At 66.9% G+C, this 109,852-nt stretch carries 117 protein-coding genes and 5 pseudogenes (1 of these 122 cut by a window edge); 52 read left to right on the top strand and 70 right to left on the bottom strand.

Annotation, left to right across the window (positions count from 1 at the left end; genetic code table 11):
- Nucleotides 1–1,055: the 3' portion of a DUF7159 family protein gene (locus B8W69_RS09820; RefSeq protein WP_085289634.1), read on the top strand. Its footprint begins 73 nt before the window's first position; 1,055 of the gene's 1,128 nt are visible here — the last part of the coding sequence; its start codon lies off the left edge, out of view; the stop codon is at nt 1,053–1,055.
- A gap of 29 nt (nt 1,056–1,084) precedes the next feature.
- Here B8W69_RS09820 and B8W69_RS09815 read toward each other — a convergent pair whose 3' ends face one another.
- From B8W69_RS09815 to B8W69_RS09805, 3 genes are read right to left on the bottom strand one after another with little or no spacing between them, the layout of a single operon-like run.
- Nucleotides 1,085–1,645, bottom strand: a complete 561-nt coding sequence (locus tag B8W69_RS09815; protein ID WP_085289633.1) for a YceI family protein — start codon at nt 1,643–1,645, stop codon at nt 1,085–1,087.
- A 12-nt stretch (nt 1,646–1,657) separates the two neighbouring features.
- Nucleotides 1,658–2,671: an alcohol dehydrogenase gene (locus B8W69_RS09810; protein WP_085289632.1), complete on the bottom strand. Its 1,014-nt coding sequence runs from the start codon at nt 2,669–2,671 to the stop codon at nt 1,658–1,660.
- A 12-nt stretch (nt 2,672–2,683) separates the two neighbouring features.
- Nucleotides 2,684–3,994, bottom strand: a complete 1,311-nt coding sequence (locus B8W69_RS09805; RefSeq protein ID WP_085289631.1) for a cytochrome P450 — start codon at nt 3,992–3,994, stop codon at nt 2,684–2,686.
- A 247-nt stretch (nt 3,995–4,241) separates the two neighbouring features.
- On the opposite strand from B8W69_RS09805, the gene B8W69_RS09800 reads away from it, so the two are divergent.
- Genes B8W69_RS09800 through B8W69_RS09790 form a run of 3 tightly spaced genes read left to right on the top strand, consistent with a single transcriptional unit; the run spans nt 4,242 to nt 5,244 of the window.
- Nucleotides 4,242–4,640 (top strand): hypothetical protein, encoded by a 399-nt coding sequence (locus B8W69_RS09800; RefSeq protein ID WP_065028655.1) that lies wholly within the window; start codon nt 4,242–4,244, stop codon nt 4,638–4,640.
- 12 nt (nt 4,641–4,652) lie between these two features.
- A complete protein-coding gene (locus B8W69_RS09795) occupies nt 4,653–4,973 on the top strand; it encodes a hypothetical protein (protein WP_085289630.1) in 321 nt (106 codons plus the stop codon).
- Nucleotides 4,974–5,022: 49 nt separating this feature from the next.
- Nucleotides 5,023–5,244 carry an Rv1893 family protein gene (locus B8W69_RS09790; RefSeq protein ID WP_085289629.1) on the top strand — a complete coding sequence of 74 codons (222 nt, stop codon included), beginning with the start codon at nt 5,023–5,025 and terminating at the stop codon, nt 5,242–5,244.
- A gap of 16 nt (nt 5,245–5,260) precedes the next feature.
- Here B8W69_RS09790 and B8W69_RS09785 read toward each other — a convergent pair whose 3' ends face one another.
- The gene (locus tag B8W69_RS09785; RefSeq protein WP_085289628.1) at nt 5,261–6,391 is read right to left on the bottom strand and encodes a nitronate monooxygenase; all 1,131 of its coding nucleotides are present in this window, start codon (nt 6,389–6,391) and stop codon (nt 5,261–5,263) included.
- Between the two features lie 112 nt (nt 6,392–6,503).
- On the bottom strand, nt 6,504–6,968 hold the full coding sequence (locus B8W69_RS09780) for a hypothetical protein (protein WP_085289627.1): 465 nt from the start codon (nt 6,966–6,968) through the stop codon (nt 6,504–6,506).
- A 324-nt stretch (nt 6,969–7,292) separates the two neighbouring features.
- Between B8W69_RS09780 and B8W69_RS09775 the strand changes: the two genes are divergently transcribed.
- Entirely contained in the window at nt 7,293–7,511 is a 219-nt protein-coding gene (locus B8W69_RS09775) for a hypothetical protein (RefSeq protein ID WP_220084549.1), read from the top strand.
- Nucleotides 7,512–7,580: 69 nt separating this feature from the next.
- Here the strand turns inward: B8W69_RS09775 and B8W69_RS09770 are convergent, their stop codons facing one another.
- Entirely contained in the window at nt 7,581–7,841 is a 261-nt protein-coding gene (locus B8W69_RS09770; protein WP_245843190.1) for a hypothetical protein, read from the bottom strand.
- Nucleotides 7,821–7,971 (bottom strand): annotated as a pseudogene (locus B8W69_RS31315) (SAM-dependent methyltransferase); the annotation flags it as partial. The pseudogene B8W69_RS31315 and the gene B8W69_RS09770, both read right to left, overlap by 21 nt.
- Before the next feature lie 164 nt (nt 7,972–8,135).
- Here B8W69_RS31315 and B8W69_RS09765 point away from each other — a divergent pair.
- Both B8W69_RS09765 and B8W69_RS09760 read left to right on the top strand, forming a co-directional pair.
- On the top strand, nt 8,136–10,067 hold the full coding sequence (locus tag B8W69_RS09765; protein WP_085289625.1) for a flavin-containing monooxygenase: 1,932 nt from the start codon (nt 8,136–8,138) through the stop codon (nt 10,065–10,067).
- A 28-nt stretch (nt 10,068–10,095) separates the two neighbouring features.
- A complete protein-coding gene (locus tag B8W69_RS09760) occupies nt 10,096–11,121 on the top strand; it encodes an alcohol dehydrogenase catalytic domain-containing protein (protein ID WP_085289624.1) in 1,026 nt (341 codons plus the stop codon).
- Here the strand turns inward: B8W69_RS09760 and B8W69_RS09755 are convergent.
- The 3 genes from B8W69_RS09755 to dtd form a co-directional block, all read right to left on the bottom strand.
- On the bottom strand, nt 11,118–11,915 hold the full coding sequence (locus B8W69_RS09755) for an HAD-IB family hydrolase (RefSeq protein ID WP_085289623.1): 798 nt from the start codon (nt 11,913–11,915) through the stop codon (nt 11,118–11,120). The two genes, B8W69_RS09760 and B8W69_RS09755, sit on opposite strands and share 4 nt — an antisense overlap.
- 13 nt (nt 11,916–11,928) lie before the next feature.
- Nucleotides 11,929–12,840, bottom strand: coding sequence for a class I SAM-dependent methyltransferase (locus B8W69_RS09750; protein WP_085289622.1), 912 nt, complete (start codon nt 12,838–12,840; stop codon nt 11,929–11,931).
- A 66-nt stretch (nt 12,841–12,906) separates the two neighbouring features.
- Nucleotides 12,907–13,338: a D-aminoacyl-tRNA deacylase gene (dtd, locus tag B8W69_RS09745; RefSeq protein ID WP_085289621.1), complete on the bottom strand. Its 432-nt coding sequence runs from the start codon at nt 13,336–13,338 to the stop codon at nt 12,907–12,909.
- A 51-nt stretch (nt 13,339–13,389) separates the two neighbouring features.
- Here dtd and B8W69_RS09740 point away from each other — a divergent pair, with 51 nt between their 5' ends.
- Entirely contained in the window at nt 13,390–13,713 is a 324-nt protein-coding gene (locus tag B8W69_RS09740) for an MTH1187 family thiamine-binding protein (RefSeq protein ID WP_085289620.1), read from the top strand.
- Here the strand turns inward: B8W69_RS09740 and B8W69_RS09735 are convergent.
- Entirely contained in the window at nt 13,692–14,186 is a 495-nt protein-coding gene (locus tag B8W69_RS09735) for a macro domain-containing protein (protein ID WP_085289619.1), read from the bottom strand. The genes B8W69_RS09740 and B8W69_RS09735 overlap by 22 nt on opposite strands.
- 54 nt (nt 14,187–14,240) lie before the next feature.
- Here B8W69_RS09735 and B8W69_RS09730 point away from each other — a divergent pair, with 54 nt between their 5' ends.
- The gene (locus tag B8W69_RS09730) at nt 14,241–15,527 is read left to right on the top strand and encodes a competence/damage-inducible protein A (protein WP_500684398.1); all 1,287 of its coding nucleotides are present in this window, start codon (nt 14,241–14,243) and stop codon (nt 15,525–15,527) included.
- A 2-nt stretch (nt 15,528–15,529) separates the two neighbouring features.
- On the opposite strand, the gene B8W69_RS09725 is transcribed toward B8W69_RS09730, so the two are convergent.
- Nucleotides 15,530–16,876 (bottom strand): MFS transporter, encoded by a 1,347-nt coding sequence (locus B8W69_RS09725; RefSeq protein ID WP_439330599.1) that lies wholly within the window; start codon nt 16,874–16,876, stop codon nt 15,530–15,532.
- Here B8W69_RS09725 and B8W69_RS09720 point away from each other — a divergent pair.
- Together B8W69_RS09720 and B8W69_RS09715 are read left to right on the top strand one after the other, a co-directional pair.
- A complete protein-coding gene (locus B8W69_RS09720; protein ID WP_085289618.1) occupies nt 16,875–17,942 on the top strand; it encodes an amidohydrolase family protein in 1,068 nt (355 codons plus the stop codon). The genes B8W69_RS09725 and B8W69_RS09720 overlap by 2 nt on opposite strands.
- A 47-nt stretch (nt 17,943–17,989) precedes the next feature.
- Nucleotides 17,990–18,385 carry a phage holin family protein gene (locus B8W69_RS09715; RefSeq protein WP_065028746.1) on the top strand — a complete coding sequence of 132 codons (396 nt, stop codon included), beginning with the start codon at nt 17,990–17,992 and terminating at the stop codon, nt 18,383–18,385.
- Here B8W69_RS09715 and B8W69_RS09710 read toward each other — a convergent pair.
- The 6 genes from B8W69_RS09710 to B8W69_RS09685 form a co-directional block, all read right to left on the bottom strand.
- Nucleotides 18,382–19,347: an FAD-dependent oxidoreductase gene (locus B8W69_RS09710; protein WP_085289617.1), complete on the bottom strand. Its 966-nt coding sequence runs from the start codon at nt 19,345–19,347 to the stop codon at nt 18,382–18,384. The genes B8W69_RS09715 and B8W69_RS09710 overlap by 4 nt on opposite strands.
- Nucleotides 19,348–19,418: 71 nt before the next feature.
- Nucleotides 19,419–20,060 (bottom strand): Rv1352/Rv1906c domain-containing protein, encoded by a 642-nt coding sequence (locus B8W69_RS09705; RefSeq protein ID WP_085289616.1) that lies wholly within the window; start codon nt 20,058–20,060, stop codon nt 19,419–19,421.
- 71 nt (nt 20,061–20,131) lie between these two features.
- Nucleotides 20,132–20,626 carry an SRPBCC family protein gene (locus B8W69_RS09700; RefSeq protein WP_085289615.1) on the bottom strand — a complete coding sequence of 165 codons (495 nt, stop codon included), beginning with the start codon at nt 20,624–20,626 and terminating at the stop codon, nt 20,132–20,134.
- On the bottom strand, nt 20,626–21,255 hold the full coding sequence (locus B8W69_RS09695) for a nitroreductase family protein (RefSeq protein WP_085289614.1): 630 nt from the start codon (nt 21,253–21,255) through the stop codon (nt 20,626–20,628). Before B8W69_RS09695 ends, B8W69_RS09700 begins: the two co-directional genes overlap by 1 nt.
- Before the next feature lie 17 nt (nt 21,256–21,272).
- Nucleotides 21,273–21,755 (bottom strand): carboxymuconolactone decarboxylase family protein, encoded by a 483-nt coding sequence (locus B8W69_RS09690; RefSeq protein WP_085289613.1) that lies wholly within the window; start codon nt 21,753–21,755, stop codon nt 21,273–21,275.
- A gap of 194 nt (nt 21,756–21,949) precedes the next feature.
- Nucleotides 21,950–22,549, bottom strand: a complete 600-nt coding sequence (locus tag B8W69_RS09685; protein ID WP_085289612.1) for a TetR/AcrR family transcriptional regulator — start codon at nt 22,547–22,549, stop codon at nt 21,950–21,952.
- A 112-nt stretch (nt 22,550–22,661) separates the two neighbouring features.
- Between B8W69_RS09685 and B8W69_RS09680 the strand changes: the two genes are divergently transcribed.
- On the top strand, nt 22,662–24,248 hold the full coding sequence (locus B8W69_RS09680) for a phytoene desaturase family protein (protein WP_085289611.1): 1,587 nt from the start codon (nt 22,662–22,664) through the stop codon (nt 24,246–24,248).
- On the opposite strand, the gene B8W69_RS09675 is transcribed toward B8W69_RS09680, so the two are convergent.
- The 5 genes from B8W69_RS09675 to B8W69_RS09655 form a co-directional block, all read right to left on the bottom strand.
- Nucleotides 24,249–25,103, bottom strand: a complete 855-nt coding sequence (locus B8W69_RS09675; RefSeq protein WP_085289610.1) for a lipase family protein — start codon at nt 25,101–25,103, stop codon at nt 24,249–24,251. It abuts the gene before it with no gap.
- A 17-nt stretch (nt 25,104–25,120) separates the two neighbouring features.
- Nucleotides 25,121–25,729 carry a YbhB/YbcL family Raf kinase inhibitor-like protein gene (locus B8W69_RS09670; RefSeq protein WP_085289609.1) on the bottom strand — a complete coding sequence of 203 codons (609 nt, stop codon included), beginning with the start codon at nt 25,727–25,729 and terminating at the stop codon, nt 25,121–25,123.
- 67 nt (nt 25,730–25,796) lie between these two features.
- Nucleotides 25,797–26,243, bottom strand: coding sequence for an SRPBCC family protein (locus B8W69_RS09665; RefSeq protein WP_085289608.1), 447 nt, complete (start codon nt 26,241–26,243; stop codon nt 25,797–25,799).
- A 50-nt stretch (nt 26,244–26,293) separates the two neighbouring features.
- Nucleotides 26,294–26,710, bottom strand: a complete 417-nt coding sequence (locus B8W69_RS09660) for an SRPBCC family protein (RefSeq protein ID WP_085289607.1) — start codon at nt 26,708–26,710, stop codon at nt 26,294–26,296.
- Nucleotides 26,707–27,030 carry an ArsR/SmtB family transcription factor gene (locus tag B8W69_RS09655; RefSeq protein WP_085289606.1) on the bottom strand — a complete coding sequence of 108 codons (324 nt, stop codon included), beginning with the start codon at nt 27,028–27,030 and terminating at the stop codon, nt 26,707–26,709. Before B8W69_RS09655 ends, B8W69_RS09660 begins: the two co-directional genes overlap by 4 nt.
- A 105-nt stretch (nt 27,031–27,135) precedes the next feature.
- On the opposite strand from B8W69_RS09655, the gene B8W69_RS09650 reads away from it, so the two are divergent.
- From B8W69_RS09650 to B8W69_RS09625, 6 genes are all read left to right on the top strand, one after another.
- Nucleotides 27,136–27,849, top strand: coding sequence for an MBL fold metallo-hydrolase (locus B8W69_RS09650; RefSeq protein WP_085289605.1), 714 nt, complete (start codon nt 27,136–27,138; stop codon nt 27,847–27,849).
- Nucleotides 27,850–28,094: 245 nt separating this feature from the next.
- On the top strand, nt 28,095–30,383 hold the full coding sequence (gene aceA / locus B8W69_RS09645; protein ID WP_085289604.1) for an isocitrate lyase ICL2: 2,289 nt from the start codon (nt 28,095–28,097) through the stop codon (nt 30,381–30,383).
- Nucleotides 30,384–30,645: 262 nt separating this feature from the next.
- Nucleotides 30,646–30,864: a hypothetical protein gene (locus tag B8W69_RS09640; RefSeq protein WP_085289603.1), complete on the top strand. Its 219-nt coding sequence runs from the start codon at nt 30,646–30,648 to the stop codon at nt 30,862–30,864.
- A 151-nt stretch (nt 30,865–31,015) separates the two neighbouring features.
- Nucleotides 31,016–31,396, top strand: coding sequence for a hypothetical protein (locus B8W69_RS30565; protein ID WP_165762583.1), 381 nt, complete (start codon nt 31,016–31,018; stop codon nt 31,394–31,396).
- Between the two features lie 172 nt (nt 31,397–31,568).
- Nucleotides 31,569–32,732, top strand: coding sequence for an LLM class flavin-dependent oxidoreductase (locus B8W69_RS09630; protein WP_085289601.1), 1,164 nt, complete (start codon nt 31,569–31,571; stop codon nt 32,730–32,732).
- 164 nt (nt 32,733–32,896) lie between these two features.
- Nucleotides 32,897–33,277, top strand: a complete 381-nt coding sequence (locus B8W69_RS09625; protein ID WP_085289600.1) for a hypothetical protein — start codon at nt 32,897–32,899, stop codon at nt 33,275–33,277.
- Nucleotides 33,278–33,333: 56 nt separating this feature from the next.
- On the opposite strand, the gene B8W69_RS09620 is transcribed toward B8W69_RS09625, so the two are convergent.
- Nucleotides 33,334–33,801, bottom strand: a complete 468-nt coding sequence (locus tag B8W69_RS09620; RefSeq protein WP_085289599.1) for an SRPBCC family protein — start codon at nt 33,799–33,801, stop codon at nt 33,334–33,336.
- Between the two features lie 209 nt (nt 33,802–34,010).
- Here B8W69_RS09620 and B8W69_RS09615 point away from each other — a divergent pair, with 209 nt between their 5' ends.
- The 3 genes from B8W69_RS09615 (at nt 34,011) to B8W69_RS09605 (ending at nt 37,871) form a co-directional block, all read left to right on the top strand.
- Nucleotides 34,011–35,858: a fatty acyl-AMP ligase gene (locus tag B8W69_RS09615; RefSeq protein ID WP_085289598.1), complete on the top strand. Its 1,848-nt coding sequence runs from the start codon at nt 34,011–34,013 to the stop codon at nt 35,856–35,858.
- A 66-nt stretch (nt 35,859–35,924) separates the two neighbouring features.
- Complete coding sequence (locus B8W69_RS09610) at nt 35,925–37,157, top strand: serine hydrolase domain-containing protein (protein ID WP_085289597.1); 1,233 nt, start codon at nt 35,925–35,927, stop codon at nt 37,155–37,157.
- A 36-nt stretch (nt 37,158–37,193) separates the two neighbouring features.
- The gene (locus B8W69_RS09605; protein ID WP_085289596.1) at nt 37,194–37,871 is read left to right on the top strand and encodes a hypothetical protein; all 678 of its coding nucleotides are present in this window, start codon (nt 37,194–37,196) and stop codon (nt 37,869–37,871) included.
- A 9-nt stretch (nt 37,872–37,880) separates the two neighbouring features.
- Here B8W69_RS09605 and B8W69_RS09600 read toward each other — a convergent pair whose 3' ends face one another.
- Nucleotides 37,881–38,651, bottom strand: coding sequence for an SDR family oxidoreductase (locus B8W69_RS09600; RefSeq protein ID WP_085289595.1), 771 nt, complete (start codon nt 38,649–38,651; stop codon nt 37,881–37,883).
- A gap of 58 nt (nt 38,652–38,709) precedes the next feature.
- On the opposite strand from B8W69_RS09600, the gene B8W69_RS09595 reads away from it, so the two are divergent.
- Nucleotides 38,710–39,186 (top strand): nuclear transport factor 2 family protein, encoded by a 477-nt coding sequence (locus tag B8W69_RS09595; protein WP_085289594.1) that lies wholly within the window; start codon nt 38,710–38,712, stop codon nt 39,184–39,186.
- Between the two features lie 65 nt (nt 39,187–39,251).
- On the opposite strand, the gene B8W69_RS09590 is transcribed toward B8W69_RS09595, so the two are convergent.
- Together B8W69_RS09590 and B8W69_RS09585 are read right to left on the bottom strand one after the other, a co-directional pair.
- Nucleotides 39,252–39,995, bottom strand: a complete 744-nt coding sequence (locus B8W69_RS09590) for a DJ-1/PfpI family protein (protein ID WP_085289593.1) — start codon at nt 39,993–39,995, stop codon at nt 39,252–39,254.
- A gap of 19 nt (nt 39,996–40,014) precedes the next feature.
- Nucleotides 40,015–40,964 (bottom strand): annotated as a pseudogene (locus B8W69_RS09585) (GlxA family transcriptional regulator).
- A 110-nt stretch (nt 40,965–41,074) separates the two neighbouring features.
- Between B8W69_RS09585 and tpx the strand changes: the two are divergent.
- The gene (tpx, locus tag B8W69_RS09580; protein WP_085289592.1) at nt 41,075–41,569 is read left to right on the top strand and encodes a thiol peroxidase; all 495 of its coding nucleotides are present in this window, start codon (nt 41,075–41,077) and stop codon (nt 41,567–41,569) included.
- Between the two features lie 32 nt (nt 41,570–41,601).
- Here the strand turns inward: tpx and B8W69_RS09575 are convergent.
- Together B8W69_RS09575 and B8W69_RS09570 are read right to left on the bottom strand one after the other, a co-directional pair.
- A pseudogene (locus B8W69_RS09575) lies at nt 41,602–41,883 on the bottom strand (nitronate monooxygenase); the annotation flags it as partial.
- Nucleotides 41,880–42,260, bottom strand: coding sequence for an NYN domain-containing protein (locus tag B8W69_RS09570; RefSeq protein ID WP_085289727.1), 381 nt, complete (start codon nt 42,258–42,260; stop codon nt 41,880–41,882). The gene B8W69_RS09570 and the pseudogene B8W69_RS09575, both read right to left, overlap by 4 nt.
- A 76-nt stretch (nt 42,261–42,336) precedes the next feature.
- Here B8W69_RS09570 and B8W69_RS09565 point away from each other — a divergent pair, with 76 nt between their 5' ends.
- Complete coding sequence (locus B8W69_RS09565) at nt 42,337–43,521, top strand: acyl-CoA dehydrogenase family protein (protein WP_085289591.1); 1,185 nt, start codon at nt 42,337–42,339, stop codon at nt 43,519–43,521.
- 102 nt (nt 43,522–43,623) lie between these two features.
- A complete protein-coding gene (locus B8W69_RS09560; protein WP_085289590.1) occupies nt 43,624–44,526 on the top strand; it encodes an NAD-dependent epimerase/dehydratase family protein in 903 nt (300 codons plus the stop codon).
- A gap of 13 nt (nt 44,527–44,539) precedes the next feature.
- On the opposite strand, the gene B8W69_RS09555 is transcribed toward B8W69_RS09560, so the two are convergent.
- Complete coding sequence (locus B8W69_RS09555; RefSeq protein WP_165762582.1) at nt 44,540–45,361, bottom strand: alpha/beta fold hydrolase; 822 nt, start codon at nt 45,359–45,361, stop codon at nt 44,540–44,542.
- An 89-nt stretch (nt 45,362–45,450) separates the two neighbouring features.
- On the opposite strand from B8W69_RS09555, the gene B8W69_RS09550 reads away from it, so the two are divergent.
- From B8W69_RS09550 to B8W69_RS09540, 3 genes are all read left to right on the top strand, one after another.
- Nucleotides 45,451–45,900, top strand: a complete 450-nt coding sequence (locus tag B8W69_RS09550) for a helix-turn-helix transcriptional regulator (protein WP_085289588.1) — start codon at nt 45,451–45,453, stop codon at nt 45,898–45,900.
- Between the two features lie 4 nt (nt 45,901–45,904).
- Nucleotides 45,905–46,315: a VOC family protein gene (locus B8W69_RS09545; RefSeq protein ID WP_085289587.1), complete on the top strand. Its 411-nt coding sequence runs from the start codon at nt 45,905–45,907 to the stop codon at nt 46,313–46,315.
- 103 nt (nt 46,316–46,418) lie between these two features.
- Nucleotides 46,419–47,873: an aldehyde dehydrogenase family protein gene (locus B8W69_RS09540; protein ID WP_085289586.1), complete on the top strand. Its 1,455-nt coding sequence runs from the start codon at nt 46,419–46,421 to the stop codon at nt 47,871–47,873.
- A 72-nt stretch (nt 47,874–47,945) separates the two neighbouring features.
- Here B8W69_RS09540 and B8W69_RS09535 read toward each other — a convergent pair whose 3' ends face one another.
- Nucleotides 47,946–48,200: a hypothetical protein gene (locus B8W69_RS09535; protein WP_085289585.1), complete on the bottom strand. Its 255-nt coding sequence runs from the start codon at nt 48,198–48,200 to the stop codon at nt 47,946–47,948.
- 184 nt (nt 48,201–48,384) lie between these two features.
- On the opposite strand from B8W69_RS09535, the gene B8W69_RS09530 reads away from it, so the two are divergent.
- Both B8W69_RS09530 and B8W69_RS09525 read left to right on the top strand, forming a co-directional pair.
- Nucleotides 48,385–49,047 carry a hypothetical protein gene (locus B8W69_RS09530; RefSeq protein ID WP_085289584.1) on the top strand — a complete coding sequence of 221 codons (663 nt, stop codon included), beginning with the start codon at nt 48,385–48,387 and terminating at the stop codon, nt 49,045–49,047.
- A gap of 30 nt (nt 49,048–49,077) precedes the next feature.
- On the top strand, nt 49,078–49,920 hold the full coding sequence (locus tag B8W69_RS09525; RefSeq protein WP_085289583.1) for a class I SAM-dependent methyltransferase: 843 nt from the start codon (nt 49,078–49,080) through the stop codon (nt 49,918–49,920).
- Nucleotides 49,921–49,930: 10 nt separating this feature from the next.
- Here the strand turns inward: B8W69_RS09525 and B8W69_RS09520 are convergent, their stop codons facing one another.
- Nucleotides 49,931–50,779 (bottom strand): glycoside hydrolase family 16 protein, encoded by an 849-nt coding sequence (locus B8W69_RS09520; protein ID WP_085289582.1) that lies wholly within the window; start codon nt 50,777–50,779, stop codon nt 49,931–49,933.
- Nucleotides 50,780–51,037: 258 nt separating this feature from the next.
- Here B8W69_RS09520 and B8W69_RS30280 point away from each other — a divergent pair, with 258 nt between their 5' ends.
- A complete protein-coding gene (locus B8W69_RS30280; RefSeq protein WP_133057986.1) occupies nt 51,038–51,241 on the top strand; it encodes a hypothetical protein in 204 nt (67 codons plus the stop codon).
- Between the two features lie 398 nt (nt 51,242–51,639).
- Here the strand turns inward: B8W69_RS30280 and B8W69_RS09515 are convergent, their stop codons facing one another.
- Both B8W69_RS09515 and B8W69_RS09510 read right to left on the bottom strand, forming a co-directional pair.
- A complete protein-coding gene (locus B8W69_RS09515) occupies nt 51,640–52,281 on the bottom strand; it encodes a carboxymuconolactone decarboxylase family protein (RefSeq protein WP_085289581.1) in 642 nt (213 codons plus the stop codon).
- A gap of 213 nt (nt 52,282–52,494) precedes the next feature.
- Complete coding sequence (locus B8W69_RS09510; protein WP_085289580.1) at nt 52,495–53,187, bottom strand: cutinase family protein; 693 nt, start codon at nt 53,185–53,187, stop codon at nt 52,495–52,497.
- 124 nt (nt 53,188–53,311) lie between these two features.
- Here B8W69_RS09510 and B8W69_RS09505 point away from each other — a divergent pair, with 124 nt between their 5' ends.
- Nucleotides 53,312–53,974, top strand: a complete 663-nt coding sequence (locus tag B8W69_RS09505) for a class I SAM-dependent methyltransferase (protein WP_085289579.1) — start codon at nt 53,312–53,314, stop codon at nt 53,972–53,974.
- A gap of 12 nt (nt 53,975–53,986) precedes the next feature.
- Here B8W69_RS09505 and mmpH read toward each other — a convergent pair whose 3' ends face one another.
- From mmpH to manT, 3 genes are read right to left on the bottom strand one after another with little or no spacing between them, the layout of a single operon-like run.
- Nucleotides 53,987–55,063 (bottom strand): MMP endo-(1,4)-3-O-methyl-alpha-D-mannosidase, encoded by a 1,077-nt coding sequence (gene mmpH, locus B8W69_RS09500; RefSeq protein WP_085289726.1) that lies wholly within the window; start codon nt 55,061–55,063, stop codon nt 53,987–53,989.
- On the bottom strand, nt 55,050–55,808 hold the full coding sequence (locus B8W69_RS09495; protein ID WP_085289578.1) for a class I SAM-dependent methyltransferase: 759 nt from the start codon (nt 55,806–55,808) through the stop codon (nt 55,050–55,052). The genes mmpH and B8W69_RS09495 overlap by 14 nt, the downstream gene beginning before the upstream one ends.
- Nucleotides 55,802–57,052: an MMP alpha-(1->4)-mannosyltransferase gene (gene manT / locus B8W69_RS09490; RefSeq protein ID WP_085289577.1), complete on the bottom strand. Its 1,251-nt coding sequence runs from the start codon at nt 57,050–57,052 to the stop codon at nt 55,802–55,804. The genes B8W69_RS09495 and manT overlap by 7 nt, the downstream gene beginning before the upstream one ends.
- Nucleotides 57,053–57,374: 322 nt before the next feature.
- Here manT and B8W69_RS09485 point away from each other — a divergent pair, with 322 nt between their 5' ends.
- On the top strand, nt 57,375–58,184 hold the full coding sequence (locus B8W69_RS09485) for a DUF1906 domain-containing protein (RefSeq protein WP_085289576.1): 810 nt from the start codon (nt 57,375–57,377) through the stop codon (nt 58,182–58,184).
- A gap of 68 nt (nt 58,185–58,252) precedes the next feature.
- Here the strand turns inward: B8W69_RS09485 and katG are convergent, their stop codons facing one another.
- From katG to B8W69_RS09470, 3 genes are all read right to left on the bottom strand, one after another.
- The gene (gene katG, locus B8W69_RS09480; RefSeq protein ID WP_085289575.1) at nt 58,253–60,493 is read right to left on the bottom strand and encodes a catalase/peroxidase HPI; all 2,241 of its coding nucleotides are present in this window, start codon (nt 60,491–60,493) and stop codon (nt 58,253–58,255) included.
- Between the two features lie 50 nt (nt 60,494–60,543).
- Nucleotides 60,544–60,984: a Fur family transcriptional regulator gene (locus B8W69_RS09475; RefSeq protein ID WP_085289574.1), complete on the bottom strand. Its 441-nt coding sequence runs from the start codon at nt 60,982–60,984 to the stop codon at nt 60,544–60,546.
- A gap of 90 nt (nt 60,985–61,074) precedes the next feature.
- Nucleotides 61,075–62,361, bottom strand: coding sequence for a L,D-transpeptidase (locus B8W69_RS09470; RefSeq protein ID WP_085289573.1), 1,287 nt, complete (start codon nt 62,359–62,361; stop codon nt 61,075–61,077).
- A gap of 163 nt (nt 62,362–62,524) precedes the next feature.
- Here B8W69_RS09470 and B8W69_RS09465 point away from each other — a divergent pair, with 163 nt between their 5' ends.
- Both B8W69_RS09465 and B8W69_RS09460 read left to right on the top strand, forming a co-directional pair.
- Nucleotides 62,525–63,334, top strand: a complete 810-nt coding sequence (locus tag B8W69_RS09465) for a hypothetical protein (RefSeq protein ID WP_085289572.1) — start codon at nt 62,525–62,527, stop codon at nt 63,332–63,334.
- Between the two features lie 62 nt (nt 63,335–63,396).
- Nucleotides 63,397–64,887: an FAD-dependent oxidoreductase gene (locus B8W69_RS09460; RefSeq protein ID WP_085289571.1), complete on the top strand. Its 1,491-nt coding sequence runs from the start codon at nt 63,397–63,399 to the stop codon at nt 64,885–64,887.
- 9 nt (nt 64,888–64,896) lie between these two features.
- Here B8W69_RS09460 and B8W69_RS09455 read toward each other — a convergent pair whose 3' ends face one another.
- A complete protein-coding gene (locus tag B8W69_RS09455) occupies nt 64,897–65,940 on the bottom strand; it encodes a class I SAM-dependent methyltransferase (protein ID WP_085289570.1) in 1,044 nt (347 codons plus the stop codon).
- Nucleotides 65,941–65,999: 59 nt separating this feature from the next.
- Nucleotides 66,000–67,163, bottom strand: a complete 1,164-nt coding sequence (locus B8W69_RS09450) for a glycosyltransferase (protein WP_085289569.1) — start codon at nt 67,161–67,163, stop codon at nt 66,000–66,002.
- A 461-nt stretch (nt 67,164–67,624) separates the two neighbouring features.
- On the opposite strand from B8W69_RS09450, the gene B8W69_RS09445 reads away from it, so the two are divergent.
- The 3 genes from B8W69_RS09445 to B8W69_RS09435 all read left to right on the top strand — a co-directional run bounded on the left by B8W69_RS09445 (nt 67,625) and on the right by B8W69_RS09435 (nt 70,831).
- Nucleotides 67,625–69,013 (top strand): PPE family protein, SVP subgroup, encoded by a 1,389-nt coding sequence (locus B8W69_RS09445; protein WP_085289568.1) that lies wholly within the window; start codon nt 67,625–67,627, stop codon nt 69,011–69,013.
- 136 nt (nt 69,014–69,149) lie between these two features.
- Nucleotides 69,150–69,926, top strand: a complete 777-nt coding sequence (locus B8W69_RS09440) for a C39 family peptidase (protein ID WP_085289567.1) — start codon at nt 69,150–69,152, stop codon at nt 69,924–69,926.
- A gap of 62 nt (nt 69,927–69,988) precedes the next feature.
- Nucleotides 69,989–70,831, top strand: coding sequence for an MOSC domain-containing protein (locus B8W69_RS09435; RefSeq protein ID WP_085289725.1), 843 nt, complete (start codon nt 69,989–69,991; stop codon nt 70,829–70,831).
- Between the two features lie 18 nt (nt 70,832–70,849).
- Here B8W69_RS09435 and B8W69_RS09430 read toward each other — a convergent pair whose 3' ends face one another.
- The 5 genes from B8W69_RS09430 to B8W69_RS09405 form a co-directional block, all read right to left on the bottom strand.
- On the bottom strand, nt 70,850–71,101 hold the full coding sequence (locus B8W69_RS09430; RefSeq protein WP_085289566.1) for a hypothetical protein: 252 nt from the start codon (nt 71,099–71,101) through the stop codon (nt 70,850–70,852).
- On the bottom strand, nt 71,098–71,316 hold the full coding sequence (locus tag B8W69_RS09425; protein ID WP_085289565.1) for a DUF3072 domain-containing protein: 219 nt from the start codon (nt 71,314–71,316) through the stop codon (nt 71,098–71,100). Before B8W69_RS09425 ends, B8W69_RS09430 begins: the two co-directional genes overlap by 4 nt.
- Before the next feature lie 308 nt (nt 71,317–71,624).
- Nucleotides 71,625–71,879, bottom strand: coding sequence for a hypothetical protein (locus tag B8W69_RS09415; protein WP_085289563.1), 255 nt, complete (start codon nt 71,877–71,879; stop codon nt 71,625–71,627).
- A 65-nt stretch (nt 71,880–71,944) separates the two neighbouring features.
- Nucleotides 71,945–72,961 (bottom strand): zinc-dependent alcohol dehydrogenase family protein, encoded by a 1,017-nt coding sequence (locus B8W69_RS09410; protein WP_085289562.1) that lies wholly within the window; start codon nt 72,959–72,961, stop codon nt 71,945–71,947.
- A 62-nt stretch (nt 72,962–73,023) separates the two neighbouring features.
- Nucleotides 73,024–73,572 (bottom strand): thioredoxin family protein, encoded by a 549-nt coding sequence (locus B8W69_RS09405; protein ID WP_085289561.1) that lies wholly within the window; start codon nt 73,570–73,572, stop codon nt 73,024–73,026.
- Nucleotides 73,573–73,663: 91 nt separating this feature from the next.
- Here B8W69_RS09405 and B8W69_RS09400 point away from each other — a divergent pair, with 91 nt between their 5' ends.
- Nucleotides 73,664–73,897 carry a hypothetical protein gene (locus B8W69_RS09400; protein ID WP_245843189.1) on the top strand — a complete coding sequence of 78 codons (234 nt, stop codon included), beginning with the start codon at nt 73,664–73,666 and terminating at the stop codon, nt 73,895–73,897.
- A gap of 6 nt (nt 73,898–73,903) precedes the next feature.
- Here B8W69_RS09400 and B8W69_RS09395 read toward each other — a convergent pair whose 3' ends face one another.
- From B8W69_RS09395 to B8W69_RS09380, 4 genes are all read right to left on the bottom strand, one after another.
- Nucleotides 73,904–74,566, bottom strand: coding sequence for a cutinase family protein (locus B8W69_RS09395; protein WP_165762581.1), 663 nt, complete (start codon nt 74,564–74,566; stop codon nt 73,904–73,906).
- 105 nt (nt 74,567–74,671) lie between these two features.
- Nucleotides 74,672–75,031, bottom strand: a complete 360-nt coding sequence (locus B8W69_RS09390; RefSeq protein ID WP_245843188.1) for a DUF3253 domain-containing protein — start codon at nt 75,029–75,031, stop codon at nt 74,672–74,674.
- 28 nt (nt 75,032–75,059) lie between these two features.
- The gene (locus B8W69_RS09385; RefSeq protein ID WP_085289559.1) at nt 75,060–75,833 is read right to left on the bottom strand and encodes an enoyl-CoA hydratase/isomerase family protein; all 774 of its coding nucleotides are present in this window, start codon (nt 75,831–75,833) and stop codon (nt 75,060–75,062) included.
- Between the two features lie 59 nt (nt 75,834–75,892).
- On the bottom strand, nt 75,893–76,915 hold the full coding sequence (locus tag B8W69_RS09380) for a YihY/virulence factor BrkB family protein (protein ID WP_085289558.1): 1,023 nt from the start codon (nt 76,913–76,915) through the stop codon (nt 75,893–75,895).
- A 135-nt stretch (nt 76,916–77,050) separates the two neighbouring features.
- Here B8W69_RS09380 and hrpA point away from each other — a divergent pair, with 135 nt between their 5' ends.
- The 4 genes and pseudogenes from hrpA to B8W69_RS09365 all read left to right on the top strand — a co-directional run bounded on the left by hrpA (nt 77,051) and on the right by B8W69_RS09365 (nt 82,753).
- On the top strand, nt 77,051–80,959 hold the full coding sequence (gene hrpA, locus B8W69_RS09375) for an ATP-dependent RNA helicase HrpA (protein ID WP_085289723.1): 3,909 nt from the start codon (nt 77,051–77,053) through the stop codon (nt 80,957–80,959).
- 190 nt (nt 80,960–81,149) lie between these two features.
- Nucleotides 81,150–81,296: pseudogene (locus tag B8W69_RS32210) on the top strand (FAD-dependent monooxygenase); the annotation flags it as partial.
- Between the two features lie 25 nt (nt 81,297–81,321).
- Complete coding sequence (locus B8W69_RS31300) at nt 81,322–81,693, top strand: aromatic-ring hydroxylase C-terminal domain-containing protein (protein ID WP_500684396.1); 372 nt, start codon at nt 81,322–81,324, stop codon at nt 81,691–81,693.
- An 82-nt stretch (nt 81,694–81,775) separates the two neighbouring features.
- Nucleotides 81,776–82,753: a DUF1444 domain-containing protein gene (locus tag B8W69_RS09365; RefSeq protein ID WP_085289557.1), complete on the top strand. Its 978-nt coding sequence runs from the start codon at nt 81,776–81,778 to the stop codon at nt 82,751–82,753.
- Between the two features lie 31 nt (nt 82,754–82,784).
- Here the strand turns inward: B8W69_RS09365 and B8W69_RS09360 are convergent, their stop codons facing one another.
- Entirely contained in the window at nt 82,785–82,967 is a 183-nt protein-coding gene (locus B8W69_RS09360; protein WP_085289556.1) for a hypothetical protein, read from the bottom strand.
- Nucleotides 82,968–83,102: 135 nt separating this feature from the next.
- On the opposite strand from B8W69_RS09360, the gene zwf reads away from it, so the two are divergent.
- Nucleotides 83,103–84,602, top strand: a complete 1,500-nt coding sequence (zwf, locus tag B8W69_RS09355; protein ID WP_085289555.1) for a glucose-6-phosphate dehydrogenase — start codon at nt 83,103–83,105, stop codon at nt 84,600–84,602.
- A gap of 40 nt (nt 84,603–84,642) precedes the next feature.
- Here zwf and B8W69_RS09350 read toward each other — a convergent pair whose 3' ends face one another.
- The gene (locus B8W69_RS09350) at nt 84,643–85,566 is read right to left on the bottom strand and encodes a class I SAM-dependent methyltransferase (RefSeq protein WP_085289554.1); all 924 of its coding nucleotides are present in this window, start codon (nt 85,564–85,566) and stop codon (nt 84,643–84,645) included.
- Between the two features lie 183 nt (nt 85,567–85,749).
- On the opposite strand from B8W69_RS09350, the gene B8W69_RS09345 reads away from it, so the two are divergent.
- Together B8W69_RS09345 and B8W69_RS09340 are read left to right on the top strand one after the other, a co-directional pair.
- Entirely contained in the window at nt 85,750–86,631 is an 882-nt protein-coding gene (locus tag B8W69_RS09345) for an HpcH/HpaI aldolase/citrate lyase family protein (protein ID WP_085289553.1), read from the top strand.
- 117 nt (nt 86,632–86,748) lie between these two features.
- Nucleotides 86,749–87,984 (top strand): osmoprotectant NAGGN system M42 family peptidase, encoded by a 1,236-nt coding sequence (locus tag B8W69_RS09340; RefSeq protein ID WP_085289552.1) that lies wholly within the window; start codon nt 86,749–86,751, stop codon nt 87,982–87,984.
- A gap of 94 nt (nt 87,985–88,078) precedes the next feature.
- Here B8W69_RS09340 and B8W69_RS31295 read toward each other — a convergent pair.
- The 3 genes and pseudogenes from B8W69_RS31295 to B8W69_RS09330 form a co-directional block, all read right to left on the bottom strand.
- Nucleotides 88,079–88,260 (bottom strand): annotated as a pseudogene (locus tag B8W69_RS31295) (betaine-aldehyde dehydrogenase); the annotation flags it as partial.
- A 98-nt stretch (nt 88,261–88,358) separates the two neighbouring features.
- A complete protein-coding gene (locus B8W69_RS09335; RefSeq protein WP_085289551.1) occupies nt 88,359–89,126 on the bottom strand; it encodes a class I SAM-dependent methyltransferase in 768 nt (255 codons plus the stop codon).
- A gap of 52 nt (nt 89,127–89,178) precedes the next feature.
- Nucleotides 89,179–89,862 (bottom strand): sulfite exporter TauE/SafE family protein, encoded by a 684-nt coding sequence (locus B8W69_RS09330; protein WP_085289550.1) that lies wholly within the window; start codon nt 89,860–89,862, stop codon nt 89,179–89,181.
- Between the two features lie 291 nt (nt 89,863–90,153).
- Here B8W69_RS09330 and B8W69_RS09325 point away from each other — a divergent pair, with 291 nt between their 5' ends.
- On the top strand, nt 90,154–90,618 hold the full coding sequence (locus B8W69_RS09325; RefSeq protein ID WP_085289549.1) for a lipocalin-like domain-containing protein: 465 nt from the start codon (nt 90,154–90,156) through the stop codon (nt 90,616–90,618).
- Between the two features lie 47 nt (nt 90,619–90,665).
- The gene (locus B8W69_RS09320) at nt 90,666–91,427 is read left to right on the top strand and encodes an SDR family NAD(P)-dependent oxidoreductase (RefSeq protein WP_085289548.1); all 762 of its coding nucleotides are present in this window, start codon (nt 90,666–90,668) and stop codon (nt 91,425–91,427) included.
- Here B8W69_RS09320 and B8W69_RS09315 read toward each other — a convergent pair.
- Nucleotides 91,414–92,061 carry a biliverdin-producing heme oxygenase gene (locus B8W69_RS09315; RefSeq protein ID WP_085289547.1) on the bottom strand — a complete coding sequence of 216 codons (648 nt, stop codon included), beginning with the start codon at nt 92,059–92,061 and terminating at the stop codon, nt 91,414–91,416. The genes B8W69_RS09320 and B8W69_RS09315 overlap by 14 nt on opposite strands.
- Before the next feature lie 178 nt (nt 92,062–92,239).
- On the opposite strand from B8W69_RS09315, the gene B8W69_RS09310 reads away from it, so the two are divergent.
- Nucleotides 92,240–94,525: a SpoIIE family protein phosphatase gene (locus B8W69_RS09310; protein ID WP_181447360.1), complete on the top strand. Its 2,286-nt coding sequence runs from the start codon at nt 92,240–92,242 to the stop codon at nt 94,523–94,525.
- A 232-nt stretch (nt 94,526–94,757) separates the two neighbouring features.
- Here the strand turns inward: B8W69_RS09310 and B8W69_RS09300 are convergent, their stop codons facing one another.
- The 6 genes from B8W69_RS09300 to B8W69_RS09275 form a co-directional block, all read right to left on the bottom strand.
- Nucleotides 94,758–95,300 (bottom strand): FKBP-type peptidyl-prolyl cis-trans isomerase, encoded by a 543-nt coding sequence (locus tag B8W69_RS09300; protein ID WP_439330600.1) that lies wholly within the window; start codon nt 95,298–95,300, stop codon nt 94,758–94,760.
- Between the two features lie 285 nt (nt 95,301–95,585).
- Entirely contained in the window at nt 95,586–95,897 is a 312-nt protein-coding gene (locus tag B8W69_RS09295) for a DUF732 domain-containing protein (RefSeq protein WP_085289721.1), read from the bottom strand.
- A 183-nt stretch (nt 95,898–96,080) separates the two neighbouring features.
- The gene (locus B8W69_RS09290) at nt 96,081–97,247 is read right to left on the bottom strand and encodes a serine hydrolase domain-containing protein (RefSeq protein WP_085289545.1); all 1,167 of its coding nucleotides are present in this window, start codon (nt 97,245–97,247) and stop codon (nt 96,081–96,083) included.
- A complete protein-coding gene (locus tag B8W69_RS09285) occupies nt 97,244–98,707 on the bottom strand; it encodes a biotin carboxylase (RefSeq protein ID WP_085289720.1) in 1,464 nt (487 codons plus the stop codon). The genes B8W69_RS09290 and B8W69_RS09285 overlap by 4 nt, the downstream gene beginning before the upstream one ends.
- Nucleotides 98,708–98,827: 120 nt before the next feature.
- The gene (locus B8W69_RS09280) at nt 98,828–99,301 is read right to left on the bottom strand and encodes an SRPBCC family protein (protein WP_085289544.1); all 474 of its coding nucleotides are present in this window, start codon (nt 99,299–99,301) and stop codon (nt 98,828–98,830) included.
- On the bottom strand, nt 99,298–99,906 hold the full coding sequence (locus B8W69_RS09275) for a DUF899 family protein (protein WP_085289543.1): 609 nt from the start codon (nt 99,904–99,906) through the stop codon (nt 99,298–99,300). The genes B8W69_RS09280 and B8W69_RS09275 overlap by 4 nt, the downstream gene beginning before the upstream one ends.
- A 165-nt stretch (nt 99,907–100,071) precedes the next feature.
- Here B8W69_RS09275 and B8W69_RS09270 point away from each other — a divergent pair, with 165 nt between their 5' ends.
- Nucleotides 100,072–100,392, top strand: a complete 321-nt coding sequence (locus B8W69_RS09270) for a hypothetical protein (RefSeq protein WP_040629824.1) — start codon at nt 100,072–100,074, stop codon at nt 100,390–100,392.
- Nucleotides 100,393–100,418: 26 nt separating this feature from the next.
- Here B8W69_RS09270 and B8W69_RS30275 read toward each other — a convergent pair whose 3' ends face one another.
- The 7 genes from B8W69_RS30275 to B8W69_RS09240 form a co-directional block, all read right to left on the bottom strand.
- Nucleotides 100,419–100,823 (bottom strand): hypothetical protein, encoded by a 405-nt coding sequence (locus B8W69_RS30275; protein ID WP_133057985.1) that lies wholly within the window; start codon nt 100,821–100,823, stop codon nt 100,419–100,421.
- A 124-nt stretch (nt 100,824–100,947) separates the two neighbouring features.
- Nucleotides 100,948–104,310 carry an ATP-binding protein gene (locus B8W69_RS09265; protein ID WP_085289542.1) on the bottom strand — a complete coding sequence of 1,121 codons (3,363 nt, stop codon included), beginning with the start codon at nt 104,308–104,310 and terminating at the stop codon, nt 100,948–100,950.
- A complete protein-coding gene (locus tag B8W69_RS09260) occupies nt 104,303–105,010 on the bottom strand; it encodes a DUF4194 domain-containing protein (protein ID WP_085289541.1) in 708 nt (235 codons plus the stop codon). The genes B8W69_RS09265 and B8W69_RS09260 overlap by 8 nt, the downstream gene beginning before the upstream one ends.
- Nucleotides 105,007–106,509 carry a DUF3375 domain-containing protein gene (locus tag B8W69_RS09255; RefSeq protein WP_085289540.1) on the bottom strand — a complete coding sequence of 501 codons (1,503 nt, stop codon included), beginning with the start codon at nt 106,507–106,509 and terminating at the stop codon, nt 105,007–105,009. The genes B8W69_RS09260 and B8W69_RS09255 overlap by 4 nt, the downstream gene beginning before the upstream one ends.
- A 201-nt stretch (nt 106,510–106,710) precedes the next feature.
- Nucleotides 106,711–106,956 (bottom strand): helix-turn-helix transcriptional regulator, encoded by a 246-nt coding sequence (locus B8W69_RS09250; RefSeq protein WP_245843187.1) that lies wholly within the window; start codon nt 106,954–106,956, stop codon nt 106,711–106,713.
- 204 nt (nt 106,957–107,160) lie between these two features.
- Complete coding sequence (locus B8W69_RS09245) at nt 107,161–107,625, bottom strand: hypothetical protein (protein WP_245843186.1); 465 nt, start codon at nt 107,623–107,625, stop codon at nt 107,161–107,163.
- Between the two features lie 60 nt (nt 107,626–107,685).
- Entirely contained in the window at nt 107,686–108,144 is a 459-nt protein-coding gene (locus tag B8W69_RS09240; RefSeq protein ID WP_085289538.1) for a hypothetical protein, read from the bottom strand.
- A gap of 215 nt (nt 108,145–108,359) precedes the next feature.
- Between B8W69_RS09240 and B8W69_RS09235 the strand changes: the two genes are divergently transcribed.
- Both B8W69_RS09235 and B8W69_RS09230 read left to right on the top strand, forming a co-directional pair.
- Nucleotides 108,360–108,788, top strand: coding sequence for a cellulose-binding domain-containing protein (locus tag B8W69_RS09235; RefSeq protein ID WP_085289537.1), 429 nt, complete (start codon nt 108,360–108,362; stop codon nt 108,786–108,788).
- Nucleotides 108,789–108,987: 199 nt separating this feature from the next.
- Nucleotides 108,988–109,602, top strand: a complete 615-nt coding sequence (locus B8W69_RS09230; protein ID WP_085289536.1) for an LGFP repeat-containing protein — start codon at nt 108,988–108,990, stop codon at nt 109,600–109,602.
- Nucleotides 109,603–109,852: the final 250 nt, after the last annotated feature.

Genomic DNA, 109,852 nt, shown 5'->3' with positions numbered 1-109,852 from the left:
ATGGCACCATCCTGGATCACCAGGAGCTGGCGCTACGCGCTGGCCACGGCGTTCACGCCGTCGGTACCGCAGAGCAAGTGGTAGACGAGGTATTGCGGGTCGACACGGCAGCGGCGGCAAGCGACCACCGCCTGCGTGTCATCGGAGTGACCTGGAACGACGAAGCATCCGCACAGGCCGCGCTGGTGCTGGAGGCGTTGACCGATGCCGGATTCGACAACGTCGTGCCGATCCGGTTCCTGGACGCGTTCGAGACGTTGGCTCAGGCCATCGCGCCCGTCATCGGCTACGAGCAGACGGCGGTCTGCATTCTCGACCACGACGCGACCACCGTCGTCATGGTCGACACCCATGATGGGGAGACCCAGACCGCGACCAAGCACGTGCGCGGCGGCTTCGACGGCCTGACCCGCTGGCTCACCGGCATGTTCGAGCGCAACGGATGGCAGCCGGGCGGCGTTGTGGTCGTCGGTGCCCACGACGACATCGACGGGCTCTCCTGGCAACTCGAAAAGACTTTGCCGGTGCCGGTTTTCGTACAGTCGATGGCCCAGGTGACCATCGCGCGCGGCGCCGCACTGTCCGCGGCCCGCAGCACCGAGTTCACCGACGAGCAGTTGGTGGAGGACGTCAGCGAACCCGTTCCGGCACCCACCCAGAAGCGGCAATTGTCCTACTCCGGGGCCGTCACCGCGCTGGCGGCCGGCGCCATCACCTTCGTCGGCTCGGTGTCACTCGCGGTGGGGATTCACGTCGGTCCCGCCAGCGCGGCGCCCGCGCCGAAGCACGCTAGCCACCCGCCGACAACGCAGATCGCCGAGGCGGTCACGGCCGTCGCACCGCTTCCGGCGGCCCCGCCGACCAAGCCAACGGCTCCGCAGGCCAAGCCGCCTGCCGGGGAACCGGTTTCGGAGCCGAGCGCTCCGGAAGAGCAGCCGGGCGCCGGCGGCGACCGACAGCCGTACCTGACGCGGGTACTGGAGCACATTCCCGGCGACACCGGCGAACCGGCGGCTGATTCATCCCCGCGCTCAGCGACCGACCCGCAGCCCTGACCTTTATTCCGACGCTGCGCCGCCGATGCTCAATTGTCCTGGGCGCGAACCGCGGAGAAAGTCAACGACACCTCGTCTGCGACTTGGACCGACCCCATCAGCAGCGAGTAGGGCTTGATGCCGTAGTCGGACTGGCGGATGGTGGATTCGACCGACATCCGCCATGACTCCCCGAGATCTTCTGTGTGCACCTCGATCACGTGGTCTCGCGACTTTCCCCGTATCTCGAGCGTGCCGGTCAGACGGTACCCGTCGTCGGCCTCCTCGATGACGTCCGTGGTGTATCGGATTTCGGGGAATCGACTGGCGGACAATGACTTCAGCGCGTTCGACCGCACCAATGCCTTCTCGGTCCCGGACAGCCCTTTGACTCCGCCGTCGCCGCGCAGCACCTCGAACGAATCGGTCTCGACCACAAGCTCCGCGCTGTCGGGTCGAAAGTCGGCCCAGCGTACGGTGGCGCGCCAGCGCGTCATCGCGATGGTGAGACGATGCCCCATCCGTGCCGCCCTACCGGCAACACCGGTGTGCAACAACAATTCACCGTCAGCCGGACCGATCGTCCAGACCGAGTTTTCGTCGGAAGTCACGAACCGACTGTGTCACATGGTCAAGACGGTCCGGTAGTGCGCCCGACCCTCTTCCAGGGCCGCATAGCCCTCCTTGGCCTGGGACAGCGGAAGTTCCTCGATCCACGCCCGCACGCCGGACAAGACCGCGAAATGCATCGTGTCTTCGACGTCCTTCGCCGTACCGGAGGGATGGCCGACGATGCTGACGCCCGGCGTTATCAGTTGCACCGGGCTGATCGGCAGCGGCTCGGGCGTGACCCCGATGGTGACCAGTTCACCTTGGGGGAGTATGCCGCCGACCGTGGCGGCCATGGCTTGTGAATTGCCGGCGGTGGCCAGGACAACGGTCGCGCCGCCAAGATCCTTCAGCGCCTCGGCGGGATCGTTGGCGGTGGAGTCGATGTAGTGATGGGCGCCCAGCTTCCGGGCATCGTCGGCCTTGCCGGTACCGCGGTTGATCGCGATGGTTTCGAAGCCCATCGCCCGGGCGAACTGCACGCCGAGGTGGCCCAGTCCGCCGACACCGAGAATCGCCACCCGATCGCCGGGGAGCGCCTTGGTGTGCCGCAAGGCGTTGTACGTTGTCACGCCCGCACAACCCATCGGGGCGGCCTCGGCGTCGGAGAGCTCGTCCGGGATACGGGCCAGCGCGCTCACCGGCACGGTCACCGACTCCGCGTATCCACCGGGATACTGCCAACTCGGCACCTTGCCGTTCTCGCAGTGAATGAACAGGCCCTTACGGCATTGGTTGCAGCGCTGGCAACAACCGCCGAACCAGCCGACCGCGACGCGATCACCGATCGCGAAATCCTGTACGCCATCGCCGATCTCGGCGATCTTGCCGGCGATTTCATGCCCGGGAGTCAGCGGCCAGGACATGCCGGGGAATCCGCCGTTGACGAAGTGCGCGTCGGTGCCGCAGATGCCGCACGCAGCGACCGTCAGCCGTACCTCGTCGCGACCCGGTGGTTTGGTTTCGGCGTCGACCAGCTCCAAAGCTGCACCTGCGGAAGGGACATGGACGGCTCGATGAGTGGGCATGTCCCTAGCTTGTCACCCCTGCGCGTGATGCGCGACAGGGCATTTCTCGGCACCGTTGGTGTGATAGTCGACCTGCCAGTGCTTGATTCCGTTGAGCCAGCCCGACCGGAGTCGCTCGGGCTTGCCCGCCGATTCCAGATCGGGCATGGCGTCGGCGATCGCATTGAACATCAGGTCGATGGTCATCCGCGCCAGGTTGGCCCCCAGACAGTAGTGCGCGCCGGTGCCACCGAAACCCACGTGCGGGTTGGGATCCCGCAGAATGTTGAAGGTGAATGGGTCATCGAACACGTCCTCGTCGAAATTGGCTGAGCGATAGACCATTACGACCCGCTGGCCCTTCTTGATCTGCACACCGGACAGCTCGTAGTCCTCCAGAGCGGTCCGCTGGAATGAGGTGACCGGCGTCGCCCAGCGCACGATCTCGTCGGCGGTGGTGACGGGGCGCTCGCGCTTGTACAGCTCCCACTGATCCGGGAAGTCGGTGAAGGCCATCATGCCCTGGGTGATCGAGTTGCGGGTGGTCTCGTTACCCGCGACGGCCAGTAGGATCACGAAGAAGCCGAACTCGTCGTCGGAGAGCTTGTGCCCGTCGACGTCGGCCTCGATCAGCTTGGTGACGATGTCGTCTCCGGGGTTCTGCTTACGGTCGGCGGCCATCTGCATGGCGTAGGTGATCAGTTCGATCGAGGCGCCCATCGCGTCGTTGCGGGCGAACTCAGGATCCTGATCGCCCACCATTTCGTTCGACCAGTGGAACAGCTTCATGCGGTCCTCTTGCGGCACCCCCATCAGCCCGGCGATCGCCTGCAGCGGGAGCTCGCACGACACCTGCTCGACGAAGTCGCCGGAACCCTCGGCCGCCGCGGCCGCGACGATGCGCCGGGCGCGCTCGTTCAGGTCATCGCGCAGGAGCTCGACGGCGCGGGGGGTGAATCCGCGGGAAATGATTTTGCGGAGGTGGGTGTGCTGCGGGGCGTCCATGTTGAGCAACACGAACTTGCCCGTCTCGCGCTGCTCGCGCACCGTGCCCTCTTTGTATCGGGGCAGAGCGGTGTTCTCGAGGCTGGAGAAGACGTCGCTGCGCCGCGAAATCTCTTTGACATCCTTGTGCTTGGACACCACCCAGAAGCCGCCGTCGTCGAATCCGCCCACCCCGTCCGGCTGTTCGTTCCACCAGATCGGTGCGGTCCGGCGCAGCTCGGCAAGTTCTTCCACCGGAAGTCGCTCGGCGTGGATGTCCGGGTCGGTGAAGTCGAAGCCGGGAGGCAGATTGGGGACCGGCTTGGCAGTTGGCTCGACGGTTGGCTCGACGGTTGGCATTGCCCGCTCCTCGATGACGAAGTGGTCTAGTCGTCCTTGTGCAAGGAAACCACTGCCGCACCTTGGTTGGGAAGCATTGACGCAAGATCCCTGGGTGCGAATTGGAACGTGTTCTCCACCGGCGGTTTTTCACCCAGGAGCGGGTCAAAGCCGGCGATCGCGGCCGTACGCCGGAACAGTCTTGTGGCCGGCGGTCCGACCGATATGCTTTGGTGCAGGTCACCGGCGACGACAGGCGGGGTAGGACATGATTCGGGAACTGCTCAGCGCCGCTTCGATAGCGGGCATCACGATCGGCTTGGCACCGTGCGCGGCCGCCGGATATGACGGCGACGTACCGGGGATGAACTATCAGGCTTCGTTGGGCGCTCCGTGCGACAACTACGAACGCTTCATCTTCGGGCGCGGGCCCAGCGGCCAGGCCGAGGCCTGCCACTTCCCGCCGCCCAACCAGTTCCCGGCGGCCACCACCGGATATTGGGTGGCGTCGTACCCGCTGTACGGGGTCCAGCAGACCGGCGCTAAATGCCCGGGCTCGCAGGCCGCGGCGCAGACTCCGGACGGACTTCCCATGTTGTGCCTGGGAGCTCAGGGGTGGCAGCCCGGGTGGTTCACCGGCGCAGGGTTCTTCCCGCCAAGCGGATAGCGGATAACGACGATGCGCGAACGCCCGCAGGACCAAATTCCAATTCCTCGCTGGCTGCGTTTCGTGCTGGCCTCCGATCGCGCCGGGTCGGCGTGGTACATCGGCACGGGGTTCTTCTTCGCGCCGATGCTCGCGGTGCTGTCGCCGTGGCCCACGGTCACCGCCGTGCTGTGGGGCGTCATCGCACTGGCCGGGCTGGGGCTGGGACTGCTGGGCATCGCGATGGCCATCGGACTGGCGCGAATAATGCGCTCCGGCGCCGAAATTCCCGAGGACTACTGGCGTTCGTTGGTGCACTACCAGGCCGCGACACCGACGAGAAATGGTGCGTGACCCCGTCTAGAGTCGAAGCGACCGCCCTGCAAACAAAAGGAGACTCGAGATGGCCTTCAATCCCAAAGATGCAGTCGACGCGGCGAGGGACATCGCGACCAACGCCGTCGAGAAAGCCTCCGACATCGTCGAACACGCCGGCGACATCATCCGCGGCGACCTCGCCGGTGGCGCCAGCGGCATCGTTCAGAATTCGATCGACATCGGCACGTACGCGCTCGACCGGACGAAGGAAGTGTTCACCGGCCGCGACGACGTCGACGACGTCTAGGCGCGCCGCCTCCGCGTTATACGGAGGCGGCGTCGTTGAGTTCGTCGAGCCGGTTGGTGGCTTCCAGATACTCCTGCACCCAGCGCCCGATTACCGTTGAGGTCTTCTCCACCTTGGTGAACTGTCCGACCACCTGTCCGACGGGGTTGAATGCCACGTCGACGGATTCGTTGGGGTACCTGTTGGTGGCGCGGACGGCCATGCCGGACACCATGTACTGCAACGGCATTCCGAGCGGCTTCGGGTTGTCCGGCGCCTCCCATGCCTCGGTCCAGTCGTTGCGTAGCATGCGGGCCGGCTTGCCGGTGAACGAGCGGCTGCGGACGGTGTCGCGGCTGCCTGCCTTGACGTAGGCCTCCTGCTGGACCGGGGTGTTCGAGGATTCCTCGACCATCAGCCACTGCGATCCGGTCCACGCGCCCTGCGCGCCGAGCGCCAGCGCGGCCGCGATCTGCTCACCGCTGCCGATGCCGCCCGCGGCCAGCACCGGAACCGGGGCCACCTCCTTGACGACCTGCGGCCACAGCACAATCGAGCCCACCTCGCCGCAGTGCCCACCGGCCTCACCGCCCTGGGCGATGATGATGTCGACGCCGGCGTCGGCGTGCTTGCGGGCCTGGGAGGGGGAGCCGCACAGCGCCGCGACCTTGAGCCCGGCGTCGTGGATGTGCTTGATCATCTCGGCCGGCGGGGTGCCCAGCGCGTTGGCGATCATCTTCACCTTCGGGTGCTTGAGCGCCACCTCGACCTGAGGCGTGGCGGTGGCCTCGGTCCAGCCGAGGAGCTGCAGGGTGTCGCCGTCGCTGTCCTCGACCGGCACGCCGTGGTCGGCGAGGAGCTTCTTGCCGAAGTCCAGGTGCTCCTGCGGCACCATCTTGCGCAGCGTCTCGGCCAGCTCCTCCGCCGACAGGTGGGAGTCCATGCCCTCGTACTTGTTCGGGATGACGATGTCGACCCCGTACGGGTGGTCGCCGATGTTCTCGTCGATCCACTTCAGCTCGATCTCCAGCTGCTCGGGCGTGAAGCCGACCGCTCCGAGCACGCCGAACCCCCCAGCCTTGCTGACCGCCACAACGACGTCGCGGCAGTGGGTGAAGGCGAAAATCGGGAACTCGATCCCGAGTTCGTCGCAGATAGGGGTGTGCATTACAACTCCTGGGAGCTCGCCGAATTGGAACGTGTTCTAGTTTAATACGTGGCTCACTGACGTGGCCAGCGGGTCCTGACCTGCGCCTCATTACTACGACTCGTCGTGCAAGTCAGATCGCAATGCTGGTCGCCCCCCACAGGATGAGAAACGCGAGCATGCAGGCGGCGGACAGCAGATGGTCTCGGCAGATCGAGCGTGCCAGGCGCGTCTGCTCGGATGGGCTGTCCGTGCGACGCCCGAGTTGTACCGCATCGGGGACGGTGTGCGTCAATGCCAGCATTATCGGGATGCCGGCAATCGGGGCCGAGGTCACCAGCAGCCAGCCTGGGTCGTGTCCGCGCGCGGCCTGCAGCACGAGCGTTCCCAGCAACGTGAGCATGACGAGCGCGATCAAGCGGTTCATCGGCCGCGACGTGGTGGTCGCGCGGTGGTAGTACGCCGCGATGGACGCGAGCACCGGCTCGGGCAGTTCGGTCGAGGTCTTCCGGTAGCGGAGAACTTGGACGTCGAAAATCAAGTCCATCCATATGACGGCGAACAGGAACCCGCCGCAGGCCATGAGCAACGAGGCCATGGCTCTCACCCACCTCTGATCCATCCCGGGCACCGCGCCGCAGCGCGGTCGCCACTTGGACCCATTGTTCTCGGCAGCGCAAGAGGCGTCGGGGCGCTGGAAGCCCGGGGCCGCTCGCGGCGATTCTCGTGCGGTACCGACGAGCGTGAGCCTAGGGTCGACGAATGAACTGGATGACGCTGGTGGTCAACGCCGTCGTACCGCTTCCATCCGTGATCTGAGCGCAACCGTCTCGATCTGGACGAAGCGCATCGACGCCAAGAACATCGTCAGTTCCGCGAGCATGGCTACTCACTAAGCCAATTGGATTCGTGCAAGCGGCAATTGGCACAGACCATGGCCTGCCCCGCCCCACGTGAGGACGTGACCGTGTACTACGAGGGCGAACTCAAGTGGTCCGAGCTGAGGAAGGTGGAGACCGTCTGGCTGGACGAGTTGGGCAAGCAATCGGATCTCGATCTCGACGCATTCGTGGGCCTATGCGACCGCACCCCGGAGGCCGCGCACAAGGACTTGCGCGGCGGATACGGACTCGACTATTGACGCCGGGAAAAGCGCTCGGATCCTCGATGCCGCCACCGCCCGGATAGTCGATTCGAGCACCCGTATCCGTCAAATGGCCTGGCGCGCCTGCTGTTTGGCATGGGTGTCGGCCTTCTTGTGCGGGACGGCGGTGCAGTAGTAGTTCTCGGCGAACGGCGCCTCTTCGCCGTCGGGGCCCTCGGTGGGCTGCAACGGGAATCCGTTGTCGGCCAGCATCCGATTCAGCGCCGTGCGGACCACCTGCCAGCCCCGGTCTTCCAGATAGGTGGCCACGTCATTGCGTTCGCCGGGGATGCCCAGATTCGCCAGCTCGATACCGACGGCGCGCACACCAGGGCTCGGCGAACCGATCGTCGATCAGGCCGTCCCGGGTGGCCCGGGCCCTTGCCGAGGCCACCATGGTGGCGGTGGCGCCCACGCTGGTCGCCAGGTCCCAGGTGTGGTTCTCGGTGCGCGCCATCCTGCAGCCCTCTCGCTGGCCGATCAGACACAGCGTCTCATGGAGATGAGGCCCAGGCGCCGGATCCCTTGATCCCGTGCCGAGCGACCGGGTAGCGTAGTGCTGCCAATTACGAAACTATGCGTAGCGTAATTGGCTTCCAAACCATCGGGAGGATCGGCTTGATGCGCAGCCGCTACGCGGGCGATCCCTTCACCACATCCACGTCCGAGATCGCCGCGGCGCTAGAGGATGTCAGCGTCCCCACGCTGTTGCTCTCGCTCGTCCACATCACCGGCAACCCCAGGTTCATCCGCGACTTCAAGCAGGTGGGCATCTTCCTCAACGAGGTTCAGGGGTTCATGTCGGAGGAGGACAAGGCGCGCGCCCGCGCCGAAGCCCTGACAGTGATCACCGAGTACCGGGATCGCGGTTGCCCCGAGCCGCAGCCGCTGAGCCCGGACCTCATCAGGGAGATGATGGATTGGGCGGCGTGCGAGCACGTTTCGGATGACTACCTATCGCTGGTTGCCGAGGAGCTCGATCTCGACGGCGTCGACCCCCGGCGTCCCGCCGCGTTGCCGGCCGGGCGCGCCGCCGAGCTTCCCGTCCTGGTCGTCGGGTGCGGCGAATCCGGCATCCTGGCCGGTGTGCGCCTCAAGCAGGCCAACATCCCGTTCACCATCGTGGAGAAGAACGCCGGCCCCGGCGGAACATGGTGGGAGAACAGTTATCCCGGCGCCCGGGTGGATGTGGCCAATCATTTCTATTGCTACAGCTTCGAACCCAACAACGAGTGGGCGCATTTCTTCGCCGAGCAATACGAGCTGCAGGACTATTTCACCAAGGTCATCGACAACCATGACCTGGGTGCGCACGTGCGGTGGCGGACCGAGGTCGTCGCGGCCGAGTGGAACGACGACGACGGCACGTGGAGCGTGTCGCTGCGCTCGGCCGACGGCGAGACGACCACCGTGCAGGCACGTGCGCTCATCACCGCGGTGGGCCAGCTGAACCGTCCCAACATTCCGGCCTTCGATGGAGCGGACACGTTCCAGGGACCGTCCTTTCACTCGGCGGCCTGGGATCACTCGGTGAACCTGACGGGCAAGCGGGTCGCGCTCGTCGGCGCCGGCGCCAGCGGCTTCCAGATCGCGCCCGCCATCGCCGAAGACGTCGAGCACCTCACCGTGTTCCAGCGGACCGCGCAGTGGATGTTTCCCAACCCGATGTATCACGACGAGGTTGGCGACGGAGTGCGCTGGGCGATGCGCCACCTTCCGTTCTACGGCCGGTGGTACCGCTTCCTGGTGCTGTGGCCCGGATCGGACAAGGGCCTGGACGCCGCCGAAGGCGACCCGGGCTATGCCGACCAGGATCACGCCGTCAGCGACCTCAACGCCGCCGCGCACATGATGTTCTCGCAATGGATCACCAGCCAGGTCAGCGAGGATTCGGAGTTGCTGGCCAAGGTGATGCCCGACTATCCTGCTTGTGGCAAACGGACCCTGCAGGACAACGGCAGCTGGCTGCGAACGCTGCAGCGCGACAACGTCGAACTCGTGCGCACCGGCATCGCCAAGATCACGCCGCACGGCATCGTCACCGATGACGGCGTGACGCACGAAGTCGATGTCATCGTGTACGCCACCGGGTTCCGGCACACCGATGTGCTGTGGCCGCTGAGGGTCACCGGCCGAAACGGCATCGACCTGCGTGAGATGTGGGGGAGCCGCCCCTATGCCTACCTCGGGATCACCGTCCCGCAATTCCCGAACTTCTTCATCGTCTACGGCCCCGGAACTCACCTGGCCCACGGCGGCAGCCTGATCTTTCAGTCCGAACTGCAGATGCGCTACGTCGACCAGTGCCTGGCGCGACTGGCCGAGACCGACGTGCACTCCATCGAACCCAAGCCCGAGGCCGCCACCGATTGGCACCGGCGGACGCAGAACCAGATCAAGAAGATGGTGTGGTCGCATCCGGCGGTCAAGCATTCGTACTTCAAGAACGCCGACGGCGAGATCCACACCGTGAGCCCGTGGCGGCTCAACGAATACTGGTCGGCGGTGCGCGAGCCCGACTGGTCACAATTTTCAGTGCGAACGAAAGATTGAGCGCGACAAGGAAAGTGAGCACCTCACCATGCGCACCGTAGTCGTCGACGGGCCCCGCAGCATCCGGGTGGACACCCGGCCCGATCCAACCCTCCCTGGGCCTGACGGGGCGATCGTCCAGGTGACCGCTGCCGGCATCTGCGGATCCGACCTGCACTTCTACGAGGCCGACTTCCCGATGCCCGACCCGATCGCGCTCGGCCACGAGGCCATCGGCACCGTGGTGGACGCCGGGCCGGACGTGCGCAACGTCAAGGTCGGCGATCAGGTCCTGGTGTCGTCGGTCACCGGCTGCGGCGCGTGCGCGGGATGCGCCACCCACGATCCGGTGATGTGCCACTCCGGCTTCCAGATCTTCGGTGGCGGTGTGCTCGGCGGTGCGCAGGCCGACCTGCTCGCGGTGCCCGCCGCCGATTTCCAGCTGCTGAAGATGCCCGAGGGCATCAGCATCGAGCAGGCACTGCTGCTCACCGACAACCTGGCTACCGGCTGGGCCGCGGCGCAGCGGGCCGATATTCCGTTCGGCGGCACGGTGGTGGTCATCGGCCTGGGCGCGGTGGGGCTGTGCTCGCTGCGGAGTGCGCTCTTTCAGGGCGCGGCAACGGTTTTCGCGGTGGACCGGGTCGATGGCCGACTGGAGCGCGCCGCCCGGTGGGGCGCGACGCCGCTCAAAGTGCCGGCGCTCGAGGCGATCATGGCCGCCACCGGTGGCCGCGGCGCCGACGCGGTGATCGACGCCGTCGCCACGGACGCGTCCCTGACCGACGCGATCAATGCCGTGCGGCCCGGCGGCACGGTCTCGGTCGTCGGTGTGCACGACATGAATCCATTCCCGCTCAACGCCCTGGGCTGCCTGATCCGCAGCACGACGATCCGATTCACCACCGCACCGGTGCAACGCACCTGGCCGGAGCTGATCCCGCTGCTGCAGTCGGGCCGCCTCGATGTCGACGGCATCTTCACCACCACAATGCCGTTGGACGAAGCGGCCAAGGGCTACGCGACCGCGGAGTCGCGATCGGGCGACGACGTCAAGATCCTGCTGAGGCCCTAGTCCCTTTCGCGGCGAACATGATTCGCCAGATGACGCAGCGTCCGCATCGGCCGGCGGCGATCCGACACCAGCCACATCACCGGCCATCCGTGCACCGCTGCGGCGGCCGCCAGCCCCGAACGCGGATTCACCGGGCGCGGATACCCTACGAGCGACATCGACGGCGCGTCCTCGTCACCGTCGGCGTAGAAGTAACTGCGTTGCACGGCAACATCGTTGGCGGCGCAGAACTGCCGCACGGCATCGGCCTTCGTCGCACCCCACACGATGGGCTTGACGATGCCTCCGGTCAGGCGTCCGTGCTCGTCGAGTTCGAATCGGTTGCACTGGACGTTGGTGATGCCGAGAAAGCGGGCCACGGGCAGGGCCTGAATGGACAGCGCCGAGGAACTCATCACGACCGTGTGTCCGCGCTGCTGGTGGGCTTGCACGATGTCATGCATGTGGGCGTAGAGCCGTGAGGCAACCCGCTCGACAAACAGCCGCTCACCCAATTCGTCGAGATCGCCGATAGATTCGCCGCGCAGATAGCCCGCCGCCCGCACGATGAGCCGCTCAAACTCCAAGCGCCCGAATCGATACCGCAGCGCCGCGTCGAACACCCCAAGCACCTCACCGATCCCGGCTTGCCGACGCCTGATGCGATCTCCAACGTGCACGGCCGCGGTGAAGCCATCTACCAGCGTGCCGTCTAGATCGAAGAAGGCGCCGATTGCGGGTCCGGGTGCGCCGGCACGGATCTCCGCGATGGCGTCGGCGGGGGAGAGCCTGGTGACCTTCGTGGACGTAGCCATGGCGACCGCGTCCTCACCTGGTCGCCGTGATGTATTGCGACCGCATGAAACTGTCGATCTTCACGTCGACATCCGGCGGGGTCATGCCGTACCCGGCTTGCAGATCGAGCGTGTTGCGGACGGGCTCGACGTTCCAGCCGTGGGCCGTGAGCCACTCCGCCGGGTCCGACTGGGGTTCGTAGGTCAGCGCCGAAAAATCCACACTGCCGGACACATTGACGCCCGGGTGGTTGGCCTCCAGAGCGTTGAGCTGGTCGTGGTCCAGGCGCGATCCCAGCGCACCGATGGCGACCCGGCTGCCCGGCGCGCTCAGCCCGCTGATCCGGGTGAACAGCGCGTGTTGCGCCTCGTCGGTCAGGTAAGGCAGCAGCCCCTCCACCGACCACGCGCTCGGACTCTCCACGTCAAACCCGGCCGCTTCCAGCGGCCGCGACCAGTCGGTGCGCAGATCGGCGGCGACCTCGATCCGGCGGGCCTTCGGGGTGGCGCCCTGATCGCCGAGGACCCGGCCCTTGAATTCGAGCACCTTCGGCAGGTCGACTTCGAAGACCCTTGTGCCTTGCGGCCATTCGAGCCGATACGCCCGCGAATCCAGCCCGGCGGCGACGATCACCGCCTGCCGGATGCCCGCCGCGCCGGCCGCATCGAAGAAGTCGTCGAAGAAACGGGTCTGCACGCCGTATAGACGCGGGAAGGCCAACTCATCATCGGAGCTACCCGGGTTGGCAAGCACGCCCGCCAAATACGGGTCCTGTGACGCGGCGATGAAAACTTTCGCATATTCGTCGCGCACCAAGGGCCGCGGGCTCACGGCGTGCAGCGCACGCCAGCCCGCCACCAGCAGCGCGGTATACCCGACGCCGCTGACGATGTCCCAGTTGTCATCGTCGGAACGGAGCGACCCGAATTCGGGTGTCGTGCTCATGCTTGCCCCTCCCGTCGGCGCCGGCCGCGAAAAGCCGACGTTTCAACAGTACCTGCCGAAGCGGCTTCAGAGCTCCAAAATCACCGTTACCGGACCGTCATTCACGAGTTCGACCTGCATGTTCGCACCGAACACCCCGGTCTCCACCTCGGCACCGAGTTGCCGCAGCGCCTCGGCGAATTCGGCGACCAGCGGCTCGGCGACCGCTCCTGGAGCGGCCGCGTTCCATGACGGGCGGCGGCCCTTGGCGGTGTCGGCGTAGAGCGTGAACTGGCTGACGACCAAGATGGGAGCCTGGACATCGGCCGCGGAGCGCTCGTCGGCGAGAATCCGCAACTGCCATAGCTTCTCGGCGAGCCGTCGCGCCGTGTCACGGTCGTCGCTGTGGGTGACGCCCACGAATGCCAGCAGGCCCTGGCCATCCGGGCTGATGGCCCCAACCACCGCACCCTCCACCGAGACCGTTGCCGAGGAGACTCGTTGCACCAACACCCGCATGGGCCTCGATGGTGCCAGACCGGCCTTTCACAGGTTGGGTACGCTCGTGGGGTGTCTGTGCTCGTCGCGTTTTCCGTCACCCCGATGGGAGTGGGCGAAGGTGTCGGCGAGATCGTCGCCGAAGCGGTTCGCGTGGTTCGCGAATCCGGGTTGCCCAACAAAACGGATTCGATGTTCACCGTCATCGAAGGCGAAAGCTGGGCCGAAGTCATGGCCGTGGTGCAGCGCGCGGTCGAGGCCGTGGCCGCCCGTGCGCCCAGGGTCAGCACGGTGATCAAGGCGGATTGGCGTGCCGGAACCAGCGACGCGATGACGCAGAAGGTCGCCACCGTCGAGCGCTACCTCTCCGAGGGTCAGCCGCGCACCGCGGACTGAAACGCCCGTTCGGCCGCCTCGCCGTGTACGGCGAACACCACCTTGCGCAGCGAACCCGGTTGGTGCTGCCGCACGGCGTCGACCATCAGCCGCGCCGCCTCGTCCAGTGGGAAGCCGCCCACACCGGTGCCGAAGGCCACCAGCCCGAGCGAGCGGCAACCGAGCTCGTCGGCCTTGCGCAGTGTCGCGGCCGTGGCGGCGGCGATGATCTCGGCCGACGTCGGACCGCCGAGCTCCATCGTCGCCGCATGGATGACGTAGCGCGCCGGCATGTCGCCGCCCGTGGTCTCGATCGCTTCGCCGAGCCCGATCGGCGCCTTCTGCGTCGATTCGCGCTGCACGGTGGGTCCGCCCGCGCGCGAGATGGCCGCGGCGACACCGCCACCATGCCGCAGCTGCGTATTGGCCGCGTTGGTGATCGCGTCGAGTTCGAGCTCGGTGACGTCGGCCTGAAGAACCTCTAACTCGATCATGGGCTCATTGTCCTCGCAATGAAGGTCCTCGCTCCCATGCGTAGGCTCAGGGCGGTGAGCGCACGCGCAGGAATCGTTGTCACCGGAACCGAGGTTCTCACCGGACGCGTCCAAGATGCGAACGGCCCCTGGATCGCCGATCGCCTCCTGGAATTAGGCGTCGAGCTGGCGCACATCACCATCTGCGGCGACCGGCCGGCCGACATCGAGGCGCAGCTCCGATTCCTCGCCGACCAGGGCGTGGATCTGATCGTCACCAGCGGCGGCCTGGGACCGACGGCCGACGATATGACGGTCGAGGTGGTGGCCCGCTTCTGCGAACGGGACCTGGTGCTGAACGCGGAGGTCGAAGAGAAGATCGCCAACATCCTCAAGAAGCTGATGGCGCGCAACCCCGCGTTCCAATCCGCCTTGGATCCCGGCACTTTCGAGTCGCTGCGCGCCGCCAACCGCAAGCAGGCAATGGTGCCCGCGGGGGCGCAGGTGCTCGACCCGGTCGGCACCGCACCCGGCGTCGTCGTGCCCGGCAGGCCGACGGTGATCGTGCTGCCCGGTCCGCCGCGCGAGCTGCAGCCCATGTGGCACACCGCCATCGAGACGCCCGCGGCGCAGGACGCGATCGCCGGCCGAACCGTCTACCGGCAGGAGATGCTGCGCATGTTCGGGCTGCCCGAGTCGGGGCTGGCCGAAACACTGCGCGACGCCGAGCAGGTCGTCCCCGGCTTCGGGCAACTCGAGATCACCACGTGCCTGCGGCGCGGGGAGATCGAAATGGTCACCCGCTATGAGCCGGACGCCGCCGACGCCTACACACAGCTGGTCAAGCTACTGCGGGAGAGGCACGGACATCAGCTCTACTCCGAGGACGGCTCCCGCGTCGACGATCTGGTCGCGCAACTCCTGGCCGGGCACCGGATCGCGACGGCGGAGTCCTGCACCGCGGGACTGCTGGCGGCGCGCCTGACCGACCGGCCCGGCTCGTCGGATTATGTGGCGGGCGGTGTGGTGTCCTACTCGAACGAAGCGAAGGCGGAGTTGCTCGGCGTCGACCCGGCGCTGATCGAAGCGCATGGGGCGGTGTCCGAGCCGGTGGCCGAGGCGATGGCGGCCGGCGCGCTGCAGCGCTTCGGGGCCGACACCGCGGTCGCGATCACCGGGATCGCCGGCCCGGGCGGGGGAACGGAAGAAAAGCCGGTGGGCACGGTCTGTTTCAGCGTAGCGGCCAACGGCCGCAACGACACCCGCACGCTGCGGCTTCCCGGCAGCCGCTCGGATGTCCGGGAGCGCTCGACCACGGTGGCCATGCACCTGCTGCGGCGCCTGCTGGACAACAGCGAATAGCGTCACGCCACTTCGCTTGCCAGGAAAGCGCTTTCGGTGGTGCCGAACCGGATTCCGGTGGCGTCCTTGCCGATCAGCGTGAGCACCGCGACCGTGATCAGCACGGGCACGATCGTCGCCGCCAGGGCAAACGGGTAGCCGTGTGATTCGGCGAGGCGTTCCTGGATCGGCAAGTTGAACGCCGCCAGCAGGTTTCCGAGCTGGTAGGTCACGCCGGGGTAGAGGCCGCGGATGGCATCCGGGGACATCTCGGTGAGGTGGGCGGGAATCACGCCCCAGGCGCCCTGCACGAACAACTGCATCAGAAACGAACCCAGGCACAGCATCGCCGCGCTGCGTGAGTACGCGAACAACGGCACGATCGGCAGTGCCAAGACGGCGCAGAAGACGACGGTGTAGCGCCGGCTGAATCGCTGCGACAGGGTGCCGAAGACGAGCCCGCCGATGATGGCGCCGAGGTTGTAAACCACCACGATCCACTTGACCGTCGTGCTGGCCAGGCTGGCGCCGTGGTTGGCGTGCGCGCCCAGGAAGGTGGGGTAGACATCCTGCGTGCCGTGGCTCATCCAGTTGAACGCCGTCATCAGCAACGCCAGGTAGATGAACCGACGGATGATCGCGCCGCTGCGCAGTACGTCGCGGATTCGGGTGCTGGTGAGCTTCATCCGGTCCTGCGCGGCCTCCCACACCTCGGACTCCTCCACCCGGTAGCGGATGACCAGGCTGATGAGGGCGGGCACGATGCTCAACCCGAACAGCCACCGCCACGACAGCCCGAGCCAGTCGATCACGACCAATGAGGCGACGCTCGCCAGCAGGTAGCCGAACGCGTACCCCTCCTGCAGCAGCCCGGAAAAGAACCCGCGTCGCTCGACGGGCACCTTCTCCATGGCGAGCGCGGCGCCGAGCCCCCACTCACCGCCCATGCCGATGCCGTAGAGCAGGCGCAGGATGACCAGCACGGTGAAGTTCGGCGCGAACGCGCACAGGAAGCCCACTACGGAATAGAACATGACGTCGACCATCAGCGGCAGCCGCCTGCCGACGCGGTCGGCCCACAGCCCGAAGAGCAGCGCGCCGACGGGCCGCATGATCAGGGTGGCCGTCGTGACGAACGCGACCTCGGCCTTGCTGTGGTGGAACGTCTTGGCGATGTCGGCGTAGACGAGCACCACGATGAAGTAGTCGAAGGCGTCCATCGTCCAGCCCAGTAGCGCCGCGATCAAGGAGTTCCGCTGATCGGCGGTCAACTTTTTCTGAGGACTGGTCACGTCAGCATCGTGCAGGACGCGGCGCGATAGCGCGACCTGTTCCACCACGCGGACTCCCGGAGTAAGTTCCGGATACATGCGGATCATCGACGCCGACGGGCATGTGGCCGAGAATTCTTCGCTGGCAATCGAAGCGATCAAACGCTGGCCGCAGCACGTCAAGTTCAGCACGGACGGGCGGCCGGGTCTGACGCTCGAAGGCCGCAATTACCCGGAGGACACGGGCCCGGGCGCGGGTTGCCCACCCGAGCATGGGATCAGCAAGGCGCCCGACATCAACTGCCGCTCACCCGAGGGCGTGCTGGGCGACGCGGACCTCGATCACATCGACACGATGGTGCTGTATCCGAGCATGGGACTGTGCGCGCCCAGTCTCGAGGATCCGGAATTCGCCGCCGGCTTCTCCCGCCTGTACAACCAGTGGATCGCGGACTACTGCGCCTCGTCGGGCGGCCGGTTGCGCGGCGTCGCCGTGACACCGATCGAGCACGGCCGGGCGGCCGTCGACGTCATGACGGAGGCCAAAGAGCTTGGGCTGATTGCGACTTTGGCGCCGCCGGCGCTCAAGAGCCGCAACCTCGACCATCCCGACCTGGACCCGTTCTACGCCGCCGCCGTCGATCTCGGCATGCCGCTGGGCGTGCACGGCGCCCCCGGCATCCATCTGCCCAAGATCGGCGTGGACCGCTTCACGAACTACATCCAGGTGCACTGCATCAGTTTTCCGTTCGACCAGATGACGGCGATGACCGCGATGGTCTCCGGCGGCGTCTTCGAGCGCCACCCGGAGTTGCGGGTCGCCTTCCTGGAGGCGGGCGCGGGCTGGGTGCCCTTCTTCATGGATCGGCTGCACGAGCACTACGAGAAGCGCGGCGACTGGGTGGAGCGCGGCTGGCGACGCGACCCGCACGACTATCTGGCCGCGGGCAATATCTGGGTGACGTGCGAGCCGGAGGAACCGATCCTGCCCGGCGTGATCGATGTGCTGGGCGACGATTTCATCATGTTCGCCAGCGACTACCCGCACTGGGACGGCGAGTGGCCGGAGAGCACCAAGCACCTGCGCACGCGAGGCGACATCAGCGAGGGCTCCCGGGAAAAGATCGGTGGCTTGAACGCGCAGCGCTTCTACAACCTGAACTGAGCTTTCCGGCTTACTTCCCGGCCGAGCGGATGGCAGGATTTCGGGGCATGGGCCCTTTTCTGCTGCGCGCCGCATTGACCGGATTGGCGTTGTGGATCGTCACCCTCTTCGTGCACGGCCTGAGCTTCGTGGGTGGCGACACGAAGCTGGAGCGGGTCGGCATCATCTTCGTCGTCGCCGTGATCTTCGGTCTGGTCAACGCCTTCATCAAGCCCATCGTCCAGATCTTGTCGATACCGCTGTACATCCTGACGCTCGGCCTGTTCCATGTCGTCGTCAATGCGCTGATGCTCTGGATCACCGCGCGGATCACCGAGCACACCACGCATTGGGGGCTGCAGATCGATCACTTTTGGTGGACCGCAATTTGGGCCGCGATCGTGCTGTCGATCGTTAGTTGGTTGCTGTCCTTGGTGATTCGGCGCACCGGCGCCGGGCGCTAACCATCGCTTGCCAGGCTCACAACCTCGCGCGCGCAACCCCAGGACAAGGTGACGCCGTTGCCGCCGTGCCCGTAATTGTGGATGCAGCGCGCCCGCCCCAACGGCTCGGCCTCCACCCGCACTGACGGACGGTCGGGACGCAACCCGGTGATCACCTCGATCACCTCGGCGTCGTTGAGTCGCGGCTCGACGACGCGGCAGCGCTGCAGGATGCGTTCGGTCAAGTCGGGGTCGGCCGCGGTGTCCCAGCGGCCGGGGATGCTGATGCCGCCGCAGACCACCCGCTGCGGGTGAGGGAAGTAGCAGGTCCATTCGGGACCGTCGTTGATTTGCACAAACGGTTGCCGCAGACCGGGATTGGTGAGCACCACGTGCTGGCCGAATAACGGCTGCACGGTGTCGTCACCGGTCAGCGCGCCCGCAGCGAGCCCGGCGCAGTTGACGACGATTCCGGCGGCGTCGGCGGCCTCGTCGAGAGATTGCACGGGACGCTCCTCGATTTCGCAGCCGGCCGACGCCAGCCGCCTCGTCAGGTAGTCGAGATAGTGCGGCATGTCGATCATCGGCACGGTCGCGCGAAATCCGGCGCCGAAGCCCTCGGGGACATCGGCCGCGTCGGCCGGGCGCAGGTCGGGGATCAGCGCCGCCGCGGCCGACGACATCGCCTGGCTCGCGCTCAGCTCACCGACGGCCAGCGCCGGCGCCAGCTGCACCCCGGAGTTGGAATCCTGGGCAAGATCGGCGAACACCCGCAGTGAGTGCTCGACCCAGCCGAGCGTCTCGGCCGCACGCTCGGCGGGCCGCGGGGGAAGCCAGATCGCGCCGGCCACCGCCGACGTCGTCCGCTTCAACGTCGCGGCCGCCCACACCCGGACCGGCCAGCCCGCCTCGGCCAGACAGATGGCCGACGTCAATCCGCTGACGCCCGCACCGACGACGACAATCTGCTGCGAATGTGCCACGGCGCCACGGTAGCGAAAAGAGGCCCGTCCCGGGTTGCGCCGGGGTCAGCGTCGAGTGCTCTCGAGGCGGGTCAGGAATGCGCGGCCTGCGGGGCCACCGAGGTCGCCGGCGCGGCCGGTGAAGCGGCCGGCGCCTGCGGAGCCGGCGAGGCGGCCGGAGCTTGCGGGGCCGGTGCAGCCGCCGGAGCTTGCGGGGACGGCGAGGCGGGCCGCGCCTGCTGCTGACCGCCCAGCAGGCTGTTGAGGATGCCCAGCGTGCCCTGCACACCCGCGGGAGGCGCGGTCGAGGGCGGAACGGCGTCCGGCGTCAGCTGCCAGGGCTGGCAGCCCGAGGTCTTGAACGCCTTATCGCCCGGATCAATCTGTACTACCTGCGGCTTCTTCGACATGGCGTTGTCGATGAGGTTGCCGTCTGGGTTGCCGGTCCGCTTCCAGTAGCAGGTGCCGTTGTCGACGGGGCCCCCGGAGCTGTAGATGCCCGGCACGATGTCGGTTCCCACCGCGTAGATGCCGTCCTTATCGATAGACGTCTTCGGCCCGGCGGGTGCGGGTGGGGCGCCCGGCGACGGTGCCGGTGACGCAGCCGGTGTCGGCCCGGGCGCCGGTCCCTGTGTCTCGTCCGGATCAGCGCTGGCGACCACGGTGGACGCGGCCCAGCCCGCGACCATCAGGCTCGCAGCAACCAACCTTGCCGCAGTAGGTACTCCACCCATAGGCATCGAGGGTACCGGGGTCAAGAACCTAATTCATATCGTTGCGAAACCGGCCCTGCGGCGAATATCAGCTAGGGGAGTCGCCGCACTCGGCCCGCGTAACCGAGCGCGTGCTCGTAGGTCTCGAGGTTGTCGCGGGAGATCTTCGCGTGCACCGGGCGTTCGAGGAAGAAGCGCAGCACCGGGTTGTAGGCGTGATAGGTCTCATGGAACGTCAGCACTGTGGTGCCGTCGGGCTGCTCTTCGAGCCGGTGATAGCCCTCGGCGCGCGACCACAGCGGGGCGCCGACGGCCACGTAGCGCGACAGCTTGTTGAGTTCTGCCTCGGTCACCGTTTCCCACGATCGCGCTCTGCCGCCGGTCAGCAGGTATTTGGGCACTTCGAAGATGCAGGTGCGGACCAGTCCCTCACCGGCTTCGTCGCCCTCGTTGAGGATTTCCATGCTGCCGGTGGGCCAGGTGAGCACCCGCGGGCGTGGGGCATTCGGTGGCGCCGGCGGATGCAGCACCCGCCAGACCTTCCGCGGCGGAGCGTCGATGTGGAAGCGCACCGTGTAGGACTGCATCAGCCGTCTCCCCAACTGTCCCAGAATGTGATGGTCTCCGCGGGGGGCCGCTTGGCCGGACGGAAGTCGGTGCCGATCGTGTAGGCGACGGGGAACAGCGCCACCTGCGTGACGGTGGGCGGAATGCCGAGTAGCTCGGCGACCTCCTGCTCCTTGAACAGATGCATCGTCGTCCACACCGACCCCAACCCCCGCGAGCGCAGAGCCAGCAGAAAGCTCCAGCCCGCCGGGATGATCGATGCCCAGGCCGCCGCGGCGATGCCCAATTCGGCGCAGTCGATGCGCTGTTCGATGCACGGAATGACGTGCACCGGCACCTCGGCCAGCGTCTCGGTCAGGCTCATGGCGCTCTGGTACACCCTCTGCGTCTGAGGGTCCGTCGCGTTCGCCGCCGCGTACGCCAGGTATTGCGCGCCGATGCTGCGGTAGATCTCGGCGATCGCGGCTCGCTTGTCCGCGTCGGTGATCACCAGCCAGCGCCAGTCCTGCGTGTTGCTGGCCGTCGGCGCCTGCATCGCCAGCTGGATGCACTCCAGGATCACCTCGCGACTTACCGGGCGGGTCAGGTCGAGGCGTTTACGAACCGACCGCGTGGTGCTCAGCAGTTCGTCGACGGTGGCGATGTCCATGGGTTCCTTCCGAGTCGTCAGAGGTCGATGGCGCAGGACTGGTCGACGCCCAACACGCTCAGCGAGCGCCCCAGGCCGAGAAAGACCGCGACGCACAGCGTGAGATCCAAGATCTCCTCGTCGGAGAACAACTCCCGAAGTCGTTGAAAGAAGACGTCATCCAGAGAGGCGTGGTCGGTGGCGAAGCGCTCGGCGTACTCGATGCAAAGGCGTTGGCGCGGCGTGTATCCCGGGTAGCCTGCGTACGCGGCGACATTGTCGTACAGCTCGGGTGACACACCGGCGTCCAACACCGACTGGGCGCGAAAATCCGAGCAGGCCACGCACTCGTTGATCTGCGCGATGCGCATCCGGGCGAGCTCGCGCTCATTGGCGGGAAGGATGCTCTGCTGATAAGCGCCGCGGATCATGCGTTCGACCATGCCGCCGAGTTCCGGCCGCAGCGTCCAGATCATGGCGGCTTCGCCGCCGGGGCCATCCGGCACGTTGAGACGGGCCATCAGCGAACTCCTGCCCGGTGAAGAGAGGTACTGAGCTGAGCAAACCAGATCGTGGTCGTCGAGGCCAGGCATAGACCCGACAATCGGCACCCTCTGGCACTGGTCATGGAAGACACCGGGTGGCCCCGCGCGCCGCTCGTCCACCTGCTCACCAAGGAGGTCCCGCCCGAGCACCGGGCGGGGGCCGCGAACCGTCAGGCAAGTGACGCCAGACCGGAACGCATCAGATCCAAACTCGCGGTCACGTCCGCGCCAAGATCGCCGGAGCAACCTCTGCGGCCCCAATTCTCCACTGCCGCAACAAGGGCCGCGGCAATCGCGGAACCCGCGACCTCGGCGGCCAGGTCGATGTTCGCCAGATCCGGATTGCGTCCCCTGACGAAGTCGGTGAGCACGCGGGCAAACGACGACTGCACGACCCGCAGGTGACCGGCGATCCGCTCGGCGCTGATCAGCTCGGCCCGGGCGGTCGCGGCCTGGCGCACCACTTCGAGGTCGTGCGGGAAAGCGGTGACACTGGCCAGTACCGCGTCGAACAGCGATTCCGAGGCCGGTCGCTGCGCAAGCGCTTCGGCCAGCCACTCCAACTGGGTCTCGTAGTCCTGGAAGAGCACGGCTTCCTTGGTCGGGAAGTGCCGGAAGAAGGTGCGTTCGGTGACACCGGCCTCGCGGGCCAGCTCGGTGACGGTGACGTTCGCAAACCCCTTGTGGGCGAAGCACTTCAACGCCGCTTGACGAAGTGCCTCATGCGTCGATCGTCGTCGTTGTTCATGACGGTTGCCTGGGGCGGTCATCTCAGCGGTGATCGTATCCCAGGCGAGCGGGTCACGACTGGCATCTTTCAATTATGTCAGTACTGACATATTCTTGCCAAGCGATCACCCGACGGAGGCGAGGGCCGACATCATGACCAACACCGAGTACGACGCAATCGTCGTGGGCGCCGGGCACAACGGGCTGACCGCCGCGGCGATCCTGCAGCGCGCGGGCCTGCGCACGCTGTGCCTGGAGGCCAACACCTACGCGGGCGGGATGGCCGCGACGGTCGAATTGATCGACGGCTTCCGGTACGAGATCGCCGGTTCGGTGCAGTTCCCCATCGCGAGCCAGCTCACCAAGGACCTCGGGCTGGACACGCTGCCGGCGGTGGAACCTGACGTGATGTCCATCAACATCGGCGAACACGGCGAAGAGCCGATGATCTTCTACCGCGACCCGATGCGGCTGATGACGCATCTGAGCGAGAGGCACGGCATCGAGGCGGTCACCGGCATGGCCGAATTGATCGGCTGGAGTCAGGGACCGGCGAAGGCGCTGGGCCGCTTCGACGTCCGCCGGCCGCCCAAGACCCTCGATGAGATGTATGCCTGCGCGACCGACCAGGCCGAACGCCGGGCGATTCACGAGATGCTGTTCGGCTCGGCCATGGACGTGATCGACCGCTACCTGCCCGACAAAGACAAGCACGCGGTCATGCGCGGGATGCTGGCATTCCTGGCCGTCAACTCGACCTACCGCGGCCCGTACACACCGGGCAGCGCAACCTGTTTGGCGTTTGCATTAGCCGTGCCCCAAAACGACGCGGCCAGCACCGCGATGATGACGAAGCTGAAGGGCGGCATCGGCGCACTCACCGCGCATCTGCGCGAGCTCTTCATCGCCCACGGCGGCGAGATCCGGTTCCGCACCAAGGCCGAGGAGATCCTCGTCGACCACGGCAAAGTGACCGGTGTGCGTCTGCGCGACGGATCGACGATCTCGGCGCCCATCGTGGTGTCCAACCTGTCGCCGGATATCACGCTCACCGAACTTATTGCGCCAGAACATGTTCCGGCACAGCTGGTCTCACGCATCTCCGGCCGCGACCACCGGGCCTCGTTCGTGCAGATCCACTTCGCCCTGGATGGGCTGCCCGAATTCGCTCCGCCATATGAGTTCCTCAACGCCGACGGCATGCAACAGTCGGTCGGAATCTTCGGGTCACCCGAATCCCAGCAGCTGCACTGGGAAAACTGCCGGCGTGGCGTCGTTCCGGATAACCCATCGATGGGAATGCAGATCCCGTCGGTGCACGACCCCGGTATGGCGCCGCCCGGAAAGCACGCGGCGAGCGCGTTCGCCTACGCCTTCCCGGTCGAGGTCACCCGCGACCAGCACGGGCATCTCAAAAACTTGATGGCTCAACGCGTTATCGACAAGATCACCCGCCTGGCGCCGAACTTCAAGGACATCCTGATTCGCCACATCACGTTCGCGCCCTACCACATGAACACCATGTTCGGCGCGCCCTCGGGCGACTTCTGCCACGGGCTGCTGCACCCCGACCTGATGGGTCCCAACCGGCCCGGCCCGAAAGGCTTCCTCGATATGCCCATCGGGATCGACGGCCTGTACCTCGCCGGCGCCGGATGTCATGGCGGACCGGGCATCACCTTCACCCCCGGTTACAACGCCGCCTATCAGGTGCTCGACGACGCGTGCCGAACCGTCTGATTAGGGTTGGCAGCCGGGGTCCAGGGGCACGACCGCGCCGGTGGTTTGGAGCGACAACAGGTACAGGTAGGTCGCGAGCGAATGTTCGCATGGCACCGTGTATTTGACTAAGACCTTGGGTGGAAGCGGCAGCAACCGGACCGGGTTCAGCTCAACCGGATTGAGCACGTGCTCGTAGTCGATGGGCGGGGGCAGCGCGGGGACGATGTCCAGGCGGTTTGCGACGCGATAGGAGGTCTTGACGACCTGGTCGAATGTGCCCGCAAACAGCGAATCGCCGGTGCGTGGACTGCCGTAGGTGTAAACGGCCGGGTTGGTGAACGTTGTGTTCGCGGCCACGTCAAGCGCCAGCAGTGTCGCGAGTGCCCCTCCCAGGCTGTGCCCGCAGATTGTCACCGAGCCGACGGGTTGAGCGAACGGAAGTGCCCCGAGCGCGTTGACCACCGTCGGCGAACCCGGCGTGGTTCCGGTCCGCAGGGATTCGTACATGTCGGTGAAGCCGTCTTCGGTGTGCCCGGCGCCGGCCAGGAACGGGCATGGCACCTGGAGAAAGTCGGCGTCGTTAATCCATTCCAGCCATCCCTCGGTGCCGCGGATCGCGATCGCGACGTCGCCCGTCTTGTCCTCTTGGCAGATCAGCCCGATGGACACTTCGTCGAGGCCACGGGCCGGGTTCATGTCGGTCGCCAGATCGTTGGTGTAGATCGTGGTGACCACGGTGTAGTCGACGCCGCCGGCGCTCAACTCTTGACCGGCCTTATTCGTCAGGTCGCTGGGCGACGTCCCGTAGGTCGCATTGACGAGCTGGGCGAATTGTATTGCCTGCGTTACGTCTAACGTCGGTTCTGATGGCATGGCGGGCCCGCTCGGGTTCAGCCGCCGAACATTCCGGTGAGCTGCGCCTGCGCGGTCGCGGCGCCGGCGATCGTCTGCGCCGCCTGAACGCCGGCCAGGCCGCCGGGCAGTCGATAGTCATTGGGCAGCTGGTAGAGGGTGAACCGGTAATGATGCGTTCCGGTACCGGCCGGGGGACAGGGGCCCTTGTACTCGGGCTGACCCGCCGTGTTCGGCAGGGCGGTCGCCCCGGCCGGGGTCTGACCGTCGGCGGTGCTGCCCGAACCGGGGGCGATCCCGACAACGACCCAGTGGATGTACAGGCCGTTGATGGCGTCGGGGTCGTCGACGACCAGGGCCGCGCCCCGTGGCGCCGACCAGGCCAGCGGCGGCGCGATATTGGCGCCTTTGCAGGTGTACTGCACCGGAATCGGCGCACCGTCGGCGAAAGCCGGGCTGCTGATTGTCAATGGCCCGTCCCCGGGCGCGTTCGGCACTGTGCGGCCGAGGGTGGTGATCTTCGGCGTCGACGATGTGGTCTGGTGGCCATGACCTTGGCCGCCGCAGCCGGCCAGCCCCGGCGCGATCGCCAGCGCACCGATGATCGCCGCGATTCGGTGAAGCGTGCCCGCCGGCGTCGATTCCATGAATAACAGTCTGACTCGCGCGCTCGCGGTGGGGAAGGACCCGATTTTCAACCCGGGCGCGGTGACATTACTTGCCGCGCTTCTCGACTTCGAGCACCCGCTTGCGCAGACCCTCGGTGGCCGTGTCCATCAGGCTCTTGGCCCCCTTCTTGACCAGGAACCCGGGCACGGGCGCCACCAGGTCCACCGTCAGCTCGAAGTGAACCCGGGTGGATTCGCCTTCGGGGGTGAGCGTGTACCGACCCTCTTGAGCGCGTTGCTGTTTGGCGCTGATCAGGGTCCAGCCCACGCCGTCGTCGTGGACGGTGTACGCCAGCTCCTGTTCATCGCTGACGCCGACGAGTTTGACGACCTGTCTGGATCTGGTCGGGCGATTCTGGTCGTCGCGCTCGAGCACTTCGACCTTCTTGTGGGCCGACGACCACTCGGTCAACGACTCGATGTCGAACAGCACATCCATAATTTCGTCGGGCGTCGCCTCGATGACGACTTCGCGGGAATCCGTGATAGCCATGTCGGGAAAATAGCCAGTGCGGTGCGGCTCGAAACCAGCCGCACGGCGCGTCAGGGACCTGGTTGGGCGCCGATCCGAGCGAGCCGGGGGAGGACGACGTCGCGCCATCCCGGCCCCATCCGCTCGAAAGCCTGCGCCATGCGATTGTCGTCGAGGTCAAAGCCGCTGTGTTCCAATAACACTCGGGTACCGCCCCCTTCGGCTTCCAATCGCCAGGTCAGTGTCCAGGCGGCAGTGAACGTGTACACGAACCGGTGCGGCGGGTCGACCTCGAGCACCGTGCACGGCTGCTTGCCGTAGCCCGGCATGTCGAGGGTGAACCGGTGGCCCACCACCGCGGCCACCTGCCCCTCGGCCCACCACAGCTTCATCAGGGCGGGTTCGGTCAGCAATCGCCACACCGTGGCCGGTGGCGCCGCCACGAATTGATCCACCCGGATGGTCGCGAACCGTGACCTTTCGGTCATTTCAGCTCCTCCGCCACCTCGGCGAGCTTGGCCAGTCGGGCACGCCAGATCTTCTCGAAGGGATGCAACCATTCGCCGAGCTCCGCCAGCGGCTCCGCGGTCAGGCGGTAGATGCGATGCCGCCCGTGCGGCTGGTCAGCCACCAGCCCCGCCTCACGCAGCACCTTGAGGTGCTCGGCGACCGCCGGCCGGCTGAGCTCGAACCGTTCGCTGAGTTCCCCCGCCGACAGCGGTTGGTCGAAGAGGATCTCCAGCAGTTCGCGCCGCACCGGGTTGGCCAACGCCAGGAAGACGCGATCGACACTGGCCACATCCGCCAATCTATGTCGGATATTCCCGACATGTCAACTATTTCCGACATAAGGCCGCCGGGAAGGCCGGGGAAAAGGTGGTGACCGGAATCCGGCGCGGCTACCTTCTTGGGTGTGCATCTCGCCTGGGAACGACTGACCTGTGGCGTGCATCGCTGCCGGCTCCCGTTCTGCGACGTGACCATCGGGCTGGTGTGGGGCTGCAACGGGGCGTTGCTCGTCGACACCGGAACCACGCTCACCGAGGCGGCCGCGATCGACGCCGACGTCCGACTGCTCGCCGGGCGCCCGGTGAACCATATTGTCTTGACGCACAAGCACTTCGACCACGTACTGGGTTCATCACTGTTCACCGGGGCACGGGTGCACTGCGCCCCCGAGGTCGCCGAACACCTTTCCTCGGCAACCGACCAGCTCCGCAAGGATGCCCTGCGGCATGGCGCCGACCCCGCCGAGGTGGACGCGGCGGTCGCCGCCTTGCGGCCCGCGCACAGCGGCGGTTACGACGCCATCGTCGACCTGGGGGACCGGACGGTGGCGATCGCCCACCTCGGCCGTGGCCACACCGCGACGGACTTGGTGGTGGTCGCGCCCGGCGCGGACGATGGCGAGCGGGTCGTGGTGTTCACCGGTGACTTAGTGGAGGAGTCCGGCGACCCCGCGATCGACACCGACTCCGATGTCGCGGCCTGGCCGGCGACACTGGACCGGCTGCTGGCGGTCGGTGGCCCCGACGCGATCTACGTCCCGGGCCATGGCGGCGTCGTCGACGCAAGGTTCGTCCGGCGCCAGCGGGACTGGCTGGCCAGCCGTGCAGCCGCCCCCTGATCGACACCGTGCCGAAAAGTATTGTCTCCCACGGCGTTGACGCCCACCACGGCGCGGCACCCCGGTCGGCGAACATCCCGGGCAGCGAACGATCCGCGCCGATCACCGACCCGCCGCCGAAAAGCTCTCGCAAGTACCGGGTGCGGCAACAGTTTTGGCTCGAGTCCTTCGACCCCTGATTGAACCGCCGTTCCCGGGGATAGACTCGCGTTCAGTGCAATCGTGTGCGAAGAGGAGCGGAAGATATGGCGATCATCGACAAGGACACGCAAGTCCGGCCATCGTTCGACGACGAGGTCGCTGCCACGCAGCAATACTTCGACGAGCCGCGTTTTTCTCGCATCACGCGCCTCTTCACGGCCCGCCAGGTAGCAGAGCAGCGCGGCACCATCCCCACCGACTACACCGTCGCCCGCAACGCGGCGGCCGCCTTCTACGAGCGGCTCCGCGAGCTGTTCGCCGAGAAGAAGAGCATCACTACGTTCGGCCCGTACTCGCCCGGCCAGGCCGTCGCGATGAAGCGCATGGGCATCGAGGGGATCTATCTGGGTGGTTGGGCGACATCCGCCAAGGGCTCCACCACCGAGGATCCCGGACCCGACCTCGCCAGCTACCCGCTGAGTCAGGTGCCCGACGACGCCGCGGTGCTGGTGCGCGCGCTGCTGACCGCTGATCGCAACCAGCAGTACCAGCGCCTGAACATGAGCGAGCAGCAGCGGGCCACCGCCACGGAATACGACTACCGGCCGTTCATCATCGCCGACGCGGACACCGGCCACGGTGGTGACCCGCACGTGCGCAACCTGATCCGCCGGTTCGTCGAGGTCGGCGTGCCCGGGTACCACATCGAGGACCAGCGCCCCGGCACCAAGAAGTGTGGCCACCAGGGCGGCAAGGTGCTGGTGCCGTCGGACGAGCAGATCAAACGCCTCAACGCCGCGCGCTTCCAGCTCGACATCATGAAGGTGCCGGGCATCATCGTCGCCCGCACCGATGCCGAGGCGGCCAACCTGCTCGACAGCCGGGCCGACGAGCGCGACCAGCCGTTCCTGCTCGGCGCCACCAACCTCAACATCCCGTCGTACAAGTCGTGCTTCCTGGCCATGGTGCGCCGCTTCTACGAGCTGGGTGTCAAAGACCTCAACGGTCACCTGCTCTACGCGCTGCCGGAGGGGGAATACGCCGAGGCCGGCGCCTGGCTCGAGCGGCAGGGCATCCAGGGCGTGATCTCCGACGCCGTCAACACGTGGCGCGAGAACGGTCAAAAGTCGATCGGCGACCTGTTCGATCAGGTCGAGTCGCGGTTCGTGGCGGCCTGGGAGGATGACGCCGGGCTGATGACCTACGGCGAGGCCGTGGCCGAGGTGCTCGAATTCGATGCCAGCGAAGGCGAGCCGGCCGACATGAGCGTCGACGAGTGGCGCGCTTTCGCGGCGCGTGCGTCCCTGTACTCCGCCAAGGCCAAGGCGAAGGAGCTGGGCGTCGACCCCGGTTGGGACTGCGAGCTGTCGAAGACCCCGGAGGGGTACTACCAGATCCGCGGCGGCATCCCGTACGCCATCGCGAAATCCCTGGCGGCCGCGCCGTTCGCCGACATCCTCTGGATGGAGACCAAGACCGCCGACCTGGCCGACGCCAAGCAGTTCGCCGACGCCATCCACGCCGAGTTCCCCGACCAGATGCTGGCCTACAACCTGTCGCCGTCGTTCAACTGGGACACCACCGGCATGACCGACGAGCAGATGAAACAGTTCCCCGAGGAACTGGGCAAGATGGGTTTCGTCTTCAACTTCATCACCTATGGCGGGCACCAGATCGACGGCGTCGCGGCCGAGGAGTTCGCCACCTCGCTGCAGCAGGACGGCATGCTGGCCCTGGCCCGCCTGCAGCGCAAGATGCGCCTGGTCGAATCGCCTTACCGCACACCGCAAACCCTGGTCGGCGGGCCGCGCAGCGACGCGGCGTTGACCGCCTCATCGGGCCGCACCGCAACCACCAAGGCGATGGGCGAGGGCTCGACCCAGCACCAGCACCTGGTGCAGACCGAGGTGCCGAAGAAGCTGCTCGAGGAGTGGCTGGCGATGTGGAGCGAGAACTACAACCTCGGTGAGAAACTCCGCGTGCAACTGCGGCCCCGGCGGGCCGGCTCGGACGTGCTCGAGCTGGGCATCTACGGCAACGACGACGAGCAGCTGGCCAACGTCGTCGTCGATCCGATCAAGGACCGGCACGGCCGCAGCATCCTTCAGGTGCGCGACCAGAACACCTTCGCCGAGAAGCTACGGCAGAAGCGGCTGATGACGCTGATCCACCTCTGGCTGGTGCACCGCTTCAAGGCGGACGCGGTGATCTATGTGACGCCCACCGAGGACAACCAGTATCAGACCTCGAAGATGAAATCGCACGGCATCTTCAGCGAGGTTTACCAGGAGGTCGGCGAGATCATCGTTGCTGAGGTGAACCGGCCCCGCATCGCCGAGTTGCTGCAGCCGGACCGGGTCGCATTGCGCAAGTTGATCACCAAAGAAGATTAGCCAGCGGGTCGGCCGCGGCCGCCCATCGACCGATGCGGCGGCCGCTGACCCGTCCCATCGATACAGGTCCGACGTGCGTCGGTAGGTTGTCAGGGCCTGACGCGGCCACCCACCTGCACCGGCAGTCTGGTACCGACCTCGATTCGCCCCACGTGCGACGCCAAAAATTTACCTCGCCAACAGTTGCACAAGTGTAGGATTTAGCTTGTAACAAACATGCGCTCAGATTTAACAAACGCGCCGTAACTGAGGGGAGCGCCTGATGAGGACCCCGATCAAGAAGGCGATCGTAGTGTCCGGTGGTGCGGCAGCGGTTGTGTTGACCGTCGAATTCGGTGCTGCGGATGTTAGCCCGGCGGGCAGCGCAACGACTGCACCGGCGTATCCGTCGGCCAACGTCGCGACGCCGCTGCCCGGCGCACCGGCGTCGGGCTTGCACATCGCCACGCTCGCCGGTTGCATCCCAGGAGCCAATTGCTAGCCGTTCACCGTTCGCGATGGCCCATCACACCGGAGTGATGGGCCATCTTCGTCTCGCGCAATCTCGGCGCCGAAATTTGTTTGCGCGGCCGCGCCCGGGGGTAAGAAAAAGTGGGCGGGGCGAAGTGGCGCAAGCGGAGATGGGGGATCTGATGAGATCTGGACCGAGGACGACGGTCGCGCTGTTCGGCGGTGCGGCGATGCTCGTGCTGTCGGTCGCCTGCGGCGGCGGTCATAAAGGCGGCCCGAGCAGCACCACCACCCCGACGACCACCCCGTCGTCCAGCGTTGCGCCCACCACTGCGCCCGGCGGCCCGAACGGCGGCGGCGGACCCAATGGCGGCGGCGGTAGCGTGCCGGGCGGCCCGACCGGTGGCGGCGGTCCCGGCGGAGGCGGCGGCAGCATTCCCGGCGGCCCGACCGGTGGCGGCGGTCCCGGCGGAGGCGGCGGCAGCATCCCCGGCGTCGGCGGTGGCGGCGGCGGTCCGGGCGGCGGTGGCGGTTGCGTCGGCAACGTCTGCGGCGGCTACTGATCGCCGAGCCGCCGCGTTGAGCCGGCGCTGAAACGCACCACGAAAGACTTGTTTCCCTAGCCGGTGGGGCCGGGACTACCTGGCCCCATCGGCTGAACCCTATCTCAGAGGCCTAGGGCGAGCCCACGATCCGGGTTATGGTTCTCCGCAACTCGGATGCAAGGGGACTTCAATGTCGAAGCTCAGGTTCGGATATTTCATCGCCCCGTTCCACCGCGCGGGCACCAACCCGACGCTGGCCCTGCAGCGAGATCTGGCGTTCGTCGAGCACCTCGACGCCCTCGGCTTCGACGAAGTGTGGTTGGGCGAACACCACTCGGCAGGCAGCGAAATCATCAGCTCCCCAGAGATTTTCATCGCAGCCGCCGCCGAACGGGCAAAGCGGATCCGGTTCGGCACCGGGGTCATCTCGTTGTCGTATCACAACCCGCTCTGGGTCGCGGATCGGCTGATGCTGCTGGATCACCTGACACACGGCCGCATCATCGGCGGCGTGGGGCCCGGCTCGCTGCCCAGCGACTCGTCGATGATCGGACTCACCCCTACCGACACCCGAGAGCTACTGGAAACCAACCTCGACATCGTCGCGCGATTGCTGGCGGGGGAGACGGTCAGCGCCAAGACCGCAACCCACCAACTCTTCGATGCCAAGCTGCAGCTTGCCCCCTACTCCGACGGCGGGATTCCGCTGTCCGTCGCCGCGGTCGCGTCGCCGACGGGTGCGCGACTGGCCGGCAAGCACGGCATCGGCCTGCTGTCCATCGGGGCGACCCTGACGGTCGAGGGTTTCAATGCGCTGTCCTACCACTGGGGCATCGTCGAGGAGCGCGCCGCCGCCTTCGGCATGCAGGTAGACCGCAAGAACTGGAGCCTGGTCGGGTTGTTCCACCTCGCCGAGACCGAGAAGCAGGCCCGTGAAGAGGTCAAGTTCGGCATCGAGCCGTGGTTCCGGTACTTCCAGAAGGTGGCCGCGTTCCCGCAGATGACGATGCCCGGCGAGCAGCTCGACGAAATGATCGACGTCATCAACGAGAACGGGGCGGGCGTCATCGGCACGCCTGAGCGGGCGCGTGAACAGGTGCAGCGGTTGTGGGATCAGTCCGGCGGTTTCGGCTGCATGCTCCAGATGGGCCACGAGTGGGCCAACCCGGCCGCCACCCGGCGGTCAGCCGAGTTGTTCGCCGCCGAGGTGATGCCGCACTTCCAGGGGCAGGCGCAGCCGACGCTGGACGCCGCCGCGCGCGCCGGCCAGGCCCGGGAGAACCTCGCGCAGTCGCAGTTGGATGCCGTGGCGCACATGACTAAGAAGTATCAGGACGAGGTCGACGCGAAGTAGCGCTGCGCATCCGCCCACGTGAATTCCCTTCGCGGCCCGTGTATTTCGCCGGGCTGCGGCGTGGCTTCCGACGACGGCCGGGCCCGGCGGCCATCGCGCAGCTTCATATCCAGGCGACAGGCGGGTCTCAGGGGGCGGCTAAGGACGCGGCGCATACCTGGAGGATGACCACCAACACCCCTCGCCCCACGATCGCCGGCGGATGCCGCCGGCGACTACTGCGCCTCACTCTCGCGGGCGCCGCGACGCTGGCCGTCCTGGCCCTCTATGACGCGGCGCAGCCCCAGACTCCCGGAACCACGCTGGGACCTGGATCGGTGCGCCTGACGGACATGGCCTTTCCCCAGGCGCCGCCGGGTCTCACCGGCGGCAGCCTCGCGGCCGATGACGGCGACGACCAGGCCCAGTTGCAACAGCAGCTGAATCAGCAGCAGCTGCAGCAGTCCATGCAACAGGCCGAAGAGCAAAACGAGCAGGCCCAGCAGCAGTTCAATCAGGACATGCAGCAGCAACAGACCTACGAGAACCAGTTCAACAACCCGTAAATCGTGATCCAAGCGTGGCGGCCGCTGTGCGCGGCCGTCACGCGCCATGCGAGAACCTAGCGGCCGCCGGTGGATTCGCGATCGGCCGCCTTCACCAGCCGGCCCGCGAAAAACCGGACCGCTCCGCCCATCGCGGCGCGCATCAGCGGGCCCGTCCCGCGAACGCCTTCGGTGAACGAGCCGGTCCAGCGGATGTCGGTCCCGCCCGACGCATTCGGCGTGAGGACCACCTCGCCGGCGTAGTCCTTGGCCGGGGTGGCCGGGCCCACCAGCTTGTAGGCGTGGCGACGGTCGGGCTCGTACTCGACCGTCTCCTCCTGCACGTAGACCGGCCACATGCCCACCTTGCGGATGGCCCCGACGCCGCCCGGCGCGGGATCACCCTGGCGAGCCCAACTCGAGTGCATGACAATCGGCTTCGCCCACTGCGACCAGTTGGCGCCGTCGGCTACCAGCCGGAACACCGTCGCGGGGGGCGCGCTGCTGGTTCGGGTGATTTCGAAGGAAAAGTTCCGGCCCGGCATGACATCTCCTGGTGGTAGCAAACGGACGGCCCTGGACGCCGCTCGCCGGTAGGCTACCGCCCACGCCGGGCGCCCACCGGATCGGGTGGATCGCCGCTGTCAGCCCGGTTATCGAAGACCCGCCGGGATCGGCGAATGCGCCGGCCGCTCTTGATGTTTGCCGATTCACCGCAGGCGGACCGTCGCATCGCCTTGCCTAGACTGCAGTAATGGATCGCGGTTCCCGGCAGGACGGCCCACGTGCCGGTGGCCTACTTCGGATCGAGGACTGCCTGGACGCGGCCGGCCGGGTCGCGCTGCCGCCCTGGGTCAACCTGATCTCGCTCATCGACCGCAACATCGCGAACGTCGGTGACACCGTGGCGTATCGCTACCTCGACTACAGCCGTTCGGTCGACGGCGAGGCCGAAGAGGTGACGTGGAGCCGGTTCGGCGTCCGGCTGGAGGCCATCGGCGCACGGATCCAGCAAGTGGCCGGTCATGGTGAGCGCGTTGCGGTCCTCGCGCCGCAGGGCATCGACTACGTCGCGGGCTTTTACGCGGCGGTCAAGGCCGGAACCATCGCGGTGCCGCTGTTCGCTCCGGAACTGCCCGGGCACGCCGAACGGCTTGATACCGCGCTGCGCGATTCCGAGCCCACCGTCGTACTCACGACGGCACCCGCCCGAGAGGCGGTGGAGAAGTTTCTGGCCGGCCACCCGCACTTGCGCCGGCCGCGGGTGATCGCCATCGACCAGATACCCGATTCGGCGGGGGAGTCGTTCGTGCCCACCGAGCTCGGCATGGACGACGTCTCGCACCTGCAGTACACGTCGGGCTCGACCCGGCCGCCGGTCGGCGTCGAGATCACCCATCGGGCGGTGGGCACCAACCTGGTGCAGATGATCCTGTCGATCGACCTGCTGGACCGAAACACCCACGGCGTCAGCTGGTTACCGCTCTACCACGACATGGGTTTGTCGATGATCGGCTTCCCGGCCGTTTACGGCGGCCACTCCACGCTGATGTCTCCCACCGCGTTCGTCCGCCGGCCCGAGCGATGGATCCAGGCCCTGTCCGACGGGTCGCGGCAGGGCAATGTCGTCACCGCCGCACCGAATTTCGCCTACGACTGGGCCGCGCAGCGCGGCCTGCCCGGCCGCGGTGCGGACATCGACCTGCGCAACGTCGTGATGATCATCGGCTCCGAACCCGTCAGCATCGATTCGATCAGGACCTTCAACACGGCGTTCGCGCCGTACGGGTTGCCGCGGACCGCGTTCAAGCCGTCCTACGGCATCGCCGAGGCCACGTTGTTCGTCGCGACCATCGCCCCCGCCGCCGAGGCGACGGCGGTGTACCTGGACTCAGAACGGCTGGGCGCGGGACACGCGGTGCGCGTCGACGCGGATGATCCCAACGCCGTCGCGCAGGTGTCGTGCGGCCAGGTCGCGCGCAGCGAATGGGCTGTCATCGTCGACCCCGCCGGCGGATCCGAATTGCCGGACGGCGAGGTGGGCGAAATCTGGTTGCAGGGCAACAACGTCGGGCGCGGCTACTGGGGCCTGCCGGACGAGACGCGGCGGGCGTTCGGTGCCGAGCTGCGATCCCGGCTCGCCGCGGGCAGCCACGCCGACGGCGCCGATCCGGACCGCTCCTGGCTGCGCACCGGCGACCTGGGGGTGTACCTGGACGGCGAGCTGTACGTGACCGGTCGGATCGCGGACCTGGTGACAATCGACGGCCGCGACCACTACCCGCAACACATCGAGGCCACCGTCGCCGAAGCGTCGGAAATCGTCCGGCGCGGATACGTGACGGCGTTTTCCGCGCCGGACGGCGACGACCCCGATGCCGCGCGGCTCGTCGTGATCGCCGAACGCGCCGCGGGCACCAGCCGTGAGGATCCGCAACCGGCGATCGAGGCGATCCGCGCGGCGCTCGCGCAGCGGCACGGCCTGACCGTCTCGGACGTGCGTCTCCTGCCGGCCGGCGCCATCCCACGCACCACCAGCGGCAAGCTGGCCCGCAGGGCCTGCCGGGCGGAGTACCTCGACGGCATCCTGGGCGTCCGCTAACCGGGCGAACCCTCAAAAGGGCCTGCGCGTCAACCGGGCTGGATAGTCTCCACTCGGAGGCGCGAGATGGTTCTCAAGTTGAGGGTGTCGCCGGATTTGATCGGCGGCGACGTGGAGGCCGGCTACGGCAAGGTCGCCGACGCTTTTCGTGCGACCTTCCGCGACGGCGCCGAAGTCGGTGCGGCCGTCGCCGTCTACCGCGACGGCGTCAAGATGGTCGACCTGTGGGGCGGCTACCGCAACGGGCTGACCAAGGATCCGTGGCAGGCCGACACGATGGTGAACATGTTCTCCACGACCAAGGGCGTCGCCGCCCTGGTCGTGGCGGTGGGGGCCTCGCGCGGACTCCTCTCCTACGATGCCAAGGTCGCCGACTACTGGCCGGAATTCGCGCAGGCCGGCAAGGGTGACGTCACCGTCCGCCAGCTCCTGGCGCATCAGGCCGGAGTCTGCGCGCTCAAGCCGAAGCCGACGCTGGCCGACGTAGCCGATCCGCAACGGTTGTCGCCGATCCTGGCGGCCCAGGTGCCGGCGTGGCGGCCGGGCACCCGGCACGGCTATCACGCGATCACGCTCGGCTGGTACGAGTCCGAGTTGATTCGCCGGACAGACCCGGCCGGGCGCACGCTGGGCCGGTTTCTGGCCGACGAGATCGTCGCGCCGGCGGGACTCGACCTGCACATCGGCCTGCCCGCCTCGGTCGACCGCGCGCGGGTCGCCCATATTCACAATTGGGCGCGCGCGGAAACGATGCTGCATCTGGGCGTCATGCCCGCTGGCTTTGTGGGCGCGTCGCTGAACCCGGTCGGCCTGACGGCGCGCACCATCGCGGTCCCGCGCGGCGTCAACCCGTTCGACGGGGACTACAACCGCGACGACGTCCGGGCCGTCGAGATCCCGTCGGCCAACGGAATCGGCACCGCCCGGTCGGTGGCGCGCATGTACGGCAGCGCGGCGCGCGGCGGTGCCGAGGTTCCGCTGAGCCCGGACACCCTCGGGGCGCTGATGGCACCGGCCGTTCCGCCGAGCCACGGCGTGCGTGACAAGGTGATGCACATCGACGTGGCGTATTCGCTGGGGTTCTGTAAGCCGGTGCCGCAGTTCGTGTTCGGCTCGTCCGACAGGGCCTTCGGCACGCCGGGGTTCGGGGGATCCTTCGGGTGCGCCGACCCGGATACCGGCATCGGGTTCGCTTATGTCATGAACCGGCTCGGGTTTCACCTGTGGAGTGATCCGCGTGAACTCGCGTTGCGACAGGCATTGTTTCGCGATGTGCTCGGGGCCCGCCCGCAGAGTTGACCGAATGCCGGCCGTCGCGGGTGGCATCCTGGCCAGGTGGGCTTGATATTCCGGTTGGCGGAGCTGTTGATCTTGATCCTGCCGCTGACGGGCGCGATCGTCGCCGCGGTGCGTGCATACGGCGCCTACCGCCGGCGCACCGACGAACGGTCGCGGGAAATCGACCGGACACCACTACCCGAGGCGCCCGCCGCGGATGGGGCCGGCGTGAATCAGGCGGCCCAGTGGCGCTCGATCCGCCGCGTTCTCGATGAGCACGGCCGAACCGACGCGCGCTGGCTCGAGTACGAGCTCGACGTTGCCAAGCTGCTGGACTTCCCCCTGATGACCGACATGCGCGACGCAAACACGATCGCGTTCCACAAAGCCAAGCTGCGGGCCGACTTCCTGCGTCCCATCAAGGCCGAGGATCTGCTCGACGACCGCGACGGCGCCGCGCGATACATGGCCGCCGTCGAGGACTACGTCACCGCGTTCAACGCCGCCGAGGCCGAAGCGATCCGCAGGCGCCGCAACGATTTCTCCCGGGCGGCTCAGCAGCGAATTGCGCGGGCGCAGAACCTGTTACGGGTCGCGGCCGACCCCGCTGCGGCGTCGCACGAACGCCAGCGCGCCTATGACGTGGCCCGCAACGAACTCGACGGCCTGCTGGTGCTGCCGTCGGCGACACAGGCGAACCTCGAACGCGGAATATCCGGCGAGCTGGAGCGATAGCCGGCCGGGCTAGGGGCAGGTGTAGCCGCCGTCGATCACGACGTCCGAACCGGTCATGTAGCTGGAGGCCTCGCTGGCCAGGTAGACGTAGAGACCGGTGAGCTCTTCGGGACGGCCGATGCGCCCGAGCGGAATTTTCGGCTCCCACAGGCGGTGGTACTCCGTCAACGGCTCGACGAGCTCGGTGAGGATGTAACCGGGGCTGACGCTGTTGACCCGAATGTTGTGCGGCGCGAATTCGACCGCCATGGCTTTGGTCAGGTGGATGACGGCCGCCTTGGAGGCGCAGTAGTGGCCGACCTGTTGTGGGACGTTGATGATGCTGCCCGACATCGAGGCCGTGGTGATGATGACGCCGCCGCGCCCTTGGGCCACCATCGCCCGGGCCGCCGCCTGCGCGGTCAGGAAGACACCGGTGACATTGGTGTCCTGGATGCGCTGGAATTCCTCGGGCGACATGTCCAGGATCGGGACGACGTCGATGACGCCTGCGTTGCAGACCGCGATGTCGATGCCGCCCAGCTCCGCGATCACCCGGTCCACCATGCCGGTCACCTGGTCCGGCCGGGTCACGTCGCATCGGATCGGCACCACCTTGCCGTCACCGTCCGCCGCCAGCTCGCCGGCGATGCGTTCCAGCGCCTCGACACTCCGCGCCGCGACGGCCACGTCCGCGCCGGCCTGCAGGTAGGCCTGGGCCACTTTCCTGCCGATGCCGCTGGACGCCCCGGTGACCAACGCCCTCTTGCCGCGCAGGTCGAACAAGTCCATCAAGTTCATCCGCGATCCCCATCCATACGAGCGACCCAAAACCGGAACACGTTCTAGTGTGTCCGCTATGGGCAAATTCACCAGGGCAGAAATCGACAAAGCCGTCGATAACTACACCAAAGTCGTCGAAGGGTGCAGCGCTTCGGGCGATTGGCGGCCGTTTGCGGACCTCTTCACCGACGACGTCGTCTACACCGAGCATCACTACGGCGTGTTTCACGGGCGCGAGGCGGTCCGCGACTGGATCGTCGCGGTGATGGCGCCGTTCCCGCACATGCGTTTTCCCAATGACTGGGTCGCTCACGACGAGGACAACGACGCCGTCGTCGTCATGATCAAGAACCTGCTGGATCACCCGACCGATCCGAACGGTGAACCGTTCTGGTTTCCGAACTGGACCCGGCTGGTGTACGCCGGCGACGGGCTCTTCTCCAGCGAGGAAGACATTTACAACCCCGACCGGGACGCGCCCGGCGTCGTTGCGGCGTGGATGCAGGCCGGCGGCCAGCTCGCCACCACCGAGATCCTGCAGCCCGGCGCCTAGCGTCGGGGAGCGATAGTCCTTGCGCGCGAAGCGCTATCACCGGCGCTGGCTTTTTTCTGACTCACCTACGCCGTGCCCGACGCGACCGCCCGCCCGCGGCGCCGCGACCGGACCTTCCCCAGCGCCTGCTCCCAGGCGAGCAGGGTGGTGGCTTTGACGTTGGCAGGCTTCACGCTGTCGCGGGACAGCAGCGCGGTCGCGGCGGCCTTCGTGGTCGCCGACGCCTTCGACATGTGACCCGAGTCGAACGGCGGCTGCGGGTCGTATTCGAGCGCGAGCTGGATTGCCTTAGCGCGGGATTCGCCACCGATCTGGCCGGCCAGCCACAGCGCGAGGTCGAGCCCGGCGGACACGCCCGCACTGGTGACGATGTCATCCTGGTGGACGATCCGTTCGTCGGCCACCGGAACCGCGCCGAATGCCTTCAGCGCGGGGACCGTCAGCCAATGCGACGTCGCGCGTCGGCCGTCCAGCAGGCCGGCGGCCGCCAGAATCACCGACCCCGAGCACACCGACGTCGTCCAGCTCGCGCTGTGGTGGGCCTGGCGCAGCCAGTCGAGCAGCGCGTCGTCACGGGCGTGAACCGGTGTCGACGGGCCCCCGGGAACGAGAAGCACGTCGGGGGAGGGGGTTTCGGCCAGCGAGTGGGTGGCGCCGATGACCAGCACCCCGGAGTCGGCGGTGATCGGCCCGGCTTCGTGCCACACGAAGCGCACCTCGGCGCCCGGCAGGTTGCGCAGCACCTCGTAGGGACCGATCATGTCCAGCGCGGTGAATCCCGGATAGGCCACGATGGCGATTTGAGTCATCAGAGTCGTCCTTTCGATGTTAGGCGAAGGCCTTGCGGTATTGGTCGGGCGAATGCCTACGCGACGAAGGAAATTGCGTCGCATGGTTTCCGCCGTGCCAAAGCCGCACCGAGCGGCGATCGCGACGACGGTGTCGTCGGTCTCCTCCAACTGCCGTCGTGCGGCCTCGGTGCGGATGCGCTCGACGTATTGGCCGGGCGCCTCACCGATTTCGGCGGTGAACACCCGGGTGAAGTGCCGCGGACTCATCGCGGCGCGGCGAGCCAGCTCGTCGACGCTGTGCGGACGGCCCGGCTCGGCCTCGATCGTCTCCTGCACCTCGCGGATCGAGTCCCGTCTGGCCCGCGGCATCCACACCGGCGCGGCGAACTGCGTCTGGCCGCCCGGCCGGCGCAGATACAGCACGAGCCAGCGGGCGACCGTCTGCGCGAGTTCGGTGCCGTGGTCGTCTTCGATCAGCGCGAGCGTGAGGTCGATGCCCGCGGTGACGCCGGCGGCGGTCCATAGGGTGTCCGAGCTTCGCACGAAGATCGGGTCGGCATCGACGTCGATGGCCGGGAATTCACTCGCCAACCGCTCGGCGAAGGCCCAATGGGTGGTCACCCGGTGCCCGTCCAGCAGGCCCGCCTCGGCGGCGAGGAACGCACCGGTGCACACCGTGACTATCCGGCGCGCATGGGTGGCGACGGTCTTGATCCAGGCGACCAGGTCGCCGTCGGACCGGGCGGCGTCGACGCCGGCCCCGCCCGGGAGAACGACCGTGTCGATCGGGTCGCCCGGATCCGGTAACGGGGTCGCCACAAACGCCAGCCCGGTGGCCGTCTGCACCGGTTGACCACCGACCGAGGCCATCGCGACGTCGTAGCCGCCGCCCGTCAACAGCGATGCGCCGGTGAACACGTCATACGGGCCCACCACGTCGAGCGCCTGCACGCCGGGAAAACCGGCGATGACCACCTTGCAAGGCATGGATTCAGTGTTGGGCACACCGGGGTCTGTCGTCTATGCCATGTATCCCACTGATTAGGACATGGGACCTGCCCCACGGCGGCCACGGCGGCCTTGGCAGACTGTTGCCCATGGCACAGATAACGTTGCGTGGAAACCCGATCAACACTGTCGGCGAGCTGCCTGCCGTCGGATCCAAAGCCCCGGCCTTCAGTCTGGTCGGCGGCGATCTGGCCGCGGTGAGCAGCGAGCAATTCGGCGGTAAGCCCTTGGTGCTCAACATCTTTCCGTCCATCGACACGCCGGTGTGCGCCGCCAGCGTGCGGACCTTCAACGAGCGCGCCGCCGGGGGCGGGGCGACCGTGGTGAACGTCTCGAAGGACCTGCCGTTCGCTCAGGCGCGATTCTGTGGAGCCGAGGGCATCGAGAACGTCAAGAGCGGTTCGGCGTTCCGCGACAGCTTCGGTGAGGACTACGGGGTCACCATCACCGACGGTCCGATGGCCGGATTGCTGGCCCGGGCCATCGTGGTGATCGGCGCCGACGGCAACGTCGCCTACACCGAGCTGGTGCCCGAAATCGCGCAGGAGCCCAACTACGACGCGGCGCTGGCGGCGGCGGGCTGACCTCCGCGCCCGCCTCGCCACATCTCGCTGATGATGTCGGCGGCGACGAGCAGATCCAGCATCGCCGGGTCGCGGTTGAACAGCAACGCGATGTTCGCGCCGACGGCACCGCCGGTCAGCTCGCGCACCCGTCGCAGGTCGGCGCGGCCCTGGCCCGAGGTGGTCTCGATGATGCCAAGGGCGCCGGCATTGGATACCGCGGCGGCCAACTGGGCGCCCACGATGTAGGTCATCGGCGCCTGGATGATGGGGATGTCGATGTGTGCGAGCGCGCAGACCCGGTTGGGCGCGGGACTCGGGCCGCCGGTGGTCATCGGTCCCGCGGATCGATCAGGTCGCGGAAGCCCTCCGACCGGTGGACCGATGCGCCGAGACTTCGCACTCGCTCGGTCAACGCTCGGTCGGACGTCACGACGCGAATGTCGTGCGGCGCAGCGTCGGCCGCGACCAGGCGGACGATCTCGTCGTCGGCCGAATTCGCGGCCGCCCTGGGCGCGTACGCAATCTCGACCACCGATGACGTGATGGTCGTCGGTGGCGGTCGTTCGAAAACCACTGTCACCGTTTCTCCTCGACCCGACGCCCACCGATCCAGGCTTTCCACCAATGTGACCATGGCACCGTTGCGGTCTTTCCACCAGCCATCGGGACGACTTCCGATCACATTCATGCCGTCGACGATCCAGCGCACAACCCACAGCGTACGACCCGGCGCGACCGATTGATTTTCGTTCGGGAAGCCATCTGTGGTTGATACGGTCACCCTCATGACCTCGATCGCCGACGCCGAAGACCGGGTGCTCGCGCTGGCCCGCGGTATGCGGGACCTGGTGCGCGCCGAAGCCGCCGAATCCGAGCGGGCGCGAACCCTCACCCCGGCGATCGTCGACGCGATGTGGGCCAGCGGGTTGATGTCGGCGTTCAACCCGGTCGTGGCCGGCGGTGTCGAGCCGTCGTTCACCGAGATGATCGAAACCTGGATCGAAATGGCTTGGCAGGACGGGTCATTCGGCTGGGTCGGGATCGCCAACCTGCCATCGTCCTTCGCCGCGGCGGCCTACCTGCCCGACGAGGGTTTCGCCGAAGTGTTTACCGCGCACGACAACCGGGTCACTGTGGGTGGCCAGTTCTTTCCCAACGGGCAAGGCGCCGCCGTCGACGGCGGCTACCGGGTGACCGGCGCGTGGAACTTCGGTTCGGGCACCGGTCACGCGCAATACGTCGCGGCCGGGTTCCTGCCGATGGACAACGGCGAGATGCGCTGGATCAGTGAGGGTTTCCCGGAGATGCGGGTCGCGGTGATTCCGCGGGAGGAGATCAGTTTCAACGACGGCTGGTTCGTGCAAGGGCTGAAGGGGACCGGCTCCTACGACTACAGCGCGCAGGAGTTGTTCGTACCCCAGAGTCGCACGTTCGAACTGTTCGTGCGGCGGCCCTGCCGGGGAACCTCGCCGGCCACCCGGATGGGGCTGATGCCCGTGACCGCCGCCGGGCACGCCTCGTGGGCGCTGGGCGTGGCCAAGAGCATGCTGGACGACGTCCAGGAGTTGGCCGCGACGAAATTCCGGATGAGTGACATGGCGGCACTGGCCAGCCGACCCACCTTCCAGAAGGGGCTGGCGCATCACCGCGCGGCCTGGCGTGCGGCCCGCCTGCTGGTGCTCGACGCGTTCACCACCGCCGAGGCGGCGGTGGCGTCCGGGCAGGACCTGACACCGGCGCTTCGCGCCGACATGCGGGTGGCCGCGGTCTACGCCACCGACACGGCCCGCGGCTGCGCGGAATGGGCCCACCTGGTCGCCGGGACCAGCTCGATCCGGGAGGGCAGCCGGCTGGAGCGCGCCTTCCGGGACATCTACACCGGGACGCAGCACGCCTTCATCAGCGAGAAGGTCGCCATCGACGTCGCCCAGATCTGGCTGGGCATCATCGACGACCAGCCCGGCTTGTAAGTCGCCGACTCCGATCCGGTCAACCGATCCGGTAACGCCACGCGCCAATTGATGAGGCGCCGAATCTAGGTACTGCGCGGGCTCCTCGCTACCATTCAGCGCATGCGCGGCTCAAAAATCCTGATCACCGGTCCGACCGGTCAGATCGCCACCCCCATCGCCCGGGCGCTTGCCGCCGACAACGAGGTTTGGGGAATCGCCCGATTCACCGACCCCGCCGCGCGCGAAGGCCTCGAGAAGGCCGGGATTCGCTGCGAAAAGGTGAATCTAGCGGCCGGTGACTTCACCGCTCTGCCAACAGATTTCGACTATGTCCTGAACTTGGCGGTGGCGAAGAGCGGAAGCTGGGACAAGGACCTGGCGGCCAACGCGGAGTCGGTCGGCCTGCTGATGGCCCACTGCCGCAACGCGACGGCCTTCCTGCACTGCTCGTCGGCCGCCGTGTACGACCCGCCGGACGACGCCCCCCGCAGCGAGCGGTCCGCCCTGGGCGACAACCACAAGCCGTTGTTCCCCACCTATTCCATCTCCAAGATCGCCGGGGAAGTGGTCGCCCGGTCGGTGGCGCGCGTCGTCGGCGTGCCCACCACGATCGCCCGGCTCAACGTCCCCTACGGTGACAACGGCGGATGGCCGTTCTACCACATGGAGATGATGTTGGGCGGCATCCCGATTCCCGTTCCACCCGGTGAACCCGCCCGCTACAACCCCATTCACGAGGACGACATCATCGCGACCATCCCCAAGCTGCTCGAGGTCGCGTCGGTCCCGGCGACCACGGTCAACTGGTGCGGCGACCAGACGGTCAGCCTGCAGGAGTGGTGCGAGTACCTCGGCTCGCTCGTCGGCAGGGAGCCGACCTTCGAGGTGAGCGACCAAGCGCTGCGCGGCAATCCCACCACCATCGATCGGATGCACGAACTCATCGGCGGCACCTCGGTCGACTGGCGCGACGGAATCCGTCGCATGGCGGCCAGGTTCCACCCCGAGCTCGTCTGCGTCTAGGGGGCCGTCTCTCTCACAGGTGAGTCGGGACGCGTTCGGCGAACGACTCGGGATACTCCCGATGCATGAAATGTCCGCCTCCGACCTCCTCGACGATGTACTCGTTGTCGAACATCCGCGCGGCGCGCCGATAGTCCGACGGCTCGGCGACCGGATCGTCCAACCCCGCGAAAGCAACCACCGGCACCGCGATTCGCGCCGCCAGTGATGCGCTGGGCTTGGGGGAAAGCTTTCGATAGTAGCCAAACGCCGCGTTCAAGCTTTCCGGGTTGGAGAAGCTCGCGCGGACCGCGTCGAATTCTTGCGGATCGGGATTCCACGTCGGAGACCACCGTCGATAAATCGCCGGCAGCGCCGCGAAGTCGTTGCGCGCGAAGCGCTCCGGCGCTCCCGGCAACTTGTATGCCGCAAAGTGGCGGACGCCCCACAGCTTCTTCAGTGTCGGCTTGAGCGTGGCAGGGTGCGGAATGCCGATGACGAACAGCTTTTGCACCCGGTCAGGGGCCAGGGCCGCTGCACCGTATGCGGCGGCGGCTCCCCAGTCGTGCCCGATGATGACGGCGTCGCGGGCGCCGAGAGCTTCGATGAGTGCCAGCGTGTCGCGCGCCAGAGTCTCCTGGTCAGCGTCGGATGCCGGGATCGCGCTGGGGTGGTATCCGCGCATGTAAGGGCTGACCGCACGGTAGCCCTCGGCGGCAACGCGTGCGCGAAGGTCATCCCAGGTATGCGCCGTGTCGGGGAAACCGTGCAGCATGAGCACGAGCGGCCCGGAGCCCTGTTCGATATAGGCGAATCTCAGTCCGTTCGCTTCGACGAAAGCGATCTCATCGCCCATGCTTCGGGGACAGTACGCTCCTGCACGGCTGGCGCAAGGGGAGCTCGACGATGCTGGGCAACTGCGGACGAACATGACAACATCACCGGGTGACCAACGGACAAGACGCGGCCCAGCGCCTGCGCACGCTGGTCCTGTTGCGCCGTGTCCGCGACCGCATCGACCGTGACTACACGCAGCCGCTGGACGTCGAAGCGCTCGCGCGCGGGGTGCACATGTCCGCCGGCCACCTCAGCCGCGAATTCCGGCGCGCCTACGGCGAATCGCCGTACTCCTACTTGATGACTCGGCGCATCGAGCGAGCGATGGCGCTGCTGCGCCGCGGCGATCTGAGCGTCACCGAGGTGTGCTTCGCGGTCGGGTGCTCGTCCCTGGGCACCTTCAGCACCCGATTCACCGAACTGGTCGGTGTGTCGCCCAGCGCGTACCGGCGCCGAGCGGCCGGTGCGCTGGCCGGTATGCCACCCTGCGTGGCCAAACAGGTGACGAGACCGATCAGGAATCGAGAAGCATCCGCCGTCGGGCCGCACCTAGCCTGACCGCATGAACATCACCATTCACTCGAGCTTCCTTCCCCACCAGGACCCGGAAGCATCGCTCGCCTTCTATCGCGACGTCCTGGGGTTCGAGGTTCGCCTCGACGTCGGCAAGGGCACGATGCGCTGGATCACGGTCGGCCCGCCGAACCAGCCGGATACGTCTATCGTCTTGAACCCGCCCGCCGCCAACCCGGGCATCACCGACGATGAGCGCCGCACCATCGCCGAGATGATGGCCAAGGGCAGCTACGCCACACTGCTGCTGGCCACCAAGGACCTCGACGGCACCTTCGAACGGCTGCAGGCCGGCGACGTCGACATCGTCCAGGAGCCCACCGACCAGCCGTACGGGCTGCGCGACTGCGCCGTCCGCGATCCCGCGGGAAATCTCATTCGCATCCAACAACTGCGCTGAGCCCATGGAGCTTGACCAGCCGTGCGCACAATGCTAAGCAAGTGCTCAGCACTGAGCGCATGGGGCGCCGGGGCGCCACGACTGGCGGTACGAAAGGGATCAGATGACGGTGCAGGCGGTATTGGACGACATTCGCAAGCGCCCCGGAACGGGTGACGTCATCTCGGTCATCGATCCCGCGACCGAGGAGACAATCACCGAATTCACCGACTGCGGCCAAGAAGCGGTCAACGACGCCGCGGCGAAGGCGAAGGCGACCTTCGAGTCGGGGGTCTGGGCGGACCTTCCGGGCCGCGAGCGGGCCAAGATCCTGTGGCGGATCGGCGAACTGATCGACGAGCACGCCGAGGAGTTCGCCCAACTCGACTCGCTCAACACCGGCATGCCGCTGATGCAGGCCCAGTTGCAGATGTCGACCTGTTCGGAGTTCTTCCGCTACTACGCCGGTTGGTGTTCGAAGATCAACGGGGTCGCGTACGACGTGAAGACCGACGGCATCGCCACCGACAACTACGTCAACATGCACGCCTACACGCTCAAAGAGCCGTACAGCGTGGTGGGCCTGATCTTCCCGTGGAACGGCCCGATCTTCAACGCCAGCGCGAAGCTGGCTCCGGCCCTGGCCGCGGGCGGCAGCCTGCTGGTCAAGCCGGCCGAGGAGACGCCGCTGTCGGCGCTGCTGTTGGACAGGCTCATCCACGAGGCCGGCGTGCCCGACGGGGTCGTCAACCTGTTGACCGGTTACGGCCACACCGCGGGCGCCGCGATCACCGCGCACCCCGATGTCCAGAAGGTCGCCTTCACCGGCTCGACCGAGGTCGGCAAGGAGATTGTGCGGGCGTCGGCCGACAACCTGAAGAAGGTCACGCTCGAACTCGGCGGCAAATCGCCGGTGCTGATCTTCGACGACGCCAACCTGGACAACGCCATCATGATGGCTTCGCTGGGCATCTTCGTGCACTCCGGCCAGGGCTGCGTGTGCGGGTCGCGCATCTTCGCCCAGCGCGGCGTCTACGACCGGGTCGTGGAAGGCATTGCGATGATGGCGAATTCATTCAAGCTGGGCGCCCCCAGCGAGGAGGGCTGCGTCAGCGGCCCGCTGATCAGTGAGAAGCAGCTGAACCGCGTCATGGGCTTCATCGACGAGGGCAAGAAGGACGGCGTCGAGGTGGTCACCGGGGGGCACCGCCTGGACCGCAAGGGCTACTTCGTGCACCCGACGGTGCTCACCAATGTCGACACCAGCATGCGGCTGTACCAGCAGGAGATCTTCGGGCCGGTGGTCACCATCCTGCCGTTCGAGGACGAGGACGAGGCCGTGGCCCTGGCCAACGACACCACCTATGGCCTGGCGGCCACCGCCTGGACGGAGAACCTGGGCCGGGCCCACCGCATCATGAGGCGGCTGCAGGCCGGCAGTGTTCAGGTCAACTGCCAGTTGGTCTTCGACCACGATGTGCCGTTCGGCGGATACAAGCAGTCCGGCTGGGGTCACGAGTTCGGAAAAGAGGGCCTCGAGATCTACCTGAAGACGAAGTCGGTCTGGGCTCAGCTCTAAACCTGTTGTCTCACAACGGAAAGTCCCGGACCCCAACCAGGTCCGGGACTTCTCCGACGGCCGTCAGGCGAGTCAAGATCCCTTGTTGTAGCGCCTGAGGAACCCGACGGAGGCCACCGCGGCGGCGGTCCCGATCACACCCCACAGCACCACCTGGAATGCCATCGCGCCGAAGAACCAGCCGAAAGTCATTCCGAGATAAAGCATCCAGATCAGCCGGTAAACGCTCCAGATCGCGAGCAGGCCGGTGCTGATCCCGATGTAGAGGCTTCGTTGGCGATCGACACGGTTGATCTGCTCTTGGATGCTGGTCGGGACGATGTTCATTTGCTGTCTTCCTTTCGTGGGGCGCCGCCTCCGTGGCGGCGCCGTTGCGGTAAGTACAGACCCGTCCCGCGGCTACCGATCCCAATCACGCGTCCCACCCGGCCGCCGGCAACGGACCCGGCCAATTCGGGCCGCCGGCCTCGCGTGCGCTCTACTCTGCACAAAGGGGAGAAGGGTTGGCTCGATGAACGTGGTGACCCGCATGGCGCCGGTCTGGATCGCCTTGCTGGTGATGGCGACCTCGACGGCCGGACCCGCGGGCGCGGATCCGCCGGCCACCCAGGTGATTACCGTGATGGCCGTCGGCCCCAGCGGCGAAGCGATCAACGGGTACAAGGTGGCATCGGGGCCGGGCAACGTCGCGCAGGCCGGCGACTGCTCGGAACCGTCGCCGTCGGCGGTTGCCGACGACGTCTACTACTGTTCGCCGAGTGCGGCCGGAGCCGGCACCTGCTGGCCGTCGACGCCGGGATCGCTTCTGTGCGTGGATAATCCGTGGGACATGCAGATGCACCGGGTGATGTTCGACGGTCATCTTCCGCCCGTGCGCGCGACCGCCACCCCGGATCCGTTCGCGCTCACCCTCGACGACGGCACCCGCTGCCTGCTGCGCAACGGCGGTGCGTGGGGTGGACGAGCCGACGGGTACACCGGCGTCTACGGATGCGGCAGCGACCTAGCCGTGCTGTGGCTGCCCAGCCAGGGGGCCGGATCCTGCATCGATCGCTCATCGCCGGCGTGGACCGTCAAGGTCGGTCGCCTCGGCGCACCGGACGCCGTCCTCCCTCCGCCTGCGACCCGCACCGTGACCGAGGCCTGGTTCGCCGGAGGCAGGGCTGGTCAGTAGGGCGCAGACGGTACTGCTATAACGCAACGTATGTCTGGTCCAGCGCACACCATCACCCATGTTTCCGATACGGCCCGGTGGACGGCGCTGCACCGGGCGACCGAATCGGCCCGCCCCGATGCGCTGTTCAACGACCACCTCGCGGCACGCCTCGCCGGCGAACAGGGTCGCGCGATCGTGGCAGGAGTTCCATGGACGGATCGCAGCGGTTGGTGGCTTGTCGCACGGACCAAGCTCATCGACGATGCCATCGCCGACGCACTCGCGCAGGGCTGTGACCGCGTTCTGAACCTGGCCGCCGGCCTGGACACCCGGCCCTATCGCCTCGACCTCCCGCCGGATCTCACCTGGATCGAGGCCGACCTGCCCAAGCTGCTCGCCGAAAAGACGCAAGTACTTGCTGATCAGGCCCCGCGCTGCCGCCTCAACCGCACGGCGGTTGACCTCGCCGACCCGCACGCCCGAGACCGCTTCTTCAGCGAAGCGCTGGACGGCGCGGCGAAGGCCTTCGTGCTGACCGAGGGACTGTCGATGTATCTGGAGGCCTCCGACATCGCGGCCCTTTCGGGTGCGATCAAGCGACCCCAGGTCGCCTGGTGGATGATCGATTTCGCCTTTCCCGGCCTGAAGGACCGGATCAACAAGAATGTCGCCGGGATTTCGGAGAACGCACCCTTCAAGTTCGCGCCCGAAAACGGGCTGGCCTTCTTCGAAGACCTCGGCTGGCGAGCGGTCGAAGCGGAATCGCTGCTGGTGGCTGCCAAACGGTTCGGCCGCTTACCGATATGGATGCGTCCGCTTGCCTGGCTGCGAACGGATTTGCGCCGTCCGGGCGGCAGGCCCACGACCGCGGTCGCGCTGCTGACGCACTGAGATTTGTCGCCTACCAGACGCGTATCCAGTCGATGAGCATGTCGGCGGGGTAGCTGCCGGGGCCCGGGTCTTCGCCGCCCGATCCGGCCACTGCCAGGTTGAACACCGGATAGACCGTGTAGCCCGCCCCGTTGAACGGCCAGTCCGGCAGCGAGCTCGCCGGCACGTCGAAGTAGGGCGCAGCGCCGTCGGTGTAGTCCCTCCAGAACCGAATGCCCGCCTCGTCCCACTGCGTGCGCCAGGTATGCCAGGCGCTGTCCACCGCGATGTTGTGCGTCTTCCATTCGCCGCCGTTGGCCTTGGCGTGCACGGTCGTGGCCGACGGCCATTTGCCGTTGCCGTACCACTCCATGACGTCGATCTCGCCCTGATCGTCATTGCCGAGCCAGTACGCGGGCCAGGCGCCGGGAGTCAGGCAGTTCAGTTTGATCCGGGCTTCCCAGGTGTGGCCGACGCCGCCGCGCCACAGGCTTTGCACCTTGCCGCTGTAGTAGGTGGGGCCGTCCTTGGCGGCGCGCAGCACCAGATTGGAATTGCCGTCGACGAACACGTTGCGGCGATCGTCGCGGTACTGTCCGATGTGCTCGGGCAGCTCCCAGTAGGTCGGGTCCTTGATCGTCTCGCGGGCTTTGGCGATCGCCCATTTCGACGCGTCGGGGGCGGAGCCGGCCGGACCATCGAATTCGTCCGAGAAAATGTAGCTCCCGGATTGGCCGCTGGGCGCCGCGGGCGGCGGTATCCGACCGGCAGGTTCGTCCTGCCGGGGCGGGTAGGCCCAGGCTTTCGGGACCGGCAGCGTGGCTGCCAGCACGCCGATCCCGGTTGTCAGAATCATGCGGCGGCGATCGATCTCCGGCATAAGCAAAGGACCCTAGCAGCCAACCGCGCATGAGGCTCAAACGGCAATTCTGTCGGTGCCCGTCGCTATGGTTCTGATCGCGGTCGTACCAGCACGGACGACAGCACAGCAGTGGCAACGGATTACGTTCGCGAATTCACGGCCAATTCTCACCTTGACGGGTGGTTTGGTCTCAGGATTCGGCGGGCATTCTGGAATCACGATCCGATAACCACACTGTTGTAGCTTTTGCGGGTGGTAGTGAGAGGAGTGACGATCGTGGCGAATACAGAAGAAGGCACGGTTATATTCCTTCAGTCCCATCCGGCATGGGCCGCCGCTCAACGTCGCGAACGCGAACGCAATGAAGCAATGCGCCGTCATCCGTCCTTCCGCGCCCGCCAGCGCGCCGCAGCTGGCAACCCGGCGGTTCCGATGGTCCGCAACTTCAAGCTGTACTCCAGCGGCAACACTCCCGCCTGATTTCGCCATTCAATTGGCGTGAACCCGTTCGCATCCGGGGCCCTCAAAAGCAGGCTTCGGAGCAAACAGCAATCCGGCAGGCTCAGCCGAAACTCTCAAGTCATAGTTGAGGTATTTAAGGCGTCCCAATACTACTACCGTTTGTAGTATTCATTAGTTGGGAACTGCCAATGATCTACGGCCCGGGGTGCGGTGACCACGCCCCGTTCGCTAACCGCAGCAATCGCCTTTGCCGCCGCGTTTGTACTCCGTGCGGTCGATCATTTCGGCGGAGAGTTTTTCTGGCACACCGCCGTCGGTCTAATCGAACCGGCGCTATCCTCGGCTGTGCGAACCTGCGCAGGCACGAAGTGGACGCCCCCACTCAACGCCGTCGAGAAACCGCTTAACGCGTCACGTCAGTCACGCCCGGAGGTCGCGGCGCCGATATCGAGCACACCGCCGCCCGTCGGATCGTCAACCTCGACGACCGGGTCGTCGACGTCGTCGAACTCCAGCCGCAGTGCCCGAGACATGATCGCGTGCATCACGTACATGGTCGTGGTGTAGGTGAACTCGAGGATCTCGGTGTCGGTGAAGGCCTCACGCAACTGAGTGAACAACCGCTCTGGCACTCGGCCATGCTGTCCCGCCAGGCAATCCGCGTACGCCAGCAACAGCCGCTCGGTCTGGTCGAAACACTCGGCGGTCTGCCAAGACGGTATGGCCGCAATCTTCTCCTCGGACAGTCCCGCCGACCGGCACGCCTTGCAGTGCTGCGAGAAGACAAACTGGCTGCCGACCACCCAGCCCGCCCGGATCTGGCCCAGCTCGCGCCGATCGGCGCGGATGGAGACCTCTTCGCGGTAGAGGCGGAAGCCGCGCACCGCATGGCGCAGCGCGGGAGGGGACTGTGCCATCACTGTCCACCAGTTGCCGGGTGTGCCGCCGACGGCGCCCGGCTCGGCAACTGGATCACGATCGCCGAACATGAAGCCGTACATCTTCAGCGTGAATTCGTCGCTGACTTCACCCCGCGGGATGGGATTAAGACGCGGCATTGCGTCTCCTCTCAGCTGGCGGCAGAAATCTGGAATTACCGCAGATTGCTCTCGATCCTAGGTTCTGCGACTGCGGGGATCGAGGTCTTCGGACGCCTGCCGGCCCGCATCCCCATTGGCATGCCAGACCATTGATCGACGCGCGAATCCACTAGCTTGCGGAGTTGACCCTTGCCTAGTGGTCGGGAGAGAGGGCGCCGTTCGCGACCCGGGTCAGAGCTTGCCGGCGACGAAGTCGGCGGCCTGGTTGGCCATGCCCGCGTCGATGTAGGCGCCCGCGAGGTGCTGTGGCCAGTTTTCCTTCCAGGTGTTCGGGTCGGCCGGGCTGCAGACGGGATCGGCGCCGTGGCACAACTCGATGGTCCGGTCGTTGTAGGTCGGGTTGAAGTTGGTGATCGGACCCACCCATTGGCTCCCGTTGCCGAACAAGGCGACGGCGGCGATGTGCTGATCGACGCCGGGCGGTAGCGGGCTGTCGAAACCGAACGCGCTGATGGGCGCCGCCAGCACGACGTCGGTGACCGCTGCGCCCAGCGAGTAGCCGCCCAGCACCAGCCGGGTGTCGGGGCAGTTGTTGACCATGTCCTGGATGTGATGGCTCATGTCGTTGGCGCCCTGGGCGACCTCGGTGTCGGCCGGGTACTGCACGGCGTATGCGCCGACGGTCCGGTTCACCTTGCTGCGCACGTCGCTGATGAACGCATTGCCCAGCACGCCCGGCCCGGGTGATTCGTAACGGCCGCGGGCGAACACGATCTGCACCGGCGGGCAGTTCGCGGCCGCGGCCGGCGGTGCCGCCCCCGGCGTCCCGGGCGGCAGCACCGCGGCGGGCAACATCAGGGCCACCGCGGCCGTGACCGCGGCAAAGCCAACACCAGCAAATTCACGGCTAAGCAAGGCGCGCACACGATGATCGTAGAGCGAACCCGCTCGGTCCGCTGGGCAGCCGGGATACAGATCGCGGGTGATCGCTCAGTGCGAACAACGACCACGGTGTCGGCGGCGCCGATCGAGACGATAGGTTCAGCTGATGAGTCACGTCGACGCGCGTGCGCCCAAGCGCTTGTTCGCCCTGGCCGAACGGGTGCAAGGTTTCATGCCGGCCGACGAGGGCCGCGCGCTGTACGAGGCCGCGCTGCGGTATCTCGGCGGCGGCATCGGCGTCGAGATCGGCACGTACTGCGGTAAATCCACGCTGTTGCTGGGTGCGGCGGCGCAACAGACCGGTGGCGTGGTCTACACCGTCGACCACCATCACGGTTCCGAGGAGCACCAGGCCGGCTGGGATTATCACGACGCGTCGATGGTGGATGAGGTCACGGGCCTGTTCGACACGCTGCCGACGTTTCGTCGTGCGCTCGATACCGCCCGGTTGGACGACCACGTCGTCGCGATCATCGGCAAGTCACCGCTGGTGGCGCGGGCCTGGCGCACGCCGCTGCAGTTTCTCTTCATCGACGGCGGCCACAGCGAGGCCGCCGCGAACCAGGACTTCGACGGCTGGGCCAGGTGGGTCGACACCGGTGGGGCACTGGTCATCCACGACGTGTTCCCCGACCCGAAGGACGGCGGACGGCCACCGTATTACATCTACTGTCGCGCACTCGATTCCGGACAGTTCCGGGAGGTCTCGGCCACCGGATCGTTGCGGCTGCTCGAACGTGTCAGTGGTGAGCCGGGGGAGCGCCTCTAGCGGAGCAGCGGGTTACCGGCCCGGGCCGGTGACAACGCATTCGCAATCGAAGTCGGTCTGCAGGCCCACCGGCAGCTCGTCGCCGCGGAAGATTCCCGCCCCGGCGGTGGTGTTCGACAGGGCGTCCGCCGCCAGGATCATCGCCGCACCGGTCCAGGTGGTGCGCTCCTCGGGCCACCGCTTACCATCCGCGAAAACCAGTCCCGTCCAATAAGATCCGTCGCCTTCGCGCAGATGCTGCATCGCGGCGAACTGCCGGTGAGCATCCGCGCGCTGCCCGATGGCGTCCAGCGCCATCACCAGCTCGCAGGTTTCGGCACCGGTCACCCACGGACGATCGCCGACGCACCGGATGCCCAGGCCGTCGACCACGAAGGCATCCCAACGCTGCTTGATGCGCGCGGCCGCCGCCCGGCCGCGCAGGGCGCTACCGAGGATGGGGTAGTACCAGTCCATCGAGTAGCGGTCCTTTTCGGTGAAAGTCTCGGGGTGTGCGGCGATGGCGTGACCCAGGCGGCCCAGCGCCAATTCCCACTCCGGCTGCGGGTCCTCGACCAGGGCGGCCAGGGCGAGCGCGCAGCGGATGCTGTGAAAGATGCTCGAGCACCCGGTCAGGAGGGCTTCCGGCAACACGCCGGCTTCGCTTCGTGCCCAACCGATCTCGCCATAGCCGAGTTGCATGTCGATGACGAAGTCGATCGCTTTACGCACCACCGGCCACATCTCGGCCGCGAACGTCTCGTCGCCGGTGACCAGCACGTGATGCCACGCGCCGGTGCCGACGTAGGCGCAGAAGTTGCTGTCGCTGTTGGCGTCCTCGATGACACCCGCGCGGAACTGGATGGGCCACGAGCCATCGGGGCGCTGGGTGCGGCGGCTCCAGTCGAAGGCGGCCCGCGCCGGCTCCAGCAGCCCGGCAGTGGTGAGTGCCATCGCGCACTCGATGTGATCCCACGGATCGGTATGGCCGCCCTCGAACCAGGGGATGGCGCCCGATGGTTCCTGTGCGGCGGCGATGGAAAGCGCGGTCTGTCGGCATTGTTCGGGAGTGAGGACCCCCGGAACTGCGGGCGGATTAGACCGATGCAACTGAATATCCTTCATTTGCTTGGCTTTTCGCCGCCTGCGGTTTGACGAAGTACATCGCTACGCTCTTGCCCACCAGCGGATTGAGTAGCGACTCCGCCAGCTGGGTGATCTTCGGCCGCTGCATCAGGTCCCACACCAGCAGCTTGTGGTAGATGGCCACCGCGCGATGGTCGGTATTCTGCACGCCCACAGCGCATTTGAGCCACCAGAAGGGGGAGTGCAGCGCGTGGGCATGATGGGTGTGGGTCAATTCCAGTCCGCCGCCCAGGATCTTGCCGCGCAATTCGCTGGCCCGGTAGATGCGTACGTGGCCACCCTCGTTGGCGTGGTACTCGTCGGATAACCACCAGCACACCTGCTCGGGCAGCCACCGCGGCACGCTGACCGCCAGCGTGCCACCGACTTTGAGCACCCTGATCAGCTCGGCGATCGCCGCGTCGTCGTGGGGAATGTGCTCCAAAATCTCCGACGCGATGACGCAGTCGAACGTCTGGTCGGCGTAGGGCAGCTTGAGCGCGTCACCAACGACCACCTTCGCCGACGCGCCGGCGGGCGCCTCACCGGTTTCGGCCATCGCGCGCAGGATGGTGTCCACCGAACGCAATTCGGCTTCGTCGCGGTCGAAGGCGACGACGTCTGCGCCGCGCCGATACGCTTCGAACGCATGGCGGCCGGCTCCGCATCCCACGTCGATGACCTTGGTCGACGGCCCGATGCCGAGCCGGTCGAAATCGACCGTCAGCATGGCGCTCCGCTCTGCGCGTTGCGGGCGATCGCCCGCTCGTAGACCCGAACGGTCTGAGCGGCCACCGCTTCCCAGCTGAAGACGTTGACGGCACGGGTGCGGCCCGCCTTGCCGAGGCTGCGGCGCTTTTCCGGGGAGTCCAGGAGTTCACCGAGCGCGTGCGTCAGCGCGTCCACGTCTGCGGGCGGCACCAGCTCGGCACAAGCACCGTCCGTCCCGAGGACTTCGGGCAGGGCGCCGACCCGGCTGGCGACGATCGGGGTGCCGCTGGCCATGGCCTCCACGGCGGGCAGCGAAAACCCTTCGTAGAGCGAGGGGATGCAGGCGACCTCCGCGGACGCGAACAGTGCGGCCAACTCCGCGTCGGACAGCCCGCTGGTGATGTGCACGATGTCGGAGATCCCGAGTTCGGCGATGAGCTTGTGGGTCGGCCCGTTGGGCTCCACCTTGGCGACCAACCGCAACTCGAGATCACGGACGGTCCGCAGTCGGGCGACCGCCTGCAGCAGGGTGCGCACACCCTTGAGCGGGGTGTCGGCGCTGGCGATCGCGATGATGCGGCCGGGCTCGCGGGGACCGGATCCCGGTTTGAACAGCTCTGTATTCACGCCCAGGGGGACGACGTGAAGTTGCTCCGGTGCCACGCCGAAGTCGGCGATGATGTCCGAGGCCGACGACGACGAGACGGTCAACAGGTCGGGGATGTGCCGGGCGACCCCTTGCTGCATGTCCAAGAACCCATACCAGCGGCGCACCAACGGCTTTCGCCACCATCGCGCGGCGGCCAGGTCCAACACCCGATCGCGGGTGATCGGGTGGTGCACGGTGGCCACGACGGGCAGTCCCGCCTCGGCGATGCTGAGCAGTCCGGTGCCCAGGCTCTGGTTGTCGTGGACGACGTCGAAATCGGCTGTCCGCTGGGCAAGTAACCGCGCGGCCCGCATCGTGAACGTTCGCGGTTCGGGGAAGCCCGCGGTCCACGTGGTGAGCAATTCCAACAGGTCGATGGAGTCACGAATCTCGCTCGGCCGCGGCACCCGGAACGGGTCGGGCTCGCGATACAGATCAAGGCTGGGCACCTCGGTGAGCCGGACCCGCGGGTCGAGCAGGTCGGGATACGGCTGTCCGGAAAACACTTCGACGTCGTGACCGAGTTCCACCAGACCGTGGCTGAGATGGCGCACGTAGACGCCCTGTCCGCCGCAATGGGTCTTACTACGGTAGGACAGCAGGGCAATTCGCATACTCAACTCTTCTTTGCTGGAAAATGACCGCGGAATGGCGCCGAATCCATCGCGGTCAACGGACTCCCGAACTCCGTGACAGCAAACTGGACATGTGTCCAGACTATAGTTCGATCACCTAATCGAGCGCAACGAGCCGGAGATCCGCCGTCCCGCGCGTAGGCGGCCCCCAGGATGTCCGACACGCAAAGATCATGCCACTGCTCGGTGTCCGCCATCTTTCCGACCGGTCGGTTCCGGCCGCGGCACCCCCGGAGTTAACCCGCGCTGACCGGCAAAGATCGGCCGAAAGGAGGCGTGGGCTTTTTGTTACCATCGCGCGGTGCGGGATTCGGCCGGACCGAGTGGACGCGGCGATCGACGATCGCCTTCGAGGCGCGACCTCTTCAAATGTGCCGGCGCCTATGCCATGGCGCCGGCGCTGCTGAGCCTGGGCGCGGGCGTCGAGGCCCCGACGGCGTCCGCGACCGGCATGAGGCTGATCGATTTCGCCGAGCGCCGGATCGCTCCCGACGAGATCAAGTCGGCCGGCTACGACGGCGTGGTGAATTACGTGTCGCAGTCGCGGCCGGGCGCCAACTTCGAGGCCAAGCCGCTGACCCGGGACTACGCCGACTCGCTGCGTGCGGCGGGGCTGCATATCGTCAGCAACTTCCAGTACGGCAAGCCCGGCTGGCCCGACCCTTCGGATTTCACCCGGGGCTATGACGGCGGCGTGGCCGATGCACACACGGCCATGCAGTTGCACTCCGCTGCGGGCGGGCCGAACTCGGCACCCATCTTCTTCAGCGTCGATGACGACATCGACGCCAGCGCTTGGAATAACGCTGCGGTCCAATGGTTTCGAGGGATCAACTCGGTGTTGGGGGTGGGCCGTACCGGCATCTACGGAGACGCCCAGGTGTGTGGATGGGCGATCAGGGACGGCGTCGTCGGTCCGTCCACCAGCGCGGGACACCAATGGGTGTGGCAGACGAGATCCTGGTCGCACGGCGATCGCCTACCGGCCGCGGTGCTCTACCAAACGGTCGTCAACAGTCCGGGAAATCCGGGGCCGCTGCTGGGCGGCATCAATGTCGATGTCGACGATGTCCTCGCCGCCGACTTCGGTCAGTGGGATCTCGATCGCTGAACCAGACGCGAAAGAACGGCACCCCGCGAGCGGATCGCTCGCGGGGTGCCGCTTTTAATCAAGACCCGTTACTTGAGGTCGAATCGGTCGTTGTTCATGACCTTGACCCACGCCGCGACGAAGTCCTCCACGAACTTGCCTTGGGCGTCGTCCTGGGCATAGACCTCGGCCAGTGCGCGCAGCACCGAGTTCGAGCCGAAGACAAGGTCATTCGGGGTCGCGGTCCACTTGAGCGCACCGGAGGCCCGGTCGTGACCCTCGTAGACGTTCTCCCCGGTCTCCGACGCCTTCCACTCGGTGCCCATGTCGAGCAGGTTGACGAAGAAGTCATTCGTCAACGCGCCCGGCCGGTCGGTGAACACGCCGTGCTTGCTGCCGCCGTGGTTGGCGCCCAGCGCACGCAGTCCGCCGACGAGCACCGTGAGCTCCGGACCCGTCACACCGAGTAGGTACGCGCGGTCCAGTAGAAGCTGCTCGAGCGGGGCCTTCTCGCCCGGCCGCGCGTAGTTGCGGAACCCGTCGGCCCGTGGCTCGAGCACGGCGGCGGACTCCACGTCGGTAGTCTCCTGCGAGGCGTCGGTGCGCCCGGGGGCAAAGTGCACCGAGATCTCGTAACCGGCGTCCTTGGCGGCCTTCTCGACCGCCGCGGAACCGGCCAGCACGATCAGGTCCGCAATGGAGATCTTCTTGCCGCCGGACGCCGACGCGTTGAAGTCCTGCTGGATCTGCTCCAGCACGGGCAGCACCTTGTCCAGTTCGGACGGCTCGTTGACCTCCCAGCTCCGTTGCGGCTCGAGACGAAGCCGCCCGCCGTTGGGACCACCGCGCTTATCGGTGTTGCGGTAGCTGATCGCGGCCGACCAGGCGGTCTTGACCAGCTGGGGGACGGAGAGACCCGATGCGAGCACCTTGCTCTTCAGGGCCGCGACGTCCTTATCGTCGACGAGTTCGTGGTCGACGGCCGGAACCGGGTCCTGCCACAGCTGCGCCTCGGGGATCCAGGGACCCAGGAAGCGGGAGACCGGTCCCATGTCGCGGTGCAGCAGCTTGTACCAGGCCTTGGCGAAGGCGTCGGCCAGCTCCTCGGGGTGGTCGAGCCAGCGCCGGGTGATGTCGCGGTAGATCGGGCTTTCCCGCAATGAGATGTCGGTGACCAGCATCGTCGGGGCGCGTCCCGGCCCACCGAACGGATCGGGGATGGTTCCCGCGCCGGCGCCGTCCTTGGCGGTGAACTGCCAGGCGCCTGCGGGGCTCTTGGTCAGCTCCCACTCGTAGCCGTACAGCGTCTCCAGGAAGGAGTTGTCCCACTTGGTCGGCGTCGGCGTCCAGACCACCTCCAGGCCGCTGGTGATGGCGTCCTTGCCCACCCCGCTACCGAACGAGCTCTTCCAGCCCAGCCCCTGCTGTTCGATCGGGGCGGCCTCCGGCTCGGGGCCGACCAGGTCGGCGTCGCCGGCACCGTGGGTCTTGCCGAAGCTGTGGCCGCCGACGATCAGCGCGGCGGTCTCTTCGTCGTTCATCGCCATCCGGCCGAAGGTCTCGCGGATGTCGATCGCGGCCGCGATCGGGTCCGGCTTGCCTTCGGGCCCTTCGGGATTCACGTAGATCAGGCCCATGGTGGTGGCGCCGTAAGGCTGCGCGAGATCGCGTTTGCCCGAGTAGCGCTTGTCGGTGCCCAACCATTCCTCTTCTTCACCGAACAGGATTTCCTCGGGCTCCCAGACGTCTTCGCGGCCGAAGGCGAAGCCGAACGTCTTGAATCCCATCGATTCCAGGGCCGTATTGCCGGCGAAGAGCAGCAGATCCGCCCAGGAGATCTTGTTGCCGTACTTCTTCTTCAGCGGCCACAGCAATCGGCGCGCCTTATCCAGGCTCGCGTTGTCGGGCCAGCTGTTGAGTGGGGCGAAGCGCTGCATGCCCTGGCCGCCACCACCGCGACCGTCATAGATGCGGTACGTACCGGCAGCGTGCCAGCTCATCCGGATGAAGAGGCCCCCGTAGTGGCCGTAGTCGGCGGGCCACCAGTCCTGCGAGGTCGTCAGCAGCGTGACCATATCGGCCTTGAGCGCGTCGACGTCGAGCTTGGCGAACTCCTCGGCGTAGTCGAAATCCTCACCGAGCGGGTTGGACTGGGCGACATGCGGGTGCAGCCTGGACACGTCGACCTGGTTGGGCCACCAGTCCTGATTCGTGCGTGGCGCATTCGACTTCGGCTGCGGTGAAGGGATTGCTGGGTTTTCGCTTTCGCTTGTGCTTGCCGACCCGGCGTCAGGCTGGGGAGGGCGGCTGGCGGATGTATCAGATGACACAGCATTCCTTTCGAGGGTGGGTAAATCGGGTTGCGATCACGGGCTGTGATCTAGGAACCTGCCGTCGAGCAATCGGCGCACAGGCCCCAGTAGATGACTTCGGCCTCATCGAGGACGAAGCCATCGAGAACGTTGTCGTCGTCCGAGGGTGTGAGGCAGGGAGCGTCGCCGACGGCGCAGTCGATGTCGGCGATGATCCCGCAGGACCGGCAGACGACGTGGTGGTGGTTGTCGCCGACGCGCGATTCATAGCGGGCGACCATGCCCAGGGGCTGGATGCGGCGCACCAGGCCGACGGTCGTCAGCGCATTGAGCACGTCGTAGACGGCTTGGCGCGAGACATCGGGCAGGCCGACGCGGACCGCCGAGAAGATCGTCTCGGTGTCGGCGTGCGGATTGGCGTCCACGACCTCCAGCACGGCAACCCGTGGCCGGGTCACCCGCAGATCGGCCATCCGCAACCTGTCCGCGTAATCGGCCGTCGATGACACGCCACCAATATGACGCACTTATTTGGAACGAGTCAAGACTTTATTGTGAAGTGGGGCACAACTCCGGGTGACGAATGAGCTGGATCACGGTCACGTGGGTTTAAGCGCGCTGCCTTTGCGCCACTCGTCCCAGCTGAGCGTCCAGTCGCCGTTCTGCGCCAGCTTCAGCGGAGGTCCGCCGCTGTTGCGGACCTCGACCACGTCGCCGGGCATCGAGAAGTCGAAGAACCATTTCGCGTTGTCGGCATTGAGGTTCAGGCAGCCGTGCGACGTGTCCCGGTGCCCCTGGGCCCACACCGTCGCATCGAGTTCGTGCAGATAGATGCCGTCCGAGCTGATCTTGGTGGCCCAATTGATGGTCTCGCGGTAGCCGAGCCTCGAGTTCTTGGGCAGGCCGAAGGTCGAGGAGTCCATGATGACGGGATTGCCCTTGTCCAGGACGGTGTAGACGCCGGACGGGGTCCAGAGTGAGATGGTCCTGCCGCCGACGTCTTCGGTGCCGCCCATTCCCATGCTTGTGGGCATCGTGCGCTGCAGGTTTCCGTTGCTGAAGACGCTGACCTGGTGGGTGGCGTCGTCGGCGATCGATACGTGCGCATCGCCGATACGGAAGGACACCTTGGTGTCGTCTTGCCCGAACAGGCCGTCGCCCAAGGCAATTCCGTAGATCTTCGCCTCGGCGGTGACGTTTGTGCCCGGCGCGTAGTAGCGCTCGGGCCGCCAGTGCGCGTTCTGGCCGTCGACCCAATACCAGGACCCGTCCACCTTCGGGGTGGTGGTCACCGACAGCTGCCGCTCGGCGGTGGCGCGATCGGTGATCTTCTCGTCGAAGTGCGCCACGATCACCGTTCCGACGCCGTAGGTGCCGCCGTCGTGCAGCGCGGCTTCCGACGTCGTGGTGAACGACACCTTGGTCTGGTTGGACGGCTTCAGTGTGGAGAAGGACGAAACCTGCTTGGCCGCAACGCCGCTGACGCCGCGGCTGGTGACCGTCAGCGTGTAGGTGCGGCCGTAGCCCAGCGGGACGGTGGGCTTCCACACCGTGTTGTCCGGGGTCATGACGCCCTCGATCGGTTTGCCGCTCTCGTTGACCATGTCGACGCCCGTCAGGGTCCCGTTCTCGGCTTTCACCGTGACCGGGGCGACGGGGTCGACGTCGTGGGCGTCGGGACCCGGGGTGATCGTTATTTGGGCCGGCTCAGCGGTTTTCGTGGGTGCACTGGGCTGATTGCATCCGCGGCCTGAGCAGTGCGAGGTCGACGCAACGTATATCGCACCCACCACGGCGACGATGGCGCACACCGCGAGCAAGAGCTGGCGAGGGCGACTCATCCGGAGGATCCGGCCGACGAACTGATCGCTGAACTTGGACGCCATGAAGCTGCCGAATCCCCGCCTTCTGTTTACTCGCAGGCCGCGAACTTCTGCCCGGCGATGTCGATGTTGTAGATGAGGTATCCCGCGACGTGCGGTTTTTAAACCGCGGTTGGGCTTCGTCACTTCGAGCCGCCACCGGCGGTCCGCGAGAGATCATGGCTGCATGGCCGATGAGGAACTCGACAGCCTCTACGAGGTGCCACCGAAGGAGTTCACCGCGGAGCGCGCCAGATTGGCCGCCGCGGCCAAGCAGCGCGGCGATAGCGCGGCCGCGAAACGGATTTCCGCCACCAACAAAGCGACGACGGCGGCGTGGATCGTCAATCGGCTGGCGCTCCGGCACGCCGACACCCGGCAGCGGCTGGCAGACCTGGGGGAGCGATTGCGCGCTGCGCACGCGGCAATGGACGGTGGGCGCATCCGGGAACTGTCGGCCGAGCAACACAAACTCATCGACGAACTCACCCGCAAGGCGCTGCGGGCGGCCGACCTGACGCAACCGTCGGCGACCGTGCGCGAAGATCTGACCAGCACGCTGCAAGCCGCGATCGCCGACCCGCAGATCAGCGCGCGGCTGGGCAGGTTGACCCGGCCCGAGCAGTGGTCGGGTTTCGGCGCGTTCGGCGACGCGGTACCGGAGTCGGCGGACACGTCGAGCGAACCGGCGAAGCCGCAGAGCACCCCCGCGCGGGAGCGGTCGGCGGACGAGAAGGCGCAGGAGCGACGGCGCGAGAAACTGAGCGCGGCCGTTGCCACCGCCGAACGCGCCAAGGCCGAGGCCGACGACCTGGTGACCGAACGACTGGCCCAGCGGGATGCCGCCCGGCAGCAACGTGACGATGCGGCCCGGGCACTGCGGGCGGCCGAGCGGGAACTCAGCGCCGCCGAAAAGGACTACGACAAGTCACGGGAAGCGGCCCGAACCGCCGCGGACGCCGGGAAGGAGGCAAAAGCCCGGTTGAAGCGGGCGTGAGCGAGTAGCGGCGTTTCCCCGGGCCGGGCCCGGGTATCAGGTCAGCCGTGACTTCTTTGTGGATGACCGAACGCGCCGAACAGCGTTGGGCCCCAAGCCGGCTTGATCAGGGCTCCGGGTCCGCCGATGTCATCGTCGTGGGCGCCGGCATCACCGGCCTGATGACGGCGGTGCTGCTGGCCCGCGCGGGCAAGGATGTGCTGGTGCTGGAGGCGCGCACGGTCGGCGCGTGCGCCACCGGAAACACCACCGCGAAAATCAGCCTGCTGCAGGGCAGTCAGCTATCCAAGGTGCTGCCACGGCACGGCCGGGAGGTCGCGCGCGCGTACGTCGACGGCAACCGCGAAGGCCAGCAGTGGGTGCTGAGCCACTGCGAGGCGCAGGGCGTGGCGGTGCAGCGCGAGGATGCCTACACCTACGCGCAATCCGTGCGGGGCGTCCCGTCGGCGCGCGCCGAGCTCGCGGCGTGTCAGGCGGTCGGCCTGCCGGTGGTGTGGGACGACGATGCCGAGGTGCCGTTCGCCTATCACGGCGGTGTACGGCTGGCCGATCAGGCGCAGTTCGACCCGATGTCGTTCCTCGACTCGCTGGCCGTCGAGCTGCTGAGTCGCGGTGGACGGCTGGTCGAGCACACCCGGGTGCGACGGGTGTCGTGGTGCGGCAAAGGGGTGCGCGTGCACGTCGACGACGCCGGCCAGCGAGACGTCGAACTTCAGGCCCCCCAACTGGTGCTCGCCACCGGCATCCCGATCCTGGATCGCGGCGGGTATTTCGCGCGGGTGAAGCCGAGCCGGTCCTACTGCCTGGCCTTCAAGGTTCCGGGCAACATCACCCGGCCGATGATGATCTCCACCGACTCGCCGACACGGTCGGTGCGGTACGCGCCGGTCGCGGACGGGGAGCGGTTGATCGTGGGCGGGGCCGGCCACACGGTGGGGCGCGAGAAGAGTCCGTCCGAGGCGCTGGACGAGCTGTCGGCGTGGACGCGCAAGCACTACCCGGGCGCCGTGCAGACCCACTTCTGGTCGGCGCAGGACTACACCCCCATCGACCACCTGCCGTACGTGGGCCCCATCCTGCCGAACACCGAAAGCATCTTTATCGCAACGGGTTTCAACAAGTGGGGGATGACCAACGGCCCCGCTGCGGCGTTGGCGCTGTCCAGCCGTATCCTGGGCGGGCGGATGGACTGGGCCCGCGCGTTCGCCAGCTGGAGTCCGCACGAGCTGACGGGGCTGGCGACGGCCCTGCAAGCCAACCTCGAGGTCGGCTTCAATCTGACGAAGGGTTGGATCACCCCGGCGATCCGGACTCACCGCCGCAGCCCGGTCGACGGCGAAGGCGGCGTTGTGAGTGGCCCGCCGTGGCATCTGGAAGCCCGCTGCCGCGTCGACGGGACCGAGCACCGCGTCTCGCCGGTGTGCCCGCATTTGGGTGGCATCGTGAACTGGAATGACGCCGACGACGCGTGGGAGTGTCCGCTGCACGGGTCTCGGTTCGCTCCCGACGGCACCTTGCTCGAGGGCCCGGCCACCCGCGACCTGACCGCGTAGCTACGAACGTCAGCTCGCCTTCTCGAAAACGAGCCAGCGCAAGTCGATCGGGGAGTCGTCACGCTCGAGGTCGAACACATCGAGGCCACCGGCCCATCCCTCGAACCAGCCCGTGGGCGGCCAGGCATCCGACGGTAGCTGTGCCTTTTCATACTCGTAGGCGGAGTCGTCGGCGATCGGCTCGAGAGGCAGGCCGGCCGCCGCGGCGGCCACCTGGTCGCGGGTGAAGATCATGCTGTTGCACTGCTGACTGAGTTGCACCGCGACGTCGTCGGGAACGTAGCCGTCGCGGGCCAGGAAGGTGTTGAAAACCAAACGCCCACCTGGCGCCAGGCAATCGGCGGCGAGTTCGAACATACCGCGCAATTCGTGCGGCGTACGGAAGTCCGACACCACCTCCGAGAGCACCATCAGCTGATACTGCTCGCCCACGCCCTCCATCGCCGTGAAGACATCGCTCTGAATGACGTTCACGCACAACGATTCACCGGCGGCTTCGGCGACAATCGCCTCGGCGAACCTCGCGGTCATCTCGACCGCGTCGACCGGATGTCCGCGCCGGGCCAGGGCGAGCGCATTGCGTCCGGTCCCCGCACCGACATCGAGCACCCGATAGACCGATGGATCGGCCGCCTCCGTGGCCAGCGCCAACACCCGAGCGTCCGGCTCGGTGCCGAACAGCGGCGGCGGGCGGACCTCGACCCACTGGTCATAGTCGGCCTCGATCGTGCGCCAGTCGGCGTGGACGCGGAAGTTCACGCCCGTCCCGAATGGTGCGTGGTACGAGATGAGGACCTCCGAACGAGGGGAGGCCTTGAATGCCTTCGCCAACTCGACTTCCAGCGTCGACCGCAGCTGCGCGGCTTGTTCAGGTGTGTGCCAGACGCCCAGGGTGGCGCAGACGTTGCCGCACAGCTGGACGTACTCGTCGATCAGGCCCGGCACCGCCGGCACCCTGATGTGGCCCTCGGCCGACAATCGGCGATACAGCCGCCTGATCATCGCCTCACGCAGCATCAACGGGTCGAACGACCTATTCGGCTGATCCTGCACCAGAACCTTCTACACGACCGGCGGGCTTTACACCACCGCTGGGCGAACGGGCCGGCCGGCTATGCCTGGCCTGCGGCGGCTTCGAGGAGATCGGCCGCCGCGGCGACGCTTTGATCGGGCGTGGTCATTTGGGTGGCCACCTCCCTTGCTCGGCTGAGGTGGTGCGCAGAGCGCACCGAGCGCAGGTCGGCGACCAGTGAGTCCAACGTGGAGGCCGAGAACGCCCGCCCCAGGCCGACTTTCAACCTGCTGACCGCATCGGCCCAGATCGGCTGATCGAGCCAGAGCCAGAGGATCAACATGGGTACGCCCGCCCGCATGGCGGCGGCGGTGGTGCCGGCGCCGCCGTGGTGCACGATCGCACGGCACGCCGGAAAGACGGCGGCGTGATTCACCGCCTCCACGATCTTGTGGTCGGCGGGCGGGATGTCAGTGAAATCGTTTGGGCCACTGCAGATCAACGCCCGCTCGCCTATCCGCGCGCAGGCCGCGCTGATCACGGCGACCGTCTCGGCGGGGGAGGTGACCGGCGTGCTGCCGAATCCGAAATAGATCGGCGGCGTCCCGTCGGCGATCCAAGACAACACCTCGTCGTCCGCATCGGCCGGCAGCCCGAGGGTCAGCGAACCGACGAAGGGCCGCCGGTATCCCGGCCCGGCCCATTGCTTCGCCAGTTCGGGGGTGCACAGCTCGTCGTAGGTCTGAATCTCGACCGCCGGTTGCGCCGACGGGTTGTCGGGCAGACCGAACGCTCGACGCTGTGCCGATTCGGCCGCGCCGGTGACTTCTGACTGCAGCCGGCCGAGCTCCAAGGTCTCGGCGGGAAAGAAATGCAGCGCGGCCAGCGGTATGCCGAAATGCTCCCCGACGTTGGCGGCCAGCCGCTGCTCGTTCATCCCCGCCACCAGCAGGTCGGCACCGGCCGCCACCGATGTCAGCGTCTCGCTCTTGCCGATCCACACCGTGGTGACGCGCTCGATGAGCTGCGGCAGCGCGCTGATCGGATTCTGGACGTTGCGGACGAAATTGGTCGCCATGTTGATCTGCTCGCGGCTGTCGGGCCCGTACGCGACGGCGGCAAGCCCCGCCGACTCGGCCATGTCGAGCTTGTCGGGTGGCACCGCGATGACGACGTCGTGCCTTCGGCGGTGCAACTCCCGTGCGACGGCGACGCAGGGCTCGACGTCGCCGCGGCTGCCGTAGGCGGCCACCACAATCTTCATCAACGGACCTCACTCGCGGGGATGCCACAAATCCAAGCAGAGCGGACGCCGCCAGACCCGCTACATGCCCGCCCGCGGCTCTGAACAGGGCTTTTACCGACGCCGGTCAGGCGAAACCGGGCCGGGGAACGCGGGCAGACGCGGCGCATCTTGATGGACGCGGGCTGAGAGTGGTTCGCGCAATACGCGCCGAGCCGTTGTGAGTTTCGGCCGTGATGTGCAGGTAATCTACTGTTAACCCGCGGTAACAATTTCGCTGTATTCGTTGACGTGGGCGCACCTGCGAACGTGTGGGGCCGACTCACTAGCACAGTAGACGGTCTCATTCGGCCGTCTTCGTTCGCGGCACTGGCAGCACCGGAGGGAATGCGATTTGTTTGCTGCTCGGCTGGCTATTCTCAAACGGCGCGCATCGAGGCCGTCAACGGGCTGGCTGCCTCGAGCGATCGAAGGAGAACGGCATGGACTTCGCGGTACTACCGCCGGAGGTTAACTCCGCGCGGATGTATGCCGGTCCGGGGTCGGGACCGATGCTGGCCGCCGCGATGGCCTGGGACGAATTGGCCGCCGCGCTGCAAACAACCGCGAACTCCTATCAGGCCGAGATCACGGCCCTGACCTCCGGTCCATGGGTCGGCCCGTCGTCGGCCTCCATGGTCGCGGCGATCACCCCCTATTTGGAGTGGATGCGGACCGCCGGCGCCCAGGCCGAAGAAACCGCCAACCAGGCCAGGACAGCGGCCTTCGCCTACGAGACGGCGTTCGCCGAAACGGTGCCGCCCCCGGTGGTCACGGCCAACCGCATCCAGCTGGCGACGCTCGTCGCGACCAACTTCCTAGGCCAGAACACGCCGGCGATCGCCGCGACCGAGGCGGAGTACGGCGAGATGTGGGCCCGAGACACCGCGGCCATGTTCGGCTACGCGGGTACCACGGCCTCGGCGACGCGGCTGACACCGTTCACCCAACCCGATCAGACCACCAACTCCGACGTTGCCCAGTCCGACGCGGTCAGCCAGGCCACCGGAACCGGCGCCGGGAACACGGCCAACACCGTGGCCCAGCAATCGATGTCCGCGGTACCCAACCTGCTGACCAACCTGTCAGCGGCGCCACTTGCAGCCCCTGACCCTTCGTCAGCGCTGAACACGTTGGACTTTTTGAGCGATGTGATCGCAATTACCGTCGACTTGCCGTCGGGCGTGGCCGGACTTGGTATCGACACACCACTGACGGCGGTCTCCTTTCCTTACGACATCATGGGTGCGTATACCGGTTTCCACACCGATGACATCGTCAGCGGCTGGGCCGGGGTGCAGTCCTGGCCGGGCACGGGCGCGGTGCCGCCCACGCCGTTCCCGGTCGTCACGAACCCGGCGGGCGGATTCGGAACATTGGCAGCGGGGCTGGGCCAGGCGAACACCGTTGGAGGCTTGTCGGTGCCGCCGGGCTGGACCGCGGCCGCCCCGGCGATTCGCCCGGCCGCCTTGGTGCTGCCTGCCACCGGCGCCGGTGCCGGCGCCCAAGCCGCCGCAGCGGCCGCGGCCGCTCCCGGCGGAACCGGGAGTTTGTTCGGCGAGATGGCCACGGCGAGCATGGCCGGGCGCGCGATGGCCGGTACCGGGGGGGCACTGGGTCGCGAGCGGTCCCGGGCCGGCGAGATCGAGAAGGCGACGCGCGAGGCGCCGAAGCCGCCGACGACCGACCCGAAGGCACCACCGCAGGTTGCCGCGGGCGGCCCGATCACGAGCATCGCCGCCGAGCTGCGCGAACTGGCTTCGCTGCGCGACGCGGGAATTTTGACCCAGCAGGAATTCGAAGAGCAGAAAAAGCGCCTGCTGCCAAGCTGATCCGGGCCCCGGGCGCTGTACGTTCGTCGGTCGATCCGGGCGAGCACACAGGTTCTCGCGTTATTCGACAATAGCGGTGCGGTGCGGGTGCTACCGTTTGCTGGCCATTCGACCGTCGACGGGACCTTCCTCGCTGATGCTCACATTTCGGACCACCCCCGCGGCCCGCGCCGCGGTGATCGGCGCATGCATCGGTTTGGCCACCGCGGCGCTCGCCTCGGGGTGCGGCGGCGCACCGCCGGCGACAACGACCGCCACCACCTCATTGGCCAAAGTCGTTGCGGCACAGACAAATTCATCGTCCACACCAGGAGCCGGCCCCGCGACAACCACCGCACCCGGCGTGTACGGCAACCCCGCCGCCGCGGCGAAGTACTGGGTGGCGCAGTCGCTCGAGGACAACTGCGGACTCGTGTCGATCGCCGACGTGGTGGGCGAGGCCACCGGCAACGCACCCACCGAACGGCAGATGCTGGACCTGGCGGAGTCGACGCCGTCGGGGGCCAATCCCGGACCGATCTACGCGCCGCGCAACGACCCGAGCCACTCCGGCCCGGACGCCGGCATCTCAATGTCCGACCTGGTGATCCTGCTCGACCACTTCGGAATCAAATCCGAGATGAGCTCCACGTCCGACCGGGACCAGAACGGACTGCCGCTCCTCGAGCAATACCTGGCCAAGGACCGAAAGATCATCGCCTTCGTCAACTCCTCGGTCATCTTGAACGCCGACGACCAGCGCACCAAGGCTGACCATTTCCTGGTCGTGACGGGCATCGACACCGGCAAAGAGATCGTGCACCTCAACGACCCCGGTGTCGACCACGCCGACGAACAGGTCAGCTTCAGCACGTTCACGACGACCTGGCAGACCAGCGATCAGTCGATCGTGGTGACCGCGGCGCCGGGCTGAACCCTGGTGACGCCAGGCCATTTCGGGCACAGTGAGCAGTGGAACTTCAGTGAAGGCGCGTGATGGACAACTCGACCGCCCAGGTCTGGAATGCCGCACGGATGCGGGTGCAGGCGTTGCTTCGCTATCCGGTGAAGTCGATGCTCGGCGAAGCCCTCGATCGCCTGCTCGTCGACGAGCGCGGCGCCGAGGGCGACCGGCGGCTGGCGCTCCTCGACGGTGAGACCGGGCACGTGGCCAGCGCGAAGAATCCGCGGCTGTGGCGTGATCTGCTGACGTGCACCGCACATGCCGGTGCCCAGGGTGTGCGCATCAGCCTGCCCGACGGGACCGACGTCGCCGCCGACGATCCGGGCGTCGACGAGCTGATCTCGCGGCTGACCGGCCGGCGGGTCCGGTTGATCACCCAACGCCCCGAGGGCGCGACGCTGGTGCGTCCCGATCCGGAGCAATTGCTGGAACTCGGTCTCGACGCCGAGGTCGACGGCCGCATCCTGCGCATCGCCGCGGCCACCCCGGGCGAGTCGTTCACCGACGAAGCCCCGTTGCATGCGATCACGACGGCCACCCTCGAACACATCGGCGTGGAGGCGCTGCGCTACCGCCCGAACCTGGTGATCGCGACGCCGCCCGATTATCCGCCGTATGCCGAAAACGACTGGGTGGGCAGCGAAATCGCCATCGGGGAGGCGCGGCTGCGCGTCCTGACGGCCACATCGCGCTGCGTGGTCCCCACGCTCGAGCACGGACCGCTGCCACGAGCTCCGCAGGCGCTTCGCGTACCCGCGGCCGAAAACCGGTTGAACACAGGCGGTCACGGCACGCAGCCATGTGCGGGGGCCTACCTCGCGGTGGTGGCCCCGGGCGTAATCCGCGTGGGTGACCGAGTCACCATCGGGCCATAGCGGCTGCGCAGCAACGCGTCAGCCGCCCAAGTTGCGCAGCGCAGTGTCGAGTTGCTCGGCCTGCTCGATAACCTCGCGGTCGGATAACTGCGCGTGTCCGACTCGCTGCACCAATTCCTGGCGCGTCACGATCTGCAGGGCCCCTCGATATTCGGCTGACTCCAGATCAGCCGGCGCGACGACCGCGGCACGCCCCTCGATTACCACCAGCGTCGCGTCCGCGTCCGGGCTGGCGAGTAGCCGTCGCACGTCCTCGGAATTAATGGTCATGAGCCACCGCCCCGCCCGGTGCGCTGTTGCAGCTCGTCGATCAGGCTGGAGGCCTGGGCCTTGGTGAGGTTGTCCGGGATCTCTTCGCCCGCTTCTTGTGCCAGCGTGTTCAAGTAGCTGCGCTGCGGCCCGGTCATGGGTTCGCCGCCGGTCACCCACTGCGACTGGTCCTTTTCCGGATTCTCCTGTGGCGCCTGCGCGGCATCGTCGACCATGCATGTGGCTATGCCCGCTACTGGGCCAACGTAATCAGGAAGCGCTGCGGACGGTTTCGACATCTAACCGGTCGCCCCGACCATGTTCATCACCATCAGCACCGCTACCGCGATGAACGCCACGGCGACGATGCACACGGCAACGACGGTGAGCACGGAACTGGGGGTGAATCGGCGGTTGTGGCTCGGACCCCGCAGGTTTGGGGCGCGGCCGGCGGCGTCGTGCCCGGCGCGGCACCTCCTCCTGGCTCGAGCCCCGGTATCTGCGTCGGGTAAGGATCGGGAGGTTGCCCGTGCGGATGCCGGCTTCAGTCGTCCAAGTTGGGTGTCGGGCTCTGTGCCGATTCCCATTTTGCCTCGAGGGACCGCTTCACCCGCGTGCCGGCCGCCAGATCGAGCTGAAAGGTCTCACCGCCGTCGGCCTCGAAGGTGATGAGATACCCCGCGTCGCTGGGGTCCTTGAAGACGACTTTGTAGGGCTGTTCACCCGAGCCGCGGTCCACGGCGATGATGTCGCCAGGGGTGACGTCGTCGATCAGGTCGTTGCCGGAGACTTTGGACATACGGTCGACGTTAGCCGAAAAGACGCGGTGGACGTCGAGCCGGGCAGCGCAGTGACCGACCTCACCTACGGCTGCAGGAAGGCCTTGATGGCGCGACGCTCATCCATGGCTCGATAGGCCTCGGCGACCTGCTCGAGGGGAAGGCGCAGGTCAAACACCTTGCCGGGGTTGATCTTTCCGTCGAGCACCGACTCGATCAGGGATGGCAGGAAGTGCCGGACCGGGGCGGGTCCGCCGCGCAACCCGACCTGGGTGCTGAAGAGCTGCTCGCCGGTGATCGCGACATCGTGGGGGACACCAACGAACCCGACGAAGGCGCCCGGGCGAGCGGACTGGATGGCTTGTTGCATTGCCTGGCCGGTACCCACGCATTCCAGCACGGCGTCGGCGCCGACGCCTTCGGTCATCTCCTTGATGACCGCCACTCCGTCATCGCCGCGTTCGGTGACGATGTCGGTGGCGCCGAATTCACGGGCCAGCTCCTGTCGGGGCTCGTGGCGGCTCATCGCGATGATCCGCTCGGCGCCCTTTTGGCGGGCGGCCAGCACCGCGCACAACCCCACCGCGCCATCACCCACGACGGCCACCGTCATGCCGGGAACGACGCTGGCCGCTTCGGCGGCGAACCACCCGGTGCCCATCACGTCCGACAGGGTCAGTAAGTCCGGGATCAGTTCCTCGTCGGGTTGGTCGGGCAGTGCCACGAGACTGCCGTCGGCCCAGGGGATGCGCACGGACTCCGCCTGGCAGCCGCCCATCAGCACGCGGTTTACGCACGAACTCTGAAGTCCGTTGCGGCAATTCGGACAGGTGCCGTCGGAGGCGTAGAAGGATCCGATGACGAATTGGCCGGGCTTGACCGAGGTGACGTCGCTGCCGACGGCTTCGACGACACCGCAGTACTCGTGACCGAACGGCTTGGGCTCGGGAACGGGGTTGATGCCGCGGTAATCCCAAAGATCCGAGCCGCACACGCAGGTCGCGGTGGTGCGGATGATCGCGTCGGTGGGGGTGACGATCTCGGGTTCCGGCAGGTCTTCGAATCGGACATCGCCGGCGCCGTAGATAACAGCTCCTCGCATAACGCCTCCCTCTCGCGGTAGTGGGAGCCCAAGTACCCGAAATCGATGTTCTTAACCGCGCCTCAACGCCATTTGATGCCGCACCCGATGGACGGACGCTGCTCGGGATTCACCGGTTGCCCGGCCAACACCGCGTCGACCGCGGCGCGGACGTCCGCGCCCGTGACCGGCCGACCGTTTTTGGGCCGGGAGTCGTCGAGCTGGCCGCGGTAGACCAGCCGGCGTTCGCCGTCGAACACGAAGGTGTCGGGCGTGCAGGCGGCCGAGTAAGCGCGGGCGACGTCCTGGGTTTCGTCATAAAGGTACGGGAACGTCCAGCCATGGCTGCGGGCCTCCTCGACCATCTGATCGGGCCCGTCCTGCGGGTAGGTGACCACGTCATTGCTCGAAATGCCCACCATCGCAACGCCTTGCTCGGCGAGGTCACGACCGAGCGCTGCAAGCGCGTCTGCGACGTGCTTCACGTACGGGCAGTGATTGCAGATGAAGGTGACGACCAGGGCGGGGCCGGTCAGATCGTCGCGACTGAGCGTGCGGCCGGTGGCCGGCTCGGGCAGCGTGAAGGCCGGGGCGACGGTACCGAGGGGGAGCATGGTGGACTCGATGGCCATGCCGGCCAGGGTATCGCCATATGGCTCGTTCGCGCACCACGCGGCACCATGAACGCGAAATATGTTGTGCTACAGGTTAATTCAAAGCGACATGCGTGATTCGCGCGTTCGGCAGCGCAAGCAGACGGTCGAATCGGCCAAGCGCCAGGTGGAGGACCGGACTCAGGCCGCCGAGAAGGCCGCGGCCAAGGCTTCCGCGGCCAAAGTCGCGGAGGCCGAGGACAAGCTCGGCAAGGCCGCGAAGCAACGCGCCGAGGCGGATCGGGTGGCGCAGCTGGCGGCCGCCGAGAAGCGGCAACACCAGGAGGAGCGGGCTAACGACTGACGGGTGTCAGACCCTCGGGGCACCCTGGTTGATCTTGTTGGCCGCAAACGTCGCGGCCTGGGCAGTCATCCCGGCGTCGATGTAGGAAACATGCGCCATGATGTTGCCACCGCCGGAGCAGATCGGATCATCGGGCGCGCAAATGCTGGTGACCTTGGAGGCATACGCCGGGTTGATCGTCGGCAGCGGTTGGCCGCCCCACAGCATGGTGGAGAACTGGCTGGTGGGCTCGCCGAAGAGCGCGACGGCCGCGACGTGGTCGGCCACCGAGGACGGCATCGCGTTGGTGGCCAGGTCGATCACCGTCGAGCCCTGGGAGTAGCCGCCGAGGACGATCTTCGAGTTCGGGCAACTTGCGACGACGTCCTGGATGTGTGCGCTCGCGTCGTTGGCCCCGGCGTTTGCGCTGTTGTGGTAGTCGTCGTTGGCGGGATAGTTGACCGCGTAGACGTCGACGGACTTACCGCCGAGCTGCGACGTGAGCGAGTCGACGAAAGCCTGACCGATGTTGCCCAGACCGGGTTCCTGGTGGGTGCCCCGGGCGAAGACCACCGATACGTCCGAGCATCCATCTGCGACCGCGGTGGGCGTTCCGATGGGTGCACTCAACAGCGCCCACGTCGTCACAACCGCGATACCAACCCAGCGAGCAAATCTGCGTGCACTCATGCCGAGATCCTGTCATATCGTCGGTCATGACCGTGCCGGCGGTTGACACCAGGACGGGCACCGACGCTCGAGCGGTCGAATGACGTTGCAGCGCAACGCCAATGCCTACGACCCGGTGGTTCGGATGCGAATCGCACCGCCCCAGTCACCGTCGGGGTCGACGGCCTCGCCGCGCCGCGTGATCTCCACGTCGCCCGACCTGGCGAGCCGCCGGGCCGCCGCCCGGGCGTCGTCCATCAGCTCGCGCCAATCGTCGCCGCCGACCGCGCGGGCGGCGTCCGACGGGCAGATGCTGCTCCGCGGGCCACGATGCTCGGCCAGCGCCAGGATGGACGACTCGAGCCGCTGCATCATCGGGCCGTCGCCGAGGGCGGTCTCGGCGTGGTCGGCGCCGCGGCCCCCGCCGTCGAGCACACGACCCAGTTCGGCACGCAATCGCTCGCCCGCCCCACCAGTCAGGGCCACGGCGCCGCCGTTCTGACGCCGCCGATCGTCACCGGCCGCGCCATTGCGGTTTGCGCTTCTCGGCCCAGGCGCGCAGCCCCTCGGCGACGTCTTCGGTCGCACCGGCCACCTTGCGCATGGTCTCGCCGAAACGCACGGATTCGATCCAGCCCATGTCGGCAGTTCGCCACGCCACTTCTTTGGTCGCCCGCTGGGCCAGCGGCGCGGCCTCGGTGAGGGTGCGCGCCCAGGCCTGGGCTTCGGCCTGCAGCTGCTCCGGCTCGACCAGCTTCCAGACCAGACCGATTTCCTTGGCCCGCTCGGCGCTCATGGGTTTGCCGGTCAGCAGCAGCTCCATCGCATTGGCCCAGCCCACCCGGTGCGGGAGCCGAATGGCCCCGACGATGGTGGGCACCCCGATGGACACCTCGGGAAAGCAGAAGGTCGCCTCGGTGCTGGCGATGACGAAGTCACAGAACAGCACGCCGGTCACGCCGTAGCCGATGCACGGGCCGTGTACGGCGGCGATGGTCGGCTTGAACAATTCCATGCCGCTTTCGAACGAGTTGATGGTGGGTTTCTCCCAGAAGGTGCCGCCGAACGTGCCGACCGAGCCTTCGCCGTCCTTCAGGTCGCCGCCGGCGCAGAAAACGCTGCCGTTGGCCGTCAGGATCCCGACCCACGCGTCCAGGTCGTCGCGGAAGCGATCCCAGGCGGCGTTGAGGTCCTGGCGCAGCGCGCCGTTGATGGCGTTGCGCGCCTCGGGGCGGTTCAGGGTGATGGTGGCAACGTGGTCTTGCAGCTCATAGGTGACCAGACTCATGACTGCAGACTATTGCGCCGGGCTCACAACCTCGCCATAAGCCGGGAACAAACCCGTTCTCATGGCGTGCGCGAGCGACGAAAATCATCGAATATCGCAAGGCGCCCAACGGTTTTCGAGGGAAGGCGTTTGACGTCGTCGAAATGCACGTGGACCCGCTCGAAGGCTTTGACCCGTTCGGCTTTGACCTTGTTCGTGTAGGTCCGCCGATCCGCCAGCGTCAGATCCGCGTCGTCGCTGAACGCGCCCAGCAGCGCGCGCGGGTAGAGCCGCTCCACCAAGACGACGTTGACCTCGGCGCACATCACCAGTGCCACCGACGCGAGGAACAGAAACGCCAACGCCCCCAACACTAGTGCGAACACACTATTGGTGGCGCTGGCCCGTTTCACGGTATGCGCCACATAGCCGGCCCCGAACCACTGCAGCATCTGCCAAATGAACGCTGCGGCAACCGCTCCCGGCAACACCTGCCGATACGTCAGGGCCCGCGCCGTCGTCACTCGGAAGGCCACCAGGCAGATCAGCGCGTTGATGGCCACCGCAACGAGCACGAGACCGATCTTGCTGAAGATGCCGACGGACCCGGTGGCGTGGCCCGCCGCGGCCAACAACGTGGCGGCGACGGCGGCCGAGCCGAGCACCAACAGCAGCATCAGGCTGCGCAGCCTGGACCGGATCGGGTTGGGGCGCTTGTGCTTCGGCACCGCCCACACCGTGTCCATCGCGTTCTGCAGCGCCTGCCCCACCCCCAGGCCGCCGTAGAGCGCGCCGAGCAGGCCGACGATCACGCCCACCGTTCCTCCGCTGAGTCCCTCGGGGTGGTGCAGCTGTGCGCCGAGGACCGGGAACTGGCTCAACGTGCTGTGCAGGACCTGGGCTTGCAGATCGGGCCGGCCGGCCAGCACCACGCCAAGACCGGTGGTCAACAGCAGCAGCATCGGAAACAGCGACACCAGCCCGTAGTAGGTGATCAGGGCGGCCAGGTAGCCGCCCTGATCGTCGTTGTACTTGTAGACAACACCGACGATCACGCCGACGACTCGATTACGCCGCTGCAGCTCGTCCAGCCAACCGACCATCGCCGATCACTTCCCCCACCAACCGGCATCCCTTCGATGCACTCGCCACGTGATACCCGCATTCGGCGGCCATCAACCCAGCCGGTCAGTCGACGCGTTGGGGATGCGGGCGCGCGAGTGCCTATCCTGTGCGGGGTGGCCGAACCGTCTGCAGCGCAGTTGCGCAACCAGCTCGACGGCCTGACCTTGCGCGACGCGGCCCGGCTCGGCCGGCGCCTGAAGAACCTCCGCGGCGCGTCGCCCGAGAAGCTGCGACAGCTCGCCGAACAAGTCGCCGCGGCGCACACGGTCGTCGCCGCCCGTCAAGCCGCCGTCCCCGCCATCACCTACCCCGACCTGCCGATCAGCGACCGGCGGCAGGAGATCGCCGCTGCCATCCGGAAGCATCAGGTGCTGGTGATCGCGGGGGAGACCGGGTCGGGGAAGACCACCCAGCTGCCCAAGATCTGTCTCGAGGCCGGCCGCGGCATCCGCGGAACCATCGGCCACACCCAGCCCCGCCGGCTGGCCGCCCGCACCGTCGCCCAGCGCATCGCCGACGAGCTGGGCAGCCCGCTCGGCGACACCGTCGGCTACACCGTGCGCTTCACCGACCAGGTCAGCGATCGCACGCTGATCAAGCTGATGACCGACGGCATTCTGCTCGCCGAGATCCAGCGCGACCGCCGCCTGCTGCGCTACGACACGCTGATCCTCGACGAGGCGCACGAGCGCAGCCTCAACATCGACTTTCTGCTCGGTTACCTGCGTGAGTTGCTGCCTCGCCGACCCGATCTGAAGGTGATCATCACCTCGGCGACGATCGAGCCGCAGCGCTTCGCGGCGCACTTCGAGAACGCGCCGATCATCGAGGTGTCCGGCCGGACGTATCCGGTCGAGGTGCGCTACCGGCCGCTGGAGGTTGCCGTGCCTTCGGCCTCCGATGACGATCCGGACGACCCGGACCACGAGATCGTGCGTACCGAGACCCGCGACGAGGTCGAGGCGATCGTCGACGCGATCGGCGAACTCGAGGCCGAGCCGCCGGGGGACATCCTGGTCTTTCTCTCCGGAGAGCGCGAAATCCGTGATACCGCAGAGGCTTTGAGTGGACTCAAACACACCGAGGTGCTCCCGCTGTACGCGCGCCTACCCACCGCCGAGCAGCAGAAGGTGTTCGCGCCGCATACCGGGCGCCGCGTCGTGCTGGCGACCAATGTCGCCGAAACATCGTTGACCGTGCCGGGGATCCGCTATGTCATCGACCCGGGCAATGCCCGGATTTCGCGTTACAGCCGGCGTTTGAAGGTGCAGCGGCTGCCGATCGAGCCCATCTCGCAGGCGTCGGCCGCGCAGCGGGCCGGCCGTTGCGGCCGGGTCGCGCCCGGCGTGTGCATCCGGCTCTACTCCGAGCGGGACTTCGCGGCGCGGCCGCGCTACACCGAACCCGAGATACTGCGGACGAACCTCGCCGCCGTGCTGCTGCAGATGGCGGCCCTGCAGCTCGGCGACATCGAGGAGTTTCCCTTCCTCGATCCACCGGACCGGCGCAGCGTCCGCGACGGCGTGCAACTGCTGGCCGAACTCGGCGCGTTCGACCAGCACGGCGCCATCACCGATCTCGGCCGCCGACTCGCGCGACTGCCCGTCGATCCGAGGCTGGGCCGGATGATTCTGCAGGCACAGACCGAGGGGTGCGTTCGCGAGATGCTGGTGCTGGCCTCGGCGCTGACGATCCCGGACCCACGGGAACGCCCGAGCGACCGCGAGGAGGCGGCCCGCGCAAAGCACGCCCGTTTCGCCGACGAGCACTCCGACTTCATGTCCTACCTCAACCTCTGGCGCTATCTTCGTGAGCAGCGGAAGTCATTATCCGGCAATGCGTTTCGCCGGATGTGCCGCTCGGAGTTCCTGCATTATCTACGCATCCGCGAATGGCAGGATCTGGTCGGGCAGCTGCGCAGCATCGCCCGCGACCTGGGCATCGTCGAAGACGCCGCATCCGAGGAGCCGGCCGACCAGGCGCGGGTGCACGCGGCGCTGCTGGCGGGGTTGTTGTCGCATGTGGGCATGCGCCGCGAGGACACCCGCGAATACCTGGGGGCCCGCAACTCGCACTTCGTGCTGGCGCCCGGCTCGGCGCTCACCAAACGGCCGCCGCGCTGGGTCGTCGTGGCGGAGCTGGTCGAGACCAGCCGCCTGTACGGGCGCACCGCCGCCCGCATCCAGCCCGAGGTCGTGGAGCGGGTCGCCGGCGATCTGGTGCAGCGCACCTACAGCGAGCCGCATTGGGACGCCAAACGCGGCGAGGTGATGGCCTACGAGCGGGTGACGTTGTACGGACTGCCGCTGGCCGCGCGGCGCCGCGTCGGATACGCGCGCATCGAGCCGGTGGTGGCGCGCGAGTTGTTCATCCGGCACGCGCTGGTCGAGAGACAGTGGCACACCCGCCATCACTTCTTCGCGGACAACGCGCGGCTGCGGGCCGAGCTCGAGGAACTGGAGGAACGGGCCCGCCGCCGCGACCTGCTGGTCGGCGACGACGACGTGTATGCGCTCTACGACGCCCGCATCCCCGCCGACGTCGTCTCCGCGCGGCACTTCGACGCCTGGTGGAAGAAGCAGCGGCACAAGACACCGGACCTGCTGACGTTCACTCGCACCGATCTGCTGCGCACCGACGAGGCCGCCGACGCGGACCGGCCGAGCACGTGGCGCACCGGCGATGTTGCATTGCCGTTGACCTACCGGTTCGAGCCCGGCGCCGCTGACGACGGCGTCACCGTGCACGTGCCGATGGACGTGCTGGCGCGCTTGGGTGGCGACGAGTTCGCCTGGCAGGTGCCGGCGCTGCGCGGAGAACTGGTGACCGCGCTCATCCGCTCGCTGCCGAAAGACTTGCGCCGCAACTTCGTTCCCGCCCCCGACACGGCCCGTGCGGTGCTGGCGGCAATCGATCCGGCCGCCGAGCCGCTGCTGCCGGCGTTGCAACGCGAATTACGGCGTCGCACCGGGGTTTTGGTGCCGATCGAGGCCTTCGACCTGAACAAGCTGCCCTCGCACCTGCGGGTGACGTTCGCGGTGGAGTCCGGAGACGGTACCGAGGTGGCCCGCGGCAAGGATCTGCGGACGCTGCAGGAGCGGCTCACGGCGCCGGCCCGGCAGGCCGTCGCGCATGCGGTCGCCGGCGAGCTGGAGCGGACCGGATTGCGCGGCTGGCCCGAGGACCTCGGCGATCTGCCGCGCGTTGTCGAACGCACGATTGACGGACGCATCTTGCGGGGCTTCCCCGCGTTCGTCGACGCGGGCGGCGCCGTCGACCTTCGCGTGTTCGCCATATCGGCCGAGCAGGGCCAGGCGATGGGACCCGGCATCCGGCGGTTGGTGCGGCTCAGCGTCCCTTCACCGGTCAAAGCCATTGCGCGGCAACTCGATCCACGGACCCGGCTCGCTCTCGGCACCAACCCGGATGGTGACCTGCCCGCGCTGCTGGACGACTGCGCCGATGCCGCGACCGACGCGCTCGTGTCGGCGCCGGTGTGGACGCGCGCGGAGTTCGTCGCGCTGCAACAGCGAGCGGGAAAGTCCCTGCTGCCCACCACCGTCGACATCGTGGGCCGTGTCGAGAAGGTACTGGCCGCCGCTCAGGAGGTGCAACTCCTGGTGCCCGCCAGCCCGCCGCCCGCGCATACCGACGCGATCGCGGACATCCGCGAGCAGCTGAATCGGCTGTTGCCGGCCGGTTTCGTCACCGCCACCGGGGCCGCGCAGCTCGCCGACCTCACCCGCTACCTGCTCGGGATCCGTCGCCGCGTGGACGGGCTGCCTCGCGCCGCCCAGGCCGATCGGGAGCGCATGCAACGGGTGCACGCCGTGCAGGGTGCCTTCGACGAGCTGGTGCATGAGCTGCCGCAGCCGGCGAGGGCGGCCGACGAGGTTCGCGATATCGCCCGGCAGATCGAGGAACTCAGGGTGAGCCTGTGGGCCCAGCAACTCGGCACGCCTCGCCCGGTCAGCGAGCAGCGGATCTACCGCGCGATCGACGCGGTCCGCGACCGTTGGTGATTACTTCCCCGCCAGCTTCAACCTATAGCGCATACCGGGGCTTGCCGCAAGACCCGGGTGATGATGCAAATCGCTGTCCTCGACCGGAATTCAGGCGAATCGGAGTGGCGAAGTGGATGTTTCGGGGGTATTGGAGAACGACGATACCGAGCACGCGGTGATCATCGCCGGCGGCGGCCCGACCGGGTTGATGCTGGCGGGCGAATTGGCTTTGGAGGGGATCGACGTCGCGGTTGTGGAGCGGCGCACCAGCCAGGACCTGATCGGAGCTCGGGCCGGCGGTCTGCACTCCCGCACCATCGAAGTCCTAGATCAGCGTGGCATCGCCGATCGGTTTTTGTCCCCGCACCTGCTTCGCCGCGATGATGTCCGGCCTGGACATCCATTACGACCTGGGCGAAGGACACCCGCTGGTGGGACGCCGCATGCCCGACCTGGACCTGGTCACCACCGACGGATCGCTGCGCGTGTTCGACCTGCTGCGGGACGCCCGCCCGGTGCTGCTCAATTTCGGCGAGACCGGCCGCATCGACGTCTCGCCCTGGGCGGCCCGGGTTCCGACGGTCGACGCGAAACATGTTGACCGGTGCGTGCTTCCGGTGCTCGGCGCCGTGAGCGTGCCGCCCGCGGTATTGGTCCGGCCGGACGGACACGTCGCCTGGGCGGGCGCCGGCACCGACCCGGCGCTACGCGACTCCCTCGCCATGTGGTTCGGGCCGGCCGCCGCGACGTGAGGCAACCAAGAAGGTTGACTTGTGTCGGCCGTCGCAGGGTGCAAAGGTGTGTGTTCGCTGTTCAAGAGCAGGAAGACCGACCGTGGACATGCCAACCGAGCAACAGCCGACTCCGCCCATGGATTGGGCCGAGGCCCAACCCTTGCTCCGGCCGGTGCTGCGCCCGCAGAGCTACGTCAACAGCTTGGTCAACACCGGGGCCAAGCCCTGGGTCCGCCCGGTGTTCCCCTTCATCAACGAGATGGTGGTCGTTGACCTCCCCACCGTGCGGGCCATCGTGTCGCCGGCGGAAACGGAAGCTTGGGGCATCACCGGTGATCAGGCGTTCGCGGTGGCCAGGGACAACCTTTCCGCGCGTCAGCAGGCCTTTCAGCCGGGCGAGAAGTACCTGCTGAAAGACGCGGACGGCGGCACCTACATCGATTCCATGATCCTGGCCACCGGCTGGCTGGGTGCACTGGCGGTGGCCGGCGGCCACCGCCCACTGGTGTTCTTCCCGGGCGATGGCGTGCTGCTGCTGGGCACCGACGCGCCCGACAACGCCGCGGACCTCTTCGAGGTCGCAGAGCAGATGTACCTCGACGCCGAGCAACCCATCTCGCCGCAGGGCTACACCGTCGTGGGCAGCATCATCGCGTCGTTCGATCAGGCCGGCCCACACCCCCTGCGCGGGTTGGCGTTGAGGGCCCGAACCCTGTTGGCCACAAAGGAATACAACCACCAGGCCGAATTCTTGCGGGAGCACTACGAGCGCGAGCTGTTCCCGCAGTACGTCGGCGAAGCGCAGATGATCGAGACGGCCTGGGGTCGGCGCACCAATGCGGTGTGGGGGCAGGGGATCCCGTGGGAGCTACCGCAGACCGATTACGTGACGTTCCTGGTCGGTGACCCGTCGAATGTGTCCGACAAGTTCACCGTGCCGTTTCCGACGGTGGTCGATGCGGTGGGAATCCTTCCCGTCGCGGGAATCAATCCGGTCCGCTACCGGGCCGATGAATGGCCGACGGTCGAGATGTTGGCGACGCTGAAGGCGCACGCCATCGACGTACCAAGCGAATGACCGTATTCACCTGAGCCAGGTCGGCGACCCGCTAGTCCGGCGGCTCGCTGGTCGTACCGCGGACAGCCACTTGTTCCCGGTCGCTGCGGTTGCCGGGAACGCCTTCGGCTTCGCTCTCCTCGGTAACCTTTTCCTCGAGCTGATCGACGATGTTTTCCAGCTCCTGAGCGCGGCTCAGCGGGTCTTTGTCGGGTTTGGTCATATCGCTTTCCATGGGCGTTGGTGGGGGACGGGCCCCGGCGCCGGGAACCCGCCGCTATTCAATACCCAATCGCGCGTTCGCTAACCAGATCCGGCGGCCATCAAACGAAACGAGACACAGCGCCGCGGCGGTGGAAGTATCGCAAGAGTGGCTACCGAGAAACCTCAGACCATCGCTTACCCCGCTGCCGACGCCCGCCCGCGTCATCACCGTTCCGACCCGCTCGACCCGCACGTCATCGTCCTTTTCGGGGCGACGGGCGATCTGGCGAAACGAAAGCTTATCCCCGGTCTGGCGTACCTGGACCAGTCCGAATTGGCGCCCGATATTCAGATCGTCGCTACGTCGCTGGAAGACCTGAGTCAAGACGAATTCCGCGATCTCGCCAAGGAGGCGATCGATTCCTTCGGCACGCACAAACTCACGCCCGAACAGTGGTCGAACTTCGCCAACATCGTCACCTACGTCCCGCAGAGCGCCGGACCCGAGGCGCTGGCCGAGACGGTGGCGCAGGCTGAAGACAACCTGGGATCCAACGTCCGGCGACTGCATTACCTGTCGGTGCCGCCAAAGGCGGCGCGCGCCGTCATCACCATGCTGAGCGACGCCAAGCTCGTCGAACGCTCACGGGTGGTGATGGAAAAGCCGTTCGGCACCGACCTGGCCAGCGCGGTGGCGCTGAACGACTTCGTGCACGAAACCTTTGAGGAATCACAGATTTTCCGCATCGACCACTTCCTGGGCAAGGAAGCCGCGCAGAACATCCTGGCCTTCCGCTTCGCCAACGGCCTCTTCGAGCCGATCTGGAACCGCAACTTCATCGACCATATTCAGATCGACATTCCCGAGGCCATGGGGCTGGACCAGCGGGCGAATTTCTACGAAGAGACCGGCGCCTACAAGGACATGGTGGTGACCCACCTGTTCCAGGTGATGGCGTTCGTGGTGATGGAACCGCCGACGGCGCTGGAACCGTTCGCCATCAGCGAGGAAAAGAACAAGGTCTTCCGGTCGATGCTGCCGGTCAAACCCGCCAATGTGGTTCGCGGGCAGTACAACGGATACCGCGACGAGGACGGCGTGGCAAAGGATTCCGACACCGAGACGTTCATCGCCCTCAAGGTCGGCATCGACAACTGGCGATGGGCCGGGGTGCCCATCTACCTGCGCACCGGCAAGAAGATGGCGGAGGGCATCCGCGTGATCTCCATCGCGTTTAAGGAGGCCCCGCGAACCATGTTCCCGCCCGGCTCCGGGGTGGGTACCCAGGGGCCCGATCACCTGACGTTCGATCTCGCCGACAACTCGAAGGTTTCGCTGTCCTTCTATGGCAAGCGGCCCGGCCCGGGCATGAAGCTGGACAAGCTGTCCATGCAGTTTTCTTCGCAGGAGATCGAGACGGTCGCGGACGTGCTGGAGGCCTACGAACGACTGATTCTCGATGCGATGCGGGGCGACCACACGCTGTTCAACACCGCGGAAGGCATCGAATCATTGTGGGAGCGTTCGGAAGATCTGCTCACCGATCCGCCGCCGGCCAAGTTGTATCAACCGGGCACGTGGGGCCCGAATGCCATTCACCAATTGATCGCGCCCAATGCGTGGCGGCTGCCGTTCGAGCGGGAGTGGCGCGAAGCCCGGCCTTAGCCGAAGCGCCGTCACTCCTCGGGCTCAGGGCAATTCGGGCTCAGGGCAATTCGGCACTGAGGTAGCTGATTGCGTGACGGAATTGCTGGAGGATTTCGTTGTCCGGCAGCACGAATCCGTAGTCGGCATACACCTGTTCGGTGGGGTGACGCGAAACGTTCCAGCCGATGGCCCCCAGGTGCTCGGCGGCGGGGCGGCGCTCCCCGAGCCAAATCAGCTCGGCGACATCGATGTCCAGTCCGTGCTGCCGCCAGGTGCTGCGCATCGCCCGGGCCCGTTCGTCGGTGAAGACGCGCATGTCGGTGATGTTCTCGGTGGCCAGCCGGCTGCCCGGCGCGCTGAGCGCTGTGATGTTGTCCAACAGCCGGTCCTGGGCATCGGGCGGTAGATAGGGCAGCAGGCCTTCGGCGATCCACGCGGTGGGGGAGTCGGTGTCAAAGCCACTGTCGCGCAGCGCCGTTGGCCAATCATCGCGGAGATCAACGGCGACGGTCCGGCGCTCGGCAGTCGGTTCCGCGCCGAGCTGGGCGAGCGTGGCGGTCTTGAAGGCGATCACCTCAGGCTGGTCGACCTCGAAAACCACCGTGCCGGATGGCCACGGCAACCGATAAGCCCGCGCGTCGAGCCCGGCGGCCAAGATGACGGCCTGCCGGATGCCGACGGCGGTGGAGACGCCGAAGAAATCGTCGAAAAACCTGGTCCGCACCGTCATCTGCTCGCGCCGCTGCTGCAGCGTCATCGGCATGTCGTCGGTGTCGAGCGGGATCTGGCCGTCCAGCATGCGGATGAAGAAGGGGTGCCCGACCGCCCGCACCAACGGCTCGGCGAACCGGTCATCGAGTAGCGGATCCGGCTCGCGCGATGCCAGCGCTCGGGAGGCCGCGACCATCGTCGCGGTCGCCCCCACGCTGGAGGCCAGGTCCCAGCTGTCGCCCTCGGTACGCGCCGAGCCAGATGATGACATTCGCTTTCCCCTTCCGGGATGTACCCGCCGCGTCGGTCAATTCGCCCTCGGGGCCGCTTACCACCGGCGACTACACCACCGGTACCGAAGGGTACTTTCTGGCTATGCCGCGCGCACCACGCACCCGTCGCGCGGGCATTTGACTCCCGTCCCGCTGCACGACGACAGGAAAGTGAATCCTCCATGGCACCGACCCTGCGCCCGCGCCGATCCGCCCTCTACCTGCCCGGCAACAAGCCCCGCGCGCTGGAGAAGGGTAAGTCGCTAGCGGCGGACGTGCTGATATTCGACCTCGAGGATGCGGTGGGACCGGACGCGAAGGCCGCCTCGAGGGCGACGGTGTGCGACGCGATCTCGTCGGAGAGCTACCGGCCCCGCGAGGTCGTGGTGCGGATCAACGGGTTGGACACCGAATGGCACCGGGACGACCTGGCCGCCGTGGCCGGGTCCACGGCCGACGGCGTACTGGTGCCCAAAGTCGGGACGGCCCAACAGGTTCAAGCGCTGGCCGAGGCGCTCGACGCCTTGGGAGCGCCGAAGTCGTTGCAGCTGTGGGTGATGATCGAAACGCCCCGGGCCTTTCTGCGAGCCGAGGAGGTCGCGTCGGCCAGCGATCGCCTGGCCGGGTTGGTGGTGGGCACCAACGACCTGGTCAACGAGCTGCACGGCCTGCACGTCCCCGGGCGCGCGCCCGCCGTGGCCGCCCTCGGCCTGGCGTTGTTGGGGGCGAGGGCGGCCGGAAAGGTGATCCTGGATGGCGTGTTCAACGACATCACCGACGAGGGCGCATTCCGGGCCGAGGCCCAGCAGGGCCGCGAAATGGGATTCGACGGCAAGACCCTGATCCACCCGTCGCAGATCGCCCCCGCCAACGAGCTGTTCGGTCCGTCACATCAGGAGCTGGCGGACGCCCGCAAGATCGTCTCGGCCTACGAGCAGGCACAGGCGGACGGGACCAGTGTGATCACGGTCGATGGCCGCATGATCGAGAGCCTGCACGTCCGCGACGCCCAGCGAATCCTCACCCTCGCGGATTTGATCTGCCAGATGGAATCCGCCTCCTAGGGCAGCGGACATGCCGGGTGCGCAGTGGCGGGTGCGCGACGGCGCCCCGCAACGGGCGTTCCGTGCCGCACACACGGTAGGTTGAACGCGTTCGGCGACGACTCGAGAGGAGATGACGTGGGCCAGACCGCGGCCATGGCCGAGGCCGACCGCACGTGGATGATCGACACGCTGCTCGCGCTATTGCAGACCCCGAGCCCGTCGGGGCGTACAGACGCGGTGATGCAGGTGATCGGCGACATCCTCGACGACTTCGGGGTGCCGTTCACACTGACCCGGCGCGGCGCGCTGACCGCCGAACTCGCGGGTGCGTCCGCGACCACCGACCGGGCGCTGGTGGTTCACTCCGACACCATCGGCTGCATGGTCCGCGAGCTCAAGGACAACGGCCGCCTCGAAATCGTTCCCGTCGGCACCTTTTCGGCGCGGTTCGCCGCAGGCGCCCGGGTGCGCATCTTCATCGACGACCCCGACGAGTTCATCACCGGCACCGTCATGCCGCTGAAAGCCAGCGGGCATGCCTTCGGCGACGAGATCGACACGCAGCCCACAAACTGGGAGCACGTCGAGGTTCGGATCGACCGCAGGGTGTCGACGCGGGAGGACCTGGTTCGGCTCGGTCTGCAGGTCGGTGATTTCGTGGCCTTGATCACCAGCCCCGAGCTCACCGCCGACGGCTTCATCGTCTCCCGTCACTTGGACGGGAAGGCGGGCGTCGCGATCGCGCTCGCCCTGGCCAAGAACTTCTCCGAGAACAAGGTGGTGCTGCCGCACCGCACCACGATCATGGTCACCATCACCGAGGAGGTCGGCCACGGCGCCAGCCACGGCCTGCCCGCGGACGTCGCCGAGTTGGTCTCGGTGGACAACGCGGTGTGCGCGCCCGGCCAGCATTCCCTCGAGGACGGCGTGACGATCCCGATGGCCGACATGCACGGCCCGTTCGACTACCACCTGACCCGCAAACTCTGCCGGCTCGCACAGGAGCAGGGAATTCCGTTCGCCCGCGATATTTTTCGCTACTACCGCTCCGATGCCGCCGCGGCTATCGAGGCCGGGGCCAACACCCGCGCTGCGCTGGTCGGCTTCGGGCTCGACGGCAGTCACGGCTGGGAGCGCACCCACATCGATTCGCTGGAAGCCGCCTACAACCTGCTGCACTGCTGGCTCCAGACACCGTTGACGTTCGCCAAGTGGGACGCCAAGCCGACGGGCAGTCTGCGCGACTTTCCGTCGTCGAAGCAGCCCGCACCCAGCGAGCGGTGGGTGCCGCTGTCCCGCGGCGATTACGAAAGCCCCGGCGACGCGTCGCCCGGAACGGTCTGGCCACCATCGGAGGGCCCGCAGGCCTGAGGCCGCTACATCTGGGCCCAGACGATCTTCGTCTGCAGGTAGGTCTCGATGCCGGCCTTGCCGGACTCGTGGCCCCAGCCGGACTGCTTGTAGCGGCCCGCTCATATTCGGGCTTGCCGGACCAGATCCCGGACTCCGCACTGGCTTTCGCGCGCGCAACCGCCTCGTCGACGGCTTCGGTGCCGCCGTCGGTGAAGGCGCCGATGTTTTCCTCGGTGGAGGGATCGAAGATCGGGATCACGTCACACCGGTACCGGGGCGTTCCCGAACCTCGATTGCACCGTCATGCGTTTCCTTACCTTGCCGGGCTGGTTGCGGCAGAAGTGACGCGCTTAACCCCGGGCTGTCGGCAGAAAGCGAACCCAGCGCGGCGGCTAGCGGCCGCGGGCGATCCGGTCGGCGCGCCAGCACCGGGACTGCATCGGGATGTCGATGGCTTCGGCGCCGGGGAATCGCTCGGCCAGGACGGCTCGGGCGCTGTCGAGCCGCTGCGCGCGGTCATCCGGAGAGGCGATGATCACCCGGCTGTAGGTGCCGAGCATCGCGACGACATCGTCGATCTTCATGGTCCGCACAAACCCAAACGTCTCCCGCGCGACGTTGTGGAAAATCTGCGGATCGGGCAGGACGACGTTCTCGTGGCGGCGGCGGAACCGGTCGGGTGCATCCAGTTCGGACGTGTCGTCCTTGGGCAGCACCTCGAGGTCGCGGACCCAATCGACGTCGCGATCTCGACTGGTCCAGATCAGCCCGAACCGCCCGCCGTCGCGCAATACCCGGCCGATCTCCGGCACCGCTCGTTCGGGGTCCATCCAATGCCACGCCGACGAGACGAACACCGCGTCCGCGGAATCGTCGGGAAGGGGAATCGCCTCGCCCGTGCCCTCCACGGCGCGAACCCCGGGAGACCGCTCGGCCAGCACTGCGCGCATCCGCGCATCGGGCTCGACGGCGACGACCTGCCCCACCCGGCCGACAAGCGTGCGGGTGAACAACCCGGTGCCCGCACCGACGTCGACGGCCACCTCACAGCCGGGTGGCAACAACCAGTCCACCGCCTGCTGCGGCGGATGCGGCCGCAGCCCGTCGTAGTTCTCGGCGATCGAACCGAAGGACATCGCGCGCTCTCGACGATCAGTCACACGCGACAAGGTAATCCGGCTCGCTGTGCAACAGATGAGAAGTCGTGGCGCGTCACCACAGGGCGCTGTGATTGACGAGTGCATCGGCGATGAGCCCGGTTCCGAAAATCAGGAACAACAGCCGCACCGATATCGGCCCGTAGCGGGTGAGCGCACGGACGATCGCGCGCTGAATGCGCTTGGCTCGCATGGTTTTCCGCATCGAGAGGGTAAGGATCAGCAGCGACGGCGAGAGGGCGATCGCCCAGTAGGCGATGATGGCCAGTGGCCAGAGGGGCGGTCGTGGGTGCAGCGCGGCGAGCATCGCCAGGCCGGTGAGGTAGGGAACGGCGGTCGGGGCCTGCCCACTGCCCACCGCCAGCCCCAGGAATGCGAGCAGCCACGGCCGTTGCCGCATCGCCGCCAGCGCCCAGCCGGGTGCCGATGATTGTGCGGTCAGCGGGAAGTAGGCCAGACCGATCAGGACGATGCCCAGCAGCAGTTCACCCCGGAAGCGAATGACCGGCGTCAGGTGAAAGTCGAGCACCTCGGTGGTGAAGCCGATGCCCCGCACGGCGCACACGCCGAAGGCGGTCGTCACCGCGAATACGCCCGCGATGTAGCTCAGGGCGCCGGGAATTGGTGACCGGCGACTTAGCCGGCTGTCGAAGATTACGGCCGAGACCACTCCGACGTTGAGCACATTGAGCGAGTCGAGAAACGCCAGTCCGGCAAGCGCCAGCGCCAGGGCCGCCACGCGTCTGTACCGGGCCTAGCGTCCGGATTTACCGGCTGCACACGGCGGGCGGCGCACCGACCACGGCGACATGACCAAAGCGGCGATCATGCCGCAGACTCTAGTTCGACACGGAATCTGTCGGGCGACGCCGCCGGTTGTCACGGGCGATACGGGGGGCGATGGCGCTGGGGCAGGCAATGCGCGGCATTATCGATGCGTCGACGGCGGGCGTAGTCCGATACCGCGATCGATGCGGTCGAGCGGTCCGGCGGTCACACGCTCACAGCACATCACGGAGGGGCGCCAACGATGACCACACTCACCACGCAGGATCTGCGTGAGTACCTCGTCGGGGCCTGGACATTGGAGTCCTACGAGAGCTCCGACGTGGATGGCTCGAACGTGCGCTATCCGCTGGGAACCGACGCCCGCGGACTCATCATGTACACCGCCGACGGCTACATGTCCGCCCAGCTCATGCGCGCGGACCGCCCGCCGATCGCCCGCGGCGATCTTCAAATCGCCACGGACGACGAATTGGCCGCGGCGGCCAGGGGTTATCTGGCCTACGCCGGCCCGTACAGCGTCCTCGACGACGGCGTGATCGCCCACCACGTCGACGTCAGCCTGCTACCCAACTGGATCGGCGGAACGCAGTACCGCGCAGCGCAAGTCGGCGATGACCGCCTGCAGCTCGGCCCGGCCGAGCCCGTGCTCATCAAGGGCAAGCTCCGCAACGGACGCCTGATCTGGCAGCGCACGAGACAGGGATAGCCGGGGGAGCAGAACGCCACACCGGCCGCGCAACTCAGGAGAACCGAATGGGATTGCTCGACAACAAGATCGCCGTCATCACCGGCGCCAACTCCGGGATCGGGCTGGCCACCGCGCAGCGGTTCCTTGACGAAGGCGCCGACCGGGTCTTCATCACAGGCCGACGGCAGCCCGAACTCGACTATGCGGCAAGCACATTGGGCCCGCGTGCCACCGCAGTGCGCGGTGACGTCGGAAGACCGGAGGACCTGGACCGGCTCTACGCCGAGGTCGCGGCCGCCGGTAACGGTCTCGATATCGTGATGGCCAACGCCGGATCGACGAGGGTGGCGCGGCTGGGGGAGATCACCGACGACGATCTCGATGCGCTGCTGACCACCAACGTCAAGGGAGTCGTCTACACCGTGCAGAAAGCGCTGCCGCTACTCAACGACGGCGCCTCCATCATCCTGACCGGATCCACCACCGCCGACCGGGGCCGCGCAGGGCTCAGTATCTACGCCGCCACCAAGGCGGCCGTCCGGTCAGTGGCCCGGGCGTGGGCCAACGAACTCGCCGACCGCAACATTCGGGTAAACGTCATCGTGGCAGGCTCCACGGCCACGCCGGGAAGCGACGCGTTGGCCGCGCAGACCGATCCCGACGCTTCGGTCGAAGAGTTCCGCGCCGAACGCATCGCCACGATCCCGCTGGGCCGCTTCGCCGATCCCACCGAGATCGCCAATGCCGCAGTGTTTTTGGCCAGCGATCTGTCCAGCTTCAGCACCGGGTCCACGGTCACCGCCGACGGCGGATTCAACCAAGTCTGACGCTGTCGGCCAGTTCATCGAAGATGGCCTGGTTCAGGCCGAAGGCGAATTTCACCTCACCGACGATACGATCGATTTCGCCGGTGTCGGCGCGAAGGGCGTCGAGGCGGGCGCGGTAGGCGTCTTTGTAGGGTTTGGGCCGCACCGGGAAGTCGTAGAACGCAAGGCCGGCGCCGCCGAGATCGAATGTGCGATCCAGGATTTTGCCGATGCCCCGGCCTCCGGAGAGATCCCCGAGATAGCGCGTGTAGTGGTGGGCCACCAGCGCCCCACCCCACGTGAGCGCGCCGAGCCGCTCGGCGTAGGCCGCCGCCGCGGGGGAGTCGACGTCGCGTGCGGCACCTTGGGGCAGCCAATGTTCGAGGTCGGCATCGATAGCCGTCAGGCGCTCCAGCGCGGGGTCGTACACGGCGGCAACCATCGAGTCGTCGCGGCGGGCCCGCACTGCGTCCTCGAGGGCGGCGTACACCACGCGCAACCGCAGCAGGTAGTCGGAATAGCCCGCCGCGCCAATCCGTCCCGCGAGCAGCTCTGACATGAACGGGCTCTGCTCGGCGGCATCGTGTTCGGCCGCCGAGCCATCCTTCATCGCGACCGACAGGCGGCGGCTTGCTGGGACGGCGATCGAGCACATGACCTGCTCAGATTACATTGGTGATCGCGGCGGGCGGGTGACCGCGGCGGATACGAATCAGTGCCGGGCAAATCCGCTTGGAAATGCGACCCCCGCTGACCTGATCCAAAACGGCGACGCACATTGATAGCTTGGAGGTCTGGCTGCTACCCCTCATCAATCCGATAAAGCCGCGCGTGTGACCGACGACGAGCGGTTCGTCCAGCCATCGGCACCCGCGGATCAGCCGATCGCCGATCTCGTACCGATCGGCACCCCGATCGACCTGGACAACTGCGCGCGTGAGCCGATCCACGTCCCCGGCAGCATCCAGCCGCGCGGTGTGCTCGCGGTGGTGCGTGAGCCCGCGTTCGAGGTGCGCCAGGTCAGCGCCAACGTCGCTGAGCTGCTCGGCCGTCCCGTCGACGCCGTCCTGGGCCGGCATCTGTCGGTGCTCATCGGTTCCGAGCAAGCCGCCCGCGTCGAGCAGGCCGCGGCGACCTTCGGGAGCCTGCGCCAGAACAACCCGCTCGAGTTCACCATCGAAGTCGCCGGCGAGCCGCGGGCCTTCGACGCGATCCTGCAACGCGAGCCGGGTGGTGTGCTGCTGGTGGAGCTCGAGATCGCCTACGGCGAGCGGCCGTTCTCCTTCCCGAACACGTATCAGGCGGTCCGCGGCGCGGTGGAGGAGTTGAACCGGGCCTCCACGCTGACCGAGCTGTACGCCACGGCCGCGCGCGCCGTCCGCGATCTGACCGGCTTCGACCGGGTCATGGTGTACCGCTACGACGAGGAATACAACGGCGAGGTTGTGGCCGAGTCCAGGCGCGACGACCTCAACTCTTTCCTCGGCCTGCATTACCCGTCGACCGACATCCCGGCGCAGGCGCGCGCTCTGTACGAAAAGAACTGGATTCGGCTGATTTCCGACGTCGACTACACGCCGGCACCGCTGGTGCCGAGCAACGACCCCATGACCAACACGCCGCTGGATCTGACGTATGCCACGTTGCGCAGCGTGTCACCCATCCATGTCGAATATCTGCAGAACATGGGTGTGCACGCATCGATGTCGATCTCGTTGTTGCGGCAGGGGCGGCTGTGGGGGCTGATCGCCTGCCACCATTACGCCGGTCCGCACCTGCCGCCGTTCGGCACCCGGGCGGCGGCCGAGTTCCTCGGCTCGACCCTGTCGCTGCGACTCGTCGACCGGTTCGAGGACGAAGAACTACACAAGCGGTTGGCCGCGCAGGCCGTCTTGGCCAAGCTCACCGCCGCCACGCTCGACGATGGCGAACCGCTGTCGGAGGCGCTGCTCGGCGCGCCCGACCTGCTCGACCTCGTGCCCGCCGACGGCGTGGTCATCGACATCGGGGGCAATCTGCGGATGCGTGGCTCGGTTCCACCGCCGGACATCGTGTCGGCCGTCGCCGCCTGGGCGCGTGACGTGGACGACGACATCGCGAGCAGCGAGTGCCTATCGGGCGTGCTACCCGAGCTCGATCTCGATCCCCAGGTGGCCGCCGGCGCACTGGTGCTCAACCTGCCTGACGGCCAATACGCCATCTGGTTCCGGCGGGAGGTGCTGCGCTCGGTCGACTGGGGCGGCGACCCGTACAACAAGGCGATCGCGGGCAGCGAGGGCGACCAACTTCGCCTCAGCCCGCGCAAATCGTTCGACCGGTGGCGCGAGATCGTCCACCAGCGCAGCGAGCCGTGGTCGCTGAGCGAGACCGAATCCGCCGGATCATTGCGGCGCCACTTGGTCGAGTCGCTGTACCGCCGCACGCGCGGAGCGCTGCGCGTGGCCGAGACGCTGCAGCGCAGCCTGCTGCCCGAGTCGATCCCGGCGCTCGAAAGTTGGGAACTGTCGGCGCATTACGAGCCGGCGGCGGGGGACAACGTCGGCGGCGACTGGTACGACGCGTTCGAGCTCCGCGACGGCCGGCTCATCGTGCTGATCGGCGACGTCGCCGGGCACGGCATCGCCGCGGCCGGCACCATGGCCGCGTTGCGCAACGCCCTGCGCGCCCAATTGTTCGCCGGCGCCGCACCGGCCGAGGCGCTGGCGCAGCTCAACGACTTCTGCCTGCACATGCTTCGCGGCGCGTTCGCCACCGTCATCGCCGCGCGGGTCGATCTCGGCTCGGGCCGGGTGGAGGCGGCGTCTGCCGGTCACTTGATGCCATACCTGACGAACTCCCGCGCGCCGGCGGTACCGGCACCGATCAAGCTCTCGCCACCCATCGGCGTCAAAGGCGTGCAATACGCACCCAGCACCTTCACCGTCGAACCCGGACACGGCATGGTCCTGTTCTCCGACGGCCTGGTGGAACGTCGCGGTGAATCGATCGACGACGGCCTCGACCTGCTGGCCGAAAACCTCGGCCGGGCCGGCGACATCGCGGCAACCGGAATCTGGACTGCGATGGCATCGGGCCACACCGACGACGACGTCACCATCATCACGCTGCGCCGTCCCTGAACTCTCGCTAAGCGATTCGCATATCAGCGCCTAATCGAGCGGCGGCCATCTACAGTTCGACGAACAGCGAACCGTAACCGCCCCGCTCTTCGAGGTGCGCGACGGTGCGCTCACGCACTGGCGTGACTATTGGGACACCACCCACGTCGCCCAACAACTCGGCATAGATCCCGCGCTCATGTTCGCGCCGTTAGGCGAATGACCTACGGCACAGGGGATTTGGTGGGTCGTGCTAACCCGTGGCGTTGAGGATCTTGATCGCGAACACCAGCGAGTCGCCGGGCTGGATCCCCGCGCTCGGCTGGCCTTGGGGGTAGCCATCGGCGGGGACCATCGCGACGGCGACCGTCGACCCGACCTTTTGCCCTGCGATGGCCTTCTGGAAGCCCGGCACGACTCCGGTCAGCGGGAAATCGACCGGGGCGCCGCGCTGGTAGCTGCTGTCGAACACTGACCCGTCCCGTCCGTTGACGCCCATGTAGCAGACCGAGACCGTGGCGGTGTTGGACACCACCGGCCCGTCTCCGGCGTGCAGCGTATGCACCTGGGTCTGGCTCACGCTGAACGGTGCGGTCACGTTCACCAGCGGAGCGGTCGTATCGGTGGATCCGGTGACCGCGACTCTGCCGGTGGTGCCATTCAATGTCCAGTCGGGCGTTCCACCGTTCTGCGGCGCCGCGGTGGGGCATGAGCCGGCCGCGGTGGCCGTGCCGGCGCCGGCGAACGTCATGACGGTTGCCGCGACGCAAGTCGCGAGCGCGACGGAGGAATACATCCGGGAGGACTTCACGGCCGTCACGCTACAGGCCACTTGATCCGCCCCTCACCAGGAGCCCCGCGTGCCTCGGGCGGCCTCGCGATCGCCGGCCTGGGGCTGGCGGCGACGGCCCAGGCCGGCCCGTCCTATTGGCACTACTGCCCGGGACATTGCCAGTACACGGTTCCCGTTCCGGCGGGAACCGACCTTACTCGCGGCCCGTCGGGCCCGGTCTATACCTTCGTCGAAGTGGACCCGTCGCAAGTGCCCCCACCCGCGCCCGGGTTCCCATGGCCCTGACTGTCAGGTGCAAAGGCTCGGAGCGTCACACACGTTGCCGGGGCAATAGATCGAATGCGCGGCGTTGACCAGGCTGCCGACGTCTAGCAACGTCACGCCCTTGGTGTCCAAGCGGGCGTGCAGGTCGTCGGCGATCTGTTGCGGCGTCCAGCCCCAAGTGAGGTCGTAACACACGTCGTGCGCCTCGGCGATGAGTGCCTCGTCCGTCTGCGGCGGCCAGGTGAGGCCGACGGCGCGCAATTGTGCGAGGTACGCATCGTCTTGGGGGGTCGCGGACGCGATGCCGGCGCTGCTGACCAATGCAGCGGCAACCATGACGGGCACAGCGAGTCTGGCTGGCCTTCGAGGTGAGGGCATTTGATCCCTTCCAATCTTTGTGGCGCGGTGAAGGCCGCCAAAACTGTGCGGCTGCGAAGCAAGACAGACAGCAGAATAGCCAAAGTTCGCAGCAGCGGCTCACCGAAATTCGCGGCGTGCACGGGCGGGCCAGCCTGTCGGTCAATCCAATTCGCGTGCCACCGCATCGAATGCGCGCAACGTGTCGAGCATGTGCGGTTCGTGCGAGTCCAGTTGGGTGGACAGCTTGGCGGCGACCAGTTCCACGCGACGGTTGACGTAGATCATCTGGCCGCACATGCCCTGGCACAGCACGACGTCGTTGCCGGGATAGGGGAACCACATCTGGTTGCGGTACATCCCGCCGGGCATTTCGTTGTCGTCAGGGCTGGCGGCGAAAGCCTGGCGCGAGTCGGGGCCGCCGTCGAGGGTGTCGGCGATCCACGCCGCCGGCACCACTTGCCGGCCGGTCAACGAAACACCGTCGCGCAAAAACAGCGAACCGAACCGGATCATGTCGGTGAGACAGGCGCTGATGCCGCCGTCGAAGAACCCCGTGCCGACTGGGTCGATAGCCAGGGTGGCGTCGCATTGGGCGCCGATGCGGCTCCAGAGCAGTTCAGATATCAATTCGGGCATCCGCCGGTCGGCGGCGACCTCGCAGATCCAGCCAAGCACATCGGTTTCACACGAACGATATTCGAACGGGCCGCCGTGGGCGGACTTCTGCCGCAAGGTCAACAGGAATTCCTGCAACGTGGCGGGGGCATCGGGACTATTCCTGGGCGCCCAGCCCACCGCCTGGTCGAGAAGATGTATCTCCGCGGCCGGGTCTTGATAATTCTCCGAGAAGCCGATGCCCGACCTCATGTCCAGCAGGTGACGCACCGTCGCGCCCGCGTAGCCGCAATTCGTCAGCGCCGGAACATATTTCGTGACCGGCGCATCGAGCGCGATCGCACCGTCCTCGTGCAGCGAGCCGACGACCGCCCCCACCAGCGACTTGCTCACCGAGAACAGGAGATGCCGGGTCTGCGCGCCCATGCCGCCGAGGTACTCCTCGGCCACCAACGATCCCCGGTGTGCGACGGCCCATCCGTCCGTCGCCGCGGTGGCCATCACCCCGCCCACGGTGGTGGCGACCTCGCCCGCACCGACCATAGGTATCTCGCCCAGGGGGGAAGGGGTTGAGGGCAACGCCGCGACCTGCGCGGGCCGGTGCGAGATCCACACGGTCGGCACGAAGTCCTCGACGTGTTGGAAGGACCATTGCGCGTAGGGCGCCGACAGCCAGTTGTCCAGAGTGAGACCCGCCGGGGCGCCTTTCACGCTCGTGCGACGAGCCGGGAGACGATCGGTGCGGCCGGCGTCAGGGGCGTTGAGACGAACTTCGCCTTCATGCCCTTGACCCAGCGCTGGCAGCGCTCGCTGAGCTTATAGTCGTCCGTCTGCAGGTGTGAGCGAGTGACGAGCACACCCAGTTGGGCGCCCTCGGAACGTAAGTCGCCAGGCGCCGCGACCCGCATGTAAAACGCCTCGGAACCGTCGAGCAGCGTGGCCCAGTCGTTGGCGGTCCGCGAAAAGGAGACCCGACCGTCGTCGTCGATGCGCCATACCCCGGTGCGAGGCGTCGCGGTGAACAGCTCGATATCCGGTGACGTCTCAGTGATGATGACCTGACCCCAGACCTCGTCCTCGCCATAGCCGCGCTCCCAGCGCGAGTTGATCTCATCGATGTCGAGTTCGTACTCCACGTCCATGTACTCGAGCAGATGAAAGAGGAACAGCGGCATGTCGGCGTAGGCCTCGGTGGTCAGGTTCGTCATCGGGCTGGCGCCGGACAGGCGGGGGTTCACCTCGCCGAGGTACAGCTCGTTGGAGTCCAGGTCATGCAGAAGGTCCACCTCGAAGTAGCCGAGGTAACCCTCGCGGCGCATGACGTCGCCCAGCTTTGCCACCATTTCCCGCGCCGCGTGGGTCTGGGCGGGCGGCAGCACCTCGCGCCAGATGTCGTTGCCACACCAGCTGCCCCGGCTCGGAGTCAGCTCCGAATAACCGACGAGACTCGTCATCGCGGGGCCGACCACGGTGCCGTGGCGGGTCACGGCACCCTCGAGGCACACCTCGACATTGCGGATGCGCTTCATGACTTTGACTTCTTGCTGCGCGGTCAGGTCACCCGCATGCTCGTCCCAGTCGCGCTGACCGTGCACGAAGAACGTGCCGCTGCCGGCGTTGCCGTAGGCGACGGAGATGACGAGGTCGTCTCCCAAACCGGCGCTGTGTGCGAGCGCCAGTAGTTCGTCGTAGGAGCCGGCCCGCCCGATCACGTGCGGCACGCTCGGTATACCCGCCTCGTTGGCCAGGCGCGTCATGACGATCTTGGAGCCCAGGCGCTGGCGCAGCTCGATCGGCGGATGCATGACCTCGAGGCCCGCCGACCGCGCAAGGGCTTGGATTTCCTCGTTCAGCATCACAAAGCAGCACTTGCCACCGGGACCTTTACCGGCGATGAACTCGACCGTCTCGGGATCGGACAGGAGGTGGCTGCACACCTCGTCCATGGAGTCAAAATCACGGCGGTCCCGCCGCCGGGGCACGAACACGCGCGAGTGCGTGCCTTCGAAAGAGTCAAAGTAGGTCAGGTAGAAGAAGTTTCGTATCCATCGGTCAACACCAAGCAGGTTGAACGGCGTCGGCGAGATGAAGTACAGCGGCACCTTGTTCGTGTGAAAGAACGCGCGTATGTCCGACAGCCCGTTCAGCGTCCGGCGCGGCTCGGACCCCATCACGTCTGCCGCGGTGACGTCGAGGCGCGCAACCGGGGCGAGGGTTGCGGCGCGGCGATGAAATGACATACCTCCATTCGACAAGTGTGCGCCCTGTCGGGGGAGTAGGGAGCTCAGTGCTCAGCTCGCAACCGTCCCCTCAAGAGTGGCCAGCGACTCGGCGAGGTAATCCTCAGCGAAAATCGGCATCTGACCGACGCGGTCCCGGAACGCCCGCGGCGTGCCGCTCCAGTCGTAGGTGAGGGTGACGTCCGTGCGGTCACCGTTCGGGGCGAGGTCGTAACGCCAGAACCAACCGCCGGGGGTGTGGTTACCCGAATCGTCGAGGATCCCCGGCAGCCACCCGATGGCGTGGTCCCGCTCGAACACATTGACCAGGTTGTACGTGACGTAATCGCCGCCCGCCTGCGTGAGGAACATGTTCATCGCGAACATCTGCCCCGCGGCGGTGATCGGCGCGGTGTCCACCGCGTCGCGGACCCAGTCGGTTGGCTCGGTGTTCCGGTGACGGGATGGGTCGGCCAGGACTGCGAAAACTTCCGCCGGGGTCGCGGCGATGGTGCGGGTGACGACGTACCGTTCGGCGGCGCTCATGATTTGTCCGGTCCGTACGCGGCGGCGATATCGGGGGAGTCGAGCCATCCCGAGTAGGTGGGCCGCGAGGGCCCTCGCCCGTTCGTATGCCACGTGCGGTACACCGTGTCGCCGTCGCGTAAGAACACGTTGACCCCGAAACCACCGCCCGGCGGCGAGTCCATGTCGGCGGCAAACGTGCTCCGCGATGACGAATACCAGTCCATGCGATTGCCGACCCGTTGCTTGTACGCGAGCGCTTCCTCGATCGGTCCATTGGTGACGATGACGAACCGGGCGTCGTAGTTGTCGAGAAACTCCAGCCGGGTGGACTGCGAGGTGAAGCCCGTGCATCCGCCGCACTGCCACTGCGCGCCGTCGGACCACATGTGGTGGTAGACGATCAGTTGCGAACGGCCGTCGAAGATGTCGGCCAGCCGGATTGGACCGTCGGCACCGATCAGGGTGTAGTCGGGCAATTCGACCATCGGCAGCCGCCGCCGCTGGGCGGCGATCGCATCCAGTTCGCGGGTGGCCGCTTTCTCGCGTTTGCGTAATTCGTCGAGCGCGGCACGCCAGGTGTGGTGATCGGCGACCGGCGGCAACGCCGCGTTTTTCGTCGTCATATCTCCAGCTTTGCTCTCGGTTTGTCCGTCCGGAAGGTCTGACCGGTGGACGGCGCCAAATTCATCGCGAAAATGCGCCACCCGCACCGCTCGATCGCAGAAAATGCTCTTGACCGGGATGCCCAGTGCTGGGTTCGATATCGAAAGAACGATGGGAGGCCCGCGATGAGGACGTTCATTCGCCATTGTGTAGTCATCGTCATGTTGGCGTTCGCGTCGATGGCGGCCGTGACGATCATGACGCCCGCGGTGAGCAAGGCCGACTGCGCAGACGGCGAGTGGTGGGACCCGACCGGCAAGGTCTGCCGACCGCTCGGAGTCGGGCCGCAACCCTTGGCCTGCGATCCGGGCCAGTGGTGGGACCCGACGGCCAACGTGTGCCGGCCCCTCGGTGTCGGGCCGCAACCGCTCGCCTGTGACAACGGCTGGTGGTGGGATCCGGGCGCCAACGAATGCCGTCCACCCGCGGTACCGCCGGCCGGCTGATCCACACGGGAGCCATCAGCCTAGGCTCACGGGGTTCCGGAACACATGAACGGAAATCCGCACCACGGCTTCCGCGTCGCCTCGGGCGGCGGTGGCCCACCCTCCCAAATACCGGGGGCGGCGTTGCCGTGCCCCCAGACGACGCCGTACCAGGTGTGGCATTGACTCGCGTCCCAGTTGACCTGCGTCCCCGGACATCCACGACCGGTCTGGGGGTGCAGCCCGGTCTTTTGGTCTTCCGGGCAACAGGTGTAGGGCCCACTCGCGCCGGGCGGTACCGGCCCGTCTTGTGCCAGCAGGCCGGGTGTCTGCGGCACCGGGCCGGGCTGGGCCTGTGCGCTACCCAGCGCGAGCCCCATTCCGGCCACTGCGATGCCGCCCGACAACAGGGCCGCACCAACAACATTCCTCCGGGTCCGGGAGTTGTCCACAGCATTGTCCTTTCGCTGCTATCGGGCATTCAACGCCGAAAGCTTGCGAAAGTCTTACGTTTTTTACTCGGCTACCGATCCCAAAAGGGTGCTCGCGGTAGGTGCTCCGTCTCAGCGAAGGGTGTTACACCCCGGCGGGGACCAGCGCGGCCGACGTACGCATCTCGTGCCGCAAGGCGGTGAAATCCGTGATCGTCTTGGTGCTCACGGTGGCCACCGGGCGGGAGTCGCGGCCGGTGGCTTCGCGCTTGGACACCATCACCACGCTGTCGATGTAGGGCTGGATGGTGGTGGCGTTCTGCACGGTCGCCACGATCACCAGTTGGAAGCCGAACTTGCGGAACGCCTGCAGAGCCTGCTGGGCGAACTGCGGGTCGGACTTGGAGAAGGCCTCATCGAGCATCAACTGGGCGAAAACCGGTTTGTTGTCGGCACTTTCGGGGCTGGCCAGGTTGAAGCTCAACGCACCGGCCAGGCAGAAAGCCATCAGCTTCTCCTGCTCGCCACCCGAGTTGTCGCCGGCGTTGCTGTGGGTGCGGATCAGCTCATCGCTGCTGACGTCCCATTCAGCGCAGTCGAAGGTGAACCGATTGCGGACGTCGAGGGCGTCGCGGGTCCAGGCCTTGTCTTCCGGTGCGGTCGACGCCAACCGGTTGCGCAGCCGCAGGATGTCGGCGTACTGGTCCAGGATGGCCTGCTTGTCGCCGAGGCCGACCTCGGCGATGCGCCGCGAGATGGCCCGAACGATCTCGGTGAGTTCGGCCACCGCGGTCAGGCTGCGCGAGGTGGCGCGCAACGTGAGCCGGGTGCCGCGGTTGAACTCCACCGCACCCAGGCCGGTGTTGACTCGCTCGATCTGCTCGCTGATCCGCCGGGCCTCCTGCTCGGCGACGCGGTGCAGGGTCAGGATGGCGTCGGGCGCCTGCTCGGTGACCAGCCGCATCATCCGCTCGTAAGCCTCGGGCAGTTCCCGCTCGTCGATGTGGCGGCACAACGCGACGTAATCGTGCACGCGTTCGTCGAACACGTCGCTGTCGTTGGGGATCGCGTCGGGGAACGCTGTGTCGAACGTGTTGAGGATGCGCGCGAGCTCATCGTATGAGCGCCTGCGACTTTCGCGTAGTTGCTCACGCTCGCGCCGGATCGCGGTGAAGACCGCGTCGCGGTGCGGTTCGGGGTTGAGCATGTCCAGGGAAACCGGCACGTCGGCGGCGTAGCGGTTCAGCAGATCGGTCAACGGCTCGGACACGAATGCCGGAGCGAGCCGTTCCTGCAACTCGAGCAGCTGGGTGCGTCGGCCGTCGAGGTCGTCGCGGCGGGTCTGGATGGCGCCACGGCGGGTCATCAGGGCCTGGATCTGTTCCCAGCACTCCTCGGCGCGCGCGGTGAGCGCCTCGATGTCAGGATTGTCGGCCAGCAGCAGCTCAAACTGCTCGCGCAGCCGGTCGGCGTGCCCATCGGCGGTCTCGGTGTCGACGTGGGTCCACTGTTCGAACTGATCGCAGATCGCCTTGAACGCCGCGGCCCGGTCCCGCCACTGCTGACGCTCGGCGGCGATCTCGTCGGCGACGCTGCGGGCCCGGCGAAACGCCTCTTCGGCGTTGGCGAGATCCACGGTCAGCGCGTCGACCTTGGCGGCGACATCGCCCTGGTAGATGTAGTCGGCCTGCTTGAGCGGCCGGCGGTCGTCCTTGATGGCCAGGCGCTCGGAGTCCTTGTACAGGCCGGTGTCGGTGACGGCGCGCCGGAACCGGGAGAACACATCGGGGGTGTCGACGCAGACGTGATCACCGGCCGCGGCGATGACGTCGGCGGCCTCGGCGGCGCAGTCATGGGTCGGGTCGACCACGAACAGCTTGCCCGCCAACGTGTTCGGCTCGGCCTCGGCGAGCTCCGCGCCGACGAATCGGGCGCGGACGTGGTGCAGCTGCAGTCGCCCGCCCATGTTGGTCTCGTTGACGAACCGCAGCACCGCCGCGTAGTGACTGTCGGGGACGAGCAGCCGCAGGCCCACACCGCGCAGCACCTTTTCGACCGCGACGCGCCACCGGTTCTGCTCGGGCCGCAGATCCATCAGCTCGGCGATATAGGGCAGCTCGCCGGGATCGATACCCACAGCGGCGCAGATGTGTTCGCGCATCGTGAGCGCGAACTCCGGAAGCGCCGAGCCGACGCGCTCGACGCGTTTGAGTTCCTTGGCGGCGTCGTCGCGGGCGATACGGGCGACCTTTTGGGCGTACTCGGCATCGGTCGAGGATTCCCGGCCGCGATCCAGTTTGGCCAGCAGCTCGGTGGCCCGCGTGCTGAGTTCCTCGCGCAGATTCCAGAATTCTTCGGCGGTGTCCGGGATCTCGAGACCGTGGGTGTTGAGCATGGACTCGTAGGCGGTGCGCCGGCGCGATACCTGCTCGGCATGCGCCTCGGCGGCGGCCACCTGTGACTGCAGCGGCCCCAGGCTGGTGCTGGATCCGCTGATCTGTGCGTTCAGCGAATCACCCTCGGCCTTGGCAAGATTGAGCTGGCGGGTGACGTCTTCGTATTCGTTGCCGAGCTGATCGATGGTGGCGTCGAGCGATTCGATCTGCGCGGGGCACTGTGCGAGCCGGACGTGATCGGTGTAGGCGCGGACCATGGGCTGGTCGACGAGATCGATGATGCCCAGGTCGGAGGACTCCGAGGCGTAACGCTGCTGGATCTTCTCGATGTCGCCGAGGATCTTGCGTTTGCGTTGCGCGACGGCCAGCAGTTCACGGGCATCGACCAAGGGATCGATCTGCTTGAGCGCTTCGGGTAACCGGCTCAGGCTGCTGGGCTCGTCGAGCATGAACTCCCGGACGAACTGCTCAAGTCCACCAACGCTTTTCAGCGATTTAGCCTTGCCGAGCAGCTGCTGCGCGGCGTCGGAGGCACGGATGCCGATGGTGGCGTACAGCTGGGCGAGGTACTGCGATTCCACCTTGGTGGAGAACCGCCAGTCGTCTTTGAACACCGCGGCGTCGAAGCGGCCCGCGGCCCAGCGGTTGCAGACATTCTCGATATCACGGTCGCCGTCGGCCAGCACGAACCGGCTCGAGGAATCCGACCGCGATTCGCCGGTGAGCCATTTGAGCACCAGGCCGGTGACGGTGCGGCCCGTATTGCTGCGGTAGGTGACGGCGATCGCCGACCACGCGGTGCCGTCGCCGCGCAGGTACATGACCTTGCTGGTGCCGGCATCGCTGCGCTGGCCCCACGCGCCGCGGACATATTTGTCGACGGTCCGCCGGCCCGCGCTCGACCCGGCGGCGGTGTTGTCGCCGGAGGCGTTGAAGTTACGCCGGTTGAACGGCAGAAAGCCGAGCGAAATAGCGTCCAGCAGTGAGGATTTGCCGCTGCCAGAGGCGCCGGCGATCAGCGCGCCGCCTTCGCTGAACGGGATGGAGTGATACCCGTCGAAGACACCCCAGTTGATGACCTGCAGGCGCGACAGGTGGAACTGTTCAGTCATCCTCGCGTTCCTCCTCGTCGGGGCCCTGCTCCTCGGGCACGCCGCCGCCCAGGAGGATCTCGAACTGCTGCTGCAGCTCGGTGATCACCGAGGCCGTCATGACGGCGTTGATGACCGGGCTCACGGTGTAGCTCTCCTCGTCGTCGCGGGTCTTGCGCAAGATCTCGAGAGACGCGAGCCGCGCGATGGCGCCGTCGATGCGCGCGGTGAAGGTGACGGCGTCGCGGTCGACATCGTTGAGCACGCCGGAGAACAGCCCGTGCATTTCGTCGCGGCTGATCACGACGGCCTGATCACCCGAGGCGCGCATCATCTGCGCCAGGTGCAGCGCCAGGATCGAGTCGTAGGTGCCCAGCGGCTCACGGCGCAAAAGCTTTACGCCCCGGGCGGATTCGTAGCGCGCCTGCTCGACGAACGCGACGTCGGCGCCCTCGACGACGCGCAGCAGAAGATCCAGTTCGGACAGCCTGACCGACAGTTGGGCGCGGTACTCCAGCACCCAGCTGTAGACGTCGCGATCGGCTTCGGCACTGACGTACCGGCGCGTCAGCAGCTGCTGCAGCGCCCAGCAGGCACGGTCGGGCAGCTCGGATACGTCGCCGTCGAATCGGGGTCGGCGCTGGTGCGGGACGCGGGCCGTCTGGTCGACCTGGGGGAGCGCGGAGAACCCGCTGTAGTCGACGGTCTCTTCGACGGTCACGCGGTAGCCCCCAACAGGGTGGAAACCGGCTCGGTGAACATCAAGTGCGGCACCTCCATTTCGCGGTCGCGCCCGTCCAGGGACTGAAAGCGGACCGTGACCGACTCAGAACCCTCTGCGGATTCCGGTTGTTTGAGCGCCCAGGACCACAGCACGATGACGTGGCCGAGGTAGGTCGAATCGAGCATCGCGACCGCATCCGGAAGGGACAGTTTCGTCCCGGAACTGATTGCGGTGTTGATCATCTCCGACATCGCGGGTGCGTCGACCTGGGTGGTGAGCGCGGCGAAGCTGGTCAGGTCGACCTCGCCCTCGGCGACCTGAGCGGGCTTCGGGTTGGACAGGTCGCCGATCCGGAAGCTCAGCGCGCCAACCGAACTGAACGCGTGGCGGGCCAGGGGGAATTCGATGTCGAGCCGAGAGTCGGTCAGCGATGCTTTGAGCAGGTTGCGGGCGGCGCCGATGGCCTCGTTGAGCTGACGGGCCACGCCGCGGCTCTGTTCGAGGGTGCCGAACGCGGTGAACCGTTTGACGCGCTGCGCGCAACGCTGCTGGATGCGTTCCACCTCGTCGATCTGATGGCCGACCAGTTCGAAGAAGCCGGCCATCACCTTGCGCAGGGCGGGGTCGAGGGCGGGGAGGGCCTCGGCGACGGCGGCGACGTCGGCTTCGAACTCGGCGCGCTGGTCGGGGTCGTTGATCATGCGCAAGAAGGCGCGGTGCGAGTCGCGGCCCTGGGAGTCCCAGGCGGCCTCGTAGTCGGCGTACATGCGTCGCTGCCGGTCGCGGTATTCGACGTTGCTGTCGATCGGCTCGTCGAGGGCGGCGGTGGCTCGTTCGATCATGGTCCCGTACTGGCCGATGTCGGTGATCAGGCGTTCCATCTGCAGGGCGATGGCGTGGGCTTCGTCGTAGGCGTCGGTAAGGTCGACGTCGTGGCCGTGGTCGTCTGAGGTGACGCCTTGTTCGAGCGCGTCGAGTTCGGTTTGGAGCGCCGCGATTTCGGCTTCGATACCGGCGCGGATGCGGTCGGGGTCATTGCCGACGCGCAGCGCGACCTGCTTGAGGCGGGATGCGATGCCGTTGATCGAGCCGCCGGTGGCGATGGTGTCCTGCCGGCGCATGCCGCGCAGGAAGTCGAGCGCCCGGCGCGCCTCCTGGGTCAGGTAACACAGGTTGCGTTCGACGCCGGAGCGTTGGTCGGCGACCCGGTGCAGCCAGCCCTGGCTGGCCCAGGACTTGATCAGGGCCAGGCCGGATTGCTCGCCGGCCTGATCGAGTTCGGCGAGGTCGCGCTCGAGGCGTACGACGAGGTCGGTCTCGGGGACCACGCCGCCGATGAGCTGGCGCTCCATCAGGGTGGCGTAGAGGTTGAGGTTCAGCGTGGCCAGCAGGCGGACCGTCGGCGAGCCCTGAAGGCCACGATTGAGTTCGAGCAGGTCGGCAGGCGACAGCGTGGTGTCGTCGTCCAGCACATGCCCTCCGTCTCGATCGATCATGTCTCGGACGATCCAAGATATGGCACGGAGTCGACAATCGACGTCCAGCGGGTGGGGTGTCGGGGGATGGTTTGGGTAAGTCGGTCCCAGTGGTCTCAGGCATCGCTAGAGTCTCAGTAGTCACTACCGAGACCCGAATGCGGACGGATGATGGCGAGCCGGGTGGCTTCCGCTGCGCGCCTGCTCGGGGGACGATGAGAACTACAGGAGAATGGCCAGCAGCAGGCGCACCAGCTCGGCTTGGCGGTGGGTGTCGGTCTTTTCCAATATGTGCCGCAGGTGCGCCTTGACCGTCGCCGTTGAGAGCGCCAAATCCGCCGCGATCGGTTTCAGGCCCTCACCGTTGATGACCCGCAGCGCGACATCGGCTTCCGCATTGGTCAGCCCGAAAAGACGCCTTATCAACATCTTTGGCGGTTCGTGCTCCTGCTCGGGGTCGATGATCATCACCAATGCTTTCGCTGCCGACCGCTGGTCTGCTGGTGTTGCGAGCGGCACCACATGAATGACGTACGGGCGTTTCCCGGACGGACGGCCACACGCGAGCTTGCCGGTTGGCTGGACTGTAACTTGGTCACTGGCTTTGCCGGACTGGTTACGAGAGTTTCGAGTGGTTTGTTGACTCCGTCGCCGACGGCGCGCGAGTAATGGCTAGCCCCAGTAGGCGAAGTTACATACCGGCCGCGGTTCGCTTTTGAGGGACACGAGCTTGTCGCCACCCATGATTATCGTGCAGGTGAGGGCGACGTCCCCACCGTCGGCCGTTACCTGCGACTCCAGTTCGTTGTAGACGGAGTACTGCTTTTCCCACGGCAGGGACACATTGGTCTCGGTCTGTTCCAGGCCCCCGTTGATCCGGTAACGGATCGTTACCGGGGCGCTGCCACCACTGACCTTCATCGTCGCCGTGCCGACCGGCTGACCAGTTGGAGTCACCGAGGTCGCCGACGGCGGCGCCGACGCGCTGATCTGCGAGCTGCCCACGCCGCCGGTGGGAGGTGCCGCGTGCCCGGCGGTGTTCTTGGTGCACGCCGTTACGGCGACGCCGGTCGCGATAACGAGGTCAACACCCCGACCGCATAACGACGCGAACGCATGTCCGGAGCCTACGATCACCGGCGCTGGAGTTGAGTGGAAACATTTGAATCGGCCGTATTTCGGTGGTTAGCCGGCGAATCAGTTGGGATCAGCCGGGGTCGACGGCGCCGTAGGAAAGCCCGCCATTGACGACCGGATGGGCCGGCCGCCTGCAAGCGCGCAATGCGTACGCTGCCGCCGATCAGCAACCGTTGCCAGCGGTAGCTCACCAAGGACCGCGGTTAGCACAGACAGCGCAAAGTCACCACGCCTCGCGGTCAGCATGTCGAACCAAGCATCACAGAGGAGAAGAACTCCCGTCGCAAACGCGAACAGCGGGAGCAGGCGATGCCGGGCAAAGCCGAGCGTCGCGGTCGCGAGCATGAAAGCCAGCAACAACAGATCAAAGCCAACCCAGGTTGCCTGCCAGTGCTGGGCGGTGTAGCTCTGCGGCAGCGTCAATCCGAGATAGACGATCCAGGGGATCAGCGCGATCGAGGCGCTGAGCGCCAGCCACTCGCGGATCCGCCGGATCTGACTCCAACGCCGTGATCGCATCGACGATTACTACCACGGGATCTTTAACGTTTAGAGACGACGGAAGCGGGGCCGCCAGCCCGCTGTTATCCGTTGGATTCGCTGCCGCAGCCCTCGACTACCGGCATAGGTGACCGAGGCCAAAATTTCATGACGGTTTCGGTTGAGCAAAGGTACGGCAGCTTACCCGCGACGCGAGGGCCGATATAGCGCGTTTGGTTCTAGGGTTGGCTGCTATGGCCCGACAGAACAATTGCGTGAAGCGCTGGGGCACAGCGCTTCACGCAACCGTGTCGGCACTGATGGTTGCCATCCTCGGACTCGCTATCAGCCCGGTAGCCCATGCGGCTGCGGCCACGGCGACGTTGTCGGTGGCACATACGTGGCAGACCGGTTTCATTGCCAACTTCAGCGTTACCAACGCGAGCATGGCGCCGCTATCCGATTGGAAGATCGAATTCGACTTGCCGGTGGGGGAATCCGTCCTGCACGCGTGGAATAGCACCGTTACCCAATCTGGCACGCACTACGTAATCACCCCCGCGAATTGGAATCGCGTCATACCACCAGGTGGTTCGGCCACAGGTGGCCTAAGAGGCGTGCTGAGTGGTTCCTACTCGCCACCGGCGAATTGTGTGCTCAACGGGCAATATCCGTGCACCTAGAGGCGACTGCGCACTAGTGCTCGACGGCTTCCGAACGGCCGAACGCATTGCCGGGGGACTCTTGCATATTGCGCCGTGCCAAACATCGATGTCATCGAGCAGCGGCGATCCCGACTCGGGTGCTCTGGCTCGCCGTCCATGACCGCGGCGTAAGTTCGTTCGGAGCTACGACACCACGGGAAGACGCGGGAGGAAGCCCTTGAAAACGATCGCATACCGCCACGCGACAGTCGCCGGCCTGGCCGCCGTCGCACTGATCACTGTCGGCTGCAGCAATGGCAAGGGCGTCGACGCGTCGGCATCGACATCGCCTCAGGTCGGGGTGAACGCCACCTCGACGTCTAAAACCCCAGCGCAGCCCACCGAGGTGAAGCTCACCGGGGACAGGGACGTCGAGGTGACTCTGACCGGCCCGATCGCCGCCAAGTACTCGTCGGCAACCGAGGATCAGAAGAAGGCTCTCGGCAAGCCGCTGACGGGCGACCGCAACGCGGGGACACGGGACAGCGGGGTGGTATTCCAGCAGTTCCAAGGCGGCGCGATCACCGCCAAGAACGACCAGGCCGGCACGCCGGCATACATCATCCTGGGCAAGATCCGGGAGGCCTGGAATGTTCCACGCGACCCGGACGGCGCGCCCGCAGTCACCGGCACTAACGGTTCGGCAGGTCCGCTGGGCCTCCCGATCAGCGACCAAAACGCCGTCGGTGATCTGCTCGTGTCGAACTTCGAGCACGGCACGATCGGATACAACCCGCAGACCGGCCAGGTCGAAGTGACGGTAAACGGCAAGGCCGTACCATCCGGGCTGTAGCCGGCATCAGGCGTTCGTCAACATGCAAAATTCGTGGATTTGATGCTCGATGCGATCACGCAGGTAATGCATTACGCCGTACTTCACTGGTAACGCACCATATTCGGTCGCTGCATATTCTCACGTCGCTTGACGAGCTCGAAGACGTGGCCATGGCGATCCGAGTGGCCGACCTAGACGGTATGAGTGACCGTCGGCGTTGTGTCGGGGTTGCGGGCCGGGGCCTCGCTCACCCATGTTCGTGGGTTAC

This window comes from Mycolicibacterium vulneris, from assembly GCF_002104765.1.
GTDB classification, from domain to species: Bacteria; Actinomycetota; Actinomycetes; order Mycobacteriales; family Mycobacteriaceae; genus Mycobacterium; species Mycobacterium vulneris.
The sequence above is the reverse complement of the archived record's forward strand: the minus strand, read 5'-3'. Positions and strand labels throughout refer to the sequence as shown.

What these genes read in the sequence shown, in the direction of transcription:
- B8W69_RS09810 (WP_085289632.1), bottom strand. Translation starts at nt 2,671, where the DNA reads ATGCCCACTCATCGAGCCGTCCATGTCCCTTCCGCAGGTGCAGCTTTG.
- B8W69_RS09805 (WP_085289631.1), bottom strand. Translation starts at nt 3,994, where the DNA reads ATGCCAACCGTCGAGCCAACCGTCGAGCCAACTGCCAAGCCGGTCCCC.
- B8W69_RS09800 (WP_065028655.1), top strand. Translation starts at nt 4,242, where the DNA reads ATGATTCGGGAACTGCTCAGCGCCGCTTCGATAGCGGGCATCACGATC.
- B8W69_RS09795 (WP_085289630.1), top strand. Translation starts at nt 4,653, where the DNA reads ATGCGCGAACGCCCGCAGGACCAAATTCCAATTCCTCGCTGGCTGCGT.
- B8W69_RS09790 (WP_085289629.1), top strand. Translation starts at nt 5,023, where the DNA reads ATGGCCTTCAATCCCAAAGATGCAGTCGACGCGGCGAGGGACATCGCG.
- B8W69_RS09785 (WP_085289628.1), bottom strand. Translation starts at nt 6,391, where the DNA reads ATGCACACCCCTATCTGCGACGAACTCGGGATCGAGTTCCCGATTTTC.
- B8W69_RS09780 (WP_085289627.1), bottom strand. Translation starts at nt 6,968, where the DNA reads ATGGCCTCGTTGCTCATGGCCTGCGGCGGGTTCCTGTTCGCCGTCATA.
- B8W69_RS09765 (WP_085289625.1), top strand. Translation starts at nt 8,136, where the DNA reads ATGCGCAGCCGCTACGCGGGCGATCCCTTCACCACATCCACGTCCGAG.
- B8W69_RS09760 (WP_085289624.1), top strand. Translation starts at nt 10,096, where the DNA reads ATGCGCACCGTAGTCGTCGACGGGCCCCGCAGCATCCGGGTGGACACC.
- B8W69_RS09755 (WP_085289623.1), bottom strand. Translation starts at nt 11,915, where the DNA reads ATGGCTACGTCCACGAAGGTCACCAGGCTCTCCCCCGCCGACGCCATC.
- B8W69_RS09750 (WP_085289622.1), bottom strand. Translation starts at nt 12,840, where the DNA reads ATGAGCACGACACCCGAATTCGGGTCGCTCCGTTCCGACGATGACAAC.
- dtd (WP_085289621.1), bottom strand. Translation starts at nt 13,338, where the DNA reads ATGCGGGTGTTGGTGCAACGAGTCTCCTCGGCAACGGTCTCGGTGGAG.
- B8W69_RS09735 (WP_085289619.1), bottom strand. Translation starts at nt 14,186, where the DNA reads ATGATCGAGTTAGAGGTTCTTCAGGCCGACGTCACCGAGCTCGAACTC.
- B8W69_RS09720 (WP_085289618.1), top strand. Translation starts at nt 16,875, where the DNA reads ATGCGGATCATCGACGCCGACGGGCATGTGGCCGAGAATTCTTCGCTG.
- B8W69_RS09725 (WP_439330599.1), bottom strand. Translation starts at nt 16,876, where the DNA reads ATGTATCCGGAACTTACTCCGGGAGTCCGCGTGGTGGAACAGGTCGCG.
- B8W69_RS09715 (WP_065028746.1), top strand. Translation starts at nt 17,990, where the DNA reads ATGGGCCCTTTTCTGCTGCGCGCCGCATTGACCGGATTGGCGTTGTGG.
- B8W69_RS09705 (WP_085289616.1), bottom strand. Translation starts at nt 20,060, where the DNA reads ATGGGTGGAGTACCTACTGCGGCAAGGTTGGTTGCTGCGAGCCTGATG.
- B8W69_RS09700 (WP_085289615.1), bottom strand. Translation starts at nt 20,626, where the DNA reads ATGCAGTCCTACACGGTGCGCTTCCACATCGACGCTCCGCCGCGGAAG.
- B8W69_RS09695 (WP_085289614.1), bottom strand. Translation starts at nt 21,255, where the DNA reads ATGGACATCGCCACCGTCGACGAACTGCTGAGCACCACGCGGTCGGTT.
- B8W69_RS09690 (WP_085289613.1), bottom strand. Translation starts at nt 21,755, where the DNA reads ATGGCCCGTCTCAACGTGCCGGATGGCCCCGGCGGCGAAGCCGCCATG.
- B8W69_RS09685 (WP_085289612.1), bottom strand. Translation starts at nt 22,549, where the DNA reads ATGACCGCCCCAGGCAACCGTCATGAACAACGACGACGATCGACGCAT.
- B8W69_RS09680 (WP_085289611.1), top strand. Translation starts at nt 22,662, where the DNA reads ATGACCAACACCGAGTACGACGCAATCGTCGTGGGCGCCGGGCACAAC.
- B8W69_RS09675 (WP_085289610.1), bottom strand. Translation starts at nt 25,103, where the DNA reads ATGCCATCAGAACCGACGTTAGACGTAACGCAGGCAATACAATTCGCC.
- B8W69_RS09670 (WP_085289609.1), bottom strand. Translation starts at nt 25,729, where the DNA reads ATGGAATCGACGCCGGCGGGCACGCTTCACCGAATCGCGGCGATCATC.
- B8W69_RS09665 (WP_085289608.1), bottom strand. Translation starts at nt 26,243, where the DNA reads ATGGCTATCACGGATTCCCGCGAAGTCGTCATCGAGGCGACGCCCGAC.
- B8W69_RS09660 (WP_085289607.1), bottom strand. Translation starts at nt 26,710, where the DNA reads ATGACCGAAAGGTCACGGTTCGCGACCATCCGGGTGGATCAATTCGTG.
- aceA (WP_085289604.1), top strand. Translation starts at nt 28,095, where the DNA reads ATGGCGATCATCGACAAGGACACGCAAGTCCGGCCATCGTTCGACGAC.
- B8W69_RS09640 (WP_085289603.1), top strand. Translation starts at nt 30,646, where the DNA reads ATGAGGACCCCGATCAAGAAGGCGATCGTAGTGTCCGGTGGTGCGGCA.
- B8W69_RS30565 (WP_165762583.1), top strand. Translation starts at nt 31,016, where the DNA reads ATGAGATCTGGACCGAGGACGACGGTCGCGCTGTTCGGCGGTGCGGCG.
- B8W69_RS09630 (WP_085289601.1), top strand. Translation starts at nt 31,569, where the DNA reads ATGTCGAAGCTCAGGTTCGGATATTTCATCGCCCCGTTCCACCGCGCG.
- B8W69_RS09625 (WP_085289600.1), top strand. Translation starts at nt 32,897, where the DNA reads ATGACCACCAACACCCCTCGCCCCACGATCGCCGGCGGATGCCGCCGG.
- B8W69_RS09620 (WP_085289599.1), bottom strand. Translation starts at nt 33,801, where the DNA reads ATGCCGGGCCGGAACTTTTCCTTCGAAATCACCCGAACCAGCAGCGCG.
- B8W69_RS09615 (WP_085289598.1), top strand. Translation starts at nt 34,011, where the DNA reads ATGGATCGCGGTTCCCGGCAGGACGGCCCACGTGCCGGTGGCCTACTT.
- B8W69_RS09610 (WP_085289597.1), top strand. Translation starts at nt 35,925, where the DNA reads ATGGTTCTCAAGTTGAGGGTGTCGCCGGATTTGATCGGCGGCGACGTG.
- B8W69_RS09600 (WP_085289595.1), bottom strand. Translation starts at nt 38,651, where the DNA reads ATGAACTTGATGGACTTGTTCGACCTGCGCGGCAAGAGGGCGTTGGTC.
- B8W69_RS09595 (WP_085289594.1), top strand. Translation starts at nt 38,710, where the DNA reads ATGGGCAAATTCACCAGGGCAGAAATCGACAAAGCCGTCGATAACTAC.
- B8W69_RS09590 (WP_085289593.1), bottom strand. Translation starts at nt 39,995, where the DNA reads ATGACTCAAATCGCCATCGTGGCCTATCCGGGATTCACCGCGCTGGAC.
- tpx (WP_085289592.1), top strand. Translation starts at nt 41,075, where the DNA reads ATGGCACAGATAACGTTGCGTGGAAACCCGATCAACACTGTCGGCGAG.
- B8W69_RS09565 (WP_085289591.1), top strand. Translation starts at nt 42,337, where the DNA reads ATGACCTCGATCGCCGACGCCGAAGACCGGGTGCTCGCGCTGGCCCGC.
- B8W69_RS09560 (WP_085289590.1), top strand. Translation starts at nt 43,624, where the DNA reads ATGCGCGGCTCAAAAATCCTGATCACCGGTCCGACCGGTCAGATCGCC.
- B8W69_RS09555 (WP_165762582.1), bottom strand. Translation starts at nt 45,361, where the DNA reads ATGGGCGATGAGATCGCTTTCGTCGAAGCGAACGGACTGAGATTCGCC.
- B8W69_RS09545 (WP_085289587.1), top strand. Translation starts at nt 45,905, where the DNA reads ATGAACATCACCATTCACTCGAGCTTCCTTCCCCACCAGGACCCGGAA.
- B8W69_RS09540 (WP_085289586.1), top strand. Translation starts at nt 46,419, where the DNA reads ATGACGGTGCAGGCGGTATTGGACGACATTCGCAAGCGCCCCGGAACG.
- B8W69_RS09535 (WP_085289585.1), bottom strand. Translation starts at nt 48,200, where the DNA reads ATGAACATCGTCCCGACCAGCATCCAAGAGCAGATCAACCGTGTCGAT.
- B8W69_RS09530 (WP_085289584.1), top strand. Translation starts at nt 48,385, where the DNA reads ATGAACGTGGTGACCCGCATGGCGCCGGTCTGGATCGCCTTGCTGGTG.
- B8W69_RS09525 (WP_085289583.1), top strand. Translation starts at nt 49,078, where the DNA reads ATGTCTGGTCCAGCGCACACCATCACCCATGTTTCCGATACGGCCCGG.
- B8W69_RS09520 (WP_085289582.1), bottom strand. Translation starts at nt 50,779, where the DNA reads ATGCCGGAGATCGATCGCCGCCGCATGATTCTGACAACCGGGATCGGC.
- B8W69_RS09515 (WP_085289581.1), bottom strand. Translation starts at nt 52,281, where the DNA reads ATGCCGCGTCTTAATCCCATCCCGCGGGGTGAAGTCAGCGACGAATTC.
- B8W69_RS09505 (WP_085289579.1), top strand. Translation starts at nt 53,312, where the DNA reads ATGAGTCACGTCGACGCGCGTGCGCCCAAGCGCTTGTTCGCCCTGGCC.
- B8W69_RS09495 (WP_085289578.1), bottom strand. Translation starts at nt 55,808, where the DNA reads ATGCTGACGGTCGATTTCGACCGGCTCGGCATCGGGCCGTCGACCAAG.
- manT (WP_085289577.1), bottom strand. Translation starts at nt 57,052, where the DNA reads ATGCGAATTGCCCTGCTGTCCTACCGTAGTAAGACCCATTGCGGCGGA.
- B8W69_RS09470 (WP_085289573.1), bottom strand. Translation starts at nt 62,361, where the DNA reads ATGGCGTCCAAGTTCAGCGATCAGTTCGTCGGCCGGATCCTCCGGATG.
- B8W69_RS09465 (WP_085289572.1), top strand. Translation starts at nt 62,525, where the DNA reads ATGGCCGATGAGGAACTCGACAGCCTCTACGAGGTGCCACCGAAGGAG.
- B8W69_RS09460 (WP_085289571.1), top strand. Translation starts at nt 63,397, where the DNA reads ATGACCGAACGCGCCGAACAGCGTTGGGCCCCAAGCCGGCTTGATCAG.
- B8W69_RS09450 (WP_085289569.1), bottom strand. Translation starts at nt 67,163, where the DNA reads ATGAAGATTGTGGTGGCCGCCTACGGCAGCCGCGGCGACGTCGAGCCC.
- B8W69_RS09445 (WP_085289568.1), top strand. Translation starts at nt 67,625, where the DNA reads ATGGACTTCGCGGTACTACCGCCGGAGGTTAACTCCGCGCGGATGTAT.
- B8W69_RS09440 (WP_085289567.1), top strand. Translation starts at nt 69,150, where the DNA reads ATGCTCACATTTCGGACCACCCCCGCGGCCCGCGCCGCGGTGATCGGC.
- B8W69_RS09435 (WP_085289725.1), top strand. Translation starts at nt 69,989, where the DNA reads ATGGACAACTCGACCGCCCAGGTCTGGAATGCCGCACGGATGCGGGTG.
- B8W69_RS09430 (WP_085289566.1), bottom strand. Translation starts at nt 71,101, where the DNA reads ATGACCATTAATTCCGAGGACGTGCGACGGCTACTCGCCAGCCCGGAC.
- B8W69_RS09425 (WP_085289565.1), bottom strand. Translation starts at nt 71,316, where the DNA reads ATGGTCGACGATGCCGCGCAGGCGCCACAGGAGAATCCGGAAAAGGAC.
- B8W69_RS09415 (WP_085289563.1), bottom strand. Translation starts at nt 71,879, where the DNA reads ATGTCCAAAGTCTCCGGCAACGACCTGATCGACGACGTCACCCCTGGC.
- B8W69_RS09410 (WP_085289562.1), bottom strand. Translation starts at nt 72,961, where the DNA reads ATGCGAGGAGCTGTTATCTACGGCGCCGGCGATGTCCGATTCGAAGAC.
- B8W69_RS09405 (WP_085289561.1), bottom strand. Translation starts at nt 73,572, where the DNA reads ATGGCCATCGAGTCCACCATGCTCCCCCTCGGTACCGTCGCCCCGGCC.
- B8W69_RS09400 (WP_245843189.1), top strand. Translation starts at nt 73,664, where the DNA reads ATGCGTGATTCGCGCGTTCGGCAGCGCAAGCAGACGGTCGAATCGGCC.
- B8W69_RS09395 (WP_165762581.1), bottom strand. Translation starts at nt 74,566, where the DNA reads ATGAGTGCACGCAGATTTGCTCGCTGGGTTGGTATCGCGGTTGTGACG.
- B8W69_RS09385 (WP_085289559.1), bottom strand. Translation starts at nt 75,833, where the DNA reads ATGAGTCTGGTCACCTATGAGCTGCAAGACCACGTTGCCACCATCACC.
- B8W69_RS09380 (WP_085289558.1), bottom strand. Translation starts at nt 76,915, where the DNA reads ATGGTCGGTTGGCTGGACGAGCTGCAGCGGCGTAATCGAGTCGTCGGC.
- B8W69_RS31300 (WP_500684396.1), top strand. Translation starts at nt 81,322, where the DNA reads ATGATGTCCGGCCTGGACATCCATTACGACCTGGGCGAAGGACACCCG.
- B8W69_RS09360 (WP_085289556.1), bottom strand. Translation starts at nt 82,967, where the DNA reads ATGGAAAGCGATATGACCAAACCCGACAAAGACCCGCTGAGCCGCGCT.
- B8W69_RS09350 (WP_085289554.1), bottom strand. Translation starts at nt 85,566, where the DNA reads ATGTCATCATCTGGCTCGGCGCGTACCGAGGGCGACAGCTGGGACCTG.
- B8W69_RS09345 (WP_085289553.1), top strand. Translation starts at nt 85,750, where the DNA reads ATGGCACCGACCCTGCGCCCGCGCCGATCCGCCCTCTACCTGCCCGGC.
- B8W69_RS09325 (WP_085289549.1), top strand. Translation starts at nt 90,154, where the DNA reads ATGACCACACTCACCACGCAGGATCTGCGTGAGTACCTCGTCGGGGCC.
- B8W69_RS09320 (WP_085289548.1), top strand. Translation starts at nt 90,666, where the DNA reads ATGGGATTGCTCGACAACAAGATCGCCGTCATCACCGGCGCCAACTCC.
- B8W69_RS09315 (WP_085289547.1), bottom strand. Translation starts at nt 92,061, where the DNA reads ATGTGCTCGATCGCCGTCCCAGCAAGCCGCCGCCTGTCGGTCGCGATG.
- B8W69_RS09300 (WP_439330600.1), bottom strand. Translation starts at nt 95,300, where the DNA reads ATGTATTCCTCCGTCGCGCTCGCGACTTGCGTCGCGGCAACCGTCATG.
- B8W69_RS09295 (WP_085289721.1), bottom strand. Translation starts at nt 95,897, where the DNA reads ATGGTTGCCGCTGCATTGGTCAGCAGCGCCGGCATCGCGTCCGCGACC.
- B8W69_RS09285 (WP_085289720.1), bottom strand. Translation starts at nt 98,707, where the DNA reads ATGGGGTCCGAGCCGCGCCGGACGCTGAACGGGCTGTCGGACATACGC.
- B8W69_RS09280 (WP_085289544.1), bottom strand. Translation starts at nt 99,301, where the DNA reads ATGAGCGCCGCCGAACGGTACGTCGTCACCCGCACCATCGCCGCGACC.
- B8W69_RS09275 (WP_085289543.1), bottom strand. Translation starts at nt 99,906, where the DNA reads ATGACGACGAAAAACGCGGCGTTGCCGCCGGTCGCCGATCACCACACC.
- B8W69_RS09270 (WP_040629824.1), top strand. Translation starts at nt 100,072, where the DNA reads ATGAGGACGTTCATTCGCCATTGTGTAGTCATCGTCATGTTGGCGTTC.
- B8W69_RS09265 (WP_085289542.1), bottom strand. Translation starts at nt 104,310, where the DNA reads ATGACTGAACAGTTCCACCTGTCGCGCCTGCAGGTCATCAACTGGGGT.
- B8W69_RS09255 (WP_085289540.1), bottom strand. Translation starts at nt 106,509, where the DNA reads ATGATCGATCGAGACGGAGGGCATGTGCTGGACGACGACACCACGCTG.
- B8W69_RS09250 (WP_245843187.1), bottom strand. Translation starts at nt 106,956, where the DNA reads ATGATCATCGACCCCGAGCAGGAGCACGAACCGCCAAAGATGTTGATA.
- B8W69_RS09240 (WP_085289538.1), bottom strand. Translation starts at nt 108,144, where the DNA reads ATGCGATCACGGCGTTGGAGTCAGATCCGGCGGATCCGCGAGTGGCTG.
- B8W69_RS09235 (WP_085289537.1), top strand. Translation starts at nt 108,360, where the DNA reads ATGGCCCGACAGAACAATTGCGTGAAGCGCTGGGGCACAGCGCTTCAC.